The 93,496-nt window shown below is 53.6% G+C and carries 75 protein-coding genes; 39 read left to right on the top strand and 36 right to left on the bottom strand.

The annotated features are described in order from the left end of the window. Positions 1–148: 148 nt before the first annotated feature. A complete protein-coding gene (locus BHV64_RS12020) occupies positions 149–553 on the bottom strand; it encodes a hypothetical protein (RefSeq protein ID WP_149887872.1) in 405 nt (134 codons plus the stop codon). 201 nt (positions 554–754) lie between these two features. Between BHV64_RS12020 and BHV64_RS12015 the strand changes: the two genes are divergently transcribed. From BHV64_RS12015 to BHV64_RS11965, 11 genes are all read left to right on the top strand, one after another. Then, positions 755–1,354, top strand: a complete 600-nt coding sequence (locus BHV64_RS12015; protein WP_149887871.1) for a YceD family protein — start codon at positions 755–757, stop codon at positions 1,352–1,354. 43 nt (positions 1,355–1,397) lie between these two features. Next, a complete protein-coding gene (rpmF, locus tag BHV64_RS12010; protein ID WP_010264557.1) occupies positions 1,398–1,583 on the top strand; it encodes a 50S ribosomal protein L32 in 186 nt (61 codons plus the stop codon). A gap of 149 nt (positions 1,584–1,732) precedes the next feature. After that, positions 1,733–2,680 (top strand): phosphate acyltransferase PlsX, encoded by a 948-nt coding sequence (gene plsX / locus BHV64_RS12005; protein WP_147620471.1) that lies wholly within the window; start codon positions 1,733–1,735, stop codon positions 2,678–2,680. A 24-nt stretch (positions 2,681–2,704) separates the two neighbouring features. Then, positions 2,705–3,709: a beta-ketoacyl-ACP synthase III gene (locus BHV64_RS12000; RefSeq protein WP_149887870.1), complete on the top strand. Its 1,005-nt coding sequence runs from the start codon at positions 2,705–2,707 to the stop codon at positions 3,707–3,709. A 191-nt stretch (positions 3,710–3,900) separates the two neighbouring features. Next, entirely contained in the window at positions 3,901–4,878 is a 978-nt protein-coding gene (locus BHV64_RS11995; RefSeq protein WP_022062016.1) for a glycosyl transferase family 90, read from the top strand. A 148-nt stretch (positions 4,879–5,026) separates the two neighbouring features. Next, positions 5,027–5,704, top strand: coding sequence for a response regulator transcription factor (locus BHV64_RS11990; RefSeq protein ID WP_015547469.1), 678 nt, complete (start codon positions 5,027–5,029; stop codon positions 5,702–5,704). Further along, complete coding sequence (locus tag BHV64_RS11985; protein WP_288116097.1) at positions 5,701–6,981, top strand: type IX secretion system histidine kinase PorY; 1,281 nt, start codon at positions 5,701–5,703, stop codon at positions 6,979–6,981. The genes BHV64_RS11990 and BHV64_RS11985 overlap by 4 nt, the downstream gene beginning before the upstream one ends. Before the next feature lie 90 nt (positions 6,982–7,071). Then, the gene (locus BHV64_RS11980; RefSeq protein ID WP_149887869.1) at positions 7,072–7,515 is read left to right on the top strand and encodes a PepSY-like domain-containing protein; all 444 of its coding nucleotides are present in this window, start codon (positions 7,072–7,074) and stop codon (positions 7,513–7,515) included. A gap of 187 nt (positions 7,516–7,702) precedes the next feature. Continuing rightward, positions 7,703–8,227, top strand: a complete 525-nt coding sequence (locus BHV64_RS11975) for a ferritin (RefSeq protein ID WP_193559999.1) — start codon at positions 7,703–7,705, stop codon at positions 8,225–8,227. A gap of 550 nt (positions 8,228–8,777) precedes the next feature. Continuing rightward, on the top strand, positions 8,778–11,885 hold the full coding sequence (locus BHV64_RS11970) for a glycoside hydrolase family 2 TIM barrel-domain containing protein (RefSeq protein WP_217727371.1): 3,108 nt from the start codon (positions 8,778–8,780) through the stop codon (positions 11,883–11,885). Between the two features lie 119 nt (positions 11,886–12,004). Next, positions 12,005–13,045, top strand: coding sequence for a nucleoid-associated protein (locus BHV64_RS11965; protein ID WP_022062009.1), 1,041 nt, complete (start codon positions 12,005–12,007; stop codon positions 13,043–13,045). Between the two features lie 2 nt (positions 13,046–13,047). Here the strand turns inward: BHV64_RS11965 and BHV64_RS11960 are convergent, their stop codons facing one another. Genes BHV64_RS11960 through BHV64_RS11950 form a run of 3 tightly spaced genes read right to left on the bottom strand, consistent with a single transcriptional unit; the run spans position 13,048 to position 14,779 of the window. Next, on the bottom strand, positions 13,048–13,443 hold the full coding sequence (locus BHV64_RS11960; RefSeq protein WP_044054822.1) for a hypothetical protein: 396 nt from the start codon (positions 13,441–13,443) through the stop codon (positions 13,048–13,050). A 2-nt stretch (positions 13,444–13,445) separates the two neighbouring features. Next, positions 13,446–14,165, bottom strand: a complete 720-nt coding sequence (locus tag BHV64_RS11955; RefSeq protein ID WP_015547474.1) for an SDR family NAD(P)-dependent oxidoreductase — start codon at positions 14,163–14,165, stop codon at positions 13,446–13,448. A 53-nt stretch (positions 14,166–14,218) separates the two neighbouring features. Further along, a complete protein-coding gene (locus BHV64_RS11950) occupies positions 14,219–14,779 on the bottom strand; it encodes a Crp/Fnr family transcriptional regulator (protein WP_217727370.1) in 561 nt (186 codons plus the stop codon). A 245-nt stretch (positions 14,780–15,024) separates the two neighbouring features. Here BHV64_RS11950 and BHV64_RS11945 point away from each other — a divergent pair, with 245 nt between their 5' ends. Genes BHV64_RS11945 through BHV64_RS11930 form a run of 4 tightly spaced genes read left to right on the top strand, consistent with a single transcriptional unit; the run spans position 15,025 to position 16,977 of the window. Then, complete coding sequence (locus BHV64_RS11945; RefSeq protein WP_022062005.1) at positions 15,025–15,282, top strand: hypothetical protein; 258 nt, start codon at positions 15,025–15,027, stop codon at positions 15,280–15,282. Between the two features lie 60 nt (positions 15,283–15,342). Next, positions 15,343–15,801: a YqaA family protein gene (locus tag BHV64_RS11940; RefSeq protein ID WP_147620464.1), complete on the top strand. Its 459-nt coding sequence runs from the start codon at positions 15,343–15,345 to the stop codon at positions 15,799–15,801. Between the two features lies 1 nt (position 15,802). Beyond that, positions 15,803–16,249, top strand: a complete 447-nt coding sequence (locus tag BHV64_RS11935; protein ID WP_118406162.1) for a GNAT family N-acetyltransferase — start codon at positions 15,803–15,805, stop codon at positions 16,247–16,249. A gap of 2 nt (positions 16,250–16,251) precedes the next feature. After that, the gene (locus BHV64_RS11930) at positions 16,252–16,977 is read left to right on the top strand and encodes a DUF5131 family protein (protein ID WP_022062002.1); all 726 of its coding nucleotides are present in this window, start codon (positions 16,252–16,254) and stop codon (positions 16,975–16,977) included. A gap of 331 nt (positions 16,978–17,308) precedes the next feature. On the opposite strand, the gene BHV64_RS11925 is transcribed toward BHV64_RS11930, so the two are convergent. Continuing rightward, the gene (locus tag BHV64_RS11925) at positions 17,309–17,764 is read right to left on the bottom strand and encodes a hypothetical protein (protein WP_149887866.1); all 456 of its coding nucleotides are present in this window, start codon (positions 17,762–17,764) and stop codon (positions 17,309–17,311) included. Between the two features lie 195 nt (positions 17,765–17,959). Here BHV64_RS11925 and BHV64_RS11920 point away from each other — a divergent pair, with 195 nt between their 5' ends. Continuing rightward, a complete protein-coding gene (locus tag BHV64_RS11920; RefSeq protein ID WP_149887865.1) occupies positions 17,960–18,529 on the top strand; it encodes a 6-pyruvoyl trahydropterin synthase family protein in 570 nt (189 codons plus the stop codon). A gap of 718 nt (positions 18,530–19,247) precedes the next feature. On the opposite strand, the gene BHV64_RS11915 is transcribed toward BHV64_RS11920, so the two are convergent. Beyond that, positions 19,248–22,373, bottom strand: a complete 3,126-nt coding sequence (locus tag BHV64_RS11915) for an SIR2 family protein (RefSeq protein ID WP_217727369.1) — start codon at positions 22,371–22,373, stop codon at positions 19,248–19,250. A gap of 1,915 nt (positions 22,374–24,288) precedes the next feature. Here BHV64_RS11915 and BHV64_RS11910 point away from each other — a divergent pair. Together BHV64_RS11910 and BHV64_RS11905 are read left to right on the top strand one after the other, a co-directional pair. Next, a complete protein-coding gene (locus tag BHV64_RS11910; protein ID WP_149887929.1) occupies positions 24,289–24,543 on the top strand; it encodes a hypothetical protein in 255 nt (84 codons plus the stop codon). Then, entirely contained in the window at positions 24,540–24,812 is a 273-nt protein-coding gene (locus tag BHV64_RS11905; RefSeq protein ID WP_149887928.1) for a hypothetical protein, read from the top strand. The genes BHV64_RS11910 and BHV64_RS11905 overlap by 4 nt, the downstream gene beginning before the upstream one ends. A 452-nt stretch (positions 24,813–25,264) precedes the next feature. Here BHV64_RS11905 and BHV64_RS11900 read toward each other — a convergent pair whose 3' ends face one another. Further along, positions 25,265–29,779: a RecQ family ATP-dependent DNA helicase gene (locus BHV64_RS11900; RefSeq protein ID WP_217727377.1), complete on the bottom strand. Its 4,515-nt coding sequence runs from the start codon at positions 29,777–29,779 to the stop codon at positions 25,265–25,267. An 805-nt stretch (positions 29,780–30,584) separates the two neighbouring features. Here BHV64_RS11900 and BHV64_RS11895 point away from each other — a divergent pair. From BHV64_RS11895 to BHV64_RS11880, 4 genes are all read left to right on the top strand, one after another. After that, positions 30,585–31,493 carry a haloacid dehalogenase-like hydrolase gene (locus tag BHV64_RS11895; protein WP_149887927.1) on the top strand — a complete coding sequence of 303 codons (909 nt, stop codon included), beginning with the start codon at positions 30,585–30,587 and terminating at the stop codon, positions 31,491–31,493. A gap of 211 nt (positions 31,494–31,704) precedes the next feature. Continuing rightward, positions 31,705–32,403, top strand: coding sequence for a hypothetical protein (locus BHV64_RS11890; protein WP_149887926.1), 699 nt, complete (start codon positions 31,705–31,707; stop codon positions 32,401–32,403). Between the two features lie 318 nt (positions 32,404–32,721). Continuing rightward, positions 32,722–33,792 (top strand): HNH endonuclease domain-containing protein, encoded by a 1,071-nt coding sequence (locus BHV64_RS11885; protein ID WP_217727368.1) that lies wholly within the window; start codon positions 32,722–32,724, stop codon positions 33,790–33,792. Between the two features lie 4 nt (positions 33,793–33,796). Then, positions 33,797–34,264 (top strand): methyltransferase domain-containing protein, encoded by a 468-nt coding sequence (locus BHV64_RS11880; protein ID WP_149887924.1) that lies wholly within the window; start codon positions 33,797–33,799, stop codon positions 34,262–34,264. Between the two features lie 37 nt (positions 34,265–34,301). Here the strand turns inward: BHV64_RS11880 and BHV64_RS11875 are convergent, their stop codons facing one another. From BHV64_RS11875 to BHV64_RS11840, 8 genes are all read right to left on the bottom strand, one after another. Further along, complete coding sequence (locus BHV64_RS11875) at positions 34,302–35,159, bottom strand: HNH endonuclease signature motif containing protein (RefSeq protein WP_217727367.1); 858 nt, start codon at positions 35,157–35,159, stop codon at positions 34,302–34,304. A gap of 38 nt (positions 35,160–35,197) precedes the next feature. Continuing rightward, positions 35,198–36,289 (bottom strand): HNH endonuclease signature motif containing protein, encoded by a 1,092-nt coding sequence (locus BHV64_RS11870; protein WP_288116075.1) that lies wholly within the window; start codon positions 36,287–36,289, stop codon positions 35,198–35,200. 54 nt (positions 36,290–36,343) lie between these two features. Beyond that, positions 36,344–38,392 carry a DNA/RNA helicase domain-containing protein gene (locus tag BHV64_RS11865; protein ID WP_288116074.1) on the bottom strand — a complete coding sequence of 683 codons (2,049 nt, stop codon included), beginning with the start codon at positions 38,390–38,392 and terminating at the stop codon, positions 36,344–36,346. 1,590 nt (positions 38,393–39,982) lie between these two features. After that, the gene (locus tag BHV64_RS11860) at positions 39,983–40,459 is read right to left on the bottom strand and encodes a hypothetical protein (protein ID WP_217727364.1); all 477 of its coding nucleotides are present in this window, start codon (positions 40,457–40,459) and stop codon (positions 39,983–39,985) included. Positions 40,460–40,783: 324 nt separating this feature from the next. After that, positions 40,784–46,024, bottom strand: coding sequence for a DEAD/DEAH box helicase (locus BHV64_RS13345; RefSeq protein ID WP_217727363.1), 5,241 nt, complete (start codon positions 46,022–46,024; stop codon positions 40,784–40,786). Further along, the gene (locus BHV64_RS11850; RefSeq protein WP_217727362.1) at positions 46,017–46,829 is read right to left on the bottom strand and encodes a hypothetical protein; all 813 of its coding nucleotides are present in this window, start codon (positions 46,827–46,829) and stop codon (positions 46,017–46,019) included. The genes BHV64_RS13345 and BHV64_RS11850 overlap by 8 nt, the downstream gene beginning before the upstream one ends. Then, positions 46,822–48,693 (bottom strand): PspA/IM30 family protein, encoded by a 1,872-nt coding sequence (locus BHV64_RS11845; RefSeq protein ID WP_217727361.1) that lies wholly within the window; start codon positions 48,691–48,693, stop codon positions 46,822–46,824. The genes BHV64_RS11850 and BHV64_RS11845 overlap by 8 nt, the downstream gene beginning before the upstream one ends. A 3-nt stretch (positions 48,694–48,696) precedes the next feature. After that, on the bottom strand, positions 48,697–50,247 hold the full coding sequence (locus tag BHV64_RS11840; RefSeq protein ID WP_217727360.1) for a hypothetical protein: 1,551 nt from the start codon (positions 50,245–50,247) through the stop codon (positions 48,697–48,699). 238 nt (positions 50,248–50,485) lie between these two features. Here BHV64_RS11840 and BHV64_RS11835 point away from each other — a divergent pair, with 238 nt between their 5' ends. Both BHV64_RS11835 and BHV64_RS11830 read left to right on the top strand, forming a co-directional pair. After that, complete coding sequence (locus tag BHV64_RS11835; protein ID WP_288116071.1) at positions 50,486–51,133, top strand: hypothetical protein; 648 nt, start codon at positions 50,486–50,488, stop codon at positions 51,131–51,133. Positions 51,134–51,194: 61 nt separating this feature from the next. After that, complete coding sequence (locus tag BHV64_RS11830; protein ID WP_217727359.1) at positions 51,195–52,124, top strand: DUF1848 domain-containing protein; 930 nt, start codon at positions 51,195–51,197, stop codon at positions 52,122–52,124. Between the two features lie 57 nt (positions 52,125–52,181). Here the strand turns inward: BHV64_RS11830 and BHV64_RS11825 are convergent, their stop codons facing one another. From BHV64_RS11825 to BHV64_RS11790, 8 genes are all read right to left on the bottom strand, one after another. Then, the gene (locus BHV64_RS11825) at positions 52,182–52,475 is read right to left on the bottom strand and encodes a helix-turn-helix domain-containing protein (RefSeq protein ID WP_195579564.1); all 294 of its coding nucleotides are present in this window, start codon (positions 52,473–52,475) and stop codon (positions 52,182–52,184) included. Between the two features lie 222 nt (positions 52,476–52,697). Next, the gene (locus BHV64_RS11820) at positions 52,698–53,645 is read right to left on the bottom strand and encodes a hypothetical protein (RefSeq protein ID WP_217727358.1); all 948 of its coding nucleotides are present in this window, start codon (positions 53,643–53,645) and stop codon (positions 52,698–52,700) included. A 64-nt stretch (positions 53,646–53,709) separates the two neighbouring features. Continuing rightward, the gene (locus BHV64_RS11815; RefSeq protein WP_149887600.1) at positions 53,710–54,831 is read right to left on the bottom strand and encodes a site-specific integrase; all 1,122 of its coding nucleotides are present in this window, start codon (positions 54,829–54,831) and stop codon (positions 53,710–53,712) included. A gap of 197 nt (positions 54,832–55,028) precedes the next feature. Then, entirely contained in the window at positions 55,029–56,384 is a 1,356-nt protein-coding gene (gene mnmE, locus BHV64_RS11810; RefSeq protein WP_149887599.1) for a tRNA uridine-5-carboxymethylaminomethyl(34) synthesis GTPase MnmE, read from the bottom strand. After that, positions 56,384–57,745, bottom strand: coding sequence for a lytic transglycosylase domain-containing protein (locus BHV64_RS11805; RefSeq protein WP_022062621.1), 1,362 nt, complete (start codon positions 57,743–57,745; stop codon positions 56,384–56,386). Before BHV64_RS11805 ends, mnmE begins: the two co-directional genes overlap by 1 nt. A gap of 3 nt (positions 57,746–57,748) precedes the next feature. After that, positions 57,749–58,918 carry a DUF5683 domain-containing protein gene (locus BHV64_RS11800; protein ID WP_118406112.1) on the bottom strand — a complete coding sequence of 390 codons (1,170 nt, stop codon included), beginning with the start codon at positions 58,916–58,918 and terminating at the stop codon, positions 57,749–57,751. 7 nt (positions 58,919–58,925) lie between these two features. Beyond that, the gene (locus tag BHV64_RS11795; protein WP_015547500.1) at positions 58,926–59,795 is read right to left on the bottom strand and encodes a ParB/RepB/Spo0J family partition protein; all 870 of its coding nucleotides are present in this window, start codon (positions 59,793–59,795) and stop codon (positions 58,926–58,928) included. Between the two features lie 12 nt (positions 59,796–59,807). Next, positions 59,808–60,578 carry a ParA family protein gene (locus BHV64_RS11790; protein ID WP_015547501.1) on the bottom strand — a complete coding sequence of 257 codons (771 nt, stop codon included), beginning with the start codon at positions 60,576–60,578 and terminating at the stop codon, positions 59,808–59,810. Positions 60,579–60,692: 114 nt separating this feature from the next. Here BHV64_RS11790 and BHV64_RS11785 point away from each other — a divergent pair, with 114 nt between their 5' ends. From BHV64_RS11785 to BHV64_RS11755, 7 genes are all read left to right on the top strand, one after another. Next, on the top strand, positions 60,693–61,598 hold the full coding sequence (locus BHV64_RS11785; RefSeq protein WP_217727357.1) for a CPBP family intramembrane glutamic endopeptidase: 906 nt from the start codon (positions 60,693–60,695) through the stop codon (positions 61,596–61,598). Between the two features lie 59 nt (positions 61,599–61,657). After that, on the top strand, positions 61,658–62,542 hold the full coding sequence (locus BHV64_RS11780; RefSeq protein WP_288116067.1) for a hypothetical protein: 885 nt from the start codon (positions 61,658–61,660) through the stop codon (positions 62,540–62,542). Positions 62,543–62,567: 25 nt separating this feature from the next. Beyond that, positions 62,568–63,974, top strand: coding sequence for a peptidylprolyl isomerase (locus tag BHV64_RS11775; protein ID WP_044054503.1), 1,407 nt, complete (start codon positions 62,568–62,570; stop codon positions 63,972–63,974). A 3-nt stretch (positions 63,975–63,977) separates the two neighbouring features. Further along, entirely contained in the window at positions 63,978–66,416 is a 2,439-nt protein-coding gene (locus BHV64_RS11770) for an OstA-like protein (protein WP_288116065.1), read from the top strand. Between the two features lie 89 nt (positions 66,417–66,505). After that, a complete protein-coding gene (gene araJ, locus BHV64_RS11765) occupies positions 66,506–67,663 on the top strand; it encodes an MFS transporter AraJ (RefSeq protein ID WP_149887597.1) in 1,158 nt (385 codons plus the stop codon). Then, positions 67,650–68,150 (top strand): NUDIX hydrolase, encoded by a 501-nt coding sequence (locus BHV64_RS11760; protein ID WP_015547504.1) that lies wholly within the window; start codon positions 67,650–67,652, stop codon positions 68,148–68,150. Before araJ ends, BHV64_RS11760 begins: the two co-directional genes overlap by 14 nt. Before the next feature lie 81 nt (positions 68,151–68,231). Beyond that, complete coding sequence (locus BHV64_RS11755; protein ID WP_022062629.1) at positions 68,232–69,677, top strand: mechanosensitive ion channel family protein; 1,446 nt, start codon at positions 68,232–68,234, stop codon at positions 69,675–69,677. Here the strand turns inward: BHV64_RS11755 and BHV64_RS11750 are convergent. The 5 genes from BHV64_RS11750 to BHV64_RS11730 form a co-directional block, all read right to left on the bottom strand. Next, positions 69,646–71,307 (bottom strand): putative transporter, encoded by a 1,662-nt coding sequence (locus BHV64_RS11750; RefSeq protein WP_015547506.1) that lies wholly within the window; start codon positions 71,305–71,307, stop codon positions 69,646–69,648. The two genes, BHV64_RS11755 and BHV64_RS11750, sit on opposite strands and share 32 nt — an antisense overlap. Positions 71,308–72,077: 770 nt before the next feature. Continuing rightward, positions 72,078–73,373 (bottom strand): acetyl-CoA hydrolase/transferase family protein, encoded by a 1,296-nt coding sequence (locus BHV64_RS11745; RefSeq protein ID WP_015547509.1) that lies wholly within the window; start codon positions 73,371–73,373, stop codon positions 72,078–72,080. 4 nt (positions 73,374–73,377) lie between these two features. Beyond that, a complete protein-coding gene (locus BHV64_RS11740; RefSeq protein WP_015547510.1) occupies positions 73,378–74,688 on the bottom strand; it encodes an aminotransferase class I/II-fold pyridoxal phosphate-dependent enzyme in 1,311 nt (436 codons plus the stop codon). Beyond that, a complete protein-coding gene (locus BHV64_RS11735; protein WP_015547511.1) occupies positions 74,685–75,272 on the bottom strand; it encodes an indolepyruvate oxidoreductase subunit beta in 588 nt (195 codons plus the stop codon). Before BHV64_RS11735 ends, BHV64_RS11740 begins: the two co-directional genes overlap by 4 nt. 6 nt (positions 75,273–75,278) lie before the next feature. Further along, positions 75,279–76,877, bottom strand: a complete 1,599-nt coding sequence (locus tag BHV64_RS11730) for a thiamine pyrophosphate-dependent enzyme (RefSeq protein ID WP_217727353.1) — start codon at positions 76,875–76,877, stop codon at positions 75,279–75,281. Positions 76,878–77,175: 298 nt separating this feature from the next. On the opposite strand from BHV64_RS11730, the gene BHV64_RS11725 reads away from it, so the two are divergent. Next, complete coding sequence (locus BHV64_RS11725) at positions 77,176–77,880, top strand: FadR/GntR family transcriptional regulator (protein ID WP_015547512.1); 705 nt, start codon at positions 77,176–77,178, stop codon at positions 77,878–77,880. Positions 77,881–77,955: 75 nt separating this feature from the next. On the opposite strand, the gene BHV64_RS11720 is transcribed toward BHV64_RS11725, so the two are convergent. From BHV64_RS11720 to BHV64_RS11695, 6 genes are all read right to left on the bottom strand, one after another. Then, a complete protein-coding gene (locus BHV64_RS11720; RefSeq protein WP_015547513.1) occupies positions 77,956–78,309 on the bottom strand; it encodes a MarR family winged helix-turn-helix transcriptional regulator in 354 nt (117 codons plus the stop codon). Then, positions 78,293–78,496, bottom strand: a complete 204-nt coding sequence (locus BHV64_RS11715) for a 4Fe-4S binding protein (protein WP_217727352.1) — start codon at positions 78,494–78,496, stop codon at positions 78,293–78,295. The genes BHV64_RS11720 and BHV64_RS11715 overlap by 17 nt, the downstream gene beginning before the upstream one ends. After that, the gene (gene trxA, locus BHV64_RS11710) at positions 78,496–78,945 is read right to left on the bottom strand and encodes a thioredoxin (protein WP_015547515.1); all 450 of its coding nucleotides are present in this window, start codon (positions 78,943–78,945) and stop codon (positions 78,496–78,498) included. The genes BHV64_RS11715 and trxA overlap by 1 nt, the downstream gene beginning before the upstream one ends. A gap of 700 nt (positions 78,946–79,645) precedes the next feature. Next, on the bottom strand, positions 79,646–80,989 hold the full coding sequence (locus tag BHV64_RS11705; RefSeq protein WP_022062635.1) for a TolC family protein: 1,344 nt from the start codon (positions 80,987–80,989) through the stop codon (positions 79,646–79,648). Continuing rightward, on the bottom strand, positions 80,986–84,027 hold the full coding sequence (locus BHV64_RS11700; protein ID WP_217727351.1) for an efflux RND transporter permease subunit: 3,042 nt from the start codon (positions 84,025–84,027) through the stop codon (positions 80,986–80,988). The genes BHV64_RS11705 and BHV64_RS11700 overlap by 4 nt, the downstream gene beginning before the upstream one ends. 12 nt (positions 84,028–84,039) lie before the next feature. After that, positions 84,040–85,122, bottom strand: a complete 1,083-nt coding sequence (locus BHV64_RS11695; RefSeq protein ID WP_217727350.1) for an efflux RND transporter periplasmic adaptor subunit — start codon at positions 85,120–85,122, stop codon at positions 84,040–84,042. Positions 85,123–85,771: 649 nt separating this feature from the next. Here BHV64_RS11695 and BHV64_RS11690 point away from each other — a divergent pair. From BHV64_RS11690 to BHV64_RS11660, 7 genes are all read left to right on the top strand, one after another. After that, positions 85,772–87,019 carry a site-specific integrase gene (locus tag BHV64_RS11690; protein WP_168948848.1) on the top strand — a complete coding sequence of 416 codons (1,248 nt, stop codon included), beginning with the start codon at positions 85,772–85,774 and terminating at the stop codon, positions 87,017–87,019. Continuing rightward, positions 86,997–87,245: a helix-turn-helix domain-containing protein gene (locus BHV64_RS11685; RefSeq protein ID WP_168948847.1), complete on the top strand. Its 249-nt coding sequence runs from the start codon at positions 86,997–86,999 to the stop codon at positions 87,243–87,245. The genes BHV64_RS11690 and BHV64_RS11685 overlap by 23 nt, the downstream gene beginning before the upstream one ends. Before the next feature lie 714 nt (positions 87,246–87,959). Continuing rightward, entirely contained in the window at positions 87,960–88,826 is an 867-nt protein-coding gene (locus tag BHV64_RS11680; RefSeq protein ID WP_288116056.1) for a PD-(D/E)XK nuclease family protein, read from the top strand. After that, complete coding sequence (locus BHV64_RS11675; RefSeq protein ID WP_288116055.1) at positions 88,823–89,425, top strand: hypothetical protein; 603 nt, start codon at positions 88,823–88,825, stop codon at positions 89,423–89,425. The genes BHV64_RS11680 and BHV64_RS11675 overlap by 4 nt, the downstream gene beginning before the upstream one ends. 7 nt (positions 89,426–89,432) lie before the next feature. After that, positions 89,433–89,879, top strand: a complete 447-nt coding sequence (locus BHV64_RS11670) for a hypothetical protein (protein ID WP_288116053.1) — start codon at positions 89,433–89,435, stop codon at positions 89,877–89,879. Between the two features lie 197 nt (positions 89,880–90,076). After that, complete coding sequence (locus tag BHV64_RS11665; protein WP_288116051.1) at positions 90,077–91,045, top strand: hypothetical protein; 969 nt, start codon at positions 90,077–90,079, stop codon at positions 91,043–91,045. 278 nt (positions 91,046–91,323) lie between these two features. After that, on the top strand, positions 91,324–92,283 hold the full coding sequence (locus tag BHV64_RS11660; protein ID WP_288116049.1) for an SDH family Clp fold serine proteinase: 960 nt from the start codon (positions 91,324–91,326) through the stop codon (positions 92,281–92,283). A 29-nt stretch (positions 92,284–92,312) separates the two neighbouring features. Here the strand turns inward: BHV64_RS11660 and BHV64_RS11655 are convergent, their stop codons facing one another. Beyond that, a complete protein-coding gene (locus BHV64_RS11655) occupies positions 92,313–92,783 on the bottom strand; it encodes a DUF6642 family protein (protein ID WP_353744054.1) in 471 nt (156 codons plus the stop codon). Further along, positions 92,780–93,496 (bottom strand): tyrosine-type recombinase/integrase (locus BHV64_RS11650; protein WP_288116046.1); only part of this gene is annotated, 717 nt, incomplete at its 5' end. The genes BHV64_RS11655 and BHV64_RS11650, both read right to left, overlap by 4 nt.

The raw sequence follows: 93,496 nt of genomic DNA, 5'->3' as shown, positions 1-93,496 counted from the left end.
GACTGAAAACAAACCGTTGCCTTTTCGTTACCTACTATCTTATACAAAAATGTAACGACCCGATGAATCAGGTCGTTACATCACTTTAATCCCACACCCGAAAGGGTTTCCTCTTTTCTTTATATCGGCTTCCGGGTCGGCCGGGAGCTTATTTTTTCGAATCTACCCGCATTTCGACCGAGGCGCCCGACCATTGGTTGATCTCCCGCTTTTCGGTGCGCAGGCGGCGTCCGGCATAGGAGATCCTCACCTCGATCCCGAAGGGCCTGGTCGCGTCGATTTCGTTGTCCGCGGGCAGCGTGTGGGGAATTATATATAGGTAGAGCACGAGGTGGTCGCACGGCATGGTTTGCAGCGCGGCCGTGCGGTCCGCGGCGATGTCTGCGGGGCGTTCGGTGAGGTTCGAGCCGACGTCGGCCACGGTCGATGCCGACGAGGCGAATCCGATGCGCCGGCCGGCGGCGTCGAAACAGCCGCACATCAGCGCCGCATTGTACCGCCACCACCCTTCGTAGCGGCTCGTGACTTCGATTGTAAATCCTTTTTCGTCCATGTTCTGTCGGGGCCGCGCGGGCCGGATGCAGCGCCGGATCGGTTCGGCGGTCCGTGCGCGGACTATTTTTCCGTAAAAATAATACAACTGTCGTGCAACGCCAAATTTATTTGCGCCCCGCCGGGCCGGGAATGCTAAAACTCGCGGTTTTCTTTGCAAATGTCTTATTTTTTCGTAACTTTGCGCACTAAATGTGCGTAAATGGAGGTAGCTCAACGATATTCGATTGCCTGGAAAGGGCTGAAAAACGGTCGTCACGACTTCCGTTTCGAGGTCGACAAGGCGTTGTTCGAAGCCTTCGAAAGCACGGAGATCAAGGACGGACGGTGTGAGGTCTCGGTCGGTGTGGACCGCTCGGAGAAGCAGCTCACGCTCGATGTCGGGATCACGGGCCATGTCGTCGTCGAATGCGACCGATGCCTGGAGGACTGCCGTGTGCCCATTGATTTCGAGGGGCAGCTGGTGGTGAAATTCTCCGACGAGGTGCACGAATACGACGGCGAGGTGATGTGGATGCTGCCGGGCGAGGACCGCGTGGAGCTTGCGCAGTACATCTACGAAAGCATCGTGCTGTCGCTGCCCTACCAGCGGGTGCATCCCGAGGGGGAGTGCAACCCCGAGATGCTCGAACGCTTCCGGATCGTTTCCGACCGGGAGTTCGCGTCGATCGAGGCTGCGGCCGAAGGCGCCGGGGAGCGCGGCGGGGGCGAATGGGCCAAGCTGGCCGCCCTGCGCGAGCGGATGGAGGCCGAAGGCGCGGACGGCGGAGAAGGCGGTGAGGAACCCGGCGGCGCGAAATAAACACGGATAAAGATACGTTTAAACTTATAAATTATATTTAAAAATGGCACATCCTAAACACAAAGTCTCGTCGACGCGACGCGATAAGCGCAGAACCAACTACAAGGCTACCGTTCCGACGGTGGTTACCTGCTCGAACTGCGGCGCAGCGGTGCTCTATCACCGTGTATGCCCCGAGTGCGGCTTCTATCGCGGAAAGCTCGCCATCGAGAAGAAAGCTGCCGAATAATTCCGGCGCTCAAAAGAGTGCATCCCCGCGGGGAGTGCCTCTTTTTTAATTTATGAAGGTTCCCTTCCGGCCGCCTGAATCCCCGGTCGTGTATGTTTTCCGGGGCGGGTCGGGAGCGGGACAGGATATCAACCAACACTCGTACGAGTATGATAAAGATTGGCGTAGATGCCATGGGCGGCGATTATGCACCCGAAGCGGCTGTCAAGGGAGCCGTCATGGCGCTCGATGCGATCGGGTCGGACAGCCGTATCGTGCTGTTCGGCGACGAAGAGAAAATTAAGTCCGTGCTCGCTTCGGAGGGATGTCCCGCCGAGCGGTTCGGAATCGTAGCGACCACCGAGGTGATCGAGATGGGCGACCATCCGGCCAAGGCCTTCCAGTCCAAGGCGGATTCGAGCATCACGGTCGGGTTCGGCTACCTGGCCAAGGGAGCTGTCGACGGTTTTGCGAGCGCAGGTTCGACCGGCGCCATGATGGTCGGTTCGATGTATGCCGTCAAACCGATCGAGGGTGTCGTGCGTCCCACGATTTCATCCATCGTTCCCACCATCGCAGGGCGTCCTGCGCTGCTGCTGGACGTGGGCCTGAATGTGGACTGCAAGCCCGAGGTGTTGGCGCAGTACGGCCTGATCGGCTCGATTTACGCCGAGGCGGTGCTGGGCATCGAGCGTCCGCGCGTGGCGGTGCTCAACATCGGCGAGGAGGAGACCAAGGGCAACGCCCAGACCAAAGCCACCTACGAACTGCTGAAGGCGGAGAGCCGGATCAATTTCGTGGGCAATGTCGAGGGTTCCTATCTCTTTTCGGGCAAGGTCGCCGATGTGATCGTCTGCGACGGATTCGTCGGCAACACGGCGCTGAAAATGGCCGAGGGCCTCTACCGCATCAACACGGCCTTGGGCTGCCGCAATGCCTTCTGGGACGCCATGAATTACGAAAACGTGGGCGGAACACCCGTCCTGGGCGTCAACGCGCCCGTTATCATCGGTCACGGATGCTCTTCGCCCCAGGCGATCCGGAGCATGATCCTTTCGACCGAACAGGTCATCAAGGCCGATCTGACAGCGAAACTGCAACGTGCGTTTCAAAATTAACCAAAACACGAAAAGCCAAAGCTAATGGGTAAGATAACAGCAGCTATTACGGGTGTGGGACAGTACCTTCCGGAATATATCCTCACCAACGACGAATTAAGCCGGATGGTCGACACCAACGATGAGTGGATCATGTCGCATACGGGTATCAAGACGCGCCATATCCTCAAGGGCGAGGGTATCGGCAGCTCCTACATGGGCGCCCGTGCGGTCATCAATTTGTTGGATAAGACGGGGGTGGACCCCATGGAGATCGACGTGGTGATCTGCGCCACGGTGACCCCCGACATGTTCTTCCCCTCGACGGGTAACCTGATCGCCGACCAGGCTGGCTGCAAGAACGCCTTTGCGTTCGATGTTTCGGCAGCTTGCAGCGGCTTCCTGTTCGCCCTGACCACCGGCGCGAAGTTCATCGAGGCCGGCACGAGCAAGAAGGTCATCGTCGTGGGCGCCGACAAGATGTCGTCGATCGTCGACTATACCGACCGTTCGACCTGCCCGCTCTTCGGCGACGCCGCCGCCGCCGTGCTGCTGGAAGCCAATACCGAAGGTCTCGGAATCGTGGATTCGATCCTGCATTCCGACGGCTCGGGCGAGATGCAGCTCTACATGAAGGCGGGCGGTTCGCGCTACCCGGCTTCGGTCGAAACCGTGCAGAACAACTGGCACACGATCATGTGGGACGGCCACGCCGTGTTCAAGGCTGCCGTGTCGAAGATGTCCGACGTTTCGGTGGAGATGATGGAGCGTCACAACCTCAAGGGCGAGGATATCCGTTTCCTGGTTCCCCATCAGGCCAACCTGCGCATCATCGACGCCACGGCGCGCCGTATGGGCATCACGCAGGACAAGTGCATGATCAACATCGATCGCAACGGTAATACCACGGCCGCCACGATTCCTTCGTGTCTTTGCGACTACGAGAGCCAGTTGCGCAAGGGCGACAACCTCATTCTGTCGGCTTTCGGCGGCGGATATACCTGGGGTGCGACCTATGTGAAGTGGGCCTACGACGGCCTGAAGGCATAAGCGGGGCGATCCCCGGCAAAAGGCGGAAACCGATGTTTCCGCCTTTTTTTGTTCGTTTTCGCGGAATTTTTTTATCTTTGGAGCCGTAACGCCCCTTTTATATCAGTAGGCGGTTTGACGGAATCTTGTACGATTCCGTTTTGCAACCCATTCGACTTTTTCGTATCTTTGTTGAGCTAAACCCATTGCCGATGAACCGTCTGAACCGTATTTTTCACAACAAACAGATCAAACTGTTTTGGTTCCTGCGGAGTTTCGCGCGTTACCTTACGCCGAAACGGTTGTTGCAGTCCCGTCTGGACCGGGTACTCGCCGAGGCGGAACGCCGCCCCGACTGGGAGTACATCTGCCGGCGGGCGGATTATTACAACAAACTGTCGCCTGCGCCTGCGACCCCCCCCCGCGAAGGGCTGCGTCCGTTAGGCGACCACAAGTTCCGCCGGGGCGTCAAGACGGCTTATTTCTTCGATACCTACGAGTTCACCCGCTGGTTCAGCGACCGCCTGCTGTGGAATACCGTTCCCGGGGACGTGACGACGGTTCCCGACGTGCCGTCGATCGTCAAGAGCAGGCCGATCTGCGGCGACAACGCCAATTCGGTGCTGCTGAACCTCGACAAGGTCCGCCATTTCATCTTCCTGCGGGACGACATTCCGTTCCGGAAGAAGTCGGACAAGGCGATTTTCCGGCTGGCGATCACGCGGCGTCCCCACCGCGAACGTTTCATGCGCATGTATTTCGGTTCGGAGTGCTGCGATGCCGGCATCTCGACGCCCCGTCCCGAATATCCCCCGGAGTGGACCAAACCCCATATTTCGATGTACGACCACCTGAACTACAAGTTCATTCTGGCGATCGAGGGCTACGACGTGGCGACGAACCTCAAGTGGATCATGTCGTCGAACTCGCTGGCCGTGATGCCCCGTCCGACCTACGAGACGTGGTTCATGGAGGGCACGCTCATCCCCGGTTACCACTACGTCGAGATCCGGCCCGACTATTCCGACCTCGAAGAGCGGATGCGCTACTACATCGAGCATCCGGACGAGGCCGAGGCGATCATCGCGCATGCGCACGAATACGTCGCGCAGTTCCGCGACCGCCGGCGCGAAAAGATCATTTCACTGCTGGTCTTGCAGAATTATTTCCGGCGCACCGGGCAGCGCTGATTCCCGGCATTTCAGTTTCCTTTCGGATTCGGGCCGTAATTTCGCCCGTCTGAAAGACGGGTTTCGGAGGGCGGTGGCGGGCCGCGGGTTTCAAGACCGGATTTTCGCCCCTCCCCCTGTCCCGAGAAACGAGAAAAAGGAGTGTATTATGAAGATACTCATTGTTGAAGACGAACCCTCCCTGCGGGAGATCATGGTCCGGACGCTGACCCGGGAGCAGTACGTCGTCGAGCAGGCCGCCGATTACGCCGCGGCGCTCGACAAGATCGCCGCATACGACTACGACTGCATCCTGCTGGACATCATGCTGCCCGGCGGCAGCGGCCTGCGGCTGCTCGAAGAGCTGAAGAGGCGTCGCAGCCCGGCTGCGGTGATCATCATTTCGGCCCGCGATTCCCTCGACGACAAGATCGAGGGGTTGGAACTCGGCGCCGACGACTACCTTTCCAAGCCGTTCCACCTGGCGGAATTGAGCGCCCGCATCCGCAGCGTCCTGCGCCGTCACCAGCGCGGCGGTTACGAGAGCCTCGACGCGGGCAACGTGCGCCTGTGGCCCGACAGCCGCCGGGTCGAGGTGGCGGGCCGCGAGGTGGAGCTGCTGCGCAAGGAGTACGACATCCTCCACTACTTCATGTCCCGCCCCAACCACACGGTCGACAAGACCGCGCTGGCCGAAGGGGTCTGGGGCGACCATATCGACCAGGCCGACAATTTCGATTTCGTCTATGCGCAGATGAAGAACCTGCGCCGCAAGCTCCACGATGCGGGCGCCGACATCGAGATCCGCGCCGTCTACGGCTTCGGCTATAAACTCGTACAGCCGTGAAACTGGTTTACCGCATCCTGCTGCACCTTTCGTGGGCGCTGTCGCTGCTTCTGGCGGCATGGGCCGTGTTGTTTTACTTCACGCTGATCGACGAGATCAACGACGAGGTGGACGACGCGCTCGAAGCTCGTGCCGAAGTGATCGTCAAGCGGGTTCTGGCCGGACGGGAGCTTCCCGTTCCGGCGGACGAGGGCAACAACGGCTATTTCCTGCACGAAGTGTCGCCCCAATATGCCGCCGCACAGCACCACGAACGCTATTCCGACGAGGAGATTTTCATTCCCGAACGCGACGACAAGGAGCCGGCCCGCGTGCTGCGCAAGGTGTTCCGCGACGGCGCGGGGCAATGGCGCGAACTGACGGTGATGACTCCGACCATCGAGAAGGACGACCTCCGGGAGTCGATCCTCCGGTGGATGGTCTGCCTCTACCTCTTCCTGCTGCTGATGATCCTGCTGGTCTCGGTCATCGTGCTCTACCGCACGATGCGGCCGCTCTACGCCCTGCTGCGGTGGCTCGACGGTTACACCGTGGGGGCGCGGAATGCGCCGCTGGCCGTCGAGACCTCCGTCACGGAGTTCCGGAAACTCAACGATGCCGCGCGCCGCTATGCCGAGCGGGCCGAGTCGTCGTTCGAGCGGCAGAAACAGTTTATCGGCAACGCCTCGCACGAGATGCAGACTCCGCTGGCGGTCTGCCGCAACCGGTTGGAAATGCTGGTCGACGATGCGCATGCGCTCACCGGGGAGCAGTTGGGCGAGATCGCCAAGGTGCAGCGGACGCTGGACTACCTCGTGCGGCTCAACCGTTCGCTGCTGCTGCTGTCGAAGATCGACAACGGCCAGTTCCCCGAGGCCGAAGAGGTCGACGTGAACGCACTGGTGCGCCGCACGGCCGAGGACATGGAGGAGATTTACGCCTACCGCAGCATGCGCTTTGCGCTCGTGGACGAGGGGCCGCTCACGGCGCGGATGAATCCGTCGCTGGCCGGGAGCGTGGTCGCCAACCTGCTGAAAAACGCATTCGTTCACGGCGACGAGGGCGGCGAGGTGACGGTGTGCGTCGCTCCGCGTCGCTTCACGGTCTGCAACAGCGGTGCGGGCGGTCCGCTCGACGCCGGGCGTATCTTCGACCGGTTCTATCAGGGAACGAAGAAGGAGGGTTCTACGGGGCTGGGCCTTGCCGTGGTCGACGCAGTCTGCCGTCTCTACGGGTTGAAGGTGTCCTATTCTTATAAGGAGGGGCGGCATTGCTTCGCGGTCGATTTCCCGGCGTGAAAAAAAATGCAGGAAATCCGCTTTTTTCAGATTCGTTTCAGTTTCGGGCCGCAACTTTGCAGTACGAAATTCAATTAAAACACTACGATTATGAAAAAGTTCACGATTCTTCTCGCTTCGCTGGCCGTCATGGCCTCTTCGGTTCCCGCTTTCGCCGGTAAAGACCGGATCATCACCGTCGGCGAACTTCCCGCCGTTGCGCAACAGTTCGTCCAGACCCACTTCAAGGCTGTCGAGGTCTCCTACGCCAAAGTCGACGAGGAACTGTTCGACAAGGATTACAAGGTGGTCTTCGTCAACGGCTCGAAGGTCGAGTTCGCCAAGGACGGAGCGTGGAAGGAGGTCGACTGCAAGTACGGCGAGGTTCCCGCAGCCATCGTTCCGCAGCAGATCCGCGACTATGTCGCCAAGAACTTCGCAGGCCGCAAGATCGTCTCGATCGACCGCGACAAGCGCGACTGGGAGGTGAAGCTCGACAACGGTCTCGACCTGAAATTCGACCTTCACTTCCGCCTGATCGAGATCGACGACTGATCCGCATTCCGCTGAAAACCATCCGACGGCGCCCGAATACGTATTCGGACGCCGTCTATTTTGTTTTATAATGTCTCGCCATTTCGATATAAAATAATTTGATGACTATTTTGATACAAATCACGAAAAACTATTGTATATTTGTATCACGAACGATGATAAACCGCAAACTTAAAACAATACAGTTATGTTAAGCAAGAAATTACACGAAGCGATGAACGCGCAGATCAATGCCGAGCTTTGGTCGGCCTATCTCTATCTTTCGATGTCGATGGACGCCGAGGCCAAGGGGCTGAAGGGTGTCGCCAACTGGTTCTACGTACAGTTTCAGGAGGAGCAGGACCATGCGCGGATCTTTATGAACTACATTCTCTCGCGCGACGCCGAGGTGAAGCTGCTCCCGATCGAGGAGGTGCGCACTGCTTGGACTTCGCCGCTGGAGATGTTCCAGGACACGCTGGCCCATGAGAAGGAGGTTACGGCCATGATCAACAATCTGGCCGCCATCGCCGCCGAGGACAAGGATTACGCTTCGTCGAACATGCTCGTCTGGTTCGTCGACGAGCAGGTCGAGGAGGAGGAGTCGGCACGCGAGATGATCACCGCCTGCGAGGCCGTCGAAGGCAACAAGTTCGGGCTGTACATGCTCGACAAGGAGCTGGCCGCCCGCACCTACACGCAGGCTTCGCCGCTGGCGACCGCCAACGCATAAACGAAAGTTTTTGTCATAGTTATTTATAGTGGGTCCGGCCTCCGAAAGGGGGCCGGATTTTTTGGTTAGTCGGATTATTTGACTATCTTCGCAATAGAAAATAGAAACAAAGGTTAAGACAAACCTTTATACCTACAGTAAACCGTTACCTGTTGTAGAAATACGGCAGTTTTTATGATGGTGTAATATTTGTCTGAAACTTGAGCCTTGTCCCTGCCCGTTCGGGTGGGGGACAGGCTTGGGCGTAAGGGCAACTACCATCATAAGGCTGTAACGGGCCGACTGTAGGGGTTGTACCTGCGTCCTTGCTTTTTTATAGGAGGACTGCCCTGCGGGCGGCGGCGTGAGAACGGACCAGGTACATGACTGGAAATAACCGTCACCCGGCAAAAATGCACCGGAACAATACGGCTGTCGTCTTTTTCAGCCGCCATATTTGGAGTTTCCCGACATTTTTCCGAAATTTAACCGATCGGACCGCGCCGGACATCCGGCACAGCGGAAACCGCTTCGGCAGACTATGCCTAAACCTTAAAAACAGAGATAACCGATGAAGAAAATCCTCTTATGCTGGCTGGCCGCGGCGACGGCGCTGACGGCCGGCGCGCAGAGCAACGAATGGCAGGACGCCGGCGTGAATGCCGTGAACCGGATGCCGATGCATGGCTCCTGGTTCGCGTACGAGTCGCCGGAAGCCGCACAGGCGGGCGACAAGACCCTCTCGGAGCGGTTCGTCACGCTGAACGGAAACTGGAAATTCAACTGGGTGCGCAACGCCGACCAGCGACCGACGGACTTTTTCCGCGTCGGCTACAACGACAAAGGCTGGAACGACATGCCCGTGCCGGGACTCTGGGAGCTGAACGGATACGGCGATCCGGTCTACCTCAACGTCGGTTACGCCTGGCGGGGCTGGTTCAAAAACGATCCGCCGCACGTTCCCATCGAGCAGAACCACGTGGGTTCCTACCGCCGTACGGTCGACATCCCCGCGGCATGGGCCGGCAGGCAGATCGTCGCGCATTTCGGCTCGGTGACGTCGAACATCTACCTCTGGGTCAACGGCCGCTATGTGGGTTACAGCGAGGACAGCAAGCTGGAGGCCGAGTTCGACCTGACGCCCTACGTGAAACCCGGCCGGAATCTCATCGCGTTCCAGGTCTTCCGCTGGTGCGACGGCACATACCTCGAAGATCAGGACTTCTTCCGCCTTTCGGGCGTGGGCCGCGACTGCTACCTCTACGCGCGCGACAAACGGCAAATTACGGACATTCAGGTCGACGCCGCGCCTTCGGCCAACTACACCGCGGGAACGGTAGCCGTCAAAGCCTTCTTCCCCAGGCAGGCGCGGGGATGCAGCGTCGAACTGGCGCTCACCGACGCCCAAGGGCGCAGCGTCGCGTCGCAGCAGCTGCGCGTCACGAAGGACGAGGAGCGCTGCACGCTCGACGCCGGGAAAGTCGCCCTGTGGAGCGCCGAGACGCCCGTGCTGTACGGACTGACGGCGACGCTCCGCGCGCCGGCGGGCGAAGTGATCGAGGTCATTCCGCTCCGGATCGGATTCCGCGACGTGAAGATCGAGGGCGGGCAGCTGCTCGTCAACGGCCGGCCGGTGCTGATCAAGGGCGCCAACCGGCATGAGATGGACCCCGACTACGGCTATTACGTCTCCGAGGGGCGCATGCTGGAGGACATCCGCATCATGAAGGAGAACAACATCAACGCCGTGCGCACGTGCCACTACCCCGACGACGCCCGCTGGTACTCGCTCTGCGACCAATACGGACTCTACGTCGTGGCCGAGGCCAATATCGAGTCGCACGGCATGGGTTACGGCGAAAAGACGCTGGCCAAGAATCCGCTCTACGCCAAAGCGCATCTGGAGCGCAACGAACGCAACGTGCAGCGCAGCATCAACCATCCGTCGGTCATCATCTGGTCGCTGGGCAACGAAGCGGGCGACGGGCCGAACTTCGACGCCTGCTACGACTGGATCAAGGCTTACGACCCCTCGCGGCCGATTCACCACGAACGGGCCGTCTATTCGCCCGGCAGCCGCAACACGGACATTATCTGCCCGATGTACTGGGACTACGAGCGGTGTGAGAAATACCTCGCCGAGAATCCCGCCAAACCGCTGATCCAGTGCGAATACGCCCACGCCATGGGCAACTCGATGGGCGGATTCAGGGAGTACTGGGAGCTGATCCGCCGCGAACCGAAATATCAGGGCGGATTCATCTGGGATTTCGTGGACCAGTCGCTGCACAAAAAGGGGCGCAACGGCGTGACGGTCTACGGCTACGGAGGCGACTGGAACCCCTACGACCCCTCGGACCAGAACTTCTGCGACAACGGCCTGATCGGTCCCGACCGCATTCCGAACCCACACATGGAGGAGGTGCGCTACTACTACCAGTCGGTCTGGACCTCGTGGGCCGGCGATGCGGGGAATACGGTGGAGGTCCTCAACGAAAATTTCTTCCGCGGCCTCGAAAACTACGACCTCCATTGGGAGGTGCTCTGCGACGGGACGCCCCTCCGCCGGGGCGTCGTCGACGGACTGAAAGCCGCGCCGCAGCAGCGCGTGCGCATCACGCTCCCCTACGATCCGGCCACGCTGCCCGCGGCGGGCGAACTGCTGCTCGACGTGGCCTACAAACTCAAGACGGCCGAAGGCATCCTGCCCGCGGGCCACACCGCGGCGCGCGCCCAGCTGCCGATCCGCGAATACGTCTTCACGGCTCCCGCGGCGAAATCCGCAGCCGAAGGTGAATCGCTCTTCGTTGCGGACAACCACAAAGACTTCCTAATCGTCGCGGGCAACGGCCTGCGGCTCGACTTCAGCCGCAAGACGGGCTTCATCACCCGTTACGAAGTCCGCGGGCTCGACTTCCTGGCCGACGGCTCCACGCTGCGCCCCAACTTCTGGCGCGCGCCGACCGACAACGACTTCGGCGCCGGACTGCAACACAAAATGGCCGTCTGGAAACAGCCGGAGATGAAACTCAAGACGCTGACCCATGCCGAGGCCGACGGCATCGTCACGGTGAAGGCCGGCTATGAAATGCCCGGGGTGCAGGCCACACTGGAGATCGAATACGCCGTCGACAACACGGGCGCCGTCACGATCGCACAGTCACTGCACGCCACGCCGGGGGCCGAGGTTCCCGACATGTTCCGCTTCGGCATGCGCTTCGAGATGCCCGAGGCGTTCGACCGCCTGCAATACTACGGCCGCGGACCGGGCGAGAACTACGCCGACCGCAAATCGTCGGCCTTCGTGGGACTTTACCGCCAGAGCGTCGACGAGCAGTTCCACCCCTACATCCGCCCGCAGGAGACCGGCACGAAGAGCGACCTGCGCTGGTGGCACCTCGCGGACATCGGCGGACGGGGTCTTACGGTGACCTCCGACGCTCCGTTCTCCGCCTCGGCGCTTCACTACCCGCAGGAGTCGCTCGACGAAGGCCCCGCAAAACGGCAGGGACACTCGCCCGAGGTCGAAAAGCAGAAGAACGTTTCGGTATGCCTCGACAAGGTGCAGTACGGACTGGCGTGCGTCAACTCGTGGGGCGCGCTGCCGCTGCCCGAATACCGGATTCCCTACGCCGACTACACGTTCCGCCTGAAGATCGCGCCTGCGACCCGCCTATAAGCCGCGCCACACGCCCGAAGGCCGGAGTCCCCCGCGGATTCCGGCCTTTTTATCGGCCGCAGGACTTGCCGGGGAGACAAAAAATGCGCATCTTTGTCGTCCGTTAAACGATCCCGAACATGTTATACACCGAAGATACGCGCATCGAAGCGCTGGCCGTACACGTCGTCGGCAACAAATCGAAGGACGAACCCCTGACGGTCTCGCCCGAACTCTCGGCACAGGTCGCCGACGAAGGGCTGATGCGCACGCTCACGGCCTATTTCCTCGGCGGCTTCAAGAGCGAGGAGTGCTACAACCTCCACCACGAGACCGACCTCGGGTGCAACGAGGTCTGGAACTTCGCATGCAGGATCTTCGACGATCCGGAGGCGCTCCTCGAACATTCGGTGAGTCTGGCCAAGCACCTCTACGAGAGCGGCATGCACCCGCAGATCAAGGGCGGCGAATTTTACACGGCCTACTTTTCGGACTGCAATTTCGGCGGCGAACGCTGCGACGCGCTGGGGCTGTTCAAGTCCGAGACGCGCGACACGTTCCTCGACGTCGAACAGCAGGCCGGAGGGGTGCACATCGCGGCCCGCGAAGGCATCGACATCAAACGGCTGGACAAGGGAGCCGTCATTTTCAACACGGAACGCGAGGAGGGGTTTGCGGTCTTCGTCGTCGACAACACCAACCGCACCGAAGCACGCTACTGGATCGACGACTTCCTGCGCGTGCGCCAGCGGCAGGACAACTACCACAATACGCACAACACGCTGGCGATGTGCAAGAAATACGTCACGAAACACCTCTCGAAGGAGTTCGAGGTGTCGAAGGCCGACCAGGCCGAGCTGCTCAACGAGACGATGAAGTATTTCCAGGAGCAGGAGAGCTTTTCGATGGACGATTTTTCGGAGAAGGTGATCCGCCAGCCGGAGGTCGTGGAGAGCTTCACGCGCTTCCGCCAGGAGTACGAACAGGACCGCGACATCCGCATCGAGGACGAATTCGGCATCTCGGATTCAGCCGTCAAGAAGCAGGCGCGGTCGTACAAGAGCGTCATCAAGCTCGACCGCAATTTCCACATCTACGTCCACGGCAACCGCAACCTGCTGGAGCAGGGCGAGGACGAGAAGGGCAAGTTCTACAAAGTCTATTACGAAGAGGAGGAGTAGGACTACCCGAGCATGCCGCCCAGCACCAAACCGAACAGCACGAGGAACAACGCCCAGTGGCACAGCCGGAGGTAATGACGCCCTCCGGCTTTTTCACACAGCAGCGACACCAGCCAGAAGACGCACCAGCCGCCGAACACCAGCAGCAGCAGGAGTTCGAGCGCGAAATTGCGCGGCAGGACGCTCGTCCCCAGCAGCAAAAGAAAAGCCGCGCAGAGGAACAGGTCCACTGAAATCATCTGAACGCCGCAGCGGCCCATCAGCCACGCCTCGTAAGCTCCGGAAGGGGCCGTTGCCGCATCGGGGCGCGCCGCCGAGTAGAAGCGGTTGCCCGAAAACACGTGTACGAAGAATGCGGCGGCGAGCAACGCTCCGGCCGCCAGAAACCATCCGTTCATCATCATCCCATTTTACGGTAAATACACTCCGGCATGTGCCGGATCAGCCACGCAGGCAGCCGCCAGCGGCGTGTGACGACCGCCACGCTACGGCGGCGGCGGATGGCCCGCACGATCCCCTCCACGACCCGGTCGACGGGCATCACCCAGAACAGCCCCTCGCCCTTGGCCATCTCCGTCGCGACGAATCCCGGACGGATGTCGGTCACCGGGAGGGGCAGTCCGGACTTCGCAGCCCGCTGCCGCAGGCCCTCGGCATAGTTGATCTGATAGGCTTTCGAGGCGTTGTAAGCCGGAGCCGCACCGCCGCCGCGCAGGCCCCCGACCGACGTGATGACGACCAGATGGCCGCCGCCCCGCTCCTCGAAACGACCGTAGGCCCAGTCGACCGCCGCGGTCCAGCCCACGACGTTGGTGCGGATGGCCGGCTCTTCCAGCGCATAGTCCAGTCCGGGATTCAGGTCGCCGGTTCCGGCGCTGACCACGCACAAATCCATGCCGCCCAGCTCTCCGGCGAGGCGTTCCAGCGCCGCACAGGCGGCGGCAGGGTCCATGATGTCGGCCGCGGCGTAACAAAAGCTGCCCGGACGGCTGGCCGCCAGCTCCTCCAGCAACGCCTCGCGCCGCCCGGTCACGCCGACCCGGTATCCTTCGGCCGCAAGGCGTTCGGCCAACGCCCGGCCAATGCCGGAAGTGGCCCCGATGACAATCGCTCGTTTCATGGAAACAAAGTTAACGGGTGCGCCCCAAAAAAACGTTGACGCAGATCAAGAAATCAGCGGACACGGCGGCGGATGCGGCTCAACGTCTCGGGACGCACGCCCAGATAGGAGGCCAGTTCCCGCAGGGGAACGAGCTGCAACACGTCGGGACAACGCTCCGTCAGGGCCTCGTAGCGTTGCTGCGGCGAGGCGGCATAGCGGTCCAGCAGGCGTTCGTAAACCTCGGCCAGCATGTGTTCGGCCAGCCTGCGGCCCAGCCGCTCGCAGGCGGCATCGGTGCGGTAGAAGGTTTCGAGCCGTTCGCCGGGAACAAGCAGGGCCTCGGCGCCGCACATCGCCCCGATCGTCACCTGCGACGGCGCATCGACGCACATCGAGATATAGTCGCCGACGAACTCTCCGGCAAAGGCGTAACCCACGACATGCTCCTCTCCCGCGGCGTCGGCGTACACGTAACGGAAAGCGCCCTGCACGACCAGTCCGCAGCGGTGGCTGCGGAGTCCCTGCCCGGAGAGGCGTTCGCCGCGGGCGAAACGCCGTACGACGCCCTCGCGGCGGATAAAGGCGGCGAGTTCCGAAAATTCGGCCTCCGTTATGTAGCGGTTGAAATTCACGGCCGTAAAGATAATCCATCAATTTGGGAGAACCAAACGAAGGCATCAAACATGCTCTGCCTCGCGGCCTTCGCGCTGCTCTGGATCGCCGGTCCCGGGCGGTATGCCGCCGACAGCCGGATCGCCCGGCGGCTCTGACCCCGGCCCCCTGAAAGCCATTCGCACGCCGTCGGCACGCCACCTCGCAGACAAACGCCGCTCCGCTGGCCCGGATTTTGCCGCCCGGAAAGAAAAACCACACCGTCATGGCTCCGAAAACCAAAACTCCCGACCGGCTCACCGTCGAAGAACGCCGCGAACTTCCCGCATCGGCGTTCGGAATCCCCGAAACGCGCGAATTCCCGCTCGTCGACGCAGCGCACATCCGCGCGGCGGAAGCCTATTTCCGTTACGCACCCGACGACAGGAAAGCCGCCCTGGCGCGCCGCATTCTCGCCCGCGCCCGCGAAATGGGCGTCGACGTCCGCAGCCGTGTGATCCGCGGCTGGGCCGGGGAGGCGTAGGAACCGAAAAAATCGCTATCTTTGTCTGCACGGGCCGCCGAAAGACCCGTGCGGATAGATATGGAAACAATCACCGAATTTCTCATCGACTGGGGCTACTGGGGCCTCTTCCTCTCGGCGCTGATCGCCGGAAGCGTCCTGCCTTTCAGCTCCGAGGCGGTGATGGTGGTGCTCGCAGGCATGGGGCTTGATCCCGTGGGATGCGTCGTCGCGGCCGCGCTGGGCAACACGCTCGGCGGCATGACCTGCTACTGGATCGGGACGCTGGGCAAGACCGAATGGATCACCCGGCTGGGTGTCTCGACGCGCCAACTGGCCCGGGCGCGGAAATTCCTCTCGGGACGCGGGGCGCTGATGGCCTTCTTCGCCTTCCTGCCCACCATCGGCGAGGCCATCGCCATCGTGCTGGGACTGATGCGCAGCAACGTGTGGCTGACCGGCGGCGCGATGCTCGCGGGCAAGACCCTGCGTTACATTGTCGTACTGGCGACCTTCCGGGGCGCCCTATCCCTTTTCTGATATGGAAATTCGCAAAACCGAAACCCCTTCGCGGGAACTGTTGCTGCTGGCCGACGAGGTCGAAGCCTCGGTGGCCGACTACATCGGCCGCGGAACGTGCTACGCCGCCTGCGACGACGGCCGGATCGTCGGACAGTACGTGCTGATCCACACGCGGCCCTTCACGGCCGAGGTCGTGAATATCGCCGTCGTGCCCGACCGTCAGCGGCAGGGCATCGCCACGGCCCTTTTGGCCCACGCCGTCGACACGGCCCGCCGGGCGGGGTTCCGCCTGCTCGAAATCGGCACGGGCAATTCGGGATTCGGGCAGATCGCCCTCTACGAACGCTGCGGATTCGTCCGCTGCGGCATCGACGTAGACTATTTCCGCAAGCACAGCCCTACGCCGATCTTCGAAAACGGCGTGGAGTGCCGCCACATGGTGCGCCTGCGCATGGAGTTCATGTAACCATGTCCGTTTCGTGGAACCCCTGGCACGGATGCCGGAAAATCAGCGAAGGCTGCCGCAACTGCTATGTCTACCGGCAGGACAGCCGCCACGACAAAGACAGCCGCGAAGTGCGGCAGACGGCGATGTTCGACCGTCCGGTGCGCCGTAGCCGCGACGGACGGTTCAAGGTCCCCGCCGGCGAGATGGTCTACACCTGCTTCACATCGGATTTTCTGCTGGAGGAGGCCGACGCCTGGCGTGCCGAGGCCTGGGAGATGATGCGCATCCGCCACGACCTGCGGTTCCTCTTCTTCACCAAGCGCATTGACCGGCTGGCCGCCGTACTGCCGCCCGACTGGGGCGACGGATATGAGAATGTCGTCATCGGCTGCACGGTCGAAAATCAGGCGATGGCCGATTACCGGCTGCTGCTGTTCCTCGCGACGCCGGTCCGCCACCGGCTCATCGTCTGCGCCCCGCTGCTGGGACCGCTCGACATCGCACGCTATCTCTCGCCCGCCGTCGAGGAGGTCTCGGCGGGCGGCGAATCGGGCAACGAGGCCCGGCCGTGCGACTACGCCTGGGTGCTCGGGCTGCGTGAACAGTGCGTGGCGGCAGACATCTCCTTCTGCTTCCACCAGACCGGGGCGCGGTTCGTAAAAGACGGGCGCATGTACCGCATCCACCGCCGTTACCAGCACTCGCAGGCCCGCAAAGCGGGAATCGACTATCGGCTCAAACGCTAAAAAGACGTGCGGAAGGAACCCGGTCCGGCGAACAAACAGTGACGCCTCATTTTGCTTTGTCCGGAAATTCCATGAAGAATCTCCCAAAAGCCGGACCGGGTTACAGTCCGATACAAAAAGTGTTGTAACTCATTAATTTTCTGTTAGTTACGGCGTTAACCGATACCACAAAAAGACACACTGTAAAGAGGCGGCAAAACCTTGTTTGACGCTTCATTTCAGGTGTCCGATATTCTCGGAAAAATGTAAAACTCGGGTTCGGAGTCCGAATTTTGGAGGTTCATTTCCCGCTCCGAACCGGGGATTCATCCGGGAAGAACGAGATCTTTTTTTAAGCCTTGTTTTGGTGCTTTTTCAGAACCTCCTCTCTGGATTCAAAGTGCTGTTTGCCCGACAAGGCTCGCTCCTCGGCTTTGCGTTGTCGGATGCGTCCGACCCAATCCGGTGCAATTTCAATCGAGACAATCCACACAACCTGCATGGAGCAGTACAGCAGAATTTGCATGGGAAACGAAAACTGCGTTTCGGCAGGAAACAGCCAGTTGTACGTTGCCAAAGGAACGAATGCATTGACGATTAACATCAAGGCTTCCGTTTCTCGTTGCCGGCGTGTATATCCGAGGTGTTTCCAGGCGATCAGAATGAAAAGCACGTTGACCCCGAGCAATGTCCAAACGATTGGCCACGGTTTGATAACCGCTGTTTCCGGGTGCGAGTTCATGATGAACCAAGCCGGAATAACAGGGACCAGTCCGTTTATCAGCAGCGTGAAAACCTTGAAAGCCATCGTGAAGCCTATTTGCTCTTGAATCCAAAGTTAGGAAAATATTTCGAATTCTCGCTTTGTTTATGAAAATTGATGCCAATTTTTCTGATTGGCAAATTGTTTGTCGTTTACCTATCATCCCGACGGAGGCGATCGGGAAAGTACAGGTACAGGTAACACTGAAAAAGAATGTCTAACTTAAAACCGCAATTTGTTATGAGAAGTATCACAACATTCGATCTGCAGTATGCGCACCGTTTCTACGGTTTTCAAGGTGAGGCTCAGTATCTCCACGGTCACACGGGAAAGTTGACCATCGAGGTGGAGGATAGCATCGAGGCGGGCGTGAACATGGTTTACCCCTGCAACGAGATTCAGAAGGTAGCGTGGGACGTGCTCCGGAATTTCGACCACGCGCTGGTTCTGCGCGAGGATGATCCGCTGCTGCCGGCCGTGCTGGACGTCTACGAGAAGCAGGGCATCCGCAACGGACACCCACAGAACAAGATGAAGGGCCCGGCCTTCAAGACGGAGCTGGCCACGGCCTATCCCGATTGCCGTCTGGTAGTCACGAAAGAGACGCTGACGGTCGAAGGAATGATCAAGATTGTCTACGATCTGCTGAAGGATAAGCTCAATATCGCCAAGATCACCTTTACGAGTGGTGTGAATGCGGCCTCGGCGGAGTTCGTGACCAAGAACGACATCGATCGTTGCCCGCTGTGCGGCGTTGCATTCAACGAGGAGGGTGTATGTCCGAAGTGCGGGTATCGCAAGAAGAAGTAGCCGTCACACTCTGTGGATAGGGTAGTCGGGTTCCGATTTTCGGGACCCGACTTTTTTGAAAAATGATAGAGGCTTGTATTTTGAAAATCGTAATACGAATACGCGTGCCATTCCGAAGACGTTAGAGCGTACGGCGATTGAAACTCAGCCGGGACTGACTTTATTGTAGCATAACCACATGCTGCCACTCCTCTTATTCCTTATCGGCAGAACTTCCCATCGTGAAGATTTCCATATCCATTGCTTTTTGTTTCACAGACAAAGAGATGGTCTCACTGTTGAAAGTAAGCCGACGAATTTTATAGGAATATCGTATTGAGAGCAAGATACCTTATATTGTGTTCGATGGCAGTCCTCTATTGGGGATTCGATATTGAAAAGCTTCTGACGGATAACTACCGCAAGGCAATCTTTTGAAAACAGAATGGACTAGTGCTGAAGCTTGCTCGTTTCCTTGTTAGTCCAATTCAACTCAGAAGCGCATCCGATACAGAAAGACAATTAGAGTAGTGCCGAGTATAGGTCGGTTGTGAAAAACGTTCAACATTAGTTGGTCACGACGTTGGATTGTTGAGCAGAAAATCCGTCGAACTTGCGTTTGCATCTGATAGTAAAAACGAATAATTCTGTGGCAACGCTCCCCCCCCCTCATAGTTAATGAAGTTCCTAACTTGATAATAAGTGAATAATAACTTTAAGAGTACAGATATAATCATCGTTAAATAAAATATCGATAATCATAAGTCGCTCCATTATATTGATGCAATAAGTTCCCGACTTGAGCTAACGTATTAGATGTATCAATCGTTGCCGGTAATTTTGTATATAAGTTAAACGAATTCCAATTCATTTTTGTAAATCCTATAATCTCTGCAGCAATAGTAGGAAGATCTCCTTTCCCATAATATTTAGTTATTTTCAAAGGTGCAGGAATACATCTTCCTCCGGGATAGTAACGTCTTCTTTCTCTAATTGATGGCACAACGCCATGTGTCCATAGTAAGGCATTCCTGGATGACAATTTTATGCAGGTACCTCTCGATACTGGATATGAATCGTCTGAAATATTGTCATTATAGACCTTTTGAGCAATAAATTTGGCGTTGTATTCGTAATTGATAGTTATTAAATCGATATCCTTAATACCAGCCTGCGTTAATGCGTGCGTAATACCTTCAATTTCGTCTTTTTGAAACGGAGTTCGTTTGTGAATAACAACTCGACGGGGTAACCTATCCATAGATTTAACAAATAATTCACGTATGGTTATTCCAAACTTAAATGCTTCTTCATAGGTTAAATGTGGATTCTTTTTTCTGTCGAATTGAGGTTGTTCTACTTTTGATAATTTATATCTTAACCCCTGCCCCTTCGCATTGTATATATGGCTACAACCCAAAACGATGTCCACTTTCCCTTTGCTATTTGTTTTGACACTATAACCTATACCTGCATATGCCGTATCTGAATCGAGATTAGCTAATGCCCAAGGGGTACGCATCGCCTTAACAAATAGAGCTAATGACAGCCACCAGCAGATTTCGCATACCATTGGGTCATTCAAAGTTTTTTCTTCTATGATCTGAGTTGTAAAGCTGCGTTGAGCTGCATAGGCCTTTATAAAATTGTGTAAATCAAACGATTCTCCATCATGCTTGAATTGTTTGTGTTGACTCCATGCTGTGGGAATGTAAATTACAACCACAATTCCGGGATATTTATCAGCTAAACAACCAGCTTTATGACATATTGATTGAGCAAGAGATATTGTGTCTTTTGGAGTGTCTTCTATATTTATCCATTTATCAGTGCCGTTATCGGGAATCTCCAACAATGTTTTATATATACTATGAAATCCAGTATATGGCTGAATGTAATCCGAATCATCGTTCGCTTGAATGGTCGTGTTTAACTGTTGTAAAAAAGAGTGAAATCTATCGGAATGTGTATTGGGGCATATTACACCCACTCTAACATTCTGTAGTAGAACGTCTTTCTGCCAAGAATCATAAGGTCTGTGATTTGACAGCCCTCTCATAGGGTTTGAATCTAAAAAAGGTCTGTCTGCAAATGTATTTACAAACTCTAATTTCGGTTCTTTGATCTGAAGTCCTCGATAGATGGTTCTTTTGTTATCGTACGATTTTGATGAATATCCGTGTTCGGTAGTGTCTTGATATTGTATTTCGGAGAATCCGCAGTTCTGGCCTATTAGAAATTTAAACCCACTCCCGGAATTTTGAGGAACCTCAAAAGATAAACGAGTTCCGCCGAATATAATATTTTCCCATTGGGCAAGTTTATTGCTATATGCTTTGTTCCACATTTTATCCAGATAAATTCGCGTATATTCTTGCTTTTTCTCTTTTGATACCCTATGAGAATTCTCTACATATATTGTAGGTCGCAAAGCAAGCAGAGCATATTTTTGCTGTGGCACAAAAACAAGTGAACATTCTATAGCTTCATGTACCAAGGTGCCATTGTCATTTCTAAAAATATCGGAACGCCAAAGTATATTGTGCCTAATATCGACATTGAGACCTCGAATTATCGCAATACTTTGGAGCGTTGCTCTTAAAAACAGTTCTCTATAACTGCTTTTTCGCTCTATATCGTCCATTGAAACGGGAATCCGCTCAATATCACTTTTTAGTCGGGAGCCAAATACATTGTTAATAGCTGAGCCTGTGGAGAAAGCATATACTTTTTTCTTGTATGGAACAGCTATAATATTTTGGTCTTTAGTAATCTCCCTTAAAAAGTCCCAAGGTTTTTCACCGTCATGATATTCAATCTCAAATTGAAATAATTCTTTTGGGAAAATTATGGGGTACAAATTACTTTTCAAGTATTTGTCCGTTTTCGTTATATGAATTGAAAATGGAGACGTGTTATTATCCTCGGGAACACTCTCCAATATAGACATGATTTCTTTCTTCTTCTCTATATCAGCTTGAAAACAATTGATGACAAGAGAAAGCATTGTCTTGTCAAATCCATCAGTATCAATGTAATATGCATCCCTGTTCGCTTCTCTTGCTGTTCTCAAAAGAGATTCCACCTCGGGGGAGATGTGGGAACCATAGCCACACCAGTATATCCGTCCAGAGCCTCTTTCAGAGAAAGCTTCAGTTAATGCTGACATTAGGGATTTATCACGACCACTGTAACCGATTACTATGAGATTCTTATCATTAAAATATCGTTTTAATGCTGCCACAAAAATCGGATGTTGGCTATCCAACTCTTTAGAAGTATTTTTTAATGACGTATATTTATAATCTCCATGTAAGGCAATGTATAATAATTCACTGGTACTTTCTGTCCGATATATTCGTTCAGCACAATTTAGATTTATGCAAATAGGCGTAATATTGGCTTGTTGGGCAGCACGTTCGACCAAGCCATCGAAGTTGGTTGACCACACAGATTTGACAATGCCGTATTTGTTCAGAAGACATAAAAGCTTATATCCAATGTATGGCTGCTTACTTTGAGCTAAATGCTCAAAATATTTCACTCTATCACCCTCAATAGGTAAAGCTTTTTCTGCATAGAAGGTATATTCATTAGGATCTCCAATAGACGGGAACCCTCCTTGATTATCAATCCATTTCTGGATGATATTTTTACAAAGATCGGATTTGGGATCGATGAATGGAGGAATGGATGACTGGGAAGAACAATAAATCATTCTCTTCCAATCCCAGATACAATCATCGGCGGATGGTATTCCCGAAGTAATCGACGCTCCAGCTCCTAACAAAAATGCAAAAGAAGTATCTCGATTCTGAACAAACGAACGAACAAACGCATCGAAATCCAAGTTGAAACCAATCATAAAATTATACAGCACTTATAGTTCTTACAAAATTAACTATTACATCCAACATATCAAAGGTATAGGAGCTTTTCCTTGTGAAATGGACATTGAGAAGATAATTGCGGAAAACTACCGCAATGCAATTGGTCGAAAATAAAACTGAGCCTATGTGTTTGTCAGTTTCCTTGTTCGTTTGGATCAATTTAGAGACTTGTTCTTATCCAGAATGGACAATCGGAAGTGTCTCGTGTTGGGGGCGGTCTTTACCGGCTACTTTATGAAAAACCGACTTAAGCCAGGTGTTTAGTCAGAATGCGAGAGTTATGACGACCAAGATGTTATATGCGGCCGCACAGTTGCTGCTATTGCTATCCAGGCAGATATATTTGCAGTTGTCGTAGTCGTTCAAGACGTTTTTAAGGGTGGTCTTAATTTCTGCATAGATCGTTTTGGCTGTCGTGCTGAATAATTTGACGAGTTATGGCAGCGTCTCCCATACTTCGTAGCCTATTTTGCAGATTGCTTATCCTTCTATCTTTCTTGTGTTTATTTTCATATCATCCTTATTTGAAATTAATATTGTGTCGATTAAATTGCTACTCATGCAAATGCTATGATGGATTTCAATTGTGTGACGAATTCAGTCTTGTCTTTTTTGTCATTCTCTTTCGAGATCTCGGCATAAGTCTGCATCGTGCAGATGTGCTTGTATCCTAAAAATTGAGCAGCACATTTTAATCAGTACGTTGTTCGGCTGGCAGGCAATTGTAACATCGTGTGCCGCGCCTGGTGCCATGTAACATCCTTATTTATGCCGCGAATTTCATAATCATTTTTGATGGTTTAGAGAACCATTCGGTGCTTGGATACGTGGAATATCTTACTGCCTTCACCTATCCCTTTGTATTTTTAAATTATTGTGGGAATATCGAACTGCACCTCGGCAAGACTATTTTTTTTGATGGGAGATATGATATTCACTCATGGTCGTCGAAATACGTGCGGATGTTGTCATCAGAGAGGTTATACAGTCGAATTTATTAATAAATGCACGGGGTTGTCTCTTTCCATACAATGTTGCTCTCATAATCTCGCGTCTTGAGAACCCGTTTCAAGAGGTTATAAACGGTCAGGTACTTTTGCTGAGTCGATTTTGTACGTATTCCGGCTTATGCTAACTTGTCGAAATAACTGTTGATCTGCTCGGAATCTTTCATTTGTGTTTCGTGGCGGTATTCCAGACTTAAAAGTCGTTTTTAATTTTCTCCACCATAACGACATCATCTCAATCCTCTACTTTGTGGAAGTGGTTGTAGATTCTTACACGAATGTAGTCGGTTAACTTGTTCGTCTCCTCTGCAGTAAAGCTCCGACCTGTCATATGTTGTATTCCAATGTGCCGAAGCGACCGTCATTTTGCAGCTGAACTATGCGGGTTTGTCTCCGTCGATGGCGATACGGTCCATAACGGGAATCGTACAGTCTTTCTTAAAAATATACTTCTTTAAATTCATATTTTTAATGGTACAAAACTATTAACTGAAGCTATATGTTGTTATGCAGATCCCAACATGTCAGCGAAAAAGAGTCTTTCGACGCTTTATTTTGGGGCTCTGTTTGAAAAGTTAACTATTACTGTAAATGATGACCGCTTAAATGTTAGCCTGCGCTTTCGTCTTCTTGTACTATTCGTATTCCCAATATATTTAATATACCAAAATAGATAAATCCAATGAAGTTGGATTTATCTGGTGTTAAACCTTGTGTATAAATACACATATCAAAATAAAATCCCAATTATATACTTTCTGCCACAATCTTAAATTCTATTCTCGGAATAGCAATACATACTCTGGCGTAAAAATTGTTATTGTTCAAATGATTATCTTCTGTAATTTTTTTTATTTTTGCATAAAATCAAATTTACGAAAATATGCCAGAAAATGATCGTCCAGAAATAAAGGAACAAATAAAAGGGAGTTCAGATCAAAAAGAAAACACTCGGAGTAAGATCGCTCAAATTTATGTTTGGGCCTTCTTTATCGTAATAGGCATAGTATTCATTATTGGAGCTTGTAATTGTTTCAAAGTGGATGAATACAAAGATATGCTTGTTACGGTATCTGGTATTTTGTCTGGCCCTCTTGGATTTATTGTAGGATATTATTTCAAAGCAACTAAAGAATGAATACCTTATTCGTTACATATGCATTAGACGACGCAGTAGAATCTTACTCTAAAATTAGTAGTAAGCTAAAGCGCTATCCCGATTGGGTAAAATTATTTAATCGTGCGTGGATAATAAAAACAAATAAATCATCTCGTAAAGTCCGCGATGAATTATCTGAAGTAATTGAAAATAAAGGTAAAATAGTTGTCATAAATATAACTGATTCGGCATGGGCGACTTACAGGATAGATAATGATCTTTTATGTTGGATGAAAGAAAATATATAACTATTTTATCTGAACAAGTATTCAATGGCGCCCCACTCGGTCGCCATTTTTTGTGTCCTTACCTCATCCCTTTCAGAAAAATAATTTGACAAAATTATCAAATTAATTCATTGAATAGTAATGCTTTATAAGGTTTTGATTATATTTATGATATAAAATGATATGCTATCTTGTCTTTGATGATTCTTATACAAAAGAGAGCAATATTCGTGATATTGTTAGGGGATACTATGAGTTTTTGCTGTCAGAAGTAAAAAAGACAGAGCTATTTTTTTGATAGTGTATCGTAATATGTTAATTGCCAAGATTAATCCAAATCTGAAAACTTCAAGAGTTTATCTCTATTTTCATAAAAGAACTAAGATCTAACGATCACTTCATCGTCTTCTTTTAAGCAAAGGGGGGAAAGGCAAAACTACATTTTAGAACTCGACTTTTTGTTGGATCTTCAGTCAGAGTGTGAGGGTAAGGTCGGCCAGCAGGACAGCCGTCTCTGGTTCTTCCTTTGGGGCATCCTTGGATTTCCAGGCCACAATGAAGCTGACAGTTGTGGATTTGACCCGATAACCTTTTGCAAACCAATCGGTGAGCGTTTTCTGCATCCGGGCTGAGAGTTTGGCTACGGGGAGGTCCGTCTTCTCGGTATAGAGCGTGAAGTCGCGGTATTGCAGCCGATCGCCGCTCTGCAGTGCCAGCACTTCGCGTTTGATTCCCTTGAAAAACTCCAGATAGACATCTCGATGGGAGAGTTGCAGGACGATCTCTTCGGGCAGGGTATAGCTCCGATCGTCGCAGTCGTGGCGGTCGGCCGTCAGACGGTCAAAGCAGTGTCCGTTGGTATGAATGAACAAACGGTTCTTGGCACGGGTGATTCCCACGTAGTAGCGGCGTTTCAGCTCCGCATTCTTGGTGTAGTTGTCAGTCAGGAGCATGTAGACGTCGTCGAACTCGCGCCCTTTGGCTTTGTGGATGGTTGATACCACCACCTCGGAGCCCGAGACATCGCAGAAATCCTCCATCGACGATTCGAAGACGAACTCTTTGAAATCGCTGATGTATTTCGTTTGGTTGAGTTGCTCGAACTGTTCGAAGCAGCGCTTCACAAGATCCATATTCTGACTCCGCGCGTAGGTCTTACTCGTGGCGCGCTTTGCCTCCTCCCAGAGCTCGCCCGGAATCACGGGTGTCGTCACCCGTTTGTCCAGGTATCGGAGGAAGTATCGCATCTCGGAGAGGTTCCAGAAGCGGAAGCCGTCCATCGACTGGATCAGTTTGCACGGGACGCCCTCCTTGCGCAGAAGTCCGGTCAGGATGACCGCCTCGTCGTTCGTCTGGGTGAGGACGCACGAGGTGCCCGCATGACGGTTACGGAGCAGTTCGTCGACCAGCGGGCGGTACATGATTGCCGAGGTGTGGCAGGTGACGCCAACCCATCCCTCTTCGTGCCGCATCGAGTGGATCTGCGTGTGCTTCATTCGTCCGGAGATCGATTGGACGAACCTGTTGGCAAAGGTGACCGGATGGCGGGCGCTGCGGAAATTGTCGGTCATCTCGATGAGACGAGTTCCGGGTCGTTGGGCCAGTTGGAACATGTAGCCTGAGTCAGAACCCCGGAATTCGTAGATGTTCTGGTCGTCGTCACCCACGGCGATGACGCGCATCTCCTCGTTGCGGGCCATCAGCGCTGTTACGAGGGCATATTCGTCGGCGGCCATGTCCTGAGCTTCATCGATGACGAGCACGGTCTTGCCGATCTTGTTGGGTTCGACCTCTCCCTGTTCGATCATCCGGGCAGCCCGCGAGACAATGTCTTGGGCATCTTCGAGGTTGCCGATACGCCCCAGCAGATCGAAGCAATAGGAGTGGAAGGTCTTGATCTCGACAAAGTGGGCCGCATTGCCGATCAACGCCATCAGCCGCTGTTTGAACTCCGTAGCCGCCGCACGCGAGAAGGTGAGCATCAGCAACTGTTCGTGCTTGACATCTTCGAGCAGGAGCAGCGATGCCAGTTTGTGGACCAGCACACGGGTCTTGCCGCTACCGGGTCCAGCCGCAACCACGATGCAGTGGGACTCCTTGTCGGAGATGATCTCCATCTGTCGAGGGGAGAGCGCCCCGAAGAGCTGTTCGTATTTCTGGGGCGTCAGGTTGCGCTGGATCTCGTTGATGCGCTCGCCGCGGAAGTATTTCGCAATGAAGCGCCGGTAGTCCATCTGGAAGTAGTCCTGTACGAACTGCAGCGCCGCGTTGTAGTTCTTGACCATCAGATTGGCATACTCGCCCACGATGTGGACCTGCTGGATCTTCTGCTTGTAGAAGGCGTTGAGCAGCCGGTAGTCGTCGACCTTGTAGCGCGACTTGTTGTCCTTGATCCGGCGGATGTCCATCGCGTTGTAGAGGACCAGAAAGCCCCCTTCGAGCTTCAGCGCTCCGATCTTCGAGAGATAGAGAAGTGCCTCCTCGACCTCGCCCAGCTGCAGGTCGTTCCGCCCGAAGAGCATCGTCCGGTTATCGGCCTTGAATTGATTCAGCAACTCGACGATCGAGAACTGCACGGCATTGTCCGCGACGGTATGTTCCTGCCCGGTGGCGTTGGGTTGCGCGAGCGTACGCGACAACTCGGCGGCCTGGCGGTAGAGCCAACCGATGGCGAAGCGGCAGATCTCGGCCCGTTTGTCGAACCGGGCCTCCGTCGACTGCAGGTCGGTCTGTCGCCGAAGCTGCAGGTTGTGGTCCGCATCTTCCTGTTTGCGGAGGTATCCCTTGACCGTAAGGAAATAGAGCAGGGTGCGGATATCTTTCTCCTTCGAGGTGCTGATTCCCTCCTGGATGGCATCCTCGTTCAGCTGCTTGCAAGAGATGCTGAGCCCCTCCTCCGGGATGCGGTGGAGCAGGTAGCGTTCGAGCTGGATAAAGCGTTCGAGCAGCTGCTGCGACTTGCGTTCCGAATCCCCTGTTCCGAGCAGGTAGGCCGACAGATCCTTGCTGTCGGCCAGGATCCCCTCTTGGCGCATGCGTTCCACGGCGGAGATCACCTCGCGCTTGCTCATCCCCAGAATGTCGGCCAGGTAATCGATTCGCGATTCGGCCTCCGAGTCCTGCGCCTTGGCGATATATTTTTTCGAGATGAGAGACTTGATGATGCGGACAGCCTGTTCGGTCTCCTTGCTGTCGAACAGCGGCGAGGCTGTCAGCCGTCGCCGGGCTTCGTCGAGATTCCGCACGGTGATGCCTGTGGCGTAGACGTGCGGAACGTTGTTGCCCCGTTCGAGGTAGCCGGCCTGTTCGAGTGCCGCCAGCGCGGTTCGTACCCGGGTTTCGATGTCGGAGCCCGAACCGTCCCAACCGGCTTGACGCGCGATCTCCAGTGCCGACGAGTTGACCCGCATGCGCTGGCGCGTGAGCTCCTTCACAGCCTTCCATACCTGCTGAATCTCGCCGATACTCAGCTTCGTCTGGTTCAGCAGGATGAAATGCTTGTCCAGGTCGTTGTCGCCGTAGAGAACGTAGCAGCGGGCATGCAGATGGGGGTTGCGGCCGGCGCGTCCCGCCTCCTGGACGTAGTTCTCCAGCGAATCGGAGATGTCGTAATGGACCACCAGCCCCACGTCGCTCTTGTCCACACCCATGCCGAAGGCTGACGTGGCGACGATGATGCGCACCTGGTCGTTCATGAAGGCCTCCTGGTTGGTAATCTTCTCGTCGGAATCCATCTTGCCGTTGAAGGGAAGGGCCCGGAAACCGTCGTGCGTGAGACGTGAAGCCAATTCCCGGGTTCGGCGGGTTCGCGAGACATAGACGATGGTTGGGCATTGTGAATCGGCAATGAGCTCGCGCAGTCGCTGGTATTTCTCTTCGTCGTTGTCGACGTGCAGTACCGAATAGCTCAGATTTGTGCGCGTGGCCTTCGAGGCGAAGAGCTCCAGATTCAGATCCAGCGTCTGTTCGAAGTAGTCGCGGATGTCCTGGATCACCTTCTGTTTGGCCGTGGCGGTGAAGCAGGAGACCGGGATCGGGAGCTTGCTTCCCTTTTTCTGCTGGTATTTGCGGATGAAGTGGCCGATGTAGAGGTAATCGACCCGGAAGTCCTGGCCCCACGACGAGAAACAATGAGCCTCGTCGATGACGAAGCGGACGACGTTGCGGGCAAGGAGGATACGTTCGATCGTAGCCGAGCGGAGCATCTCGGGCGAGATGTAGAGCAGCGCGGCCGTTCCATCCTGCACTTTTTCGATGGCAAGAGCCCGCGTGATGGGATCCAGCATGCCGTTGATGGTGACGGCCTCGGTGATACCCCGTTCGGCGAGGTTATCCACCTGGTCCTTCATCAGCGACTGCAGGGGTGAGATCACCACCGTGAGTCCGTGGACCGAGAGCCCTGCCATAAGAGCCGGCAGCTGGAAGGTGAGTGATTTCCCACCACCGGTCGGGAAGATTGCCAGCAGAGAGCGACCCTCGACGGCCGCCTGCGCTGCCCGCTCCTGGAGAGGCTCACCTTCGTAGGTGCGGAAGGCATCGTAACCGAACAGCGACTTGAGGCTGCGGTGAACGTCAAGTTGGGCGTTGCAGTAGGCACAGTCTGCAAGGCAGGGGGTGTGGCGCAGCTTCTTGATGACGAACTCCACACTCGGGTAGTTGTGCAATACCCATCCCGGCGTGATGGAGCGGTGATCGGTCGTGTCGATTAGCGCCAGTGCATAGGCCAGTTCGCAGGGGTAGTGTTCGATCAACGGTTCGAGTTCGACATTTTGGCAGATGCGGCCTCGGTAGACGGTGGCGATTTGTTCGCTGAGGTTGCAATCCTTCGGGCCAGCTCCCATCAGATCGAGGAATCCGTCGAACTCCGGCTGCCCCCTCAGCAGCGCAGTGAAGAGTCTCTGTTTCTGTTCGGGCCATGCATCCCAACGGGCCATCTCGTCCAGAAGCAGATCACGTGCCTTTTCGCAGTCGTTGACCGGATTGTTCATCTGGTCGCTGACCAATTTATCATCCTTTACAAGCCGATGATAGGGACGTTCGGGAAAGAGCAGGGGCGAGAGGTAAAGCGTGTCGACCAGCCGCCAGGGAATCGGTTGATCCTCGAAGAGGTATTTGGCATCGTGGTGGATGATGTTGTGTCCGCAGAGGTACTCCCCACGCTCGAGGAAGTGTAGCAGCTCCTCTTTTGAGGCTTTATGAAAGATAGCCCCATCGTAGCGGAGCGCCCCGATGTCGTGGATCCGGTGGTCTGTCAGCCCGATCTCAACATCTACAACCGCATAACGCAGCGGACCATACCGAAGCGACGAGCGACTGCTTGCGCGGGTCGTATTCAACGGCTCGACAGCTCCGATTTCAGTCGGTTGGTTCGATATGGGATTCTCCTGCATGATGTGGTTTTTTGGTTCAGTTTGGTGATGTCTTCGCTTTAAGTGAATATGAATCAGGATTTCAGGTTGTTGCTTTCTACAAATTTAACATTTTTTCTTGAATATAGCATGTCGTTTTTATTGGGAGGTGTTTAGTTAGATAGTGTTTCTGTTCTGATAAATGAAATAGAGTTGTATGCTTAAATCTCTTTTGATTTAATAACTGTTTGTATGCTTCTGATTCGAATTTATGTAGACTTTGGAATTCTACTGATTTATACAGAGAAAGTTTTTTGCCAGGCTTCTGTTTTTGAGTAATGAGTTTTTGATTAAAAGGTTGCGATAATAGTGTGGTTAAAAAAGAAGTTAGAGAAGATAATTTGTATATTTGTAATGATTTATATTATAATTAATTAAATTAGATATGAAGAATATAATAGCAGTAATTTGGGATTTTGATAAGACCTTAGTTGATGGGTATATGCAGGATCCAATTTTTAAGGAATATCACGTAGATGCTTCTGCGTTCTGGCGTGAAGTGAATTCGTTACCAGAAAAATATATGAGAGAACAGCATGTAAGGGTTAATCCTGATACGATATATTTGAATCAATTTCTGAGATATGTTAAAGATGGGAGATTTAGAGGTCTAAATAATGAAAAACTGGAAAAATATGGTAAGGAGCAGTCTTTTTACAAAGGAATCCCTGAAATATTTAGAACAACAACAGAATTATTAAAGGCTGACCCTGTTTGTGAGGAGTATAATATAAAAGTTGAACATTATATAGTAAGTACCGGTTTTGCGCAAGTTATTAGAGGTACCTCGATAATGGAATATGTAAAATATGTTTGGGGGTGTGAACTTATCGAAGCTGAAGATGATCAAGGGGGTAAGATTATATCTGAGATAGGATACACTATTGATAATACCTCTAAAACTAGAGCTCTTTTTGAAATAAATAAAGGCGTTGGAGGTGATGTTAAGGTAGATGTCAATAGTAAGATGACAAATGAACAGCGGCGAGTAGATTTTAGGAATATGATATATATTGCCGATGGCCCCAGCGATGTACCTGCCTTCTCCGTTGTAAAAGGCAATGGAGGAGCAACATTTGCAATATATCCTAAGGGAAATAATAAAGCCTTTAAGCAAGTTGAACAATTAAGAGAAGATGGTCGAATTGATATGTTTGCAGAAGCGGACTATTCTGATGGTACAACTGCATCGATGTGGATTTGTAATAAGATTCAAGAATTTGCTGAGAGAATAAAGAAAGAAGAACAGGCCAAAAGAGGCAATCTAAGTGCCATACCCCATCATTTGGTTTAAATTAATAAGTTACTAGTATCGTAGCAATATATTTCATTCTCGATTCTAATATTTAATAGGGGTTGAAATTTTGTAGATTGCTACTCGAATTATTTGAGGCCTTCTTGTCTCTTTTAATAGCAGACTTTTATATATCTTGTAAAAATATCGATATTATAATAATTATTGCTTTTTTGCGTATTATTCGTGTTATTAACGTATTTGTGTAGTTATGAAACAACAAGAGAGATCGTGGGATGATGATATAGAACGATTGATCCTTTTTGCGGATATAATGGGATTTAAAGATCGAGTAATGAGAACTCGCCACATTGACCTAAAGCATACTTTAGTAGCTTTTAAAGAAGAATGGTCTCGTAAGATGTCTCCATTCAAACTTGGAGATCATCTCAGATTTTCTCAATATTCAGATTCAATTGTCATCGTGGTTAATGGGGTTGATAATAGATCATTGAACCTTATTTCTAAGGCGGGTACATGCTTAGTACAAACAAGTCTAAAGGCGGGACTGCCGATTAAAGGTGCTATAGCTAAAGGACAATTTACATATGACGAGTCCCATCAAATTTTTTTTGGACAACCATTAGTCGATGCATATCTACTACAAGATGAAATTAAATTCTATGGTATAGTTGCGCATCATACTATCGAACATCTGATAAAGAATTCGAAACCGGATATTGCAAGAATGTTTGCAAAGACTGATGTCCCTTTAGAAAAGGGATGGTCTAAACATTATATTTTATCTTGGGAGAAAATTAATAACAATAGTTTCCATGCTAATGGGATTGAATTGGGACCTTGGTTAGATAGTATTGAGGAAAATATATCTGGTAAACCAAGAGTTTATGTGGATAATACAATTAAGGTTATGGATTCAATAAAGATAGTGAATCATCCCAGTAACTGATTTTTATAATATAAATCTTGAGCAGGTATTCTTCTTCCTGGTATTTATGCGGCCTATTATTAAAGGGTTAAGGTTGTAGCCGATCTGGGGAAGAGTATTTTACAGGCTCACGAAAAGAGCATAGTAGCAAAGTTAATTTTGATGTTCCAGATCACCCGATTCACAAGGCCCTATTCTCTATATCTGCTTACATGATGATTTGATCCATTTTATCGGTATTAGGCTTGAGATGTATCCGATATTGAGTCTGTATTATTTGAAGATCTGATAGGCTTTCAGGATATTTTCGTAATTTTATACATTCAAAGTTGATTGCATATGCAGCTTCCCCAATTCGAACAACTTACGACTGGCTGTCTTGGGCGAATTTTCGACAAGACGGTTGCGACGTATAAGTATTTCTGGTTTCTCTCCTTGATGCAGGAGCATGCTCGGACGGGAAATCTTCGGATGGATGTTTGGGAGCTGGTAATTCGGATGGTGGCCAATGCCTGGTATCCGATTCATTATTTCAGGCTGTCGTTCGGTAAGAGTGACTCGTTGTTCGAGATTGTGACAGAACTTCAGAAAGAGACGAACCTGCCCATTGATGCAAGTCAGAAGATAATAATTGAGGAACTACGTGGTCGGTTGGGAGAACCGACGATACGAAGTCGATTACGAGTCCTTACGCTCAATGTCCCGTATCGTTTCCTTCGTCCTTGGATTGATACCTCTGATGATCGGGAGATGATTCGTCGCTCGCAGACGTTGGAGAATAGCTGTTTGTATGCACTGTATAAGGATCGCAGTTCTTTTTACATAGAACTTAATCCGTCTTGGGATTCCTATCTGCATGCCCATTACGGTATATTGGTCGATTTCACTTATTGGAATCTGACACAGTTCCTCCAAGTGCGGAATCCGAATGTTCCGGCCATATCCAATAAGCTGATAAAGCCTGAAACACGGACTCCTCTTACAGCGCAGCATCGGTATTGGAATACAGTTATGCAGATTGTTGGTCCGATAGAATGTATCTATACAGGGCGACAGCTCCATACAGGCGAATACGAACTGGATCATTTTATTCCGTGGAGTTTTGTTTCGCATGATTTGCTTTGGAATCTGGTGCCGGCTGATGGGAGTGTCAATTCGTCAAAAAGCGATCGATTGCCTGATTTAGAGCGTTACCTTCCTAAGATGGCGCATCTGCAATATCACGCTTTACAGACTTATCTGAAAGCCGGTCGAGATAGTCGCATATTGGAGGACTATCTATCGTTGGGACATACGCCTCGAGAACTTGTACTCATGGATGAAGATAACTTTCTCGAGCTTTACAAACGTACCTTCGGGCCAATGGACCAGATAGCATTGAATATGGGATTTGAAACTTGGAAAGGTTAAAGCGATGGAACCGATAAAGATAAATCATCCCTATCTAACGGCAATCAAAAGGTCCCGGTTGTCGGCTCCGGCTCGTTATCTGCTTCAGCATGGTTTGCTGAAGGGGCGGATTCTCGATTTTGGATGTGGGCTCGGTTTCGATACGGATGAACTGAGACGGCAGGGACATGATATTACGGGGTATGATTGCTATTATCGTCCGGAATACCCCGAAGGGGAATTCGATACGATTATGTGCATTTATGTCTTGAACGTGCTGGAACCTTATGCACAGGCCGAGGTGATGATGGATATCGACCATTTGTTAGCTCCGCACGGGATAGCCTATTTTGCCGTTCGTCGAGACTTGACAAAAGAGGGATTCCGTATGCACCCCATCTATCGAAAATACACTTACCAGTGTAACGTCCAATTGCCTTATCCAAGTCTGGTTTGCAATTCTGGTTTTGAGCTGTATCGGTATCAACGATGAAATAGATCACTTATTGTAGCCTCATGAATTGTGTCTGTTATAAATGTAGGTTCAAGCTTAACTTGTCTCTGTATCCGTTTGCGTAGACGAATTCTTTGGTTTTCGACGTAAAATGGGGATTATAGGCATGTATGATTCGATGGTGATTTGGACATAGAATAACAATGTTGCTAAAATTATTATTGAGAGAGGTGCTAAAAGGATCTATGTGATGTGCATCAATCACATGGTATTGTCCTCCATAGGGTAATGTAATGAGTTGGCCACATATCTGACAGCGATACCCATACAGCCTCTTGAGATTCAGGCAGACATTTTTATCTATTCTTCTGATTCTTGCTAAATGTGGCCTCTCAATAATTTGGGCTGTTTCGTCATTCAACAATAAACTTTCAAGCAGCGACTCTTCGATGGGGTGAGCTATAAGCTCTTGTTTAGCTTGGTTTATTTCATGAGCGGGGATCGAAACTGCCTCCCAGATGTCTTTATTCGCAGTCGCATAGAACACGATAGAACTTCGTAGTTCGTTTGGAATTCGAATGTTGTGTGTCTTGACCCCTTGTTGAGTAAGTTCTTTTTTTAGAGCCAGCTGCTGTTCAAGGTATTGTGTTAACTCCGGGAAAGCAAGACGCAACGCCTTGGCAAAAGGGTGGTTGGGACTATACCTTACCTGATACATCTCAGGATGGTTGGGATATCGTACTCTATTGAAATTTTGATTGATAACATCTATATCTGTGAAGAGCTGATTATCCCACATTATAGATATTCTTCGAGTTTCACCAATAGCCAGTTTCCCGAAAAAATCAATAAACTGGTTGAGTAATGCCGTGCGGATGGTAAATCCTTGATACAAAATGCTTTTGTCTATATCTTTTAGGTAAATGAGCTTCATTTTGACTTTGAATGATTTTCTCACAGAAGTATTAATAATTAACAATAATCTTCCAGAACATCTCCTCCGGCCCATTCTTTGCCAAGGGATAGTGTGTAGTATTTTTCAGCTCCTTCTTCAGTAAAGAACGTGCGGATACTTTCGTGTATATAAAATCCATCTTCGTATCTGATTTCTGTGAGGGCAAAATTGGTAACTCCGCTAGTGGTCGTAAGCACTGCTATATGTGTTTTGTCTAAAGAAAGTTCTGCTTTAATGACTTCTGAATGATAGTATTGATTTTGACAAAATACTGCTGTCGGATTTAAATTTGCTATGTAGTCTTGTAATGGTGTTTCTGTATGAGTGTTGGGACACAATGGAAACTCTGTTGGGACCTTCCAATGTATTTGTTTTGCTCCAGGTGTTAGAGATTCTTTGAGTGAGAGTTGTTCTTCGTAGTGTCTGGCAGTTTCAGCTTCGATTTCAGCCCGTTGCTGAGCATATGATTTATGTATTTCTTTTGAATCCCAAGTTAGATTCCAAGATGATCCGAGTCCGCTGTCTGGGCTGTCTTGGTAGATCCATTCTCCGATTCCTTTGCTTTCATTTGTTGATTTTGGGGTAGTGTTATCTTCCTTTGCCCATCTTTCAAGATTTTTAAGGCATTTTGCTGCTTCTTCCTTTGATACAGTACGCATCCAACCGGTATTGGAATCTGATGCAGATTCACGCAGAATGGAGGGATCCTCTAAAAAAGCCTCGATTGAACCACATAAATATTTGATTTTGTTTCTGGTTATGGGGTTGTTGAGAGCATTCTCCAACCGAGTAACCCATGCAAGATTTTCAGGGCGATTGTTACATCTGTTTGTATCTTTGTGATCGATGACCATATGTGGATCATCAGGTGTTCCATGAAACGCTGTTGCGACGATTTGATGAACGCGAACTCCACCATAGAGCATATAACCTGTTTTATTGTCTTTGGACCCAAAGGTCCATATACAGTCCAGTTTGGATGGGCGGCAATCTTTTTTGGGATGCCGGTATATTGCACCGTTATCTCGAACGGAATAATGGCGTTCTTTAAAATCGCATTCTCGAATCTCGCTGTATTGAGATAATAATTCTTGAGGTGAGGCTTCCATAAATGGTCTTTTGTGAGTGCCCTATCTAATAAAGACACATGATTAATTATTCGATTATATCTCCTCCAAACCTATTGACTTGAGGTATTCGTAGGTACCGTTATAAAACTCAGGTAGTCGGGTTGTATCTTCCGGGAAACCATCGACGGTCTTGTTGGAATTGCCTTCTGGAACGCAAATGACCATGCCGATACGGGCGCGTGTTAGGAGGACACGGTAGGCATTCAGCATGTATTTCCTTCGTTCGAGGCTGCTTTCGGTTTGCCCTGATTCTTCGCGCCAGGCAGTTCGGCCGTTGAAATTGAAGTATCGCCAACGTCCGTTCTCGCAGCGCAGATCGGCATCCCAAAGGACGCAGGTATAATCCAGTTCAAGCCCTTGTACCTGGATCTCGGTTGCCGCATCCTCGAGGTAGTTTGAAGACCTGATGTCAGTCTTATCCATCAGGAACCAGTGGACAGCATTTTCGTCGCCTTGGCCCAGAACATCGACGGCCAGCGGCTTAAAGCGTGCGGCAGTCTTGCTGACGAGAACGCCGGAGCGTTGTGAGCCTCGGGTGTGCTTGCGTAGCCAAGCCCTTGCCTTGGCCATATCTCGGGTCAGAACAATCGGATAGTGTGCTTTGATCGTGTCGTACAGCGCAGCAGCGTCCGGGTTGAAGGAGAGCAAGGCGTGCACAAAAGCGGAGAGGTTCTCGGCTCTAAACGAACGCAGACTAACCCCCAGATGGAGTTCCGGAGAGAAGTTCACTTTGTCATTACCGGCCAGTAGTTCATTGACACGTCCTTCGGCATATTCCGCCTCGGTTAGCTTGTCGGAGATGTAGATCCTCCAGTGTGTAAATTTCTCGTTGAGGGCCTTGATCCATTCCGAAATGCCGGCCTCTCCGGTGTTGATCTCCTGCCCGCCACCTACCAAGCATACAATCGTTGCCCAATCCTCCCGTTGATCCAGCGACCAAATGAGAAAGGCCGCCTCGGAGTAGGGGAAGTTCTGAATCTTGAGTTTGTTGCCGTAGGTTCCTCCGCGTTTGAGGTAATCTGCGAGCCGTTTGTGGGTCCATGAACGCTGCGCTTCGTCAAAAATGGCGACATGTTCCACCTCTCCATAACCGGCTTTGGCAAGCTTGATCGCTTTCTTGGGATCAATCTCAAGGACGCCATTCTCAATCGGAGTTTTTAGCTTGGCCAGCATGTTGTCCCGATAGCGGTGGATAATCTGGATGAATTTGCCAACCTCCCTTCGCGAATCCGACCGATTCTTTTTCTCGCCCCGAGCTTGGCACTTCTTCTGGTTGTCGATGGCCAGAGCCTCGGTCAGCACCGCAACTAACGGCCCGTTGCCCGAAAGATAAACGGCCCCTTCATCCTCGCTCAATTTCTCGCCATTTTGGTAGGATTGTTTGACGGCAACATCCAATCCGACCAACGTCTTCCCGGCTCCTGGTACGCCCGTAACAAAACAGATGCTCTTCTCGCCCTTCTCTCGACTGGTCTTGATCACATCGAGGATATATGCAATCGTGCGATCGGTCGATACCTTGTCCGCCTCATGACGAGTGATATCCTCTACCGAATGGTTCTCGTAGAGCCTTTTGGCTGCCTCGATGATGGTCGGAGTGGGTGAGTAGGGGCTGATGATCCAGTCGGCTCCCAGACTTGGATCTGGCGCTGTGGCTCCAGCATGTGCCAGAACATCGGCAATGAGCTGTTGTAGACCAGCTGGCCCTGTTAACAGTGGGTTGTATATGGAATCATCATATACAGAGGCTTGGAATACGCTTGAACTTTTACTGATCCAGGGATGTATGAGAATGGGGACAATGATCCTATTTTGGCTCAGCAAGTGAAAATTCTTCAGATCCAAAGCATAATCTAATACTTGCTCGATATATGACTGCATATTCTCCTTCTTAGCCTCTTGTCTAGTCTTGAACTCGAGGCAGAAGATAAGCCCACGAAGCAGCAGAACAACATCGATTCGCTTTCCGAGTCGTGGAATGTCGTACTCGAAAATGACCTGTCCATCTTCATCCTTCCACGGTAGCAGAACCTCTTGCATGATGCGGATTTCATCGGCCCAGGCTTCATTGGTTGTGGTCATAGCAACTCCGTGATAGTTATCCACGAAGGTTCCCAACAGAGCCTCAGGGGACAGCTGTAAAAATTCGTGTATCGAGGCGTGATATAGACAACGAGTCATAAGCAAAGCGAATAGATTGTGGGGCGTGTTTCTCGAATATCGATGAATACAAAATTAAGATAAATCTAACAAAATCGGTCATTTTGATCCCGTAATGTTTTGATGGGAGGGACATCCGAAGAAAAGCCTCTCCAGCGAGGAAAACGACATCGGGCGGTTGTGAGTCCTGCTCCTTTTCATCCGGCAGCAAGGTAAGGGCCCGGCGCGAAATGCCAACCTCAGGCCCCGGTGGGGTTTCCGCAGCGAAAAGCCGCTCTCAGTAGAGCCATTTCCCCGCGGAAAAGGTTGTCGTATTCGCTCCGGCCCACTTTTGAAGATGCTACCGATGGAAAGGAGAAAAACCATGCTTCGGCTGTGTGTCGTGTCTCTCGTTCCCTGGCTCATCTTTCGTCCACCGTCCTCGATCCCTGCTGCCACCTAAGATCAATTTGTTGCCCATTTTTCTCGCGTTTAAGCCATGATGGAACTTGGCGATATAAGTTGTACTCTGCGGTGGTTTTTGAGGCGTATGGCCTGTTTCTGTGGTTTCTATCGTGTATTTATCGGGCCTCCGCCGTAGGCGCAGCGCCCAACCCTCCCCGATGCAAGAATGTGGGCAACGACCAAAGTCTTGTTGTCGCTCCAGCCCTATGTGTCCAGCTGGTATCCGCAAATCAATATGTCCGCAAAACAACAAAACAGTGTGTCAACACAACAGCGAAACAGCAAAACCGTGACTTCAGTCAGTCAGTACTTCAGTCAGTCAGTACTTCAGTCAGTCAGTACTTCAGTCAGTCAGTGCTTCAGTCAGTCAGTATTTCAGTCAGTCAGTACTGAATTCAGTCAGTACTGACGTCAATCAGTCAGTCGGCCTTTTTGAATAAGACGCCTCCGGACCTTCCTTTTTTTGTCGATTTTGTTCCCGATGTCGGCTTCGGGAACGGGTGGTTCGCCTCTTCAGATTGGCCGGCGAACAAGCGGGAACGGGACGTGATATTCGACCCGTTTTTGAGTCCCCGGAACATTATATGTTTCGGGACTCAGCAAGCTGTGTTTTCCGTTACGCGAAATATTCTCGGTAACGAAAACAGCTTGCCCGCAAGGGGGGGGGGAAAACTCCTCCGAAGTCGTCGTTTTTTACCGGGGCCACCGTGGCCCGAGCCGAAATTTAGTCGGCGAAGGATTTTCGAGACACCTTCGCCAGAAAATAGGGAAGATCCGGCCATTTTGGCGTGGAAAAGTGGCGGTTTATCGCCCGAATCAGACTTCAAAACAGCTCGTTTTCGACCGATTTTCGGCGATTGAGAATGCAAAATTTCGGACAAATTTCACGAATTTGGACGCGCTTTTGAGGCCTCAATTCAGCCAATTGAGAACCTCTAATCCGATATTTTGCGTCATAAAAAGAAGTGGAATTTGTCCTTTTTCAGCGTTCAATTCTGCAGAATTTCAGTCATTCAGAATCGGGTTTCGATGCAGTTTCAGTACCAATTTTCCCGCGAAACGGGACGTTTATTGCGGGAAACAACGCACTGGTTTGTGCCCCAGTTCCAGCCCGCAGAGGACGTCGAGCGAACTGGGACAGCCGTCCGAGCGGAGGGCGTAGACGCTCTCCTCGGCCATCGACGCGATGGTATAGTTGCGGGTTTGGACCGTCTGCCAACCGGTGCGGCGGGCGTTGCGCACGGCAAAGATCAGGATGCGCTGCTCGGCCAGGGCCTCTTCGACGGCGGGAGGATAGCGGCGGTAGAGGGCACGCCCCAAGGCCCAGATCACAGGGTGGCGGGCTTTCAGCAGGAGTTCAAAGACGAATTTTTCGAGCGGCGACTGGAAACCGCTGATTACGACACGGTCGGTTGCGCAACACGCTTCAGCCCAGCGGAGGACCTGTTCCTCGACGGTGGGCGAAACGACGCGCGAGGCGAAGAAAGCGACCTTCCGGCAGTCGAGCAGGGCGGGGTTTCCGGTGTAATCGTAATCGAAAGCCATAAAAAACGTGGGTTGCCGCATTGACTTACCCCGTACTCAGGCCTTCGCTGCCCCACACCGAAATAAGCAACACGGACAGCCCACGCGAAACGCGTATCATGCACATAGCAAGCCAAAGGCCTGCGGGCACAATACATGCGTCCACGAGGCGTCCCGTTACATCCCTTCCGGTGTGTCAAGGTTGCGAAGTTTGAGTACGGAAGAAAACGTAATTAAACGTTCGTAGTATGTTAGTTCCGCGGATCGGCACGGAACCATCTACAAAAATAGAAAATTAAATCGGAAAACCGCCAAAGGCCGCCGATTTTTGCGGAACCTCTTGTTTTAGTTCATCGTTCTGGTCAGTTCAAATATTGAGATCTTATCAATTCCCGCGTTATTGCATTGTTGTAAAACGTCGGTAATATAGTCATCCGACCAAAATGGATGTACGATGATTCCCTTGATTACGCCTGAATCATTGACAGCAAAGTAATGACCAAATTTAATCTGACTGTGTTGTTTCTTTTTCTTTAGTAGACTGTCGAGATTATTATCCATGAAGTCCTTCCAATATTCGACATCGAAATTGACAAAGAGCGCTTTGTCTGCCGCCATTCTTGACAAATCAAGGCCAAGACGCCAATCCAATATCATGTGATATTGTTGGTTGGAATAGTCTCGGATGCAATCATAGCAAGATGAGATGCAGTTTCGCATATGGTCCGGAGTACATAACGTGTCATAAATTGCTCCACCCTTCAATAGAGGTTGCAATAGAGCTTCGGTCGGAACTTGTGCATATTTGCGTCCGCTTAAATAGTTACAATATCCCGAACCATTTTCCAGTTTTTCGACAATAAATACCTCCGGGTTTCCGGTTTTGACGGATATATGATATCCGATATCGAGTTCGGATGTATCTATGTCAAGATAGCAGGCAATTGCCTTGCGAATTAAATACCCCCAGGAATAATATGCAGCCCGTATGGCAAAATAGTTCGCGTTGTCTTGCAACGGATTAAGACAAATATCCCGAGGAACCATCTTCAGTGCAATGGTCATGACTCCCGTGGACTTTGATACGACAAAAGCCAAGTCTTTTTCGTTAAATAGGGTCAACGCACTTTGTCGAGTTTGTGGATAGGCACTTCGAGCAACCCAGGTATCGCTCATTTTTGACGTTTTTGAATGAGCGTATTGCCCCATATGGTAGAGTTTGCCATTGTTGTCATTGACCAAATGAACAAGACCTTGAGTGGGAATTACATTGTTGCGCAAGTATAGGTTTCCAACAGGATTGCACTCCTCCAAAGAGGCTTCACAATCTAATCGAATCTCACTGTTGGGAGAATACCAATCATAGGATCCGTTAAAGTCGTGAACCGGTTCATCGTAATCTACACAATACCCCAGTGGTGAACAAACCTCAATACGTTCCATCGGGTTGCCGCAGACCGGGCAATTGGCCGTATCACTATCCAACTCCAAAGTTGAATAGGCGCAACTTTGGCATCTGAATAGTGGCTTCCTCAGTATATTGAGGCTATCTGCTTTCAGAAAGACATTGGCCTTTCTACCATAATCAGCAACTCCAACAGCTCGATATACCTTTTTGTCCTTTACAATCTCATGTCCAGGAGCAAATGAGTTGAGCGCTAACTCCATATCGCGATTCACGACATCGGTAGCCGGTAATTTATCCGGGAACTGCAGGTATAAATTTCGCGTCCGTGTTGGAAATCCGAACATGGGCAACATTCCGGCATTCGCCAGACGTTCACTTAATTGTGTCTGTGTATACTCGCTACTATTGGCGATCTCGGTAATGCGGTCAATTAGCTTTTTCTGAATATATTGGAGCATGTCATCCTTATCCTCCTTTGTGAGATCTGTACATCTCGTGACAATCTGGATGATGGATTCGATCTCAGATTCATGGTTCTGGATCCATGTAGCAACAATTGTTTTGTTTTTATTCCAGGCCGAAGCCGTTCCGAAATTCCCATGAACACTTTCTTGTTTGGAGGACTCCTGAATCGATTTGAGCGCATTATGCAATACCTCCTTGAATACCACTCTCTCTGCAATCTCTTTGATTCGGACCTCCAGATATGGATCCTTCGGTATGGCAGAAACCATACGTGCCGGCTCAAAATAATGGGTCAGATCATGACTTGATCCTTTAGCCACGGTTAAAGCAATAGACAACGGATTCCCGCGACGGCCGGCACGTCCAACACGCTGCTGGTAATTGAATCGTTGAGGCGGAACATTACCCATCATGACGGCAGACAGTGAGCCGATATCGACTCCTGCTTCCATCGTGGTTGTAACGCTCAACAAATCGATCCCGTCAACAGATGGCACCTCCCCCGGAAGAAATATTTCTTGAAAATGTCGTTGGCGTCGCCGTGATTCATCGCGAGAGGTTTGCCCTGTCATTTCCTCGCAATGGAGGCGATAGATATCGTTGGTTGAGTTTACAAGTGATACATAATAATCCGACGCATCCTCCAAATCACTTTTTTGTATCGTTTTAGGTTGAGATAGGTTGCCAAGGCAATTGGTACAGATGCCATTAGACGGCTGCAAATGAATCGTCTTACATTTTGGGCATTGCCAATATTTCATCCCTTCGTATGCTTTATGGAAAGCAATCTTGCGTCCGGTTAAAGCGACTTTGTCGTTGGCAATGATCTCCAGCTTCCTTAATAATCGTTTGATTTCGTCTAACTTGTTATCGGTGTCTTGTTTGCGGGTAAATCCATAGACCCTCTTTACAAGTTTGCGCACAATTCCAGGGAATGAGTCATAAACTGGATATCTAGATTCAAATCCAGCCACTCTTCTTTTTTCGCCAAGAATGCGGATAATTGAATCTAACAACTCTCTCATCCGAGAGTCTAGTTTTTCTGTTCCTACACAGGTTGCGTATCCCAATTTTAAGGTCTCGAATGACTTCTTTTTGTGGGCAAAAAGACTTATTATTTGCTCCTCGCTATTTTTTTTACGAATCTTGTTAAGATATACTTGATCGTAATCGCCCAGATCTCTCTTTGCAGTACCAACTCTAAAATCAAAAAGACTCCACCACGGAGTGTTGTTTAATAGTGGATTTTGAGCTAAGGATGGCCTTGGTCCAGCCGGATTCATTCCGATATTTAATAGACCCTTAAATACATCAGCGGTAATATTCTCCAGGTTGACATCTTCGATAGATGCATATATCGTATCGAGGCGAGCTTTTTCTTCAGATTTTAGCCAACCTTTGTCTTTGGTCCGAATCAGATCAATGAGCTCAATATACGTTCCTTTGTTATAAAGTCTCGTCAACATATCGCTGTCTTCTCTGGAAGATATGTTGCCGAACTGAAATTTTTTTAAGAAATTAATGACTTCGGAGTCTCCTTTAAGAGCCTTCAGCATCAGCCATCTCACCGCATCTCGATAATGATCCAATTCAATGCCTGCCGATAGCTTGGCGGCAGACTGTCGACTATCGGAAAACAGCACCACTTTTGTGTTGTTCTCATGCGCATTCTTCATCGAACGGATCAATGAATCGGCAAGAACCTGATTTACCTTTTGAAGTCCGGTCCGATGTGGCTTTAGTGGAGTCAATTTCCTTTCTTCATTTACACGGTATGCCACTCCGCATTGTGGGCATTGATTCGGTAGTTGCAGGTCCGCTTCTTTTTCCTGGCGATGCAACCAATAGGTTCCATAGCGATCCAGCTTGATAATTCCCGTGACCGAATCAAAATTGACACGAACCCATCCTTTGTCGGTCGCATCACTGTCATCCATGGAGCCCTGCCATAGAACAGCATATGGGTAAAATGTTTGACCGATAGGTCTATCCACCGAAAGCAAGAATGTTCGATTGTCTTTTTGTCGAATATACCCACCCAAGAAGGCCTCACCACAACTTTCACAGATGATCAACTCGAGGACGGCATGCCCGCAGCTGCAAACGGTACGGGGAGAGCGATAAAAACGTCCCAAGGTTCGTCCATCAAATTGGTACTCTTTTTTGACTTCAGAACAAGCGGGATTGGAGCATGCCCATAAACCGTTGACAGAGCGGAAAAAGAAATGAGCTCGAAGTGGTAGGACAAAGTTCCCGTCTTCCTTGCTTTGGCATATGATTTTTAAGAAAGACGAAATAAAAGGTAAGGCCTGATCACCTTTGATGCCCATTTTGGCTGCAATACTAATAACATTTTGCGCGATAATTCGTCCTTCAACGTCTGTCATTGCAAATTTCAGCCATTCGACAAGATGGTATTTTCGCGTAATATCGATATAATCGCTGCAGTCCAATGACGCAAACAACTGTTCGGTGCGTTCCTTCTCAGGGATTGAAGAATTTGTATAATCTACGAAGGCTTCTATCGGAAGTTTATCTTGGGGCCGACTTGCAGCGGGTTCGGGCTCGTTGGAGAGGAGGCAGAATTTCTTAGTGTACGCATCTTTCGAGACACCAAAAAATTCGCATAGAAAATCTTTGGTCTGCTCATTTTCTCCCATCGACGCACTCGAGGCGAGAAATTGAACTTGCGGAGAGTCGGGAGTTAACCCCAGTCTATCCAGCAAGATACGAATCAGATACGCAACTTCTGTTCCGGCTGTTCCTCGATAGGTGTGCAATTCATCAATGACCAGGTGGAAGACATGGGAAGGATCTTCCTTAAGCCACTTCTTGGTCTCTTCGAATATGGGCGCTTCAATATCTCTCATCAGCATGACATTGAGCATGCTGTAATTGGTAATTAAGATGTCGGGAGCATTTTGTTGCATGGAAAGGCGATCCCACATCTCTGCACTATCCGAATCCATGCACGGAACATGATAGAGCAATTCGCTATTACCGGTTTGTTTGGCTGATTCTTGAGCTGCTTTCCAGTCCTCATTTAATTGCTTGCGTTCTTTCCGGATGTTCTCTTGGGCAATATCTCCACGACCACTGACAGGGGTGCTGCCAGTGTAACGCCCGAAGAAAAATCTATTCCCTCCGCGACAACGGTCTAACCAATCCAAAGCCCGTCCTTTCCCTTGTCCATTAAGGGCTTTACGAAGTCGGATCATTTGATCCTCCGCCAATGCATTCAGCGGATAAAGAATCATAGCGCGCATGGCTCGTGGTCGATTCGTTTTGTCCCATGTGCGCGACTCTGATATGAGATCGGCAAAAATAGGCAGTAGGAAGCATTCTGTCTTACCGGATCCTGTTCCTGTTGTTACGACAATATTCTTCCGGTTGATAGCGGCCTCTTTGAGGGCATTGTATTGATGTAGATACAATCGCCGTTTTTCGGCTTTGTCATTAAAGAACAATCCACATTGCACAAAATCAGCCAACTCGCTATTAACCCCTTCATTTTTGCAGAAGTCTTCCAGCGACGCATATTCCTTGTATTTGGGAACGATCTCTATAATGGGAGGTTGGCATATGGCTCCTTGTTCGCTGATCAGACTATTGCGTTCTTCGTTGTAATACTCATTGAAAAACGGGATACCGCTACTGATATACTTGAGATATGTTTCTCTCAGTTCATTATAGATTTGTATGGGATTATTCATAACGAATGGATTTACACAAGATACGATCGAGTTCCTTGACTATGGATTTTGAAATGCCTGGGAAAATATAATTGCCCGATTCCTTATAGGGACATTGGCCTTCCAACATGGAAGCAACCATCAAAACTCGGTATAACATGATTGGGAACCGGAAAGAATTCACGCTCAGTTTCCTTTGCTCGACGTCGTAATTGCCGTTTGATTTCTTTCCCAAGACTCGGCTATATTGATAGGCGACATTGACCGAATCCGGATTGATTGACCAATTAGGGATTTCCACAACTTTCCGATTCTCACATACGAAGTAATAGCGTTTAAATGCTGTGTAGGCAATACCAATCTGGTCAGGGGCATTATCAAAGGTGAGATCTGAGAAATCATTTTTCGGTGATAACTCGAATGCTGAGATGATTGAGTCCACACTCGGAAAATGTTTCAAAATCTCTTTTCCGTTAAAAGTATACTGCTTTAATTCACAATTCTGAGGGCCCTCACTGCGATAAATGGCGGGACGCAACTTTTTGCATCCATCTATGGATGGTTGCTTGTTTATGAAAAGGTGCCTCCTTTTGTGTGAGATCATCATCGGTTCCGTCACCTTAAACGACTTACTGCCGCAATAATCCACATTGCCCGCATAGAATAAGGGCAAAAACAAGGTCCATGCAGGGTGTTCTGTAATTTGTAGATTAAACTGTATGTTTAGATACTCACAATAGCGTTTAATAGTGTCATAATTGATCTTGTCATAATGACACATCCATAAGAACAACAGGTGTTGAACCTTTTCGATATCTTTATTCATCCTCTGTGACATATGATTTATATGCCTCCGGATCCGGTCTCTCTACTTGTGTAAGCAGGCTGTTTAATAGGCCGGGCGTCAAATATCCTTCTGTATCGATTTTTTCAACAATTCGATACTCCTCATCTTCAGCTATAACGAAGGTGTCGGTTTTTGGCAAACATCCAAAATAGCGGATGCATTGCGTAGCCAATGGCAATCCAGCATCCTCTGTAGGAACCAGGATGATCCTAAGGTTTCCTGGGAATGCAAGGATGGAGCCAGGGAATACACATCGCAGTTTTAGAATCATATCTACGACAGGCTGAAGATAGCAGGGTAAATAAGATATATTTATATTACGCAGAACATAATAATGCATTTCATTGGGCGTCTCCCAACTGTGTTCTACGATTCTCTTCAACCCATTTGCCCATACATATTCAAACGTTTGCCACTTTGGAGTGACATCTTCAAGCATATAACAACAATTACCGGTAGCCTGGATAATTGCATTGACAATTCGATGATCCGGTATTAACAATACATGGTTATATGCCAATAGCGAAATCAAGTGGTTCGAGAGGCTGAGTCTCCTATTATTGTTTCTTAATCCATTTCTCAATCTGCTCTCCAGCTCCTCTTTGCTCTGGATTGGTTGTGATTCGTTATGTACGGTCAGTAATTCACCATTTTCTGCAAGATGAGTGTGGTTCGAGGTCAATGATACAATGATATCACGCAGCACATCGCAATCCTTGAGAATCCGATCTTTCTCGTTTGTTATTTTTTGTAGCGAGTTTTCCAGAGTTTCAATCTTTTTTTTGTTTGATGCGATATGGGCCAATTGTTGCTTAATTGCAGCTTGATATTGATTCTGCTCTTCCTCCAACTTTTCTTTTTGTGCCTGGGCCTTTGCAGTTGCGGTGTTCACCTCGCGCTCAAGTTGAGCCACGCGCTCTTTTTGCTCACTTTGTAAAGACTGGTATTCTCGTTTGTATTGGCTTTGTAGATTAGTAATCAATTGCTCGCTATATTTTGCAACGGAACGATCAATACACTCCTTGAATAATGGATTCTCCGCTAATGCCTGAATCTGTCGGGCATTTAGGAGAAAGTTTTCAAACATCAAAGATATACGCGTGATACGAGACTCCAGAACCTCATTTGGGACACCTTTGGCTGGAATCGTATTCTTGATCTCCGATAGTAATTTGTTCCTATTCTCGTTCTGCAAGATGGAACTCCATGCTTTTGTTACATAGGTTTCAACGAACCATTCCTTCAGTTGCTCATCTGGCATTATGTCGAGATAAGTAGCCGTTCCAGCAATGTTGTCATTCATGATGACATACCTGGATCGGTCCCTGTCGTAGCAAATAATTCTATCTTGGTTGATGCTTAAAATATTGTTTAGATCCCATTGTTCGATGTAATAGTATGGCTGCCCAGTTTTGGGTGTATATCGATATAAAAATGGCCCGTCGTGAAAATAGGTAGTATCCTGATAGCCTGATAAAGTTTCATAGATACCTTCTGGGTCCTTCTGGCGAAGTTTTTCTTCGCAAACAACGACTCCATATTCTGCCGGAAGACCAGCATCTCGATCCCATATAAATTGATCATGCCCTTCATTATTAGATACTTGTATGCCAGTGTAGATACATTGTCCGCATAAATTCCTATACTTTTTAAGAAAATTAGGCATGAAAATAAGCCCGCGGGTAGGGAATTTTTCTTTTATCTCATCGGGATAAAGACGTTTGAATTTCCATCCAGTATCAGGATCGATATATCCGATTACTCGGAGATAAGCATGTATTCCGTTTGTGTGAGGTTCAACAACTCCCACTACTTTTATAGTCGTATAATCTAAGGAATTCATATATTATTTCTGAATATTCAACATTCTAATTGCGACATTTGGCTCGCCTGGCTGGATGGCTTTATTGGATTGCTGTGCTTTGCACCATCGATATAAAACCGATCCGGTTGAAGAGGCGGTTCCGTTCGAACTATAAGCATGATAGTCGAGTCCGACAATCTGTCCCTGTTGGAAGTCGACGTCCCACACTCTTGCTTTTTTATTATCAACTAACCACCTGGGATTGTTATTCCAAGGAGCAAAGTCCTTTATATCGGGGGCGACTATATGAATCCCGATGCTTTTGTATCCAGGTATTTTGATCTTGTGCACTCCTATTCCAAGAGGTAGTCGATTGTAACCAGACAACCCTTGATACGGCTTATCATCGATATAAAAACGTAAATCTTTGTCTAAGTCAAGAATTGGAGGAGCGTCTAATAGATAATTGGGCATATCCCGGGAGATTCTTAAGCCTCCGTATAATCGGTATGGTCGCTTTTCGGTCGTATAGAATTGAGGATATCTCTTTGGATTCAGCTTCACTAAGGCATTCATCCCAAAACGTTGAATAACATCCTGTTCATGAAATCCTTTTGATGTGTTGACAAATAAAGCTATGCTTTCGTCATTTTCATTGAGATATCTTGTTTCCGTATAATCCTCATACAAGGGATCCTTCTCAAATAGAATTGTGTTAGGGCGTTTGAATGTATAATATGGCTTTAGCTCGTTGAAAATGTTCGTAGTAGGGAAAAGAGGGATCTGTTTTACTCGTTGGATTTCATTGCATATGTCCAGAATCCATTCATCTTCTTCCTGAATGAGTCTTAATATACATGATGATTTCTCGGCTCGTTTTGTTGTTTTTCGAGCATCACTATACTCTCCATCCCAGGAGAGATAATATTGAAAGATCTGCTTTTTCGCTGATCCCCAGGACGATTCTATAATTCTCCTGGCTCGATTAGTCAGGTTATTTGAGGGAAAGCCAAGGATGTTCCATAGCTCATCCTGAGATAAATCCTCATTGGGAACAATCCCTTTTGCAATGAATTCAGCGGCAAATCTTTTCAGATCCTCTCTATTTAATACTTGGGCAGAATGAACCTTGGGATATTGGACATATCGATCTTTCCCCTCCCGGGAACGGCAGGGATTGTCTATAAGAAACGATTCGTCCTCGCACCAGGCATAGTAGCGGGACCAAACGTAGTCTTGGTTGTCCTTCACCCAATTTTGCCAGTCTGAAGTATCTATACCGAGGCATTCACATATTCGTTGCCTGTAATTAGCCGCAGTAAAACCATCTGCATTCTCCATCTTTGATGCCGCGTATAATTGAATGGCAATAATACCCAGCACGACCTCGATAGGCGAGTCATCTGTTAGAAATACGGCCTTATCATGGCCTAGAGACAAGAGAAAGTTTGACTTTTCCAAGCCTGCATAATGGCAATATTGATTTATAAAAGAGCTATCGATAATTGGATAAACGTATTCGCCCTTTTTTTCATCAGTGAAGAAGTACTTGCGTACATAATCTCCTAGATTATATAATAATCTTGCTGTCACTCCTTGGATTTGTCATATATACAAAAATACCATTTTTATATGAATACTCAAATACTATCAACGGCCTTTTTACAATACTGAATTGCCTTGTATCCTTCTCTCCAGATTAAAAAGAAAGCAAGTTTGATTTAAATCTAATACATCGTGTATGCTACACAATAATCGGAGGTGACATAATTCATTCTCCCTTCTTTTTGTATCTTTGTTAGGTTCAACAATCTTTTTTCAGACTCCAAATATGAGTACTCTGGAACGAGCCATCGAGATTGCCATCGAGATTGCCACCGAGGCGCACCGCGGCCAGCGCGACAAGGCCGGGAACGACTATATCGGCCACCCGATGCGGGTCATGGCCGCGGGCACAACCCCCGAAGAGAAGATCGTCGGGGTGCTGCACGATGTGGTCGAGGACAGCGACTGGACGCTGGAGGAGTTGGCTGCCGAGGGGTTTGCGCCGGAAATCATCGAGGCACTGCGCTGTCTGACGCACGCCGAGGAGGAGCCCTACGACCGTTATATTGCCCGCATAAAGGGCAATCCGCTGGCCGTGGCGGTCAAACTGAACGACTTGACGGATAACATGGATATCCGCCGCCTGCCGTACCTCTCGGATAAGGACGTCAAACGGCTGAAGCGTTATTTGCGGGCCTACAAGCAGCTGACCGGCGAACCGACCTACTCGGTTTACGCCTGCCGCCAGGAGTATCCGAACGCCTATCAGCCCTGGACCGAGGCGGAGGATCTGGAGTTGACGCGCCGGTGGTGTGAGGGGGCGACGGAGAAGGAGTTGTCCGCCCATTTCCAGCGCAAGCCCGGTGCCATCCGTTCGCGCATCGAGAAGCTCGATCTGGAGCGGCTCTACGGAAAACGGGGCAAGCGATCCTGACCGCACGCCGCAGCCTCGGGTGCCGTCGGCGAAGTGCGGCGAAACGATAAACTGATTCGCGATGATACTGAGCGTTAGCCGAAGAACCGATATTCCCGCCTTCTATTCGGACTGGTTTTACAACCGGATCCGGGAGGGGTATGCGTGCGTCCGGAATCCGATGAACCGGCATCAGGTCAGCAAAATCCGACTATCCCCCGATGTGATTGATTGCATCGTCTTTTGGAGCAAGAATCCGGCGCCGATGTTGCCGCGTCTGGGCGAACTTGCGGACTACATGTACTATTTCCAGTTTACGGTCACTCCATACGGCAGGGAACTGGAGACGGGGCTCCCGCAGAAGGAGATCATTATCGATACGTTCAGGCAGCTGTCCGACCGGATTGGCCCCAAGCGGGTTATCTGGAGGTATGACCCGATTCTGTTCTCGCAAAGCATGGACGTCCGCTATCATCTGCACGGTTTTGAGGCAATTGCCAAACGGTTGGCATCCCATACCCAAACCTGCGTGATCAGTTTTGTGGATCTGTATCAGAAGACGCGGCGCAATTTAAGGGCGACAACGGTCCGGGAACCGAGTGCGGATGAAATCACCCGATTGGCTGCGGGGCTGGCCTCCATCGCATCAAGCTATGGCATCCGGATTCAGAGCTGCGCGGAACGGATAGACCTGGAGCCGATGGGCATCCGGCATGGCCGGTGCATCGACCGTATGTTGATTGAAGAGCTGCAGGGGGCCCGATTGAATGTCGCCAGGGACAGAAACCAACGGCCGGAGTGTGGATGTGTGCAGAGTGTGGATATCGGGGTCTATGATACATGCAGCCACGGCTGTCTGTATTGCTATGCCAACACCGATACGAAGACGGTGTGTCGGAACCGGGGGTTGCATGATCTGTCGTCGCCGTTGTTGATTGGCCGTATGGAGGAGGGTGATGTCGTAAAGGAGCGGGCGATCCGCTCGTTTAAGGTGAGCGATGCGCTTTTTTAGGGGTAGATAATCCGGCCGCCCCGATGGGCCTGGGACCGGTCGGACCGATACGTGTTGCTATCTCGGACGCCGTTTGCGAAGGACGAACTCGGTCGCCTCGCGATCCTTCTGTTCGGCGGTCCGCACGGGATTCTGTAGCAGCCACTGTTCGAGCTCCTCGCGCAGGAAGTAGACATTCTTGCCGTGGGGCTTGTAGTGAGGGATGCGGGCGTTGTGGGTGAGTTTGTACATGTAGCTCGGTGAGATGCCTGTGAAGTCGCAGGCTTCGGAAAAGTTCAGGACATTCTTCTGTCCGCGCAGCAGTTGTTCGATGCGGTCGAGACGCTCCTCGACGGTTAGACTCATTTGCATAAAAACACAATTTAAAAGGTTTGACAAAGGCGTTGTGCAACGCACAGGTTGTAATTACGGAGACAAAAAAACGAAGAAAAAAGGCTGGCGACATTGTCTGCCAACGTTTCCGCTTGTTTGGACAATTTTTTCCATCTTTTTCCCGCGTACTGGCACCCTGCAAACACGACGACGGAACCCTGCAAAGGGACTTCGTCCGTGTTTGTCGGCCTTTTCGGGGGACTATGACTGTGCGGCCTCCAGGGCCCGGATGCAGTCGAGAATCTGTTGCTCGCGTTTCGCGTCGATGATGTCGGCCATCTGCTTGGCCGCCGAGAGATCCTTGGCCGTAAGCGGCTTGCCCAGCTTCGAGAGGAAGCACCCCTTGGCTCCCGCCACGCGCTGCCACTTCGGGGTGATGAACCGCGCGGCACTCAGCGATTCGAGCAGCAGCGCCAGCAGCTTATTGTGGGTTGTCTGCAACGGTTCCGGGAGTTGGCAGGCGAGCAGCAGTTCAACCTCCGGGCGGGTGACGTCGCGCCGGAAGAGGCCGATGCGGTTGATGTGTTCGGTCAGCAGGTCGAGCTGCCGGTCGGTAAGGCGCGGCGAGAAGTCCTCCGGCGTGGGGTCGAAACCCGTGCGGCTGCGGTTGATGGCGCGGCGCTTCTCGGCCTGCGCCTGCAGGGCGGTTTCGCGCTCCCGGGCCTGCTCCAGCTCCTCCTGCCGCTGCCGCGTGAAGCCGGCAATCTCCGCAACGGCGCTCTGCACCTCGTCGAGCCGGGTGTTGAGGTCGTCCCGAACCGGGGCAGGGTAGCGGTTGTAGAGGTACGCGAAGGTCTGGTCGATGCGCCGCTGTTCGTCGCGCGTGAAATTGCCGTAGGCCAGCCGACGTTCGTAGTCGCGGTGCTGCTCGTCGAGGTAGCGGCGGGCCTCCGCACCGGAGAGTCCGCGGCACTCGATCTCACTCTCCAGATAGTGGAGCGTAAAGCGGGGATCCCGGAAGAGGACGACGCAGAAGGTGAGCCAGCTGAAGAGTACGACCAGCGCGTAGAAGATCGACGCCGGCACCATCCAGATCCAGCCCAGCAACCGGCTCCGACGCACGAGCCGCATGCGCACGCTCCCGATCCATGCGCGGACCCGGCTGTTGGCGCGACGGTGCGAGTAGCGGATGTATTCGATGCGGTTCATGGGCGGTCGGTTTAGGCGTGAGTACGGAGGTGGTGCGGGTGGGCGCCCCGTCTTCCAAAGATAATCATAATTCCGGAATCCGGTTCACCGCTTCGCGTTTCTTCTCGTCCATAATCTGCGCATAGACCTGCGTGGTCTTCAGCTCGCGGTGGCCGAGGAGCTTCGAGAGGGTGTAGATCTCGGTGCCGAGCGAGAGCTGCAATACGGCGAAGGTGTGGCGCCCGCAATGGAAGGTGATGTGCTTCGTGATGCCCGCCTTCATGCACCATTCGCGCAGTGCGAGGTTGTGCCAGGCGGAGTATTTCAGCCCCGAGAAGACCCGCTCGTCGGCTCTGCCGCGCGGCCCCATGTAGCGCACGGCCTGCTCGGAGATGTCGAGGTACTCCAGACCGCGGGTCTTCTTCTGGCGGAAGACCACGCGCGTGCCGCCGTCGAACTCCTGCACCTCGCCCCACGTCAGCTTGTTGATGTCGCTCCAGCGCATGCCCGTCAGACACGAGAAGATGAAGGCGTCCTTCAGTACCGGGTAGGAGCAGTCGGTCTTGACCAGCCGTTGCAGCTCCTCGATCGTGAGGTATTCGCGGTGGACATCCTCCGTCCGCGTGGCCTTGACCCCCATGGCGGGCGATTGGGGAACGATTCCCTCCTCGACGGCCCGGTTCAGCGCCGCCTTGAATTTCAGAAAGTAGCTGTTCTGGCTGTTGGCCGAGAGGGCGGTGCCGCTCTTCGTGCGGGCCTCCTTGGCGAGGTAGGTGCGGAACCCCTCGACGAACCGTCGGTCGATCCGTTCGAAGGTGGTCTCCGTCCCCGCATAGGCGATTAGGTGTTTCAGCATGCTGTCCCAGTTGCCCCAGTTGCCGGGCGAATCCTTGCGCTGCTCGACCATCCCGCGGATAAACTCGACCAGGTTGGTGCGTATCTTGAACGGCACGGCGAACCCGTACTGCTCGTTCTGCTCGGCGAGCAGCCGTTTGGCCTTGACCTTTTCGGCCATCTCGAGGTTGATCTTGTTGTGGTCGCGCTCGGCCTTGTTGCGGGGCGCGGTGTAGAGGAAGTATTCGAGGGTCTCGAATTTGCGCTTGGGCCTTGTGGTGCCGTTGGCCCCGAGGGTGTACCCCAGGTAGTATTCCAATACCAAAGAGGTTCGCCCGTTCTTCAGTTCGCGTTTGATCAGCTTAATCTCCATAGGCGTGCGTTTCGATTGGTGTGTTGCAAAAATAGGGATAAAATTTGCAACATGCAAGTGCAAACGTTACAAATACGTTGCAAAAACACACCTCGAAGGGAGATTTTAGAATTCGGAATTTTTTTCTTTGAATAGCTGTAAATTACTTATTGACAGTGTTTTTTATTCTTCGATTTTCCGGATTTTGCTTCGTTAAGTTACTTTCCGATGCAGAATTTCGAAAAGATGTTTTGCAGGATTTCGTCGGGGGCGATGGCGCCGCGGCCCGTGATGGCGCCGAGGTGGGTGATGACCTGGCGGATTTCTTCGCTCAGAAGATCGGTCGGAAGGCCGTGGGCGAGACCGTCGAGGGCTTGGCCGAGTGCTTCGCGGGCCGCCGAAAGCGCTTCGTAATGGCGGCTGTTCGAGACGACCGGATCACCGTGGTAGAGCGCTTCGGTGTCGACGGACTCCCGCAGGGCGTCGCACAGGGCGTCGATACCCTCGCCGTGTTTGGCAGAAATGCCGACAACGCCTTCGGGAAGCCGCCATGCGGCCGGAGCCTTGTCGGTCTTGTTGACGACGGTCAGGAGTTTCTGCCCGGGACGGAGCGGAAAATCCGGGGCGGGAACCGGACCCGTGAGCGTCGAGGCGTCGACCATATGAATGACGATCCGCGCCCGTTCGATGCTCGACATCGTGCGCTGGATGCCCATTTGTTCGAGCCGGTCGTCGGTCGGGCGGATGCCGGCCGTGTCGAGGAACCGGAAAAGCACGCCGCCGATGTTGGCGCACTCCTCGATCACGTCGCGCGTGGTTCCGGCGATCTCCGAGACCATGGCCCGCTCCTCGTTCAGAAGTCGGTTGAGCAGCGTCGATTTGCCGACGTTCGGCGCTCCGGCGATGGCCACGGCGACGCCCTCCCGGATGGCGTTGCCCAGTGCGAACGAACTGCGCAGGCGGTCGATCTCCGCAGCGATGCGCTGCATCGTCGCGCGCAGCGCCGTACGGTCGGCGAACTCCACATCCTCCTCCGAGAAGTCGAGTTCCAGTTCCAGCAGCGAGGTGAGGTTCAGCAGTTTTTCGCGCAGCGATTCGAGCTCTTCGGAGTATCCGCCGCGCATCTGCGTCGAGGCCAGCGCGTGCGCGGCGCGTGACGACGAGGCGATCATGTCGGCCACGGCCTCGGCCTGCGAGAGGTCGAGTTTCCCGGCCAGGTAGGCGCGGATGGTGAATTCGCCCGGCTGGGCCATGCGTCCGCCCGCGGCGGTCAGCAGCCGGAGGATTTCCGAGACGATGTAGGAGGAGCCGTGGCACGAGATTTCGACCGAGTTTTCGCCCGTGTAGGAGTGCGGGGCGCGGAAAACGGCCGCCAGCACGTCGTCGATCACGCGGTCGCCCTCGGCTATCGTACCGTAATGCACCGTGTAGCCGTCTGCCTCGGCGAGCGGCCGCCGGCCCCGGAATATCCGGTCGCAGACGGCGAAGGCTTCTCCGCCGCTGATGCGGATGACGGCGATAGCCCCTCCGGCGGCGGTTGCAGGGGCGACGATGGTATCGTGATCGGTGTTCATTACCTGCCTTCGATGCGGAGCCGTTGTCCGATGCGGAGTTTGTGGGCGCTCTTGAGCTTGTTCCAGCGCATGATCTGCGCCGTGGTCACGCGGTAACGGCGGGCGATGGCCCCCAGCGTGTCGCCCTTTTTGACCACGTAGACCGATCCGCTGCGCTCCTGGCGTTTCTTGTCGATGTTGGCCGGGTTGATGTACTCCTTGAGGTACATCGAGTCTTTGGCTTGGATTTCAGGCTCGTGAGCGATGTATTGCATGACATACCGCTGCGGCAGGACCAGCGTGTAGGGCTTGGTCGTGGCCGGGATGATGTCGAGTTTGTACTGCGGATTGAGCTGGCGCAGGGTCTCGATCGGCAGGTCGATCGTCGAGGAGATCTGCCCCAGGTGCATCAGTTTGTTGATCCGGACGGTGTCCACCGAAAGGGGAATCGGGGCTTCGGTCGGCTCGATGCCGTGCTGGCGGTGGTAGGCGTAGGCGTACGACGCGCCGATGAAGGCCGGCACGTAGCCGCGCGTCTCGCGGGGCAGGTAGTCGTAAATCTCCCAGAAGTTCTTGCCTCCCGAGCGGGCGATCGCTTTGTTGACGTTGCCCGGGCCGCAGTTGTAGGCGGCGATGGCCAGCGACCAGTCGTTATAAATGGCGAAGAGGTCTTTCAGGTAGCGGCAGGCGGCCTGCGTGGCGCGGTAGGGGTCGCGGCGTTCGTCGACCAGCGAGTTGATTTCGAGTCCGTAGCTCTTGCCGGTCGTGGGCATGAACTGCCACAGCCCGACGGCGCCCATCGGCGACACCGCCGTGGGGGAGAGCGCCGATTCGATGATCGGCAGCGCGCGCAGCTCGACGGGAAGGCCTTCGCGGAGCAGCTCTTCCTCGATGATCGGGAAGTAGTACTGCGACATGCCGAGGATGCGGCTGATCGTGCCGTAGCGCGAGTTGGTGTAGCGGTTGATGTAGCCCTTTACGATGCTGTTGTAGGGGAACTGGATCGGCGACGCGAGGTCGAGCAGCCGCCGGGAGTAGACCGAGTCGGGCGTGCTGTCGGCCACCTCGGTGGAGTCCTCCAGGATGTACTGTTTGAAAAATTCGCTGAACGCGTCCTGCCGCTGGCGTTCGCGCCATGCGGCCAGCAGCGAGTCGGTCTGTTCGGGGGAGAATCCCAGCGTCATGTCGTTGACGACGGGTTCTTCGGCCGGGGCGGGTTCCGGCTCGGGGACGGGAACCGGTTCGGCCTCGGGAACGGGCGCCGGGACGACGGTTTCGGTTTTGGCTTTCTTGTCGCGTTTCTTCTTGCGGGGGCTGCGGTCGAGGGCCGACGCCGAAGCGGCGACGGCCAGGAGCAGCGCTATGGTAAGGAGTTTCTTCATCGTCTAAAATTTTAGGCTCAAATTGAAGCCGAACACCGGGCGGTTGCCCCCGAGGGTGGGGACGTAGGTGTAGTCGACCAGCGGTTCGAGGTTCATCGAGAGGTCGTCCGAAATGTCGTAGTCCTTGAGGTGGGCGTCGACATGCGCATCGACGATCTGCAGGACGTACAGCGCACCCGAGAGGATGATGCAGAGGTCGCGGTTGCGCCGGTAGTTGTTGCGCAGGTTGCGGATGAACGAGGCCGAATAGCGTCCGTGGAACTCGTCGGTCGGCCCGTCGGGGTATTTGTCGGGATTGCGGTCGTAGTCGCTCAACAGATTGTAGGCCTTTTTGAAACGTTGGTAGCCGCGGTTGTTCCAGTCGATGCAGTAGATCATCGAGGCGAATCCGCCGATGACGAAAGGCACTTTCCAGTAGCTTTTGTTGTAGATCTGTCCCGCTCCGGGGAAGATGCAGGCCAGCGTGGTGGCCTTCTTGACGCTCGACACGTCGTTGGTCGAGTAGCTCACGGCCGCGTCGCCGATGAAGTAGATGTACGAGGCGATCGTGATCCCCAGGTAAACCTGACGCCGCGTGTTGCTGCGGATCATCTTGGACTGGAGGGCGTCCAGCTCGGGCGTGCGCGAGAGGTTCACGTCGGTATAGGACTCGAACTGGCGCTTGAGCGGCTTGTAGGTCTTGTTTTCGTGGATGTACAGTCCCAGTCCGGTTCCCACCAGTCCGTAGAGGATCGGCAGTTTCCAGTACTGTTTGTTGTAAATCTGTCCGTAGCCGGGGACCACGGTCGAAATCCAGCACACCTTCGAGAGCGACATCGAGTCGCTCATAAACCAGCCTTTTTTGTAGACCTTGCGTTTGGTCGTGGTGTCCACGCCCCGCTGTGCGGCGTCGAAGCGCGCCAGGGCCAGCGAGTCGAGGTAATGCAGGTCGTCGGAGCGCAGGTCCGCGACGGCCGCCGAGTCGGCGGCGTATTCGGCGGCGGCGATCGAGTCGATCTGCCGTACGAGGCCCGCCAGGCGCAGCGAATCGCGCCGGCCCTTGAGCGAATCCGGTTTTTCGAGCAGTCCGCCGCGGACGACCGTGCGTGCGCCGCGGTGGAGTTGCGCCCCGGCGGGCAGTCCCAGCGAAAGGGCTGCGACCAGGAGCAGGAGTCTGAACCGGATTGTCACCATATATTAATTAGGAGCGTTTAGCAAAACGTTCGATGAACTGTTCGATGTCCCTGTCGTCCGTGAAGCCGATGACGATTTTGCCGCCGCCGTTTTTCGCGCGTTTGATCGAAATTTCCTGCGAAAAGAACTTTTCGAGCTGCTCGACCAGTTTCAGGTAGCTTTCGGGATACTCTTCGTCCTCCACATTCTGTGCCTCTTTGCCCGGGGCTTCGGAGAGAGAGCGGACCAGCTCCTCGACCTGGCGGACCGAGAGGCCTTTCTTGATGCACCTTTTCAGCACGCGCAGCTGCTGGTCGGCGGGCGCCCCGGCGATGGCTTTGGCGTGTCCCATCGAGATCAGCCCCTCCTTGAGGGCGAGCTGCACCTCGTCGGGGAGTTTCAGCAGGCGCAGGTAGTTCGACACCGACGAACGCTTCTTGCCCACCTTCTCCGACAGGGCGTCCTGCGTGAGGTTGCACTCGTCGATCAGGCGCTGCATGCCCAGCGCGATTTCGATGGCGTTGAGGTCCTGCCGCTGGATGTTCTCCACGAGGGCCATGGCGTGCAGGTTCTCGTCGTCCACCTCGCGGATATAGGCCGGGAGGGTCTTCAGGTCGGCCCGCTGCGCGGCCCGCCAGCGGCGTTCGCCGCTGATGATGACGTATTTGCCTCCGTCGCCCTTTTTCACCGTCACGGGCTGGATGACGCCCAGCTGGCGGATCGAGTCGGCCAGTTCGTCCAGAGCCTCCTCGTCGAACTGCGTGCGCGGCTGCGTGGGGTTGGGTATGATGTCGGCGATTTCGATTTCTGCCATCTGACTCATCGGTTTGAGCTTGGCATCCACGGGATCGCTGCCGAAAATGGCGTCGAGTCCGCGTCCTAATCCCTTCTGTTTCATATCGGTATTCGTTTATTTGCTGCGTTTGCGGTTGCGTTTCAGGAATTCCCGGGCCAGGGCCAGGTAGTTTTCCGAGCCGACGGCCCCGGCGTCGTAGAGCATCACGGGTTTTCCGTGCGAGGGCGCTTCTCCCAAACGGATATTGCGCTGGATTATTGTGTCGTAGGCCAGGGGGCCGAAGTGCTCGCGGACCTCGCTCACCACCTGGTTGTTCAGGCGGTTGCGCATGTACATCGTCAGCAGGAAGCCCTCGATGTCGAGGCCGGGGTTCAGTCCGCCCTTGACCTTGCGGATGGTGTTGAGCAGTTTGGAAAGCCCTTCCAGGGCGAGGTATTCGCACTGCACGGGGATCAGCACCGTGTCGGCGGCCGTGAGGATGTTGACCGTGGTGTAGCCCAGCGACGGCGAGCAGTCGATGAAGATGTAGTCGAACTTTCCGCGCACCGAGTCGACGATGCGTTTCATCACGTGGTGGGCGTTTTCCATCTTCGGCAGTTCGGTGTCGGCGGCCACCAGGTCGATCGACGAGGGCAGCACCCAGAGGTTTTTCACGTCGGGACTTTGGAGAAGCACTTCGTCGGCCTGTTTCTGTCCGGCGATGCACTCGTAGATGCCTTCGAGGTTGATGTCGAAGCCCAGCCCCGAGGTGGCGTTCGCCTGCGGATCGGCGTCCAGCAACAGGACTTTCTTGCCCAGCAGGGCCAGCGAAGCCGCTAAATTGATAGCTGTCGTGGTCTTGCCCACGCCGCCTTTCTGATTGGCCAATGCGATTACCTTTGCCATGTTTGAATTCGGTTTATAAGCAGGCAAATTTAGTGAAATTAAATGGAAATCCATAACCGTAGCGGAAAAATGCTTATCTTTACGGTCGGAATGAATTGATAGCTATACGATACTATGGAAGAAAAAAAATCGCCGGCTTCCGCGGCGGAGTCCGCAGCTTCGGGACAGCCGGCCGCAGTCCCGGCGGCGGAGCTGCGTCCGGGCCGCCGGAAATTCCCGACCGTGGGCGACCTGTTCGCCATGCTGGGTATCGCCTTCGGGGCGCAGATCGTCGTGGGGACCGCAGCGATGGTCTTCCTGCTTTTCGCCGGGCACGGGCTTGATTTCAAATCGCTGGAGCCGGCTGCGCTGGGCAAGGTGATGGCGGCGCTCTATTTCTGCTCGATGTCGATCACGCTTGCCGGCATCCTCTGCTACCGCCGCGCGCGCGGCGGTAGCGGTCCGTGGGCGCGTTTCTCGGCCCGGGGGCTGAATCCCGCGCTGTTGCTGTGGGCCTTCGTGCTGATGTTCGCCGTCGGCGTGGTGCTCGAACCGCTGCTGCGGCTGATGCCCGAACTGTCGCTCGAAGTGGGCCGCGGATTCTGGACCATCCTCTCGCTGGTGATCTTCGCTCCGATCTTCGAGGAGCTGATCTGCCGCGGCGTCGTGCTGGGGTCGCTGCGCGGTAAGTTCGGCGTGACGACCGCATGGCTCGTCTCGTCGCTCTTCTTCGGCGTGCTCCACGGCCAGCCCGTGCAGGTGATCAACGCCACGGTCATCGGCCTGGTGCTCGGCTACGTTTACCTGGCGACCGATTCGCTGTGGTCGGTGATGATTCTCCATGCGCTGAACAACGCCGTGGCCTATCTGGCGCTGGCCACCGGGCACGGCAATGCGCTGCTGATCGACCTGGTGGGCAGCCGGACGCTTTACGTGCTGATTTACATCGCGGCGCTGGCGCTCTCCGCCGTGTCGGGCTATATGATGCTGCGCGCGCTGCGGCGCATGAAGGAGGCGGAGAAAAATCCGTCCGCGGCGTAATAATCCGGCTGCGCACTGCGTTACTTACAAGTAAAAAACGTATCTTTGCCCTTCGGAATATGAATTTGCGAGCGAAAATAGCGGTCGCGGCGGGTGTGCTGCTGCTGGCGGGTTGCCGGGAGCTACCGCGTTATTTTGCCGGCGACACGACCATTGCGCGGGCCGGCGGCAAGGACCTGCGGCTGGGCGACGTGCGGTCGGTGGTCCCGCAGGGGCTTTCGGGCGACGACAGCGCGGCCTTTATGAAGGTTTACATCGACCGCTGGGTGCTCAAGCAGCTCAAGCTCCAGGAGGCGGAGACGCTCTTTTCCTCTTCGGCGGGCGACATCGACAAGATGGTGGAGGAGTACCGCCAGGCGTTGCTGATCCGCCAGCTGGACCAGCATTACGTCGACCGTTCGATCGACACGGTGTTCACCGCCGACGAGATTGCGGCCTATTACAACGCTCACAAGGCCGATTTCAAACTCGACCGCACGATCGTCAAGGGGCGCATCGTCCGTTTCGGCGAGGGGTACCGGCAGGCCGCGAAGCTCAAGACGCTGATGGGGGCCAGGTCGGAGGCGCAGCAGCAGGATTTCAGGGATATCTGTGAGAAGAACGATTTCACGGTGGACGATTTCCGCGACCAGTGGATTGATTTCCCGGAGTTCTTGAGCTACCTCCCGACGCTGCGTTCGCAGAGCTATGATTCGGTGCTGGCGACTGCTGCCGTGCAGGAGATGCGCGACAGCCATGCGCACTATTATTTCCAGATTGATGCGGTGCTGCGCGAGGGCGAGCCGATTCCGCTCGAACGGCTGTGCGGAACGATTCGCCGCATCCTGTTCAACCAGCGCAAGGGCGAGATCATCCGCGCGCACGAGGAGGAGCTTTGCGCCCGGGCCGCGGAGATGGGCGAGGTGAAGATTTTCGCCGACGAGAACCCGAAGAAAGACGAATAAAAATAAAACGATAAACGAAACCAAGATGTTGAAAAAAGCTATGATGGCCGCGGCGCTCGCCCTGTTGTTCGCAGGCGCCCTTGCGCAGAAACGACAGGTGATGCTCGACAAGGTGGTGGCCGTGGTGGGCGGATCGTCGATCCTCTACTCCGAGGTGGACGACTATGCGCGCCAGCTGACGGAACAGCGCCGTCAGGAGGGTTACACTTCCGACCGCGACCCGATGAACGAGGCGCTCGAAGCGCTGATGACCCAGAAGCTGCTCTACAACCAGGCCCAGATCGACTCGGTGAAGGTCAACGACGCCGACATCATGGCGCGCGTCGAGGAGCAGGTGCAGCAGATGGTCGAGGCCGAAGGCTCGATCCCCCAGCTCGAAGCCAAGCACCACATGCCGATCTTCAACATCCGCGAGATCATGCGCCAGCGTTACGAGGAGCAGGCCTATGCCAACTCCATGCAGACCGAGGTGGTCGACAAAGTGTCGGTGATTCCGGGCGAGGTGGAGCGTTTCTACAAGTCGATCTCGAAGGACAGCCTGCCGCTCGTCGCCGACCAGTATGTCTATGCGCAGATCACCAAGTTTCCCAAGTCGATGACCGCCGCCAAGCAGCGTACGCGCGAACGGCTGATCGACATGCGCGAACGCGTGATCACGGGCAAGGCCAAGTTCGAAAACCTCGCCCGCATGTATTCGCAGGACCCCGGCACGATGATGCGCGGCGGCGAGATGGACCCCTCGACGCTCGAACAGCTCGACCCCGCATTCGGCGCGGCGCTGGAGAAGATGCGCCCCGGCCAGATTTCCGAGGTGGTCGAGTCGCAGTTCGGCTTCCACATCATCCAGCTTCTGGACAAGCGCGGCCGGCTCTATCATTTCCGCCACATCCTGCTGCGTCCGGTCTACACGACCGAGGAGCTGGGCGGTTCGCTCAATACGCTCGACAGTCTGGTGAAGGTGATCCGCAAGGATTCGATCACCTTCGAGAGGGCTGCGCTGCTCTATTCGGACGACGCGCAGTCGAAGATGAACGGCGGCATCGTCTCGAACCACGACATCCTGGAGCGTTTCAACGCCTTCGACGCCAAGCTGACCGTCACGAAATTCCTCAAGGAGGACTTCGGCCGTTTCAAGAGCCTCGATGACTACAACGCCCTGAACCGGCTCAAACCCGGCGAGATTTCGGAGGCCTACCTCACCGAAGACATGCTCGGCAACCAGATGGCCAAGATCGTCAAGCTGGTTGAGGTGATCCCCACGCATACGGCTTCGCTCAACGAGGACTACCTGCGGCTCGAAGAGATGGCCTTGCAGGACAAGCAGGAGCGGGTCTTCAAGGAGTGGCTTTCGAAGAAGATCGACGGCATGTACGTCTACATCTCGCCCGAATTCCGCAACGGGGAGTTCGAGAACAAACATTGGGTGAAATAGGCCGTGCGCAGGCTCTTGTCCATAGCCGTAGTGGTGCTGGCCGCCGCCGTGGTCGCGGCGCGCAGCGGCATGCAGGCGCCGGAGCCGGAGGGCGAGAAAAAGCTCATCGACCTCAAGTCGGACCTGATGGGCCCCATCGCCCCGGGCGATTCGGTGGTTTTCCTGGTGGGGAACTTCGCCGCACAGCACAACGGCGCCGTCATCACGTGCGACTCGGCCGTGCGTTACTCGGACATGCGCATCGAGTTTTTCGGCAACGTGCTCATCAACAAGAATACGACCTACATTTACGGTGACCGGGCCGAGTACGACGGCGAGCTGAACGAGGCGCGGGTCTACTCCGACATCGTCAAGGTCGTCGACGGCGACGCCACGCTCTACACCTATAAATTCCTGTTCAACACGAAGAAGAACATCGGCGAATTCGCCGACGGCGGGGTGATGCTCAACCGCGAGAACCTGCTCGAATCGGTCCGCGGCTACTACTATGCCGACACGAAGGAGCTGATCGCCGTCGACCGCGTCGAAATGCGCAATGACGAATACGAACTCAAGGGCGATTCGGTGGTTTACAACATGGCTACCGACAACGCCTTTTTCTTCGACCGCACCAACATCTGGAACAAGGACGGCGACTACCTCTATGCCGACCGCGGTTCCTACGACAAGGCCGATACGCTCTACATCGTGACGCGCAACGGCTATATCCTGACCGAAAAGCAGGAGATCTGGAGCGACAGCCTCCATTACTACCGCGCCGAGGACCATGTGATCCTGCGGCGTGATTTGCAGCTGGACGACGCCGAACACAAGGTGATCGCCTTCGGCGACTACGGCGAGTACTGGAAGGAGCCGGGAAATGCGTTCCTCACGCGCCGGCCCGCGGTGGTGAGTTACGACCTTTCGCAGGGCGACTCGCTTTTCATGCGCGCCGATTCGATGTACCTCTTCACGATCAATGAAAACGCACTGCGCCGGGCCGCCGCTGCGGCCAAAGCCGATTCGCTGGCGCGTCTGAAAACCGATTCCGCCCTTCTCGGGACGCCGCACCACCCGGCCGGGGAGCTTCCCGAAGGCCGTCCTGCGGCGGATTCGCTCGGAAGTCCCCGCGTTCCGGCCGTCGGTCCCGGTTCGCCGGAAGACGCCGCAGGGCCGGATTCGCTGGCCCGGCGGGAGGTCCCCGATTCGCTGCTGGGCGTTTCCGTCCCGGATTCGCTGGCCGTTCCGGCCGTCGATCCGCTCGACACGCTGGTCGGCGATGCCCGGAAAGCCTACCTCAAGGAGCAGGCCGCCAAGTTGAAGGCGGCCCAAAAAGCCGCTGCGGCCAAGGCCAGGAAGGAAAAACTGGAGGAGATCGCCAAAAAACGCCAGGATAAGACGACGGCCAAACTGCTGGCCCAGAAGGAGCGGGAGGAGCGGCGTCTCGCTGCGCGCAAACTCAAGGCCGAGTCGAAACTCCGCGCCCGTCAGGCCCGCGCCGCCCGCAAAGGCAAGGTGATTCCGGTCGATTCCACGGCCCTGCGCGAGATCGACTCGCTGATCGCCCGCAACGACCGGGAGATGGATTCGCTGCTGTTGCAGATGGCCGATTCGCTGGCCGCCGACTCGCTGGCGATGCGGATTCCGGCCGACTCGGTCGATTCGCTCACCGACTCTGCCGACTCGGTTTACCGCCTGATGAAGGGTTTCCGCAATGTGCGCATTTTCCGTTCCGATTTCCAGGCCGTATGCGATTCGATGACGGCCATCAGCACCGATTCGACGATCCACCTCTACATCAATCCCGTGCTGTGGAACCAGGGCAACCAGATCACCTCCGACGTGATGGACATATTCACCGAGAACCAGCAGATCACGCGCGCCGAGTTCATCGGCACTCCGATGATGGTCTCCCAGCTCGACACGGTCCATTACAACCAGGTGGCGGGCAAGCAGATGACGGCGTGGTTCCGCGACAATCAGATCTACCGCAACGACGTGAACGGCAATGCCCAGACGATCTACTACATGCAGGACGGCGAGCCGCCCCAGATCACGGGCATGGGCGTCATCGAGAGCGGCGACTGTTCGTTCTATATCGAGGACAAACAGGTCGTGACGATCGTCTACCGCAAGGACCCCGACTGGAACATCTATCCGATGGACAAGATTCCCGCCGATCAGGAGCTTTACCTCAAGGGGTTCAAGTGGGAGGGCGCGCGGCGTCCGACGCAGGGGGCGGTTTTCGACCGCAGGGTCCGGCCCTCGCAGCGCGAGGAGAAGTCGCATCTCGCACATCCGGATTTCCCGCTTCTGAAAGCCCTCGAGGAGCGCAAGAAGCAGCTGATCGAGGAGCGCCGCTGGGCCGACCGCAACGATCAGGTCGATGCCGCCACCGTGGAGTGGATGCGGGCGCTGGGCTTCGAGGTGGGCCAGCCTCGGGAATCGGGACCCAAGCTCTGAAAAATTGGAAAAAGGTGAAAAGACGCAAAAACTTTTCACCTTTTTTGTGCTATTTTTGCAGCCGGTTAGCCGTTAATGTCTGTTTTCCCATGAAGAAAAGTCTGATCGCCCTGGCATTCGGGACGTTGGCGCTCGGTATGGCGGAGTTCGTGATGATGGGCATTCTGCCCGACATCGCCCGCAGCCTCGGCGTCTCGATCCCCGAAGCGGGGCACCTGATCTCCGCCTATGCGCTGGGCGTCTGCTTCGGGGCGCCCCTCACGGTGCTGGTGGCCCGCACGCGGCCGCTGAAACACATCCTGCTGGCCCTCACGGGCCTGATCATTCTCGGCAACGCCTGTGCGGCGCTTTCGCCGAACTACTGGACCCTGCTGGCCATGCGTTTCGTCTCGGGACTTCCCCACGGGGCCTTCTTCGGCGTGGGGTCGATCGTCGCCGAGCGCGTCGCCGACAAGGGCCGGCGGGCCGAGGCCGTGTCGATCATGGTCGTGGGCATGACCGTCGCCAACCTCTTCGGCGTGCCGCTGGGAACCTATATCAGCGGCGTCGTGACGTGGCGCGCCACGTTCGGGATCGTCGCCGTGTGGGGAGCCGTGGCCATGCTGCTCGTGAAATTGTGGGTTCCGGCTCTGCCCGCGCTGCCCGATACGGGGATGAAGGGGCAGTTCCGGTTTCTGAAAAGCGCCGCTCCGTGGCTGGTGCTGGCGTCGGTGATGCTGGGCAACGGCGGCATCTTCTGTTGGTACAGCTACGTCAGCCCGCTGATGGTCCACACCTCGGGGTTCCGTTCCGAGGACCTGACGCTGATCGTCATGCTGGCCGGTTTCGGCATGTTTGCGGGCAATATCGTCGGCGGTCACTATGCCGACCGGTTCACGCCCGAGCGGGTTGTGCGTTTCACGCTCGGCACGGCCTGTCTGGCGCTCGTCGGCATCTTCTTCGGGGCGCATGTCCGCTATCTTTCGCTGGCGCTGATGTGTCTGACTACGGCCTGCCTCTTCTGCGTATCGTCGCCCCAGCAACTGCTGATCCTCGAAAATTCGCGCGGCGGCGAGATGCTCGGCGCGGCGCTCGTGCAGGTGGCTTTCAACCTGGGCAACGCCCTGGGGGCCTACGTCGGCGGCCTGCCGATCGGGCACGGGCTTGGCTATGAATATACGGCGCTTCCCGGCGCGGCTTTCGTGCTGCTGGGGATGACGGCCGCCATGATCTACATCCGTAAATATCCCCGGCATGAACAGCGATAACAGCGAAGAGATCTTTCCCGTGGTCGACGCGGCGGGGAACGTCGTCGGCAAAGCCACGCGCGGCGAGTGCCACGGCGGGTCGATGCTCCTGCACCCGGTGGTGCACCTCCATGTTTTCAATTCGCGCGGCGAACTCTATTTGCAGAAACGCCCCGCCTGGAAGGACATTCAGCCCGGACGGTGGGACACGGCCGTGGGCGGCCATGTGGACTACGGCGAGACGATCGCCGAAGCCCTGCGGCGCGAGGTGCGCGAGGAGCTGGGCATCACGGATTTCGTGCCCGGGGCGGTTGCGGTCTATCCGTTCCGCTCGGAACGCGAATACGAACTGGTCCATGTCTTCCGCACGGTCTACGACGGCGAGATCCGTCCGAGCGGGGAGCTTGACGGCGGGCGTTTCTGGTCCCCGGACGAAATCCGCGAAAACCTCGGACAGGGTGTTTTCACACCCAACTTCGAAGGCGAAGCCGGATTGATTCTCGGGTGATTCCGTTGTCCGCGCCGGCGTCGTTTCCGGTTTTTCGGCCGCCGCTGCGGTTGAGGCCCGAAAGTTGATGCGGGTACGGGTATGCAGACACTTCTGAAACGTTGGACGCACGCCCTGCTCGAATGGCTGGGCCTGACTTCGGCCACCGGCGATGCGCTCGACCGCTGGGCGGCTTTCGTGCTCGTGGTGCTGGCCGCCGTGGTTTTCGACCTGCTGCTGCAACTGGGCATCGTACACGGGGTGCGGAAACTCGTGGAGCGCACCCGGGCCAAGTGGGACGACACGCTTTTCAGCGTTCCGGTTCTCCGGCGCATGTGTCATATTTTGAGCGCCATTCTGCTGGCCGTCGTGCTCCCGGTGGTCTTCGAGGAGAAATCCACCGGGCGCGTCATCGTCCTGCGGTTCATGGAGGCCTATATCGTCTTTTCGGTTTTCCGCTTCGTCAACGCCCTGCTCTATGCTGCCTTCCACATCGCTGCGGCGCGTCCCGCCTGGCAGAACAAACCCATCAAGGGCCTGCGGCAGACGGCGCAGGGCATTGCGCTGCTGATCTGCACGATTCTGATTGTTTCGATCCTGCTCGACAAGTCGCCCGCCATCCTGCTGACGGGACTGGGCGCCTCGGCGGCCGTGCTGATGCTGATTTTCCGTGACAGCATCCTCGGCTTCGTTTCGGGCATTCAGCTCGCGGCCAACGACATGCTCAAGGTCGGAGACTGGATTTCGATCCCCAAGTACGGGGCCGACGGCAACGTCGAGGAGGTGTCGCTCACGACGGTCAAGATCCGCAATTGGGACAACACGCTCGTCATGCTGCCGCCCTACCTGCTGACGACCGATTCGTTCACCAACTGGCACGCCATGCAGCTTTCGGGCGGGCGGCGCGTGATGCGCTCCGTGGCGATCGACATGACGAGCGTGCGTTTCTGCACCCCCGAGATGCTGGACCACTACCGTACGATCGACCTGATCCGCGACTACGTCGATCAGACCGAACGCCGCGTCGAGGAGTACAACGCCGCGCACGGCATCGGCTCCGGGGAACGGCGGATCAACGGCCTGCATCAGACCAACCTCGGGGTTTTCCGGGCCTATCTGGTCCGCTACCTTCGGAACGAGGTTCCGGTGAACAAGGATATGACGCTGATGGTGCGGCAGTTGCAGCCCACCGAAACGGGGCTTCCGATGCAGCTCTATTTCTTTACCGATACGGTCGTGTGGGTGGATTACGAGGGGATTCAGTCGGATGTCTTCGATCATGTGCTGGCCGTGATTCCCGAATTCGGGTTGCGGGTCTTTCAGAATCCGTCGGGGGAGGACGTCGCCTCGCTGCGCAATGCCTTTTTTCCAAACGCGCAGACACCCTCGCAGACACCCCCGCAGGCGTCACCGCAGGCCTCCTCACAGGCCGCCCCGCAAAATGCGCCGCCCCTGCATGCATCCCGGCCGGCCGCCCCGCAAAGGCCGCAGGCGGAACAGCCCGCCCCGGAGGAGGCTAAAGCACCAGCATCAGCATCACCTGAATGATGATCACGCGCAGGAACATGCACACGGGATAGACCGTGGCGTAGGATACGGAGGGGTTGTCGCCTTCGATCGTGTCGTTCACGTAGTTGAGCGCCATCGGGTTGGCCATGCTGCCGCACAGCAGTCCCGAGACCGATCCGAAGTCGACCTTCAGCACCCGCAGGGCGAACAGCCCCACCAGCACCACCGGCACGAACGTCAGGGCGAATCCGATGCCGAGCCACAAGGCCCCCTCGGGGCGCATGACGGTCTCGAAGAAGTGGGTTCCGGCATCCAGCCCGAGGCATGCGAGGTACATCGAAAGGCCCAGTGCGCGCAGCATCAGGTTGGCGCTCTGGGTGGTGTAGGTGATCATGTGGAGCCGGGGGCCGAACGTGCCGATCAGGATGCCGACGATGATCGGGCCGCCTGCGAGTCCCAGTTTCACGGGAATCGAAATCCCGGGGATCGCCACGGGAATGCTTCCCAGCGTGAGGCCGAGGATCAGGCCGATGAACACCGCCGCGAGGTTGGGTTCGTTGAGGCTCTTGACGGCGTTGCCGAGGATTTTCTCGACGTTGCGGATCGCCTCCGCTTCGCCCACCACGGTCAGACGGTCGCCCAGCTGCAAACGCAGGTCGGGGGTGGCCAGCAGCTGCACGCCCGAGCGGTACACGCGGCTGATGTTGATGCCGTAGGTGTTCCGCAGGCGCAACTGCGAGAGTTTCTTGCCGTTGATTTCGGGGCGTGTCACGAGGATGCGCTGCGAGATGAGCTGGCTGTCGACGGAGTTCCAGTCGATATTTTCCGTGTTCCAGTCCTTGGTCTCCTGCTCGCCGAAGATCAGCCGCAGGGCGTCGGCCTCGCCGGGCGTGGTGATGACCAGGATCAGGTCGTTCTCCTGTAGGGTCTTGTCCGAGGTGGGGATCGAAACCCGCCCGTCGCGCCACAGGCGCGAAATGACGAAATGGTGGTGGCTCTGCGTCGCGATTTCGTGGACGCTCTTGCCGAAGACCGCGGGATTGGTGAGGCGGTAGCTGGCGATGAAGACGTTCTTGCGGTGTTCGGCGTCGGGTCCCGGCATGTCGCAGGGACGCACGAAGAGCTTGCGCAGGAAGACCACGGCCAGAATTACGCCTACGACGCCCAGCGGGTAGGCCACGGCGCAGCTCAACGCCGCTCCGTTGGCGTCGATGCCCATTTGTTGCAGCGTCTGCTGCGCGGCGCCCAGCGCCGGGGTGTTGGTCGTCGCGCCGCACAGAATGCCCGACATGTCGGGCATCGAGACTCCGAAGGCGTAGCTCATCGCCATGGCCAGGGCCGTTCCGAGCAGCACGATGGCGATGGCGGGCGAGACGAGCCGCAGTCCGTCGGCGCGCATCGAACTGAAGAAGCCCGGCCCCACCTGAAGGCCGAGGGCGTAGACGAAGATCACCAGTCCGAAACTCTCGGCATAGGTCAGCATCGCCGGGTCGAGCGAGAGCCCGAAATGCCCGGCCAGAATGCCCACGAAGAAGATGAAGGCCGTTCCGAGCGAGATTCCGAAAAAGCGGATCTTTCCCAGTCCGATACCGATCGTCGAGATGAGCGAAACCACCACGACGGCCTGCAAAGCCGAGTGCTCGACGAACAATTCTTTAAGCCATTCCATTCCTTCAACTGTTGAAACCGTTGCAAAAGTAGGTCAAATTTTCCGGATTGCCGCTTTTTTGCAGAACGAAAAGTGGTCCGTATGCGTCCGGGCGTATTATTTTGCCTTTTCGGGGTGTGACATTTTGGTCGAGCCTTATTACAAAAACGCTCTACCTATTGTGGGTTGGGATAATTTGTCTACTTTTGTATTGCTGGGATAAACACAGATCATCAGTGACGCACGAAGGACTTTTCTGCCGGAGAAGGTCCGGGATTCAATCCGGCAGCCGCCCGGATTATTTAGGAACTTGATGTTCCGGGTAGCAGCGAGGGTGACCGTTTTAGGTCACCCTTTTTGTTTGAATTCGTTTATCAGAATCTCCCGTTTTCAGAGTTGCAACGGCTTCCCGCGGTGGAAATCGGGAATCTTCGACGGAAAACGAACTCGTATTTGGCCTGCACGGTTTGGGTGACGGCGAGCTACTGGCTGCGCACGGCGAGCTGCGCCTTGCTGATGTCGTTGCGCGCGGCACGGCGGTTGAAGATCGGGATGTCGAGCGAGACGCCGGCGTATTCGCGGCTGTTATGGCGCATCTGTGTCCCGGACGGCCACCGCGTGTTCCGAGCCTTCGGGCCGCAGCCGCTTCGCGGGGCGGTTCCCGGTTCCCCGGGCGCATGGCGGATCGCGCCGGTCGTGCGGCGGCCGTCGGGGCGAAAAAGAGGTGATTGCGGAATATCTGCCTATCGGTAAAAAGGCCCGCCCGGTCTTTTCGGGGACCGGGCCGGGCTTTATGCTTTGAGGCGCAGGAACGAATAGCCGAAGCGTTCGGCTGCGGCGCGTTCCAGCTCCTCGCGGACCGAGGGGTGCGCCACGGCTATCAGCGCCCGGGCGCGTTCTGCGAGGTTGCGGCCCCGCAGGTGCGCCACGCCGTATTCGGTGACGACGTGCTGGACCATGTGGCGCGTCGTGACGACGCCCGCGCCGGGCGACAGCAGCGCCCTGATCTTCGATTCGCCCTTGGGTGTGGTCGAGGGGATGGCGATGAAGGTCTTGCCGCCTTCGGACAGCGCCCCGCCGTACATGAAATCGTGCTGGCCGCCCACGCCCGAGATGATGCGCATTCCGACCGAGTCGGCGCACACCTGCCCCGTGAGGTCCACCTCCACGGCCGAATTGATGGCCATGACCTTCGGGTTTTGCCGGATGCGGAACGGGTCGTTGGTCCATGCCACGTCCTTCATCACGAGGTCTTTGCGGTAGTCCATGTAGTCGTACAGCCGGCGCGAGCCGAGGGCCAGCGAGGCCACCGTCACGCCGGGCATCACCGCTTTCTGCGAGTTGTCGATCACGCCGCTTTCCAGCAGCGGCAGCACGCCGTCGGTCATCGCCTCGGTGTGCAGTCCCAGATGCCGGTGGCCGCCGAGGGCCGCCAGTACGGCGTTCGGAATGCCGCCCACGCCGATCTGCAACGTCGCCCCGTCGGGAATCAGTTCGGCGATGTAGCTGCCGATTTTCCGTTCCGTTTCGCTCGGCACGGCCGTCGGGACCTCCACCAGCGGAGAATCGACCTCCACGGCCGCCGCCAGGCGCGAGGTGTGGATCACGGCGTCGCCGTAGGAGTAGGGCATCGCCCGGTTGACCTGCGCGATGATGGTCTTGGCGCACTCCACGGCGGAAACCGCCAGATCGGCCGAGACGCCGAACGAGCAGTAGCCTTCGGCGTCGGGCGGCGAGACGTTGATGAGTGCGACGTCGAGAGGCAGCGTGCCGTCGCGGAACAGCGCGGGGATTTCGCCCAGGAAGGCCGGAATGGTCTGTCCGTAGCCGTCGGCCAGCCACCTGCGGATGTTGTTGGCGACGAACAGGCTGTTGACGAGGAACGACTCCTTGTATTCGGGGCGGCAGTAGGGGGCGTCGAAGGCTCCCACGGCGAAGGCCGAATAGACCGTCACATGCTCCAGTTCGCCGCCCCGTTCGGCCATTGCGGCCACGAGCGCTTCGGGGATCGAGGTGCTGCCCTGAATGTAGACGCTGTCGTTGGATCGGATGAGTTTTACCGCCTCCGCGGCAGTCGTGTAGTGCATGTTGTCAGCGGTTATTTTCTGCAAAAGCGGTTAAACGTTCTTCGAGCATTTCGAACTGTTCGGGGCGGTTCATCTGCGAGACGCAGACGCGGATGCCGCTCTGGCGGCTGCCGGTCGAGGTGAGCGAGATGGCGCAGATGCCGTAGAGCAGCAGCTCGCTCAACAGTTCGGCGCTGGTCATCGCGCCGTAGCCGACCGTGTAGAAGAATCCGTCGCTGACCGGCTCGTCGCGGTCCTTGTCGTAGACGATGCGGAATCCGTGGCGGAGGAACGTCTCCTTGGTCAGCCGGGCGCGCCGGGCGTACTCCGAGGCTTCGCCCACGAAGTCCAGTTCGCCGTCGGCCGCCGCGCGGAACATTGCCGCTAGGGCGTGCTGCGCCGAATGGCTCGTGCCGGATGAGGCCGCATAGAGAAAGACCAGTACGTAGGCGTCGCCCAGCCGTCCGATGTTGTAACGCCGGCGCAGGGCGGGGTACTCGCGGCGGAAAAGCGCATCGGAGATCGCCGCCACGGCGATTCGCTGCCCGGCGTAGCTGAATATCTTCGACCCGGAGACCAGCAGGATGTAATTGTCCGTGTAGCGGGCCACCGAAGCCTGGTAGGGGGCTTCGAAAGGCCGTCCCAACGGTTTGCGGAAATCCATGCAGAGGTAGGCGAGGTCCTCGATGACGATGGCGTCGTACCGCGTGGCCAGCTCGCCGATCGTGCGCAGCTCGTCCTCCGTGAGGCAGATCCACGCCGGGTTGTTGGGGTTCGAGTAGACGATGGCCGCCACGTCGCCTGCGGCGAGGACGCTCTCGATCTTCGGCCCCAGCTTTTCGCCCCTGTAATCGTAGATGTCGAACGACTCCGAGGGAATGCCGAGAATGCGTACCTGACTGCGCTGCACGGGGAATCCGGGGTCGATGAAGAGGATTTTGCGCCGCTGCGGGTCGAGCTGCGAGCAGAGCAGGAATGTGGTGAAGCTGCCCTGCATCGACCCGACGGTGGGGATGCAGCCCCGGGGGGCCACCTCCACGTCGAGGAAGGCTTTCAGGAAGCGCGACGCCTGCGTCTTGAGTTCCGGAATGCCGAACATGTTGGGATACTGCGACGCGACGCCCGCCTGCAAGGCTGCGCATTCGGCCTCGACGCCCGCCCGTTCGGGCGGCAGCCCCGGCACGCCCATTTCGAGGTGGAGGAACTCCACGCCCGTGTCGCGCTCCATCGTGCGGGCGATGTCGCCCGACTGGCGGATCGTGGCCTGCGCGATGTCGGCTATGTCCATCCGCTCCAGCGCGGAGCGCAGGCAGGACCTGTCGAACGGTATTTTCATGGCTTTGTCTGTTTTTGGGCCGCTTCGTAGCCGGCGCGGAACGCCGCGAGATTCGTTTCGACGACCTGCCCGCCCTTGCGGGCGAAGATGGCGCGGATGCCGGACTCCAGTTTCGCGGCGTCGATTCCGAGCAGCGGCGCGGCGGCTCCCAGCAGCGCCATATTGGCCGAGCGGGGCGCCATGGCGGCTTTGGCGACGGCGTCGGCGTCGAGGACTACGGCGTGCGGGAGTTTTTCCAGTTCGCGCCGCAGGGTCTCGCCCTCCGGGTAGTTCGGGATGTTGATCAGCGGCGTGATGCCGGTGATTACCCATCCGTCGTCGGCGAGCCACGGCAGGTAGCGCAGCGCCTCCATCGGCTCCATCGAGACGATGAGATCGGCCGCGCCGCGCGGAATGAGATCCGAACGGATGGCCGACGACGAGATGCGCAGGTTCGACTGCACGTCGCCGCCGCGCTGGCTCATGCCGTGGACCTCGGCCTGCTTGATGTGAAGCCCGTCTTCGAGGGCGGCCCGTCCGATGACGGCGGCGATCGAGAGGATTCCCTGGCCTCCTACGCCCGAGAGTATGATGTCGCGTTTCATAAGCCTTTACTTTTTAGCAGCGTTGTGTCGCTTTGCGGTCTGGATACATTCTCTTCGCGGGATGATCACCGAGACGCCCCGGTGGGCGATCTCCTCGCGGATCACGGCCTTCATCTCCTCGCGGTTCTTGGGCAGGGGCACGACCGTGCGGATATGTGCGGGATCGACGCCGATGCCGGCGCAGATCTGTTCCAGACGGCCCGTTCCGGCCGAATCCTGTCCGCCGGTCATGCCCGTCGTGAGGTTGTCCGAGATGATGACCGTGATGTCCGCGCGCTCGTTCACGGCGTCCAGCAGGCCCGTCATGCCCGAATGGGTGAAGGTCGAGTCGCCGATCACGGCCACCGAAGGGTGCTGTCCGGCGTCGGCGGCGCCTTTGGCCATGGTGATCGAGGCCCCCATGTCGACGCATGTGTCGATGGCGTGCAGCGGCGCCAGCCACCCCAGCGTGTAGCAGCCGATGTCGCTGAAAACCTTGCCCGCGGGGTATTCCTCGCGGATCACCTCTGTCAGGGCCGTGTACATGTCGCGGTGTCCGCATCCCTGGCAGAGCGCGGGCGGGCGGGGTACGACGATTCCGTTTGCGGCGTGCGTCCGGCGGGGCGCCATGCCGAGGGCCGCGCGCACGCTGTCGGGCGTCAGCTCCCCGGTGCGGGGCAGTTCGCCGGTCAGGCGTCCGCGGATCGCCACGGGATTGGTCAGTACGCCCCGGACGATCTCTTCCACGACGGGCTGGCCCTCTTCGAGGATCAGCAGCGTGCCGCACTCGGCGGCGATACGGCGCACCAGCGTGCGGGGCAGCGGGTACTGCGCGATTTTCAGCACCGGGTGCGGACATCCGTCGGGGTAGTTCTCCATCAGGTAGTTGTGTGCGATGCCGCAGGCGACGATGCCCAGCCGTTTGTCCGGACCCTCCGTATAGGCGTTGAACGGGCTGGCGGCGGACTCCTCTTCCAGCCGGGCGTAATCCTCCAGCAGCGTCTGGTATCGCACGCGCGAGTTTCCCGGCATCAGCACCCACTGGCGGGGCTGTTCGGGATGGCTCAACGGGTTTTCGGCGCGCGCCTCGCCCGTCTCGACGACGGCCCGCGAATGGGCCATGCGGGTCGTCAGGCGCATCAGCACCGGAATCCGGAACCGCTCCGAGAGGTCGAAGGCGGCCTTCGCCATGTCGTATGCCTCCTGCTGGTCCGCAGGCTCGAAGGTCGGCACGAGGGCGAATTTCCCGTAGAAGCGCGAATCCTGTTCGTTCTGCGACGAGTGCATCGAGGGGTCGTCGGCTGCCACGACCACCAGTCCGCCGTTGGCTCCGGTCATCGCCGAGTTGACGAAGGCGTCGGCCGCCACGTTCAGCCCCACGTGTTTCATGCAGACCAGCGCGCGCTTGCCGGCGAACGACATGCCGAGCGCCTCCTCCATGGCCGTCTTTTCGTTCGACGACCACGTGCGGTGCACGTTGCGCTGCGCAGCCAGGGGATGCTGCTGGATGTATTCCGTGATTTCGGTCGAGGGTGTGCCCGGATAGGCATAGACACCCGACAGTCCCGCGTGGAGCGCCCCCAGTGCGAGGGCTTCGTCTCCGAGTAAGAGTTCTCGTTTTGCCATGAGCTTACGGTCTGGTTCACTTTTTACAAATTTAGGAAAATTTAATTAAAATCCAATATTTGGCGATAATTTATCAGACATTCGGCTGGAATCGGGAAAAAATATAGGTTTCGACCCGGTTTCTGGTTGAAAAATGTAAAATGCGCTCCGGGACGCCGTGCGGCCCGTATCCGGCCTTTCGGCTTTTCCCGGAGGCGGGGACTTTGCGGAGCGGAATCTGCGGGACGTTCACGAAATTGCCGGAATTGTTTGGTTTGATTGGTTTTTTTGCGATCTTTGTGCTGCAAAAGAATAACCCATGAACAACTCGCCGAACATCAAACAGGTGGAAACCGTCCTGAAATACATCAAGAATGAGCTTTATTCCGGACGTTTGCAGCCGGGCGAACGCCTCCCGGCCGAGCGGCGGCTGGCCGACATGTTGGGCGTCGGCCGCGCCCATGTGCGTGCGGCGTTTCAGAAACTCGAATTTTACGGCATCGTCCAGACCTTCCCCCAGAGCGGCACGGTGGTCGCCCAGGAGAAGATGCAGGTGCTCGAACGCATGATCACCGACGCGCTTCAGATCAGACAGTACGACTTCGCGTCGCTGGTCTACGTGCGTGTGCTGCTCGAAATCGAGGCCATCAAGCTCTGCGCCCGCAACCGTACGGCGGAGGATCTGGAGAACATCGAACGGGCGCTGGAGGAGTGCGAGGCGAAATTCTATACCGAGGAGCGTGTCTCGAAGGACTTCGCCTACCACCAGGCGCTGGCCCGCGGGGCGCACAATCCGGTGATCGCGTCGATGCTGCTGGTCATCACGCCCGACGTGCTGCGTTATTACCAGCGTTACCGTGTCTGCACGGTTCCGCAGGAGGAGGTCTATTTCGAGCATCGCGAACTGCTGCGCTGCGTCCGCGAGAAGGACGAGGAGGGGGCCGTCGCGATGCAGCGCCGCCACCTCAAGTCGTTGAGCGAATTCGCTGCGGCCTTCAACGACGAGAACCATTTTCTCGAATAGCGCTCCTGCCGTCCCGAAACGACAAACGGCTGTCCCCGGAAGGACAGCCGTTGCTGTGTTTGGTTGCGTCACGTGCTACCCGCAGAGCCAGTCGCGCAGGATTTCGGGTGTTTCCACCTCCCGGCAGCTGACCGAAGCGAGCAGTTCGCGTCCTTGTTGCGTGAGTGAGTAGTACATCTGGCGCCGGTCTTCGTTGCAGAGTTCGCGGGTCACCAGTCCTTTCTGTTCCACCGAGCGGAGCACTTTCGAGGTGTTCGACGGCGTGAGTCCCAGCAGTTCTCCCAGCTCTCCCGGGCAGAGACGCCCGGTTTTCGAGAGGCTGCACAGCGTCATGCCCTCGTTCAGGCAGATGCCGTAGCGTTTTTCGAACGCGCTTTCGAACTGGTGCACGGCGCGCTGAAGGTCGCGGATCTTACAAAGTTTGTCCATGTTCCTTCGCTTTATATACCGCCTGTATGCCGCAGCGTTTCACGCATTTGCCGCATTCGATGCATTTTCCGGGGTCGATCCGCGGAAGGGAGTTCCCCTCCTGCGAGATCGCGCCCGCGGGGCAGATCGGGATCAGCGGGCAACGGTGGTTCTGCGGGCATAGCAGGGCGTCGACCGTCAGCGCCATTATTTACCCAGCATCACTTTGTCGATGGCCTCCTTGAGCGAAGCCTTGGGCAGGGCGCCCTGGGCCATCTGGGGTTTGCCTTCCATCGGGATGAACAGCAGCGTGGGGATCGAGCGGATGCCGAACGCCGCGGCAAGCTCCTGCTCCTCCTCGGTGTTGATCTTGTAGATGTAGATCCGGTCCCCGTATTCGGCGGCCAGTTCTTCGAGCACCGGTGCGAGGGCCTTGCAGGGACCGCACCACGAGGCGTAGAAGTCGATCAGGGCGGGTTTGTCACCGAGGTATTTCCACTCCTCGGGATTTTTTTCATAGTCGGCGACCTTCTTCAGAAAGTCGGCTTTGGTCAATGCGATCGTTTTCATATTCTTTGCGTTTTTGTTGTTTGTCTGTGCCTGGCTTCCGGCGGCGAAGGCCAGCAGCGCGAAAGCGGTTATGAGCAGTTTTTTCATCTTGTTTTTTATTGTTCTCTATCAATAACGATGCAAAGATGGATTTTATTTTCCGATAAAACAAATTTCCAATGGAAAATATTGTAATCTGATGATTCACTGATTTGAAAACGGCGGGTTTCGCCCGCGGGAATTTTATGTACTTTTGATGTCAACCGACGCACGCAGCGCGAGCAGAGACCGCTTGCGGGCTATGCCGTGCCAGAAGGAGGAAAACGAGCGTAGCGAAGTTAAAAGCGCCAGAACCATCCGCATGTCGCTTTTCGCGGGAGTCTTCTCCGACCCGCGTTGAGCGGGCGCAGCAAGATCAAGCCTTTACGGCGCAAAAACACGCGCCGTAAAGGCTGTGGCGGCTCGGCAAACAGCACGCTGTCTGCCCTCGCCTGCGGACGCCTTTGCCAGCCTCCCGCTCCGGGCACGCAGGCTGTCGGTTGTTCTTGTTCCGCTCCAAGCGATAATGCGCCTGTTTTATGAATGTTCGCGCAGCCCCCTAAAACCCGCCTCTTAGGCGGGCGAACGTTAGACGGAGCGAAGTAGGCGAAGGCATCTGTCGGAGAGTTTTTGGTACTTTTTGCGGTCAAAAAGTACATAAGCTTCCGCGGGCGAAGACCGCGGTTAACCGCCGACCAAAAAGCGGCAAAGAACAGCAGGCGAAGCGTGCGAAATGTTTTGATGGCGAAGGAATGCGAACTCTCGCGGATTATTCCAGATAGACCATCACGTTGCCGCTGATCTGCTGCAACGAGATTTCGCACAGTTTGGTGTTGTACTGCGCCGTGAGGATGCGCTCCTCGGCGTCCAGCAGGCTCTTCTGCGCCTCGCGCATCTCGATGCCCGGCAGGTCGCCCAGCAGGTAGCGTTCCATGGCGATTTCGTAATTCTCCTTGGCGGCGATCAGGTTCTCCTCCTCGAGCAGGATCACTTCGAGGTTGTTGCGGTAAGCCTGCCAGAAATTCGACAGGTCGGCGCGCAGCGACTGTTCCAGCCGTTGCTGCGTCAGCTGCGCGTTCTCGACGCCGATGCGGGCGTTGCGCTGTTCGCGGCGGCGGTTGCCGTCGAAGATCGTGAAGCCCACCTTCACCCCGGCGTTCAGCCCGAGCGTTCCCCGCGAAAGGTTCCCTCCCGTGCCGTAGCGGTTGTAGGTGTATCCGTAGCCCGTCGTGAGGTTCACATAGGGATAGTTCCGGGCCAGAACGGTCTTCAGGTCCAGTTCGGCCAGCGAACTGTTGTGCTCGGCCATCAGCAGCGAGGCGTTCGCCGAAAGGGTTTTGGCCAGCAGGTCGTTCCAGTCGAGCGTGGCGTTGACCCGGATCACCGAGTCGGGGATGCTGAACCTCTCGTCGAGGTTCTCGTTGGCCAGCAGTTCGTTGATGCGGATGCGCGAGGCGGTCACCAGTTCGTGCTGGGACATGTATTTCGAACTGTCGGCGTTGAAGTCGACGCGGGCTTGCAGCAGGTCGAGGCGCGAGAAGTTGCCCACCTGGACGCGCGCTTCAGTGATGCGCAGCCGCTCGCGCGAAAGCGAGACCGCATAGCGGAAATTCTCCAGGCGCAGCGTCTGCTGGATGTAGTTGTAATATTCGGCCGTGAGGCTGGCCATGAAGTCCTCGATGGTGATGCGCGTCTTCAGCGCGCCCATCTGCTGCATCTCCTTCAGGCGTTTGTAGTTGGTGCGGATGCGCAGTCCGTCGAACAGCGTCCAGTTCACCGCCAGCCCGACGTTGGCCGTCTGGTCGTAGACGCCGGTCTCGGTCGTGGCGTCCCCGTTGCGCGGGGTGACGGTGCGGTCGTTGTCCAGCGTGCCCGTGTACCCGGCCGAGAGGTCGACCGTGGGGAGCATCCCGGCGTTTCCCGCCGTGGCGTTGTTGTCGCTGACGCGCTCCTCGTTGCGCACGATGCGCACGTCGTAATTCTGTTCAAGCCCGATCTCCAGACATTTGCGCAGGGTCAGCGGAGCGGACGCCTCCCGAGCCGGCGGCGCCTCCTGCGCTCCGGCGGCGCTGCCGATTCCCAGCAGCAGGGCCGCTAAAAATGCTATTTTCATGCGTCGTTGTGTTTCGATTTCTTGATTCGGTTCGTCGATACATAGCTGTAAATGGCCGGAACGATGTAGAGCGTCAGCAGCGTCGAGACCACCATGCCGCCCACCACGGCGATACCCATGGCGATACGTCCGTTGGCGCCTTCCCCCGTGGCGACGGTCAGCGGCAGCAGGCCCAGGATGGTCGAGGCCGAGGTCATCAGGATCGGGCGCAGGCGTTGCAGCGAGGCCTCCTCGATGGCTCGCATCTTGTCCAGCCCGGCCTCCTGTTTCTGGTTGGCGAACTCGACGATCAGAATGCCGTTCTTGGCCACCAGTCCGATCAGCATGATGATGCCGATCTGGCTGAAGATGTTCATCGTCTGGTCCGCGCCCCACATGAAGACCAGCGCGCCGGCGATGGCCAGCGGCACGGTGAGCATGATCACCAGCGGGTCCTTGAAGCTCTCGAACTGCGCGGCGAGGATCAGGTAGATCAGCATGACGGCCAGGATGAAGGCGAACATCAGGCTCGACGAGCTTTCGCGGAACTCCTTCGAGTCGCCGGCCAGCGCCGTGCGGAAGTCGTCGCCGAGCGTCTCGTCGGCGATGCGGTCCATTTCGTCGAGTCCCTGCCCGATGGTCTTGCCCTTGGCCAGTCCGGCCGACACGGTGGCCGACAGGAAGCGGTTGTAGTGGTAGAGCTGCGGCGGCGCGACGTTCTCCGCGAGCGAAATGAGGTTGTCCATCTGGATCATCTCGCCCTTGTCGCTGCGCACGTAGATCGAACGCAGGTCGGCGGGCTTGTTGCGCTGCTGGCGGTTGATCTCGGCCAGGATTTCGTATTGCTTGCCGTTCATGTAGAAGTAGCCGAGACGCTGGCCGCTCAATCCGTACTGGAGCGTCTGGGCGATGTTGCGCGTCGAGACGCCCAGCAGGTTGGCCTTGTCGCGGTTGACCTCGATGCGCACCTCGGGCTTGCTGAACTTCAGGTCCACGTCGGCCATCTGGAACACGGGGCTTTCGTAAACCTTGCGCATGAATTCGGGCAGCACCTCCTGCAACCGTTCGAGGCTGGTGGCCTGGAGCACGTACTGCACGGGCATGCGCCCGCGGCGTCCGCCGAAGGTGCTCTGCTGCTGCACGAAGGCGCGGGCCTTGGTCTTCGAGCGCACGGCGGCCGAGATCTGCTCGGCGATCTCCATCTGCGAGCGTTTGCGGGTCGCGATGTCCGTCAGGGCGATGCGGACGTTGCCCGAGCCGCTCGACACGCGGGCCGTCACCGACGAGGCTTCCGGCACGAGCGAGTCGACCAGGCGGTTGATGTCCTCGGTGTAGTCGCGGATGTATTCGTAGGTGGCGCCCTCCGAGCCGCGCGTGTTGATCGAAATCTGCGAACGGTCCTCCAGCGGGGCCATCTCGGCCGGGATGGCGCTCCACAGCCAGCCGATGAGTCCCATCGTCAGCAGGACCAGCGGCAGGGCCAGCCACCGGCGGCGCAGGAACGAGGCCAGCGTGCGGCTGTAAAAGTCGTTGAGCCAGACAAAGAACGGTTCGGTCTTGCTGTAAAACCAGCTCTTCTTCTCCTGCCGCACGAGCAGCTTGGTCGCGAGCATCGGGGTGATCGTCAGCGCGGCGAAGGTCGAGATGACCACCGCGCCCGAGATCACCATGCTGAATTCGCGGAACAGGCGGCCCGTCATGCCCTCCATGAAGACGATCGGGAAGAAGACGGCGATCAGCGTGATCGAGGTCGAAATTACGGCGAAGAAGATCTCCTTGGCCCCTTCGATGCCGGCGTCGAAGGGCGTCATGCCCCGTTCGATGCGAATGTAGATGTTTTCGGTCATCACGATGGCGTCGTCGACGACCAGTCCCACCGAGAGCACCACGGCCAGCATCGACAGCACGTTGATCGAGAATCCCGCGACATACATCACGAAGAACGTGCCGATCAGCGACACGGGGATCACGATGCAGGGGATCAGCGTCACGCGCCAGTTGCGCAGGAAGAGGAAGATGATGATGATGACCAGGATGAAAGCCTCGTAGACGGTGGTCCTCACCTCGTCGATCGAGGCGCGGATGAAGCGCGTGTTGTCGAATCCGTAGGAGGTGACCACGTCGTCCGGGAGGTCCTTCTTCATGCTCTCCATGCGTGCGTACACGGCATCGGCGATCTCGATGTGGTTGGCGCCCGGCTGGGGGATCACGACGACGCCCACCATCGGAATGCCGTTCATTTTCATGTAGCTGCGCGTGTCCTGCGGACCCAGTTCGGCGCGTCCCACGTCGCTCATGCGGATGATGCGGTCGGCGTCTTCGCGCACCACCAGGTCGTTGAACTCCCGCGTGGTGTGCATCAGTCCCATCGTGCGGATCGTCAGCTCCGTGGTGTTGCCCTCGATGCTGCCCGAAGGCAGTTCGACGTTCTCGCGGTCGAGGGCCGTCTTGATGTCGGTCGGGGTGATGCCGTAGCCGGCCATCTTCGCGGGGTCGAGCCACAGGCGCATCGAGTAGCGTTTTTCGCCCCAGATCTGCACGCCGCTCACGTCGCTGATGGTCTGCAACTGCTCCTTGACCGTCAGGTCGGCGATCTCGCTCAATTCGAGCAGCGACCGCTTGTCGCTTTGGATCGTGACCATCAGAATCGGCGAGGCGTCGGCGTCGGCCTTGGTTACGGTCGGGGGGTCGCAGTCGCGCGGCAGGTAGCGCTGGGCGCGCGAAACCTTGTCGCGAACGTCGTTGGCGGCGGTTTCGAGGTCCACCGAGAGTTCGAACTCGACGGTGATGCGGCTCTGGCCCTGGCTGCTGACGCTCGACAGCGAGCGGATGCCCGGGATGCCATTGATGTTCTGTTCGAGCGGCTCGGTGATCTGGTTTTCGATCACGTCGGCGTTGGCGCCCGGGTAGGAGCACGAGACCGAGATGATCGGGTTGTCGACGCTCGGGAATTCGCGCACGCCGAGGTAACTGTATCCGATCAGACCGAATAGCAGGATGATGATCGTCAGCACCGACGCCAGGACGGGCCTCCGGATGCTCAGTTCGGAAATGTTCATGCGGCGGAGGGTTTATTCGACGGTGTCGAGTTTCACGGGAAGCCCCTCGCGCAGCTGCAACGTGCCGGAGGTGATGAGCGTGTCGCCGACGTTAAGCCCGTCGATGATCTGGATGCTCGAATCGGTCCGCAGTCCGGTTTTCACCTCCGCGGCGTGCGCCTTGCCTCCCTTGTAGAGGAATACCTTGTCGACGCCCATCTCCGGCACGAGGGCCTCGGTCGGGATGGCGATGGCGTCGGGAATTTCGTGCATGCGGATCTGCACCGTCGCAAAGCGTCCCGGCAGCAGTTTGCCCTGCGTATTGGGATACTTCGCCCGGACGGCCAGCGTGCGGGTGGCGATGTCGACCTTCGATTCGGTGGCGTAAACCGCGGCTTCGAAACGCTCCTGCCGTCCCTCGATGGTGAACGAGAGGCGCGTGCCGGGCTTGATCTGGTTGGCATAGCGTTCGGGGACGAAAAAGTCGATCTTCAGGGGCGAAATCTTCGTGAGCTTGGCCACCACGACGCTGGGCGAGGCGTAGGCGCCTTCGCTGACGTTGCGCAGGCCGATCACGCCGTCGAACGGCGCCCGCAGCTCCGTGAGCGCGATGTTCGACTTCACGATGTCGATGTCGGCGTTGAGCATCGCCAGTTCTGTGCGGGCCTGTTCGTAGGCCTCCTGGCTCACGGCGTCTTTTTTGAGTAGGGCGCTCTGGCGGTAAACGCGGTCTTCGGCCAATTTGAGCTGCGCCTCGTAACGCGAGAGCTGGGCCACGAGCGGCAGGTCGTTGACCTTGGCCAGCAGCTCGCCCTTGCGGACGACGGTGCCCTCCTGGAAGTTGATCGCCACGATTTTGCCCGAGGTTTCGAACGAGAGGTCCACCTCCTCGTCCGGCAGCAGGTTGCCCACCGTGGTGATGCCGTCGGTGAGCCGCTGCGGACGGACGATGCGTCCGTTGACGTTGAGGGTGCTCTGTCTGCGGGGCGCGATCGGCGCTTTGGCGGCGTCATCCGATGCCGGAGTTTTGTCGTTCAATAGATTGTAGAGGCCCAGGATCAGGCAGAATACCACGAGAACGATGGCTGTGATGATCCATTTCTTTTTCTTATTCATTGCGAGAGTCCGGTTTTGCGTAGGGTATTGTATGCAAAGATACGAAAAAGGCGGATGGATACAAAACCGAATGGGCGTCCGGTTCTGGTGCCCTTTCCGACGAATAAAAGTGTCGTAACGATGCCGAAAATGCCTAAAAAGCGTGTTGACCGTCGGCTTTTGACAGCGAAACGAGCCGGTTGCTGAAATATAGAATTAGAAAACTTTGTCCGATTGTCCGGTTTCGGACGGGTGAAACGGAAAAATTCGGAGGTGAAATAATGCCGGCTTTACGCGTCACTGCATTTTTCGATCGTCTCGATGGCCGTGTTCATCGGGATTTTTCGGTTTACGCATTGGTTTAAATAAATTCCCGATTTCGCCGTGAAAACCGCTCGAAACAAGATGCGAAAAAACCGCCTGCAAATTGCAAGCGGCTGTAAACAACAGAGGGAAAAGCATTTGCCTTTCCCTCCTTGTGACACCGACAGTTGTGCATAATATTGCTTCGCAATTATACAAAAAAGTTTTTGAAAAAGCAAACGCCTAATTTTCAACTTCTAACCCGTTTGCAATTGTCAAAACTTTTTATATTATTTGTTGTCCTACGTGGTAAAATGTTTTACCTATGTTTTACCCGCTGTTTATGTTTCATTAAAATTATACAATTATGAGAACAGCTATTATTCTTCGTCAGGACAAAACCAATCAAAAAGGAGTCTTGCCCGTGTGTATGCGAATTACGCACGAGCGTCGTTCAATGTATGTAACATTGATCCGTGTAAAGCCAGAGAACTGGGATGCATCCCGGGGAATAGTGAAAAAATCCGACTTGCAGCATGAACGGCTCAATAATGAATTACGCAGGAGAATCGCAGAGGTTAACAAAGTCGTTGTATTGTGTGAAGCCATGGAGCCTGAGCGTGGAATCGATGCGGTGCGTGATCGGTTGCATAAAAGAACAACAGCGGATATGTTTGTTTATGCGCAGAATTATTTATCGCGTAAAGAAAATACGAGCGTCCGGACTTATAATAAATGTCATTCCCATATTACGAAATTTAAAAAGTTTATCGGAAAAGATCAATTTTCGGTGAGCCATTTGACTTACGAACTTTTATTGCGATACGAAAACTATTTGCGGGAGGATTTGGGAAATTCAATCAATACCGTAACGACGAATATGAAGACGCTGAAAGAACTGACTGCGGAAATGTATGAGGAATTTCGTTTGGATATTCGCAATAATCCCTTTCGCAAATATAAAATGAAATCCACACCGACGGAACGCCCCTGCTTGTCGGAGCGGGAATATTTCCGTGTACGCAATTTAAAATTGATTATGCAGGGAAAATTATACGATGCGCGGCAGTTATTCGTGTTTGAATCCGAAACGGGAATACGTATCAGCGATATTTTGAAATTGCGCTGGCAGAATTATGACGGGCATTATATACAGATCATTATGGATAAAACAGACCGTCAGCTTAAAATACCTGCGAGCGATCTTGTTAAAGAGATATGCGCCATGCGTGAAAGACGATATAAAACGGCAGGTGTTCCCATCACGCCGGATGGTTTTATATTCCGGGGAATTTTGCCTTATGAATACGACAGCATGTCAAGGGAGGAAAAAGTCTGTGCGGAAAATTGCGCCGTGGCGCGAATCAATCTTGCATTGAAAAGAGTTGCCGTTTTAGCGCGTGTCAAGAAAAACCTTTCGACGCACGTAGGAAGACATACCTTTGCGTCGCGTTTGGTTCGTTCAGGGCAGAATATGGTTGTAATTCGGGATTTACTCGGCCATGCCAGTATTCGCACGACGGAAATTTATGCGAAGATCATGCAGTCGCAGATGAATGATGCAATTGATGTATTGAATAAGTTGAATAATCATGGATACAAAAGAGCAGAATAGCAGAAATTGGGGTGATCTATTGCTTACTTCGCAACAAGTTGCGGACATTTTGCATGTCAGTTTGCGCACATTGCAAAAATACCGGGATGAAGGACGCCTTAATTACGTTCGTATCAGTCCACGGATAATTCGGTATTATCCGGAAGAAGTTGTCGCATTGATTCGGAAAAGTCATTGTTCGACGTGGTTGAAAGATAATTGCGCCCGGTTGTTAAAACTTAAATAGATTCCTTTGTAATCGGGGATAATTCCGTGCCGACGAGGTTGAATCGGTTTAACCACTTTTTTGTATTTTGAAAGGACCAAATTAATTTATTCATGTATAGTACATTATAGCGTTTTATTGAAATCAGGTTAACCGTAGCAACCAGTAGAAAAAGGGGTAAAAAGGCGGTTGTGTTTCAGTGCGCATTTGAAATTAAATTTGCAGATACAGCTAATTTGAAACAGATCGCGGCAAGTAATTTAATGTGTGTATTTATCAATACGAAGTGCATATATATACAAAGATTGTATAAATCCGTGTCAACCTAATTCGCAGGTAAGGGGTATGCAGGTAGCACTGCGAGCAGATGCGAATTACAGACCCCACCCCTTAAATTGGAATAAATTTCAAAATAGGTACGGGTAGTCTGTATAGATAAGAACGGATTTCTGGAAATCCAGCCATTGTAATTTTTTCTTGCAGTCCCGCGGAAAATTTCTAACTTTGTTTTCGGAACCAATTAAAATTACAATAAACAGAGATATTTAAAATAACTGACATATTAATATAAAGCGTTAGCTTATATTCTTGTTTCTGAAAATCGCCAATTTAAAGGAACTCCCAAGGGTAAAAGTTGATGCTCACGTTGTATTCCAGCGTGGGCTTTTACTTATTTGGGAGTAAGGTGTTTGGCGATACCTCAGAAACAAATAAACTTAAAGGTCCACGTTTTTTATGCCTACACCCGAACAATTCCATGAACTTACAGCGAAGCTGAAAATCCTTGTCGAAAAAGACAAGGAACAGCGAATTCTTGCAGAGGCATCATTGGTAAACAGCCAACTCGACGCCCTCGCAAAAATCAAAGCACTCTACCCGCATGAGGTTGACAAGAATTACAACAGATATGTTGCACCCTTTTTAGATCGCTATGCTTTTCTGAAACGGCCATCATGCTTAGCTATCATTAAAAAGCATGCTTACGAGCCTGCACATACATTATATCTCGCTCATCTGTTCGAATCCAACAAGGCTATTTTATCGGCATTAATAAAATCTGCGGAATGTTTATCCGGCAAAGACGAATTGTTACAACACATTCAAGCCAGTGAAACCTATCAGGTGAAAGCCGAGGAGCAGATCAAAGACTGCGGAAAAATTACGGGCCGGATTCCCGATCTGACAATTACGGATGAACGGAACCGGTGGGTGTTAATTATCGAGAATAAAATCGAAAGTCGCTTTTCGGACGGGCGTATCGGGAAAAATCAAATCGACGATTATCGGATTTATGCAGAACGGACATTCCCTGCATACGACAGGTATTATTTGACCGTCAGCTATTCGGACTGCAACCGAAAAGATGCATTGGATAACCAGTGGGGCTATTGCGATTACTGTTCCGTATTTAACGCGATTATCCAATGCGAACCGTTGGACCGTATTGCAGAAGATTATTTATCGGCTCTGATGCAGTTGTTATGCAACGGGCCGCACAAGCGGATACAAAAGCCGGATACGGAACAAATATCCCGACAATTAGTTAGCATATATCAGTTTTACACTAACGTAATCACCCAATTAAAAAATATCGCCTTATGAACAAATTAACACAATTAACCAATGAATGTCTGGCAAATATGCCGATGCTTGCCGACGCTATTTGCCACACGACGAATGTCATAGGAGAAATCCTCGAATCGTATTATGACAAAGTTCAAAATCGGGTTCAACAATTTCTGAACGACAAGCCGGAATTGAAATATGAAATTGACGAACGGAATTCCGAGCGACTAACAATCTCCTTATTCCCATATATAAGGGCAAAAGGCAGGAAACAAATGCCTCAGTTGCATAACGAGGTTGGAATCTATTCCTCATTGATATTTTACAATCAATTCCGGCGAAAGATTGTTAATGAATTTTCGGTGATAATTGGCTATGCAATGTCCGGCAACCAAGAAAATATCATTTACTTCAATCTAACCGTTGGAGAAATGAATCCCGATATATCCGTGTTCAACAAAATCACAACGAATATCGAAAAGGAACTGATAGAAAAATGGGATATTCAAATCGAGGACAAATCTATCGAACTGCATATCGTCCCTGATCAAAATTTAACCGAGGAAACGATGGAGAACTGTTTCAATGATTTCATGACACACATCTTAAATCCACTATTAACCGATCTAAATTAGAAACCCTATGAAAAGATTTATTCTTATCCTCGTTGCGCTTTTGGTAGCAGCTACCGGATTCGCACAACCCAAGAAAGTCAATCTCGACATTAAGGCACTGAAAGAACTTGTCGGTACGGCTGACCGCGTAAAGATGAATGAAGTTCTCAAGTACCAATCTACTCTCGACAGCGGAGAGGATGTTTTCCAAGGCTTCAACGAGTACGAACAACTGTTGTTAGCGTATCGTTGTCGTTTTAACAAAAATGAGATACTGTGGAATATTGAGTTTGGAACTCCTTATCCGTTCGGTTATCACTTGGACCTTACGGTGGAACACGGTGTTAAACCGTATGTTAAAGAAAATCCCTACGAAGGTCTGCCAACATTCTTTAAGTACAAATGGGATGGCCGTGAAATTATCATCGACTGCATGAAACAAACTGTAATAGTCAGTAAGCCCGATGCCCGCTAAAAAATTAGAGGGCTAACAATTCGGCCTAACATTTTCAAATATTATAAAGGCGATCTTTCGGGATCGCTTTTATTGTTACTTTTCCAATGTTCTGTAATTACACTTATCGAACATTAAAGGTCAAATTTATCGTAGAGATTTTGTATATTTGGGTATACCGAATTAACGACCGTAGCTTTTATTGAATCCAAAATCAGATGATAGACCGAATTATAATGCAAGTTGCTGGTATCAGTGACGGGCTTATCGAAGATAAGTTAGATGAATTTTTGCCTATTTTTGACGAAGCTAAAAATTTACGACGTGGGCAATGGAGATCATTAAAGTTAACCTATTATCATACATATTCATTATTAAGAATAACGGGGTCTCTGCATAAATTTGCCAAAAAGCATAACTACAAGCCTTTTACATTCCGCGAAGCCGCAGAGACTTTACGTGGTATTGCAACATTTCTTGGAGTACCACTCTCAGCCTTTCGGATAAATAGCATTGAAATTGGAGTGAATATCTCTATGGGTGAAACTCCGATGAAATATATTGAAACGATTTCAGAATACAAAGGCAATAAATTTATACCCATGCCGCCGCGAAGTGGAACAAATAAAATATACGGTCGGAAATGCAAAATGGCGGAATATGATATTAAATTTTACGATAAAATCGCAGACTATATTCTGGAAAAGAAAATAAAAGCCGCCGATAGAGAAAAGTTGCCTAAAAATCTACTTCGCTATGAAATAAAATTATCGAGAAAACAGCTAATGACTTTTGGTTTTCCCGATCCGACAGCAGAAAATTTACTTAAACGTCGGTATGCTATATTTTGCGTTTATTTGCTCCGATCTATCATGAAAGATATTGTTTTCACCAATGATATAGTAGACTATTCAAAGATTCCGTATTGCTCATCGAAAGTGTTGCAAAATAGGATAAAAAGATATATATTTGCAGTATCCGACGGCTATGATCGTTACCTCGCTTATCTCAAAGATTATGTCGGGGATGATGAATATACAAAAGCAAAAAGGAGCAAAGCAAGTTTAATAAAAAGTATGCAGCCGTTTTTATACGGTAAATACGAAACAGAGTTAAAAGAACGCTTTGGCGAAGAAATTGCGACAGTCCATGATTATAAAAGAGCCATAAGATCAAAAAAAGTGTAAGATTTCCACACTCCAATAAGTAGAAATGGATTATAACTATTTAGTTTAAAAGTACAACTTTATAAATTGTCGGTAGAATATTATCTTTAAAAGTAGGCAATCTACAAATGCATCTGATAAAAAAAGGAAAAAATGGATATTACATTGATGTTGGAAGAAATTGGTTTTTCTGATGAGTATTCAAGATTATCTTTTTTGAAAAAGAATACTTTTGATTTTGAATATACTCAGAATCAAAAAGGGTTCGTCACAATGCAATCTACTAATACGGAAGAATTATGCCCAATTGGCACGAAATCGGAGAAGAATTAAAAAGAGCGGGTAGTTCTTTTGATGTTATAAGACGAGGATATATTCACAGTTTATCATCGTATACAGGACGTAATACTATTATATATTACTCTGGCTGGTTGCAAAAAGGGAATATTGATGGTATTGCTGTTAATGATGCTGACAAAAATGGTTTAATGACTGTAATTCATCAATTAGACCGTAATAAGGGGCTTGATTTAATTTTACATACGCCAGGAGGGGATACAGCTGCAACTGAATCTATTGTTGATTACCTACATAATATGTTTGGTAATAATATACGAGCGATTGTACCTCAATTAGCAATGTCGGCAGGGACAATGATTGCCTGTTCTTGTAAGGAAATTATTATGGGTTTGCAATCAAGTTTAGGACCTATTGATCCTCAGTTCAATGGAATTCCGGCCCATGGTTTAGTCGAAGAATTTAGAAGGGCCCATAGTGAGATAAAAGAAGCTGTTGCTGAGGCTGCCGCCCATCCTCAGAGTGCTGAGGCTGCAGGGAATGCCCAAGCAAAAATAGCCATTTGGCAACCAATAATTGCTAAATATAATCCAACGTTAATTGGAGAATGTGAAAAAGCTATTGACTGGTCTGAAAAGATGGTCGAGAATTGGCTAAATCGAAATATGTTCTCAGATGTAGAAAAACATGAAAGGACTGAAAAAGTAAGAATAATCCTAAAAGAATTAGGAGACCATTCTGTAAACAAAGCCCATGCCCGTCATTTATCGCTACGAAAATGTCAAGATATTGGACTAAAAATAATTAAATTGGAGGATGACAACCATCTTCAAGATTTGGTCTTATCCATACATCATAGTTGTATCCATACATTAGCAGGAACGAATGCTTTTAAAATCATAGAGAATCAAAATGGAATTGCATTTATTCAAAATGCACAAAATATAGTGCTCCCAAGATAATAATATGTTCAATATATGGGACTTTTGTGTTATATATTATAAAGCCACACCATCTCCCACGCTGTGGCTTGAATAAAATCGACATCCTTGCTGTAACCTGCGAGGATGTCTGCTTTTGTACGGTGTAGGAAATCGTCGATATTCGCGCGTTTCGTGCGCATGGTGCTACAACTTCCGAAGTAAACGATCCGATGCGCTAAAAACCCCTCCAAAACGTCCGCAATCTCACGTAACGTCACGAGGTCCCGCCCGATTTGTATTTTATTTGGTCTGCCGTGAAAGGCAATGTATAGAATCGGATAGTTCCGGTAGCGTTCGAACGTGTATTGCCGCAAATATTCGAAGAACTCTTCCCGCGTGTTGCACTTGCGGTAAATGTATTTTATCCCTGCAGCATCCCGCAATATGTCGAGCATCGGACGCACGCTTTGTTTGCACCGCGGATTAGTTCTCCAATTTCCCTCCAAACAATAGATATTCCGGGGTGGTTGCTTCTTCATATCCGTATCTCTTTAAAGACTTCATAAAACCGAGGTAAATCCTGCTCGCGGATAATCTCGTCGTTGTAAACTTCGAGCATCTGAATACTCCGGTGACGACTGTATTTCGACACCATCAATAATTCCCCTTTATAGGATTTGATTAACTTGGTAATAAAAAAATGACGAAAGCCATGCGTGCTTCCGTCGATCTCCAACTCTGCGAATACCCGCTTTATGATCTCCCGGACCGATTTGGTCGTAAGCCTTTCGCCCCGGCAATGGTTGCTGTCACTGCGGAACAGTGCGCCGCTCCGGAATCGGTAACAATTCAGATATTCCCGCAGCATCCGGACCGTCGAGGGGTGCAAATGAATTGGCTCCTTATCGTCCCGGCCTTTGCCGCGGATCAATGCGGTCTTGTTCCGCAGGTCAATATCCCCGACATCCAACCGGACGACCTCGATCTGCCGAAGCCCTTGAAACAAAAAGAGAGCGACAAGCGCTCTCAATCTCAAATTCTGTGGTGTAGGTGGTAAGTCGGAACAATACCGTTGTAACTTTCCGATGTCGGCATCCTGCAAGCCCTCTTTGCGGTGCAATCGGCTTTGCGTAAATCCGCGAACATGATCCGTAATTTTCTGCGGAATCAAATTCAACCGATGCAACCCGTCCAAAAAGATTTTCGCCGCAATCAGGTATTTGTTTTTGGTCGATACGCTGAATGTGTCGAT

It is taken from the genome of Alistipes sp. 56_sp_Nov_56_25, from assembly GCF_001915285.1.
GTDB classification, from domain to species: domain Bacteria; phylum Bacteroidota; class Bacteroidia; order Bacteroidales; family Rikenellaceae; genus Alistipes; species Alistipes shahii.
This window is presented reverse-complemented; position numbering and strand designations above follow the sequence as displayed.

What these genes read in the sequence shown, in the direction of transcription:
- BHV64_RS12020 (WP_149887872.1), bottom strand. Translation starts at nt 553, where the DNA reads ATGGACGAAAAAGGATTTACAATCGAAGTCACGAGCCGCTACGAAGGG.
- BHV64_RS11690 (WP_168948848.1), top strand. Translation starts at nt 85,772, where the DNA reads ATGAGAACAGCTATTATTCTTCGTCAGGACAAAACCAATCAAAAAGGA.
- BHV64_RS11915 (WP_217727369.1), bottom strand. Translation starts at nt 22,373, where the DNA reads ATGATTGGTTTCAACTTGGATTTCGATGCGTTTGTTCGTTCGTTTGTT.
- BHV64_RS11945 (WP_022062005.1), top strand. Translation starts at nt 15,025, where the DNA reads ATGGCTCCGAAAACCAAAACTCCCGACCGGCTCACCGTCGAAGAACGC.
- mnmE (WP_149887599.1), bottom strand. Translation starts at nt 56,384, where the DNA reads ATGAACACCGATCACGATACCATCGTCGCCCCTGCAACCGCCGCCGGA.
- BHV64_RS11730 (WP_217727353.1), bottom strand. Translation starts at nt 76,877, where the DNA reads ATGGCAAAACGAGAACTCTTACTCGGAGACGAAGCCCTCGCACTGGGG.
- BHV64_RS11860 (WP_217727364.1), bottom strand. Translation starts at nt 40,459, where the DNA reads ATGGCTTTCGATTACGATTACACCGGAAACCCCGCCCTGCTCGACTGC.
- BHV64_RS11755 (WP_022062629.1), top strand. Translation starts at nt 68,232, where the DNA reads ATGCAGACACTTCTGAAACGTTGGACGCACGCCCTGCTCGAATGGCTG.
- BHV64_RS11750 (WP_015547506.1), bottom strand. Translation starts at nt 71,307, where the DNA reads ATGGAATGGCTTAAAGAATTGTTCGTCGAGCACTCGGCTTTGCAGGCC.
- BHV64_RS11940 (WP_147620464.1), top strand. Translation starts at nt 15,343, where the DNA reads ATGGAAACAATCACCGAATTTCTCATCGACTGGGGCTACTGGGGCCTC.
- BHV64_RS11790 (WP_015547501.1), bottom strand. Translation starts at nt 60,578, where the DNA reads ATGGCAAAGGTAATCGCATTGGCCAATCAGAAAGGCGGCGTGGGCAAG.
- BHV64_RS11820 (WP_217727358.1), bottom strand. Translation starts at nt 53,645, where the DNA reads ATGAACCGCATCGAATACATCCGCTACTCGCACCGTCGCGCCAACAGC.
- BHV64_RS11895 (WP_149887927.1), top strand. Translation starts at nt 30,585, where the DNA reads ATGAAGAATATAATAGCAGTAATTTGGGATTTTGATAAGACCTTAGTT.
- BHV64_RS11805 (WP_022062621.1), bottom strand. Translation starts at nt 57,745, where the DNA reads ATGAAGAAACTCCTTACCATAGCGCTGCTCCTGGCCGTCGCCGCTTCG.
- BHV64_RS11780 (WP_288116067.1), top strand. Translation starts at nt 61,658, where the DNA reads ATGAATTTGCGAGCGAAAATAGCGGTCGCGGCGGGTGTGCTGCTGCTG.
- BHV64_RS11870 (WP_288116075.1), bottom strand. Translation starts at nt 36,289, where the DNA reads ATGGAAGCCTCACCTCAAGAATTATTATCTCAATACAGCGAGATTCGA.
- BHV64_RS13345 (WP_217727363.1), bottom strand. Translation starts at nt 46,024, where the DNA reads ATGAATAATCCCATACAAATCTATAATGAACTGAGAGAAACATATCTC.
- BHV64_RS11815 (WP_149887600.1), bottom strand. Translation starts at nt 54,831, where the DNA reads ATGGAGATTAAGCTGATCAAACGCGAACTGAAGAACGGGCGAACCTCT.
- BHV64_RS11880 (WP_149887924.1), top strand. Translation starts at nt 33,797, where the DNA reads ATGGAACCGATAAAGATAAATCATCCCTATCTAACGGCAATCAAAAGG.
- BHV64_RS11925 (WP_149887866.1), bottom strand. Translation starts at nt 17,764, where the DNA reads ATGGCTTTCAAGGTTTTCACGCTGCTGATAAACGGACTGGTCCCTGTT.
- BHV64_RS11865 (WP_288116074.1), bottom strand. Translation starts at nt 38,392, where the DNA reads ATGACCACAACCAATGAAGCCTGGGCCGATGAAATCCGCATCATGCAA.
- BHV64_RS11875 (WP_217727367.1), bottom strand. Translation starts at nt 35,159, where the DNA reads ATGAAGCTCATTTACCTAAAAGATATAGACAAAAGCATTTTGTATCAA.
- BHV64_RS11955 (WP_015547474.1), bottom strand. Translation starts at nt 14,165, where the DNA reads ATGAAACGAGCGATTGTCATCGGGGCCACTTCCGGCATTGGCCGGGCG.
- BHV64_RS11850 (WP_217727362.1), bottom strand. Translation starts at nt 46,829, where the DNA reads ATGAATAAAGATATCGAAAAGGTTCAACACCTGTTGTTCTTATGGATG.
- BHV64_RS11795 (WP_015547500.1), bottom strand. Translation starts at nt 59,795, where the DNA reads ATGAAACAGAAGGGATTAGGACGCGGACTCGACGCCATTTTCGGCAGC.
- BHV64_RS11920 (WP_149887865.1), top strand. Translation starts at nt 17,960, where the DNA reads ATGAGAAGTATCACAACATTCGATCTGCAGTATGCGCACCGTTTCTAC.
- BHV64_RS12000 (WP_149887870.1), top strand. Translation starts at nt 2,705, where the DNA reads ATGGGTAAGATAACAGCAGCTATTACGGGTGTGGGACAGTACCTTCCG.
- BHV64_RS11665 (WP_288116051.1), top strand. Translation starts at nt 90,077, where the DNA reads ATGATAGACCGAATTATAATGCAAGTTGCTGGTATCAGTGACGGGCTT.
- BHV64_RS11910 (WP_149887929.1), top strand. Translation starts at nt 24,289, where the DNA reads ATGCCAGAAAATGATCGTCCAGAAATAAAGGAACAAATAAAAGGGAGT.
- BHV64_RS11845 (WP_217727361.1), bottom strand. Translation starts at nt 48,693, where the DNA reads ATGAATTCCTTAGATTATACGACTATAAAAGTAGTGGGAGTTGTTGAA.
- BHV64_RS11735 (WP_015547511.1), bottom strand. Translation starts at nt 75,272, where the DNA reads ATGAAACGCGACATCATACTCTCGGGCGTAGGAGGCCAGGGAATCCTC.
- BHV64_RS11800 (WP_118406112.1), bottom strand. Translation starts at nt 58,918, where the DNA reads ATGGTGACAATCCGGTTCAGACTCCTGCTCCTGGTCGCAGCCCTTTCG.
- BHV64_RS11825 (WP_195579564.1), bottom strand. Translation starts at nt 52,475, where the DNA reads ATGCAAATGAGTCTAACCGTCGAGGAGCGTCTCGACCGCATCGAACAA.
- BHV64_RS11935 (WP_118406162.1), top strand. Translation starts at nt 15,803, where the DNA reads ATGGAAATTCGCAAAACCGAAACCCCTTCGCGGGAACTGTTGCTGCTG.
- BHV64_RS11760 (WP_015547504.1), top strand. Translation starts at nt 67,650, where the DNA reads ATGAACAGCGATAACAGCGAAGAGATCTTTCCCGTGGTCGACGCGGCG.
- BHV64_RS11830 (WP_217727359.1), top strand. Translation starts at nt 51,195, where the DNA reads ATGATACTGAGCGTTAGCCGAAGAACCGATATTCCCGCCTTCTATTCG.
- trxA (WP_015547515.1), bottom strand. Translation starts at nt 78,945, where the DNA reads ATGAAAAAACTGCTCATAACCGCTTTCGCGCTGCTGGCCTTCGCCGCC.
- BHV64_RS11685 (WP_168948847.1), top strand. Translation starts at nt 86,997, where the DNA reads ATGGATACAAAAGAGCAGAATAGCAGAAATTGGGGTGATCTATTGCTT.
- BHV64_RS11785 (WP_217727357.1), top strand. Translation starts at nt 60,693, where the DNA reads ATGGAAGAAAAAAAATCGCCGGCTTCCGCGGCGGAGTCCGCAGCTTCG.
- BHV64_RS11655 (WP_353744054.1), bottom strand. Translation starts at nt 92,783, where the DNA reads ATGAAGAAGCAACCACCCCGGAATATCTATTGTTTGGAGGGAAATTGG.
- BHV64_RS11960 (WP_044054822.1), bottom strand. Translation starts at nt 13,443, where the DNA reads ATGAACGGATGGTTTCTGGCGGCCGGAGCGTTGCTCGCCGCCGCATTC.
- BHV64_RS11720 (WP_015547513.1), bottom strand. Translation starts at nt 78,309, where the DNA reads ATGGACAAACTTTGTAAGATCCGCGACCTTCAGCGCGCCGTGCACCAG.
- BHV64_RS11680 (WP_288116056.1), top strand. Translation starts at nt 87,960, where the DNA reads ATGCCTACACCCGAACAATTCCATGAACTTACAGCGAAGCTGAAAATC.
- BHV64_RS11930 (WP_022062002.1), top strand. Translation starts at nt 16,252, where the DNA reads ATGTCCGTTTCGTGGAACCCCTGGCACGGATGCCGGAAAATCAGCGAA.
- BHV64_RS11995 (WP_022062016.1), top strand. Translation starts at nt 3,901, where the DNA reads ATGAACCGTCTGAACCGTATTTTTCACAACAAACAGATCAAACTGTTT.
- BHV64_RS11715 (WP_217727352.1), bottom strand. Translation starts at nt 78,496, where the DNA reads ATGGCGCTGACGGTCGACGCCCTGCTATGCCCGCAGAACCACCGTTGC.
- BHV64_RS11905 (WP_149887928.1), top strand. Translation starts at nt 24,540, where the DNA reads ATGAATACCTTATTCGTTACATATGCATTAGACGACGCAGTAGAATCT.
- BHV64_RS11900 (WP_217727377.1), bottom strand. Translation starts at nt 29,779, where the DNA reads ATGAACAATCCGGTCAACGACTGCGAAAAGGCACGTGATCTGCTTCTG.
- BHV64_RS11675 (WP_288116055.1), top strand. Translation starts at nt 88,823, where the DNA reads ATGAACAAATTAACACAATTAACCAATGAATGTCTGGCAAATATGCCG.
- BHV64_RS12015 (WP_149887871.1), top strand. Translation starts at nt 755, where the DNA reads ATGGAGGTAGCTCAACGATATTCGATTGCCTGGAAAGGGCTGAAAAAC.
- BHV64_RS11970 (WP_217727371.1), top strand. Translation starts at nt 8,778, where the DNA reads ATGAAGAAAATCCTCTTATGCTGGCTGGCCGCGGCGACGGCGCTGACG.
- plsX (WP_147620471.1), top strand. Translation starts at nt 1,733, where the DNA reads ATGATAAAGATTGGCGTAGATGCCATGGGCGGCGATTATGCACCCGAA.
- BHV64_RS11975 (WP_193559999.1), top strand. Translation starts at nt 7,703, where the DNA reads ATGTTAAGCAAGAAATTACACGAAGCGATGAACGCGCAGATCAATGCC.
- rpmF (WP_010264557.1), top strand. Translation starts at nt 1,398, where the DNA reads ATGGCACATCCTAAACACAAAGTCTCGTCGACGCGACGCGATAAGCGC.
- BHV64_RS11745 (WP_015547509.1), bottom strand. Translation starts at nt 73,373, where the DNA reads ATGCACTACACGACTGCCGCGGAGGCGGTAAAACTCATCCGATCCAAC.
- BHV64_RS11725 (WP_015547512.1), top strand. Translation starts at nt 77,176, where the DNA reads ATGAACAACTCGCCGAACATCAAACAGGTGGAAACCGTCCTGAAATAC.
- araJ (WP_149887597.1), top strand. Translation starts at nt 66,506, where the DNA reads ATGAAGAAAAGTCTGATCGCCCTGGCATTCGGGACGTTGGCGCTCGGT.
- BHV64_RS11775 (WP_044054503.1), top strand. Translation starts at nt 62,568, where the DNA reads ATGTTGAAAAAAGCTATGATGGCCGCGGCGCTCGCCCTGTTGTTCGCA.
- BHV64_RS11990 (WP_015547469.1), top strand. Translation starts at nt 5,027, where the DNA reads ATGAAGATACTCATTGTTGAAGACGAACCCTCCCTGCGGGAGATCATG.
- BHV64_RS11740 (WP_015547510.1), bottom strand. Translation starts at nt 74,688, where the DNA reads ATGAAAATACCGTTCGACAGGTCCTGCCTGCGCTCCGCGCTGGAGCGG.
- BHV64_RS11660 (WP_288116049.1), top strand. Translation starts at nt 91,324, where the DNA reads ATGCCCAATTGGCACGAAATCGGAGAAGAATTAAAAAGAGCGGGTAGT.
- BHV64_RS11965 (WP_022062009.1), top strand. Translation starts at nt 12,005, where the DNA reads ATGTTATACACCGAAGATACGCGCATCGAAGCGCTGGCCGTACACGTC.
- BHV64_RS11695 (WP_217727350.1), bottom strand. Translation starts at nt 85,122, where the DNA reads ATGAATAAGAAAAAGAAATGGATCATCACAGCCATCGTTCTCGTGGTA.
- BHV64_RS11670 (WP_288116053.1), top strand. Translation starts at nt 89,433, where the DNA reads ATGAAAAGATTTATTCTTATCCTCGTTGCGCTTTTGGTAGCAGCTACC.
- BHV64_RS11980 (WP_149887869.1), top strand. Translation starts at nt 7,072, where the DNA reads ATGAAAAAGTTCACGATTCTTCTCGCTTCGCTGGCCGTCATGGCCTCT.
- BHV64_RS11700 (WP_217727351.1), bottom strand. Translation starts at nt 84,027, where the DNA reads ATGAACATTTCCGAACTGAGCATCCGGAGGCCCGTCCTGGCGTCGGTG.
- BHV64_RS11885 (WP_217727368.1), top strand. Translation starts at nt 32,722, where the DNA reads ATGCAGCTTCCCCAATTCGAACAACTTACGACTGGCTGTCTTGGGCGA.
- BHV64_RS11705 (WP_022062635.1), bottom strand. Translation starts at nt 80,989, where the DNA reads ATGAAAATAGCATTTTTAGCGGCCCTGCTGCTGGGAATCGGCAGCGCC.
- BHV64_RS11890 (WP_149887926.1), top strand. Translation starts at nt 31,705, where the DNA reads ATGAAACAACAAGAGAGATCGTGGGATGATGATATAGAACGATTGATC.
- BHV64_RS11835 (WP_288116071.1), top strand. Translation starts at nt 50,486, where the DNA reads ATGAGTACTCTGGAACGAGCCATCGAGATTGCCATCGAGATTGCCACC.